The 96,712-nt window shown below is 59.9% G+C and carries 111 protein-coding genes; 41 read left to right on the forward strand and 70 right to left on the reverse strand.

Features of this window, described 5'->3' with window-relative positions:
• Positions 1-444: 444 nt before the first annotated feature.
• The 4 genes from ABIQ96_RS03055 to ABIQ96_RS03070 all read left to right on the forward strand — a co-directional run bounded on the left by ABIQ96_RS03055 (position 445) and on the right by ABIQ96_RS03070 (position 3,818).
• A complete protein-coding gene (locus ABIQ96_RS03055; RefSeq protein WP_348213072.1) occupies positions 445-1,029 on the forward strand; it encodes a fasciclin domain-containing protein in 585 nt (194 codons plus the stop codon).
• Positions 1,030-1,179: 150 nt separating this feature from the next.
• Positions 1,180-2,184, forward strand: a complete 1,005-nt coding sequence (locus tag ABIQ96_RS03060; protein WP_348213073.1) for a bifunctional oligoribonuclease/PAP phosphatase NrnA — start codon at positions 1,180-1,182, stop codon at positions 2,182-2,184.
• A 16-nt stretch (positions 2,185-2,200) separates the two neighbouring features.
• Complete coding sequence (gene truB, locus ABIQ96_RS03065) at positions 2,201-2,935, forward strand: tRNA pseudouridine(55) synthase TruB (RefSeq protein ID WP_348213074.1); 735 nt, start codon at positions 2,201-2,203, stop codon at positions 2,933-2,935.
• Between the two features lie 46 nt (positions 2,936-2,981).
• Positions 2,982-3,818 (forward strand): hypothetical protein, encoded by an 837-nt coding sequence (locus tag ABIQ96_RS03070; RefSeq protein WP_348213075.1) that lies wholly within the window; start codon positions 2,982-2,984, stop codon positions 3,816-3,818.
• A gap of 35 nt (positions 3,819-3,853) precedes the next feature.
• Here ABIQ96_RS03070 and ABIQ96_RS03075 read toward each other — a convergent pair whose 3' ends face one another.
• The 3 genes from ABIQ96_RS03075 to rpsN all read right to left on the reverse strand — a co-directional run bounded on the left by ABIQ96_RS03075 (position 3,854) and on the right by rpsN (position 5,841).
• The gene (locus ABIQ96_RS03075; protein WP_348213076.1) at positions 3,854-5,245 is read right to left on the reverse strand and encodes a hemolysin family protein; all 1,392 of its coding nucleotides are present in this window, start codon (positions 5,243-5,245) and stop codon (positions 3,854-3,856) included.
• A 3-nt stretch (positions 5,246-5,248) separates the two neighbouring features.
• Positions 5,249-5,509 (reverse strand): zinc ribbon domain-containing protein, encoded by a 261-nt coding sequence (locus ABIQ96_RS03080; RefSeq protein WP_348213077.1) that lies wholly within the window; start codon positions 5,507-5,509, stop codon positions 5,249-5,251.
• A 62-nt stretch (positions 5,510-5,571) separates the two neighbouring features.
• On the reverse strand, positions 5,572-5,841 hold the full coding sequence (rpsN, locus tag ABIQ96_RS03085) for a 30S ribosomal protein S14 (protein ID WP_348213078.1): 270 nt from the start codon (positions 5,839-5,841) through the stop codon (positions 5,572-5,574).
• 408 nt (positions 5,842-6,249) lie between these two features.
• Here rpsN and ABIQ96_RS03090 point away from each other — a divergent pair, with 408 nt between their 5' ends.
• The 3 genes from ABIQ96_RS03090 to ABIQ96_RS03100 all read left to right on the forward strand — a co-directional run bounded on the left by ABIQ96_RS03090 (position 6,250) and on the right by ABIQ96_RS03100 (position 9,510).
• The gene (locus ABIQ96_RS03090) at positions 6,250-7,599 is read left to right on the forward strand and encodes a Gfo/Idh/MocA family oxidoreductase (RefSeq protein WP_348213079.1); all 1,350 of its coding nucleotides are present in this window, start codon (positions 6,250-6,252) and stop codon (positions 7,597-7,599) included.
• A 12-nt stretch (positions 7,600-7,611) separates the two neighbouring features.
• A complete protein-coding gene (locus tag ABIQ96_RS03095; protein WP_348213080.1) occupies positions 7,612-8,505 on the forward strand; it encodes a sugar phosphate isomerase/epimerase family protein in 894 nt (297 codons plus the stop codon).
• A 99-nt stretch (positions 8,506-8,604) separates the two neighbouring features.
• Positions 8,605-9,510, forward strand: coding sequence for a helix-turn-helix transcriptional regulator (locus tag ABIQ96_RS03100; RefSeq protein ID WP_348213081.1), 906 nt, complete (start codon positions 8,605-8,607; stop codon positions 9,508-9,510).
• Between the two features lie 66 nt (positions 9,511-9,576).
• Here ABIQ96_RS03100 and ABIQ96_RS03105 read toward each other — a convergent pair whose 3' ends face one another.
• The 55 genes from ABIQ96_RS03105 to ABIQ96_RS03375 form a co-directional block, all read right to left on the reverse strand.
• Positions 9,577-11,649 (reverse strand): hypothetical protein, encoded by a 2,073-nt coding sequence (locus ABIQ96_RS03105; protein WP_348213082.1) that lies wholly within the window; start codon positions 11,647-11,649, stop codon positions 9,577-9,579.
• Positions 11,646-12,773, reverse strand: a complete 1,128-nt coding sequence (locus ABIQ96_RS03110; RefSeq protein ID WP_348213083.1) for a hypothetical protein — start codon at positions 12,771-12,773, stop codon at positions 11,646-11,648. Before ABIQ96_RS03110 ends, ABIQ96_RS03105 begins: the two co-directional genes overlap by 4 nt.
• Before the next feature lie 4 nt (positions 12,774-12,777).
• Positions 12,778-14,397 (reverse strand): hypothetical protein, encoded by a 1,620-nt coding sequence (locus ABIQ96_RS03115; RefSeq protein ID WP_348213084.1) that lies wholly within the window; start codon positions 14,395-14,397, stop codon positions 12,778-12,780.
• Positions 14,369-15,883, reverse strand: coding sequence for a hypothetical protein (locus ABIQ96_RS03120; RefSeq protein ID WP_348213085.1), 1,515 nt, complete (start codon positions 15,881-15,883; stop codon positions 14,369-14,371). Before ABIQ96_RS03120 ends, ABIQ96_RS03115 begins: the two co-directional genes overlap by 29 nt.
• Positions 15,880-16,548, reverse strand: coding sequence for a hypothetical protein (locus tag ABIQ96_RS03125; RefSeq protein WP_348213086.1), 669 nt, complete (start codon positions 16,546-16,548; stop codon positions 15,880-15,882). Before ABIQ96_RS03125 ends, ABIQ96_RS03120 begins: the two co-directional genes overlap by 4 nt.
• Positions 16,545-17,228 carry a hypothetical protein gene (locus tag ABIQ96_RS03130; RefSeq protein WP_348213087.1) on the reverse strand — a complete coding sequence of 228 codons (684 nt, stop codon included), beginning with the start codon at positions 17,226-17,228 and terminating at the stop codon, positions 16,545-16,547. The genes ABIQ96_RS03125 and ABIQ96_RS03130 overlap by 4 nt, the downstream gene beginning before the upstream one ends.
• A gap of 2 nt (positions 17,229-17,230) precedes the next feature.
• Complete coding sequence (locus ABIQ96_RS03135) at positions 17,231-18,337, reverse strand: hypothetical protein (protein ID WP_348213088.1); 1,107 nt, start codon at positions 18,335-18,337, stop codon at positions 17,231-17,233.
• 167 nt (positions 18,338-18,504) lie between these two features.
• Positions 18,505-18,921 (reverse strand): hypothetical protein, encoded by a 417-nt coding sequence (locus tag ABIQ96_RS03140; protein WP_348213089.1) that lies wholly within the window; start codon positions 18,919-18,921, stop codon positions 18,505-18,507.
• A 44-nt stretch (positions 18,922-18,965) separates the two neighbouring features.
• Positions 18,966-19,304, reverse strand: a complete 339-nt coding sequence (locus ABIQ96_RS03145; RefSeq protein WP_348213090.1) for a hypothetical protein — start codon at positions 19,302-19,304, stop codon at positions 18,966-18,968.
• A gap of 51 nt (positions 19,305-19,355) precedes the next feature.
• Complete coding sequence (locus ABIQ96_RS03150) at positions 19,356-19,820, reverse strand: hypothetical protein (protein ID WP_348213091.1); 465 nt, start codon at positions 19,818-19,820, stop codon at positions 19,356-19,358.
• Positions 19,821-19,890: 70 nt separating this feature from the next.
• The gene (locus tag ABIQ96_RS03155) at positions 19,891-20,271 is read right to left on the reverse strand and encodes a hypothetical protein (RefSeq protein ID WP_348213092.1); all 381 of its coding nucleotides are present in this window, start codon (positions 20,269-20,271) and stop codon (positions 19,891-19,893) included.
• A gap of 48 nt (positions 20,272-20,319) precedes the next feature.
• Positions 20,320-20,571 (reverse strand): hypothetical protein, encoded by a 252-nt coding sequence (locus ABIQ96_RS03160; protein WP_348213093.1) that lies wholly within the window; start codon positions 20,569-20,571, stop codon positions 20,320-20,322.
• 201 nt (positions 20,572-20,772) lie between these two features.
• Positions 20,773-21,186 (reverse strand): Bbp16 family capsid cement protein, encoded by a 414-nt coding sequence (locus ABIQ96_RS03165; RefSeq protein ID WP_348213094.1) that lies wholly within the window; start codon positions 21,184-21,186, stop codon positions 20,773-20,775.
• A 95-nt stretch (positions 21,187-21,281) separates the two neighbouring features.
• Positions 21,282-22,229: a major capsid protein gene (locus ABIQ96_RS03170; protein ID WP_348213095.1), complete on the reverse strand. Its 948-nt coding sequence runs from the start codon at positions 22,227-22,229 to the stop codon at positions 21,282-21,284.
• Positions 22,230-22,278: 49 nt separating this feature from the next.
• Positions 22,279-23,223: a hypothetical protein gene (locus ABIQ96_RS03175; RefSeq protein ID WP_348213096.1), complete on the reverse strand. Its 945-nt coding sequence runs from the start codon at positions 23,221-23,223 to the stop codon at positions 22,279-22,281.
• A gap of 75 nt (positions 23,224-23,298) precedes the next feature.
• A complete protein-coding gene (locus tag ABIQ96_RS03180) occupies positions 23,299-23,859 on the reverse strand; it encodes a hypothetical protein (protein ID WP_348213097.1) in 561 nt (186 codons plus the stop codon).
• Positions 23,860-23,994: 135 nt separating this feature from the next.
• A complete protein-coding gene (locus ABIQ96_RS03185; protein ID WP_348213098.1) occupies positions 23,995-24,291 on the reverse strand; it encodes a hypothetical protein in 297 nt (98 codons plus the stop codon).
• A 14-nt stretch (positions 24,292-24,305) separates the two neighbouring features.
• Positions 24,306-25,961 carry a DUF935 family protein gene (locus ABIQ96_RS03190; RefSeq protein ID WP_348213099.1) on the reverse strand — a complete coding sequence of 552 codons (1,656 nt, stop codon included), beginning with the start codon at positions 25,959-25,961 and terminating at the stop codon, positions 24,306-24,308.
• Positions 25,958-27,511 (reverse strand): hypothetical protein, encoded by a 1,554-nt coding sequence (locus ABIQ96_RS03195; protein WP_348213100.1) that lies wholly within the window; start codon positions 27,509-27,511, stop codon positions 25,958-25,960. The genes ABIQ96_RS03190 and ABIQ96_RS03195 overlap by 4 nt, the downstream gene beginning before the upstream one ends.
• Before the next feature lie 3 nt (positions 27,512-27,514).
• On the reverse strand, positions 27,515-28,111 hold the full coding sequence (locus ABIQ96_RS03200) for a hypothetical protein (protein WP_348213101.1): 597 nt from the start codon (positions 28,109-28,111) through the stop codon (positions 27,515-27,517).
• On the reverse strand, positions 28,108-28,347 hold the full coding sequence (locus ABIQ96_RS03205) for a hypothetical protein (protein WP_348213102.1): 240 nt from the start codon (positions 28,345-28,347) through the stop codon (positions 28,108-28,110). Before ABIQ96_RS03205 ends, ABIQ96_RS03200 begins: the two co-directional genes overlap by 4 nt.
• 160 nt (positions 28,348-28,507) lie before the next feature.
• Positions 28,508-28,870: a hypothetical protein gene (locus ABIQ96_RS03210; RefSeq protein ID WP_348213103.1), complete on the reverse strand. Its 363-nt coding sequence runs from the start codon at positions 28,868-28,870 to the stop codon at positions 28,508-28,510.
• Between the two features lie 11 nt (positions 28,871-28,881).
• Positions 28,882-29,529 (reverse strand): M15 family metallopeptidase, encoded by a 648-nt coding sequence (locus tag ABIQ96_RS03215; RefSeq protein WP_348213104.1) that lies wholly within the window; start codon positions 29,527-29,529, stop codon positions 28,882-28,884.
• Between the two features lie 128 nt (positions 29,530-29,657).
• The gene (locus ABIQ96_RS03220) at positions 29,658-29,993 is read right to left on the reverse strand and encodes a hypothetical protein (protein WP_348213105.1); all 336 of its coding nucleotides are present in this window, start codon (positions 29,991-29,993) and stop codon (positions 29,658-29,660) included.
• 99 nt (positions 29,994-30,092) lie between these two features.
• Positions 30,093-30,272 carry a hypothetical protein gene (locus ABIQ96_RS03225; protein ID WP_348213106.1) on the reverse strand — a complete coding sequence of 60 codons (180 nt, stop codon included), beginning with the start codon at positions 30,270-30,272 and terminating at the stop codon, positions 30,093-30,095.
• 407 nt (positions 30,273-30,679) lie between these two features.
• Positions 30,680-31,150: a hypothetical protein gene (locus ABIQ96_RS03230; protein WP_348213107.1), complete on the reverse strand. Its 471-nt coding sequence runs from the start codon at positions 31,148-31,150 to the stop codon at positions 30,680-30,682.
• A gap of 136 nt (positions 31,151-31,286) precedes the next feature.
• Entirely contained in the window at positions 31,287-31,514 is a 228-nt protein-coding gene (locus ABIQ96_RS03235; RefSeq protein ID WP_348213108.1) for a hypothetical protein, read from the reverse strand.
• Positions 31,511-31,708: a DUF3820 family protein gene (locus ABIQ96_RS03240; RefSeq protein WP_348213109.1), complete on the reverse strand. Its 198-nt coding sequence runs from the start codon at positions 31,706-31,708 to the stop codon at positions 31,511-31,513. Before ABIQ96_RS03240 ends, ABIQ96_RS03235 begins: the two co-directional genes overlap by 4 nt.
• A gap of 4 nt (positions 31,709-31,712) precedes the next feature.
• A complete protein-coding gene (locus tag ABIQ96_RS03245; RefSeq protein ID WP_348213110.1) occupies positions 31,713-31,946 on the reverse strand; it encodes a hypothetical protein in 234 nt (77 codons plus the stop codon).
• A 32-nt stretch (positions 31,947-31,978) separates the two neighbouring features.
• Entirely contained in the window at positions 31,979-32,284 is a 306-nt protein-coding gene (locus ABIQ96_RS03250; protein WP_348213111.1) for a hypothetical protein, read from the reverse strand.
• A gap of 42 nt (positions 32,285-32,326) precedes the next feature.
• Entirely contained in the window at positions 32,327-32,644 is a 318-nt protein-coding gene (locus tag ABIQ96_RS03255; protein ID WP_348213112.1) for a hypothetical protein, read from the reverse strand.
• Positions 32,641-32,826, reverse strand: a complete 186-nt coding sequence (locus ABIQ96_RS03260; RefSeq protein WP_348213113.1) for a hypothetical protein — start codon at positions 32,824-32,826, stop codon at positions 32,641-32,643. The genes ABIQ96_RS03255 and ABIQ96_RS03260 overlap by 4 nt, the downstream gene beginning before the upstream one ends.
• A gap of 5 nt (positions 32,827-32,831) precedes the next feature.
• Positions 32,832-33,851, reverse strand: coding sequence for a hypothetical protein (locus ABIQ96_RS03265; protein WP_348213114.1), 1,020 nt, complete (start codon positions 33,849-33,851; stop codon positions 32,832-32,834).
• Entirely contained in the window at positions 33,814-34,824 is a 1,011-nt protein-coding gene (locus tag ABIQ96_RS03270) for an HNH endonuclease signature motif containing protein (RefSeq protein WP_348213115.1), read from the reverse strand. The genes ABIQ96_RS03265 and ABIQ96_RS03270 overlap by 38 nt, the downstream gene beginning before the upstream one ends.
• On the reverse strand, positions 34,821-34,946 hold the full coding sequence (locus ABIQ96_RS03275) for a hypothetical protein (RefSeq protein WP_348213116.1): 126 nt from the start codon (positions 34,944-34,946) through the stop codon (positions 34,821-34,823). The genes ABIQ96_RS03270 and ABIQ96_RS03275 overlap by 4 nt, the downstream gene beginning before the upstream one ends.
• A 49-nt stretch (positions 34,947-34,995) precedes the next feature.
• Entirely contained in the window at positions 34,996-35,376 is a 381-nt protein-coding gene (locus ABIQ96_RS03280; protein ID WP_348213117.1) for a hypothetical protein, read from the reverse strand.
• Positions 35,373-35,555, reverse strand: coding sequence for a hypothetical protein (locus ABIQ96_RS03285; protein ID WP_348213118.1), 183 nt, complete (start codon positions 35,553-35,555; stop codon positions 35,373-35,375). Before ABIQ96_RS03285 ends, ABIQ96_RS03280 begins: the two co-directional genes overlap by 4 nt.
• Positions 35,552-37,141, reverse strand: a complete 1,590-nt coding sequence (locus ABIQ96_RS03290) for a hypothetical protein (RefSeq protein WP_348213119.1) — start codon at positions 37,139-37,141, stop codon at positions 35,552-35,554. Before ABIQ96_RS03290 ends, ABIQ96_RS03285 begins: the two co-directional genes overlap by 4 nt.
• Before the next feature lie 19 nt (positions 37,142-37,160).
• Complete coding sequence (locus ABIQ96_RS03295) at positions 37,161-37,466, reverse strand: hypothetical protein (protein WP_348213120.1); 306 nt, start codon at positions 37,464-37,466, stop codon at positions 37,161-37,163.
• Positions 37,467-37,490: 24 nt separating this feature from the next.
• The gene (locus ABIQ96_RS03300; RefSeq protein ID WP_348213121.1) at positions 37,491-37,724 is read right to left on the reverse strand and encodes a hypothetical protein; all 234 of its coding nucleotides are present in this window, start codon (positions 37,722-37,724) and stop codon (positions 37,491-37,493) included.
• 5 nt (positions 37,725-37,729) lie between these two features.
• Positions 37,730-37,987: a hypothetical protein gene (locus tag ABIQ96_RS03305; protein WP_348213122.1), complete on the reverse strand. Its 258-nt coding sequence runs from the start codon at positions 37,985-37,987 to the stop codon at positions 37,730-37,732.
• A 5-nt stretch (positions 37,988-37,992) separates the two neighbouring features.
• Entirely contained in the window at positions 37,993-38,184 is a 192-nt protein-coding gene (locus ABIQ96_RS03310; RefSeq protein WP_348213123.1) for a hypothetical protein, read from the reverse strand.
• 5 nt (positions 38,185-38,189) lie between these two features.
• Entirely contained in the window at positions 38,190-38,495 is a 306-nt protein-coding gene (locus ABIQ96_RS03315) for a hypothetical protein (protein WP_348213124.1), read from the reverse strand.
• Positions 38,492-38,686, reverse strand: a complete 195-nt coding sequence (locus ABIQ96_RS03320; RefSeq protein ID WP_348213125.1) for a hypothetical protein — start codon at positions 38,684-38,686, stop codon at positions 38,492-38,494. The genes ABIQ96_RS03315 and ABIQ96_RS03320 overlap by 4 nt, the downstream gene beginning before the upstream one ends.
• On the reverse strand, positions 38,683-39,189 hold the full coding sequence (locus tag ABIQ96_RS03325; protein ID WP_348213126.1) for a hypothetical protein: 507 nt from the start codon (positions 39,187-39,189) through the stop codon (positions 38,683-38,685). Before ABIQ96_RS03325 ends, ABIQ96_RS03320 begins: the two co-directional genes overlap by 4 nt.
• Before the next feature lie 20 nt (positions 39,190-39,209).
• Entirely contained in the window at positions 39,210-39,506 is a 297-nt protein-coding gene (locus ABIQ96_RS03330; RefSeq protein WP_348213127.1) for a hypothetical protein, read from the reverse strand.
• A 5-nt stretch (positions 39,507-39,511) separates the two neighbouring features.
• Positions 39,512-39,715 (reverse strand): hypothetical protein, encoded by a 204-nt coding sequence (locus ABIQ96_RS03335; RefSeq protein ID WP_348213128.1) that lies wholly within the window; start codon positions 39,713-39,715, stop codon positions 39,512-39,514.
• Positions 39,712-40,083, reverse strand: coding sequence for a hypothetical protein (locus ABIQ96_RS03340; RefSeq protein ID WP_348213129.1), 372 nt, complete (start codon positions 40,081-40,083; stop codon positions 39,712-39,714). Before ABIQ96_RS03340 ends, ABIQ96_RS03335 begins: the two co-directional genes overlap by 4 nt.
• 27 nt (positions 40,084-40,110) lie before the next feature.
• A complete protein-coding gene (locus ABIQ96_RS03345; protein ID WP_348213130.1) occupies positions 40,111-40,662 on the reverse strand; it encodes a host-nuclease inhibitor Gam family protein in 552 nt (183 codons plus the stop codon).
• The gene (locus ABIQ96_RS03350; RefSeq protein WP_348213131.1) at positions 40,659-40,889 is read right to left on the reverse strand and encodes a hypothetical protein; all 231 of its coding nucleotides are present in this window, start codon (positions 40,887-40,889) and stop codon (positions 40,659-40,661) included. The genes ABIQ96_RS03345 and ABIQ96_RS03350 overlap by 4 nt, the downstream gene beginning before the upstream one ends.
• A gap of 7 nt (positions 40,890-40,896) precedes the next feature.
• A complete protein-coding gene (locus tag ABIQ96_RS03355) occupies positions 40,897-41,850 on the reverse strand; it encodes an AAA family ATPase (RefSeq protein ID WP_348213132.1) in 954 nt (317 codons plus the stop codon).
• Positions 41,851-41,881: 31 nt separating this feature from the next.
• On the reverse strand, positions 41,882-43,549 hold the full coding sequence (locus tag ABIQ96_RS03360) for a hypothetical protein (protein WP_348213133.1): 1,668 nt from the start codon (positions 43,547-43,549) through the stop codon (positions 41,882-41,884).
• Between the two features lie 8 nt (positions 43,550-43,557).
• The gene (locus tag ABIQ96_RS03365; RefSeq protein ID WP_348213134.1) at positions 43,558-43,749 is read right to left on the reverse strand and encodes a hypothetical protein; all 192 of its coding nucleotides are present in this window, start codon (positions 43,747-43,749) and stop codon (positions 43,558-43,560) included.
• A gap of 47 nt (positions 43,750-43,796) precedes the next feature.
• Positions 43,797-44,594, reverse strand: a complete 798-nt coding sequence (locus ABIQ96_RS03370; RefSeq protein ID WP_348213135.1) for a hypothetical protein — start codon at positions 44,592-44,594, stop codon at positions 43,797-43,799.
• 11 nt (positions 44,595-44,605) lie between these two features.
• Positions 44,606-44,797: a hypothetical protein gene (locus tag ABIQ96_RS03375; protein WP_348213136.1), complete on the reverse strand. Its 192-nt coding sequence runs from the start codon at positions 44,795-44,797 to the stop codon at positions 44,606-44,608.
• Positions 44,798-45,128: 331 nt separating this feature from the next.
• Here ABIQ96_RS03375 and ABIQ96_RS03380 point away from each other — a divergent pair, with 331 nt between their 5' ends.
• The 6 genes from ABIQ96_RS03380 to ABIQ96_RS03405 all read left to right on the forward strand — a co-directional run bounded on the left by ABIQ96_RS03380 (position 45,129) and on the right by ABIQ96_RS03405 (position 48,762).
• Positions 45,129-45,536 carry a hypothetical protein gene (locus tag ABIQ96_RS03380; RefSeq protein WP_348213137.1) on the forward strand — a complete coding sequence of 136 codons (408 nt, stop codon included), beginning with the start codon at positions 45,129-45,131 and terminating at the stop codon, positions 45,534-45,536.
• The gene (locus ABIQ96_RS03385) at positions 45,533-45,757 is read left to right on the forward strand and encodes a hypothetical protein (RefSeq protein ID WP_348213138.1); all 225 of its coding nucleotides are present in this window, start codon (positions 45,533-45,535) and stop codon (positions 45,755-45,757) included. The genes ABIQ96_RS03380 and ABIQ96_RS03385 overlap by 4 nt, the downstream gene beginning before the upstream one ends.
• Positions 45,758-46,136: 379 nt before the next feature.
• On the forward strand, positions 46,137-47,132 hold the full coding sequence (locus tag ABIQ96_RS03390) for an aldo/keto reductase (protein ID WP_348213139.1): 996 nt from the start codon (positions 46,137-46,139) through the stop codon (positions 47,130-47,132).
• Positions 47,133-47,177: 45 nt separating this feature from the next.
• A complete protein-coding gene (locus ABIQ96_RS03395; RefSeq protein ID WP_348213140.1) occupies positions 47,178-47,405 on the forward strand; it encodes a tautomerase family protein in 228 nt (75 codons plus the stop codon).
• 22 nt (positions 47,406-47,427) lie between these two features.
• Positions 47,428-47,829, forward strand: a complete 402-nt coding sequence (locus tag ABIQ96_RS03400; protein ID WP_348213141.1) for a cupin domain-containing protein — start codon at positions 47,428-47,430, stop codon at positions 47,827-47,829.
• Positions 47,830-48,051: 222 nt separating this feature from the next.
• Positions 48,052-48,762 carry a hypothetical protein gene (locus tag ABIQ96_RS03405; RefSeq protein WP_348213142.1) on the forward strand — a complete coding sequence of 237 codons (711 nt, stop codon included), beginning with the start codon at positions 48,052-48,054 and terminating at the stop codon, positions 48,760-48,762.
• A gap of 60 nt (positions 48,763-48,822) precedes the next feature.
• Here ABIQ96_RS03405 and ABIQ96_RS03410 read toward each other — a convergent pair whose 3' ends face one another.
• Together ABIQ96_RS03410 and ABIQ96_RS03415 are read right to left on the reverse strand one after the other, a co-directional pair.
• Positions 48,823-49,608 carry a hypothetical protein gene (locus tag ABIQ96_RS03410; protein WP_348213143.1) on the reverse strand — a complete coding sequence of 262 codons (786 nt, stop codon included), beginning with the start codon at positions 49,606-49,608 and terminating at the stop codon, positions 48,823-48,825.
• A gap of 151 nt (positions 49,609-49,759) precedes the next feature.
• Positions 49,760-50,287, reverse strand: a complete 528-nt coding sequence (locus ABIQ96_RS03415) for a phosphopantothenoylcysteine decarboxylase (RefSeq protein WP_348213144.1) — start codon at positions 50,285-50,287, stop codon at positions 49,760-49,762.
• Positions 50,288-50,459: 172 nt separating this feature from the next.
• Between ABIQ96_RS03415 and ABIQ96_RS03420 the strand changes: the two genes are divergently transcribed.
• A complete protein-coding gene (locus tag ABIQ96_RS03420; protein ID WP_348213145.1) occupies positions 50,460-52,622 on the forward strand; it encodes a WD40 repeat domain-containing protein in 2,163 nt (720 codons plus the stop codon).
• A gap of 14 nt (positions 52,623-52,636) precedes the next feature.
• Here ABIQ96_RS03420 and ABIQ96_RS03425 read toward each other — a convergent pair whose 3' ends face one another.
• The gene (locus ABIQ96_RS03425; protein WP_348213146.1) at positions 52,637-53,854 is read right to left on the reverse strand and encodes a cysteine desulfurase; all 1,218 of its coding nucleotides are present in this window, start codon (positions 53,852-53,854) and stop codon (positions 52,637-52,639) included.
• Positions 53,855-53,991: 137 nt separating this feature from the next.
• Here ABIQ96_RS03425 and tatC point away from each other — a divergent pair, with 137 nt between their 5' ends.
• Genes tatC through ABIQ96_RS03445 form a run of 4 tightly spaced genes read left to right on the forward strand, consistent with a single transcriptional unit; the run spans position 53,992 to position 58,303 of the window.
• Positions 53,992-55,341, forward strand: a complete 1,350-nt coding sequence (gene tatC, locus ABIQ96_RS03430; protein ID WP_348213147.1) for a twin-arginine translocase subunit TatC — start codon at positions 53,992-53,994, stop codon at positions 55,339-55,341.
• A 21-nt stretch (positions 55,342-55,362) separates the two neighbouring features.
• Complete coding sequence (locus tag ABIQ96_RS03435) at positions 55,363-56,217, forward strand: hypothetical protein (protein WP_348213148.1); 855 nt, start codon at positions 55,363-55,365, stop codon at positions 56,215-56,217.
• Positions 56,218-56,264: 47 nt separating this feature from the next.
• Positions 56,265-57,515, forward strand: coding sequence for an ATP-dependent Clp protease proteolytic subunit (locus tag ABIQ96_RS03440; protein ID WP_348213149.1), 1,251 nt, complete (start codon positions 56,265-56,267; stop codon positions 57,513-57,515).
• A 5-nt stretch (positions 57,516-57,520) separates the two neighbouring features.
• Positions 57,521-58,303 carry an MBL fold metallo-hydrolase gene (locus ABIQ96_RS03445; protein ID WP_348213150.1) on the forward strand — a complete coding sequence of 261 codons (783 nt, stop codon included), beginning with the start codon at positions 57,521-57,523 and terminating at the stop codon, positions 58,301-58,303.
• A gap of 105 nt (positions 58,304-58,408) precedes the next feature.
• Here ABIQ96_RS03445 and ABIQ96_RS03450 read toward each other — a convergent pair whose 3' ends face one another.
• Positions 58,409-58,921 carry a gamma carbonic anhydrase family protein gene (locus tag ABIQ96_RS03450; protein WP_348213151.1) on the reverse strand — a complete coding sequence of 171 codons (513 nt, stop codon included), beginning with the start codon at positions 58,919-58,921 and terminating at the stop codon, positions 58,409-58,411.
• Between the two features lie 94 nt (positions 58,922-59,015).
• Between ABIQ96_RS03450 and ABIQ96_RS03455 the strand changes: the two genes are divergently transcribed.
• Complete coding sequence (locus ABIQ96_RS03455; RefSeq protein ID WP_348213152.1) at positions 59,016-59,309, forward strand: DUF6172 family protein; 294 nt, start codon at positions 59,016-59,018, stop codon at positions 59,307-59,309.
• Between the two features lie 32 nt (positions 59,310-59,341).
• Here the strand turns inward: ABIQ96_RS03455 and ABIQ96_RS03460 are convergent, their stop codons facing one another.
• Entirely contained in the window at positions 59,342-61,834 is a 2,493-nt protein-coding gene (locus ABIQ96_RS03460) for a hypothetical protein (RefSeq protein WP_348213153.1), read from the reverse strand.
• Positions 61,835-62,043: 209 nt separating this feature from the next.
• Here ABIQ96_RS03460 and ABIQ96_RS03465 point away from each other — a divergent pair, with 209 nt between their 5' ends.
• The 5 genes from ABIQ96_RS03465 (at position 62,044) to miaA (ending at position 71,249) form a co-directional block, all read left to right on the forward strand.
• Entirely contained in the window at positions 62,044-65,490 is a 3,447-nt protein-coding gene (locus ABIQ96_RS03465; protein ID WP_348213154.1) for a pyruvate carboxylase, read from the forward strand.
• 83 nt (positions 65,491-65,573) lie between these two features.
• Positions 65,574-67,493 (forward strand): MlaA family lipoprotein, encoded by a 1,920-nt coding sequence (locus ABIQ96_RS03470; RefSeq protein ID WP_348213155.1) that lies wholly within the window; start codon positions 65,574-65,576, stop codon positions 67,491-67,493.
• Positions 67,494-67,702: 209 nt separating this feature from the next.
• A complete protein-coding gene (locus ABIQ96_RS03475) occupies positions 67,703-68,908 on the forward strand; it encodes a polysaccharide deacetylase family protein (protein ID WP_348213156.1) in 1,206 nt (401 codons plus the stop codon).
• A gap of 25 nt (positions 68,909-68,933) precedes the next feature.
• Positions 68,934-70,310 carry a signal recognition particle protein gene (gene ffh, locus ABIQ96_RS03480; RefSeq protein ID WP_348213157.1) on the forward strand — a complete coding sequence of 459 codons (1,377 nt, stop codon included), beginning with the start codon at positions 68,934-68,936 and terminating at the stop codon, positions 70,308-70,310.
• Positions 70,311-70,385: 75 nt separating this feature from the next.
• Positions 70,386-71,249, forward strand: coding sequence for a tRNA (adenosine(37)-N6)-dimethylallyltransferase MiaA (gene miaA / locus ABIQ96_RS03485; protein WP_348213158.1), 864 nt, complete (start codon positions 70,386-70,388; stop codon positions 71,247-71,249).
• Positions 71,250-71,544: 295 nt separating this feature from the next.
• On the opposite strand, the gene ABIQ96_RS03490 is transcribed toward miaA, so the two are convergent.
• Positions 71,545-72,366: a YdcF family protein gene (locus ABIQ96_RS03490; RefSeq protein ID WP_348213159.1), complete on the reverse strand. Its 822-nt coding sequence runs from the start codon at positions 72,364-72,366 to the stop codon at positions 71,545-71,547.
• Between the two features lie 116 nt (positions 72,367-72,482).
• Between ABIQ96_RS03490 and ABIQ96_RS03495 the strand changes: the two genes are divergently transcribed.
• From ABIQ96_RS03495 to ABIQ96_RS03570, 16 genes are all read left to right on the forward strand, one after another.
• Positions 72,483-74,108, forward strand: a complete 1,626-nt coding sequence (locus tag ABIQ96_RS03495) for a putative Na+/H+ antiporter (RefSeq protein ID WP_348213160.1) — start codon at positions 72,483-72,485, stop codon at positions 74,106-74,108.
• 6 nt (positions 74,109-74,114) lie between these two features.
• Complete coding sequence (locus ABIQ96_RS03500) at positions 74,115-74,729, forward strand: riboflavin synthase (protein WP_348213161.1); 615 nt, start codon at positions 74,115-74,117, stop codon at positions 74,727-74,729.
• A gap of 46 nt (positions 74,730-74,775) precedes the next feature.
• Positions 74,776-75,006 carry a hypothetical protein gene (locus ABIQ96_RS03505; protein ID WP_348213162.1) on the forward strand — a complete coding sequence of 77 codons (231 nt, stop codon included), beginning with the start codon at positions 74,776-74,778 and terminating at the stop codon, positions 75,004-75,006.
• Complete coding sequence (locus ABIQ96_RS03510) at positions 75,003-75,410, forward strand: type II toxin-antitoxin system death-on-curing family toxin (protein WP_348213163.1); 408 nt, start codon at positions 75,003-75,005, stop codon at positions 75,408-75,410. The genes ABIQ96_RS03505 and ABIQ96_RS03510 overlap by 4 nt, the downstream gene beginning before the upstream one ends.
• 34 nt (positions 75,411-75,444) lie before the next feature.
• Complete coding sequence (locus ABIQ96_RS03515) at positions 75,445-75,924, forward strand: hypothetical protein (protein ID WP_348213164.1); 480 nt, start codon at positions 75,445-75,447, stop codon at positions 75,922-75,924.
• A gap of 89 nt (positions 75,925-76,013) precedes the next feature.
• Entirely contained in the window at positions 76,014-76,784 is a 771-nt protein-coding gene (gene hisA, locus ABIQ96_RS03520; protein ID WP_348213165.1) for a phosphoribosylformimino-5-aminoimidazole carboxamide ribotide isomerase, read from the forward strand.
• Between the two features lie 90 nt (positions 76,785-76,874).
• Positions 76,875-77,660 carry a hypothetical protein gene (locus tag ABIQ96_RS03525; RefSeq protein ID WP_348213166.1) on the forward strand — a complete coding sequence of 262 codons (786 nt, stop codon included), beginning with the start codon at positions 76,875-76,877 and terminating at the stop codon, positions 77,658-77,660.
• A gap of 13 nt (positions 77,661-77,673) precedes the next feature.
• Complete coding sequence (locus ABIQ96_RS03530; protein ID WP_348213167.1) at positions 77,674-78,456, forward strand: hypothetical protein; 783 nt, start codon at positions 77,674-77,676, stop codon at positions 78,454-78,456.
• A gap of 210 nt (positions 78,457-78,666) precedes the next feature.
• Positions 78,667-79,689: a thiamine pyrophosphate-dependent dehydrogenase E1 component subunit alpha gene (locus tag ABIQ96_RS03535; protein WP_348213168.1), complete on the forward strand. Its 1,023-nt coding sequence runs from the start codon at positions 78,667-78,669 to the stop codon at positions 79,687-79,689.
• Positions 79,686-80,651 (forward strand): transketolase C-terminal domain-containing protein, encoded by a 966-nt coding sequence (locus ABIQ96_RS03540; RefSeq protein ID WP_348213169.1) that lies wholly within the window; start codon positions 79,686-79,688, stop codon positions 80,649-80,651. Before ABIQ96_RS03535 ends, ABIQ96_RS03540 begins: the two co-directional genes overlap by 4 nt.
• Before the next feature lie 32 nt (positions 80,652-80,683).
• The gene (locus ABIQ96_RS03545) at positions 80,684-81,919 is read left to right on the forward strand and encodes a 2-oxo acid dehydrogenase subunit E2 (RefSeq protein ID WP_348213170.1); all 1,236 of its coding nucleotides are present in this window, start codon (positions 80,684-80,686) and stop codon (positions 81,917-81,919) included.
• Between the two features lie 19 nt (positions 81,920-81,938).
• Complete coding sequence (locus tag ABIQ96_RS03550) at positions 81,939-82,577, forward strand: redox-sensing transcriptional repressor Rex (protein WP_348213171.1); 639 nt, start codon at positions 81,939-81,941, stop codon at positions 82,575-82,577.
• 82 nt (positions 82,578-82,659) lie between these two features.
• Positions 82,660-83,181 carry a sigma-70 family RNA polymerase sigma factor gene (locus ABIQ96_RS03555; protein ID WP_348213172.1) on the forward strand — a complete coding sequence of 174 codons (522 nt, stop codon included), beginning with the start codon at positions 82,660-82,662 and terminating at the stop codon, positions 83,179-83,181.
• A 25-nt stretch (positions 83,182-83,206) separates the two neighbouring features.
• The gene (locus ABIQ96_RS03560) at positions 83,207-84,445 is read left to right on the forward strand and encodes a hypothetical protein (RefSeq protein WP_348213173.1); all 1,239 of its coding nucleotides are present in this window, start codon (positions 83,207-83,209) and stop codon (positions 84,443-84,445) included.
• 64 nt (positions 84,446-84,509) lie between these two features.
• A complete protein-coding gene (locus tag ABIQ96_RS03565; protein WP_348213174.1) occupies positions 84,510-85,415 on the forward strand; it encodes a YihY/virulence factor BrkB family protein in 906 nt (301 codons plus the stop codon).
• 10 nt (positions 85,416-85,425) lie between these two features.
• The gene (locus ABIQ96_RS03570; protein WP_348213175.1) at positions 85,426-86,454 is read left to right on the forward strand and encodes a 3-deoxy-7-phosphoheptulonate synthase; all 1,029 of its coding nucleotides are present in this window, start codon (positions 85,426-85,428) and stop codon (positions 86,452-86,454) included.
• Between the two features lie 114 nt (positions 86,455-86,568).
• Here the strand turns inward: ABIQ96_RS03570 and ABIQ96_RS03575 are convergent, their stop codons facing one another.
• Both ABIQ96_RS03575 and mtnP read right to left on the reverse strand, forming a co-directional pair.
• Positions 86,569-87,687: an aldo/keto reductase gene (locus ABIQ96_RS03575; RefSeq protein ID WP_348213176.1), complete on the reverse strand. Its 1,119-nt coding sequence runs from the start codon at positions 87,685-87,687 to the stop codon at positions 86,569-86,571.
• Positions 87,688-87,793: 106 nt separating this feature from the next.
• The gene (mtnP, locus tag ABIQ96_RS03580; protein ID WP_348213177.1) at positions 87,794-88,672 is read right to left on the reverse strand and encodes an S-methyl-5'-thioadenosine phosphorylase; all 879 of its coding nucleotides are present in this window, start codon (positions 88,670-88,672) and stop codon (positions 87,794-87,796) included.
• Between the two features lie 135 nt (positions 88,673-88,807).
• On the opposite strand from mtnP, the gene ABIQ96_RS03585 reads away from it, so the two are divergent.
• Positions 88,808-91,576: a family 78 glycoside hydrolase catalytic domain gene (locus tag ABIQ96_RS03585; RefSeq protein WP_348213178.1), complete on the forward strand. Its 2,769-nt coding sequence runs from the start codon at positions 88,808-88,810 to the stop codon at positions 91,574-91,576.
• Positions 91,577-91,616: 40 nt separating this feature from the next.
• On the opposite strand, the gene ABIQ96_RS03590 is transcribed toward ABIQ96_RS03585, so the two are convergent.
• The 4 genes from ABIQ96_RS03590 to ABIQ96_RS03605 form a co-directional block, all read right to left on the reverse strand.
• Positions 91,617-92,177 carry an rRNA adenine N-6-methyltransferase family protein gene (locus tag ABIQ96_RS03590; RefSeq protein WP_348213179.1) on the reverse strand — a complete coding sequence of 187 codons (561 nt, stop codon included), beginning with the start codon at positions 92,175-92,177 and terminating at the stop codon, positions 91,617-91,619.
• A 59-nt stretch (positions 92,178-92,236) separates the two neighbouring features.
• Complete coding sequence (locus tag ABIQ96_RS03595) at positions 92,237-93,022, reverse strand: DUF1080 domain-containing protein (RefSeq protein WP_348213180.1); 786 nt, start codon at positions 93,020-93,022, stop codon at positions 92,237-92,239.
• A 98-nt stretch (positions 93,023-93,120) separates the two neighbouring features.
• Positions 93,121-93,597, reverse strand: a complete 477-nt coding sequence (locus ABIQ96_RS03600; RefSeq protein ID WP_348213181.1) for a hypothetical protein — start codon at positions 93,595-93,597, stop codon at positions 93,121-93,123.
• A 502-nt stretch (positions 93,598-94,099) separates the two neighbouring features.
• Positions 94,100-96,712: alpha-L-fucosidase (locus ABIQ96_RS03605; RefSeq protein ID WP_348213182.1), on the reverse strand; the 2,613-nt coding region annotated here is incomplete at its 5' end.

Raw genomic sequence — 96,712 nt, forward strand, 5'->3', positions numbered from 1 at the left:
CGCCGATGGGCCGCAAGGTCACAGGCAAGGGTGAAATGGTGGAGTAAGAGCCCACCGCGAATCCGGGTAACCGGACGGCACGGCAAACCCCGCGTGGTGCAAGACAGAACAGGGAAAGGGCTGCCCGCCCGTTCATTCCCGGGTATTAGTCGCACTCTGCGCAAGCAGGGCGCTCCGCTCCGGCGGGGTGAGAGAAATGGCCGTCCAGCCTCGCAAGGGGTGGACAGAATCCGGCTTACAGGGGAGCGGCACTTCCCTCCCCGGCCCGTGCAGGTTGCATGTGGACGGGATGATTTTGCACGGGATCCGGCGGCGATCATTTTCATAAGCGGCTGATTACTAGCGCTAAAAACTCAGGCACGGGGTCTGCGATGGGGATCAGTGAGATTCGACACCGCTTCCAACAGGCGTGGTCGCGATTTCAACCAACCCACCATTACACTTATGAAACTCAAGAATTCAAAGCTCGCCCTGCTGATTTCCCTGATCGCCGCACCCATCGCGTTTGCGGCGGAAGTCGCTGTTGAAAAGACGAAAGTGGAGACCAAGACCACGACGACCGAGACGATCACACCGCCCGTCGCAGAGCCGGGCACACTCACCGCCACCATTAGCGACAGTGTGACATTCACCACCCTTAAGAAGGCGCTCGCCGCTTCCGGGTTGGATGTGGTTCTCGCCGACAAAAAGGGCGTTTACACAATTTTCGCCCCGACCGACGAGGCCTTCGACAAGCTCCCGGCAGGCACTCTGGGCAAGTTGATGCTGCCGCAGAACAAGGAGAAGCTCCGCTCGTTGCTGCTCTACCACGTCATCGCCGGGAAAATGACTGCGGCGGAACTGAAGGATGGGCAAGTGACCACCATGAACGGTGAAAAGGTGAAAATCGAAGTCGATGGCGAGAAAATCAACATCGGCGATACCAAGGTTTTCAGCGCCGACGTCATGGCCACTAATGGTGTGATGCACTCGGTGGGTGATGTCATGGTTCCGAAATCCCTCGATGGTTTCGCCAAGCTCGAAGATTGATCAGCAAGTCATTTCCGAAAGCACCTGTGGCAACCGCCGCAGGTGTTTTTTCGTGACCGGATCCCGCGATGCCGGGACCATTTTCAGGTTTATCCTTGCGCGGAAGAAGTTGCCGGGAAGAATCCGCCCCCCGCGCCGCGGTTCCAGCCCATGAGCGAATCACCCACACCCGAAAATGCCAGCTTCGACCAAATCGGCGAGGTGCTGCGCAACCACCAGTCGTTCGTCCTGATCAGCCACGTCCGCCCGGATGGCGATGCGATCGGCTCGCAGATCGCACTCGGCTTCGCCCTGATGGCCGCCGGAAAATCGGTGCGCCTCATCAACGAGGACGGTCTGCCCGACAACTTGGAATTCATGGCTGGCTCGGACAAAATCGAACTGCCGCCCGCCGAACCGCTCGATGTGGAAGTCGCCATCGCGCTGGATACCGCCGCGAAACCCCGGATGGGCGAGAAGGCATTGCACGCCGCTTCCAAAGCGAAGATCTGGCTCAACATCGATCACCACAAATCCAATCCGTCGTATGGCGATCTGAATCTGATCGATTCCAGCAGCCCCGCGACCGGACAAATTCTCTATCAGCTCATCACCGCGCTCGGCTTGCCGATGCCCGCCGAGAGCCGCGATGCGATTTATGTTGCCGTTTCCACCGATACCGGTTCGTTCCAATATCCTTCCACCACGGCGGCAACCTATCGGATGGCAGCCGAATTGATCGACCACGGTCTGGATGTTGGTAAAATCAATTCCGACACCTACGACAACCACCCGTATCGCCGCGTCGAGCTGATGCGCGCCCTGCTCAACACGCTGGAACTCTCCGCCGACGGACTGGTGGCGAATTGGGAACTGCGCGACAAAACCCGCATTGACCTGGCGCTGCTTCCCGAAGACAGCGAAGGACTCATCGACATCATCCGCGCCATCCGCGGCGTGCAGCTCGCGGTGTTTTTCGAGGAACTCGTGGACGGCAAGATCCGCGTCTCGATGCGCTCGAAGGACAAGCGCGTCGACGTCTGCAAGATCGCCCTGGAATTCGGCGGCGGTGGTCATTCGCTGGCGGCCGGTATCCGCATGACGGGGCCGTTGGAAGATGCCAAGGCCTTGGTGTTAGCCGCCATCCGCCGTCACATCGAAGCCGCCGGTTTATAATTTTTGATCTTCTGACATGCGAAATTCACCCAACGACTACGAAGGCCCTAGCGGCGTGCTGCTCATCGACAAAGCCGAAGACATGACATCACACGATGTCGTCGCCATCGCCCGCCGCGCCTTGAACACCAAAAAAATCGGTCACTGCGGCACGCTTGATCCGATGGCCACCGGGCTACTGATGTTAGTGATCGGCCGCGCCACCAAGATCCAGGATTTGCTGATGAGCGAGGACAAGCAATACGTCGGCACGCTCACTCTGGGTTTCACGACGAGCACTCAGGACCGCCAGGGCGAGACATTGGAGACGAAACCTGTTGGAGATTACTCGAAAGAACAAATCCACGGGGCCTTCGATGGCTTCATGGGGGATTTCGAACAAATCCCGCCAATGGTTTCGGCTATCAAGAAGGACGGCGTGCCGCTTTACAAACTTGCGAGAAAAGGCATCGAGATCGTTAGAGAGCCGCGCAAGGTTCACATCACGGGTTACGAGATCACACGCGTCGAACTACCTGAAGTGGATTTCATCGTGAACTGCTCGAAGGGATTTTACGTGAGAACCTACGCGCATGACATCGGCGAGAAACTCGGCTGCGGCGCGCACTTGAGCGCCCTGCGCCGCACGCGTTCCGGAAAATTCACGCTGGACCGCGCCGTCACCATCGCGGACCTGAAAACCGCACCGCGCGAGGATCTCTACAAGGCGCTGATTTCCCTAGCGGAAATCTCGCTGATGCGCGGGGCTTGAGGAGGCTGCTTGCAATCAGCAAACCATCGTGCGAGCATGATGCGCGATGGTTTTTGAAGCAATAGGCCGCAAGCGAGGATCCTGGGAGTTTGCCGTCTTTGGCATTATTCTTTCCTATGTTGCGTCCATCCTCGGTCCGCTGACCTTGCTGATCGTTCCGTTATTAGTCACATGCCTTTTCATCACTCTGCGACGTCGGGCGTGGTTATGCTCGTTGATCCTGTTGCTCGCAAATCCGCTGAGTTTGTTCTTCATAGGCGGCGTGGTGGATTACGCGAAGGGAGCTCCCGCACTGCATTCCATGGGACTGCCTAGCAGGGAGTTTTACAATGTGGATCCGACAACCCGGTGTTTCCGGCAAACTGGAGGCTGCGTTGTGTATGGCGGAGAATGGATCCACCAAGTTCCACACAACATTGCGTTGATTTTTCTCAGTGGAGTATTTGGCCCGCCGTCGCGCTCTTATGACGGCCCGTATCCAAGCAAGGAGGAAGCATTGCGGGTTGTCTCCTCCGCCCCCAAGCTCAACCCATCTGATTTCATCGGAGGTCGCGTCCACGTTGGCTCCGCGACTCTGGAGATAAAACCGGATGATCTTGTGGAATTACTCGAAGACCAAGGCATTTTCAGAAGCACACAAGAAACTTATTCGTTGGATGATCTCTCCGGAACCGATGTATATGCGGCGATTTTCGAGAATCGTTGTCTGATCCTTAGATTTAAATCAGCTAACTCAATGTTCACCTCCGAAGAGTCTCCCGTGCAGCAAAACATGGTTCTTTTCGACAGTAAAAACATGCGTCCCTTTGCCTATTTTCCGGTTCAAGGAGAGCGTTTGAGACGAAATCCGAAGTTAAGATATCTGGCGGAGCAATCCCGGTGATCGGCGGGAATGAACGCCCCTAAAGCATTTCCATATCAAGCATCCTCAGCCATTTCCGCCACTTCCTCGGCTGGGATCAGCTTGCGGAAGTGGACCTGCCCGACACGTCTTCCGTCGGTGCTGGTCACGCGGGCTTCGTAGCCTAACACTTCGACGGTTTCGCCGACTTCGGGGAAGCGCTGGAGCTGTTGCGTTAGATACCCGCCGATTGTGGTGACCTCGCCGCTTTCAAGGAAGAGTTCGGGGATATGGCCGGCGAGATCGTTCAGCGTCATTGCGCCTTCGATGACGAACTCGTCATCGTTGACCTTGGTGAACGACGAGCGCTCGTTGTCGAACTCGTCCTGGATGTCGCCGACGAGTTCCTCCATCACGTTGTCGAGGAAGACGATGCCGACGTGCGAACCGAACTCGTCCACGACCATCGCAAGGTGGGCATGTTCGCGGAGGAAGAACTGAAGCAGCGTGTCGAGCGGCATGGTGTCCGGCACGTTTTTCAACTCCCGCTTGATCCGCATCAGATCCGGATCCGGATCCTTGATGAGCTTGAACAGATCCTTGATGTGGATGAGACCGACGGCGTTGTCGAGGTGGCCCTTGACCAGCGGGAAACGTGTGTGCTTGCTGCGCATCGCGATTTCCAGGACCTTTTCAAAAGGCTGGTCGGCATCAAGGATGATCACCTTGTTGCGTGGTGTCATCACATCGCGGACCCAGAGTTCGTTGAGGCCGAGGGCGTTGATGAGGATTTCCCGTTCGGTCTCGGTGACTTCCTGGGATTTTCCGCTCTGGGTGACGAGCAGGGCGAGTTCCTCCGCAGAGTGAGCTTCATCGTGACCGGAGGCAGGTTCAATGCGGAAAACCGAACGTATCAGCCAAGTGGAGGCCCCATTGAGCATGCTGATGGGGATTTTACAGACCTTGTAGAACAGGCGCATCGGCTGCGCGAGAAAAATGGTGGCTTCCAGCGACTTGCGAATGGCGATGGTCTTGGGCACTTGCTCTCCCACCACGACGTGCAAGATCGTGAAGGAGCCAATGGCCATCACCCATGACACCGTGGGAACCAAGCCCGGAGGAAACCAGGAAATCTCCTGCAAGATTGGTCCAACGAGTTTCTCGATGAAGGGTTCGCCCAGGGCTCCGAGTGCCAGCGATGCAACCGTGATCCCCAGTTGGGCTGCGGAAAGATAGGGATTGATGTCCTCAAGGATTTTTTGCGCGGCTTTCGATCCGCTGGACTTGCCATTGCCGTCCATTTCCAACTGGCTGGGCCGCACCTTGATGAATGCGAATTCCGCCGCCACGAAAAGCGCGTTAAGAATCAGGAACAGTACAATGCCACCGAGGTAATAAACCGCCTCCCCAGGTGTTGGCCACTGATAGACCACACCTTGTGTGGCGATAAACGTGAAATTCGCGATCATCGGTCAGAGTTTTTCATAAACTCCCTGATCGCGCCGCTGGAGGATGGTGAATCCAGCCTTTTTCGCATCGCTCACGGAGAGCGGCTTGGTGATCGTCGGGGTGTTGATCCGCGAAATCACCTTCTTGACCGGGCTCTTGCACAGGGGGCACACCACAAGCGGTGCCCTGTCAATCGGACGTCTGAGCTCGAACCCTTTGGCACAGACGCGGCACGAATGCTCGGGGTCATCCGGGGCTTCAGCAACGTATTCGTAAATTGGCATAAAAAGGACGTGGGAACGGGAGATATCCGACCCACGTCAAAAGTAGCGTAAAGCGTACCAGTTTACCAGCTCGACTTGGTCACGCCCGGAAGCATTCCGGCGGAAGCAAGCTCGCGGAAGGTAATCCGTGAGAGGCGGAAGCGGCGCAGGAAAGCGCGGCGGCGGCCGGTGATCTCACAGCGGTTGACCAAGCGGGTAGGGCTCGCATCACGCGGGAGCATGGAGAGACCCACATAGTCCTTCTCTTTCTTGAGCTTGAGACGGAGGTCTGCGTATTTCTCGACGGTTTCTTTTTTACGCGCGTTGCGTGCGATCCAACTTTTCTTAGCCATAATTCGGGGCGCAGGTGTTACGGGATGAGCACGGGGTTGCAAGCCCAAAGTCGCGATTTTCCGGATTTTTACAGGAAAATGCCGGAAAAGCGCCAGTGGATTCCCGTAAAAGCCTTGCGGCGCTTGAATGTCGTTTGACACAGCCGGCAAAAGGCCACCCCCTCGATTTCGAGCTGGTGGCCACCTTCGCGAACACCGGACCCGAGATCATCGGACGCCTGTTCATTTCGTCCGATCACGGCCGGATTCACTAACAACTGAAAATCCCCGCCAACAGATGACGTTTTCCACAGTGGCCTCCGGACTTTAGCGCTCGACAGAATCCGGGCCGTTCTCTCAGATGCCAAAGAAGGTGCCGGAAGGCATTTCCCGATTTTCAACTCATCCAAAAGCCACACCAAAACCCTCATGAATCGACGTGAAATCCTCCGCACCGGCTCGCTAAGCACCCTAGGCCTGCTCGCCACCCAGACTTTCCAAACCGCCCGCGCCCAAGCCCGCACCGCCGGGGCGAACGACCGCATCCGCATCGGCATCGTCGGCTTTTCCGACCGGCTCAATAGTACGCTGCTGCCCGCCTACAAAGCCGTGGCCAACCAGTTCAACTGCGAAATCGTCGGCGTTTCCGACCTCTGGAGCCGCCGCCGTGACGATGCCAAGGCGTATTTCAAAAAGAACTTCAACCAGGACATCGAAACCTATCGCAACAACGAGGAGCTTTACGAAAAAGCCAAACCAGACGCCGTCATTATTTCCACGCCGGATTTCGCCCACGCCACCCATGCCATTGAGGCGATCAAGGCCGGCTGCGATGTCTATTGTGAAAAGCCGTTCGCCGAAACGATGGAAGACGCCCGCGCCGCGCTCAAGGCGGTGAGGTCCTCCGACCGGATTCTGCAAATCGGTTCGCAGCGCCGCTCGGGTGAGAATTACACCGCGGCGCATGATTTCCTGAAGAGCGGAAAATTCGGCCCCATCGTCGCCGCCGAAATGACATGGAACGTCAACCAGCCCGGACGCTGGCGCCGGCCGGACCTCGTCGCCGCGATCAAGGAGCAGGACACCGATTGGAAACGCTTCCTCTGCAACCGCCCCGACGACCAATGGGACCCGCGGAAATATTTGGAATACCGCCTGTTCTGGCCCTACTCGTCCGGCATCCCCGGCCAATGGATGTGCCATCAGATCGACACCGTCCACTGGTTCACCGGACTCCCCCACCCCCGCTCCGTTTCCGCTAACGGCGGCATCTATCAGTGGAAGGACGGCCGGAAAAACTTCGACACGCTCACCGCGGTCTTCGATTATGGCCCGCTCGATGATCCGTCCACCGGATTCCAGGTGAATTTCAGCTCGCGCTTCAGCAACTCCGCCGGCGGCACCAAGGAAATCTACTACTCCAACGGCGGCGAGCTCAACCTCGACACCAACAAAGTCACCTCTAACGGCGGCATGACCAGGGAAGAAGCCTCAGCGATGAAATTACAGGCCAACCTGCTGGCCGAGTTCAAACTCGAAGGCTCGGGAGGAGCCGCCTCCGCCGCCAACATGGGGGCCGATCCGCTCACCACCGCCCACATGAAAAACTGGTTGGAGTGCCTGCGCTCGCGCAAGGAACCGCACGCTCCGGTCGAGGCCGGCTATCAGCATTCCATCGCCACCATCATGGCCAACGCCGCTGCCAGAACCGGCGAGCGCGTGACCTTCGACGAGAAAACCCAGGAAGTCATGGCCGGCGGCAAGGTGTTCCACTTCTAACTCCCACGGCACATGCACCGCTTTTCCACATCCCGCAGGACCTTCCTCCATGCGGGCGGCATGGCCCTGCTGGGCTCCGCCTTCCTTCCCCGGGGATTCGCCGCGCCCGTCGCTGAGGAGAAAAAACTCTTCTCCGCCATGGGAATCGCAGCCCCGCTCGACAAGGCGGCACAACTCAAGGCCCAGGGCGCGGAATTCCTAACGGTCAGCGTCGGCGACTTCCTCGTCCCGGATCAACAGGACGATGTCTTCGAGAAGAACCTCGCGAGACTCAAGGACTCCCCGCTTCCCATCCTCGCCTGCAACGGCTTCATCCGCCCCGCTAACCTCCACTGTGTCGGCCCCGAAGCAAACCACGCGCTGATCCTGAAATGGGCGGACATGGCATTCCGCCGCATGAAGCAAGCCAAAGGCAAATTCATCGTCTTCGGCAGCGGTAGTTCCCGCCAGGTGCCTGACGGCTGGTCTAGAGAGAAAGCGAACGAGCAATTCGTCGCCCTGCTCAAGCTGCTAGGTCCGCTCGCCGAGGCTCAGGGCATCACCGTCACTGTTGAACAACTCCGCGCCGAGGAGTGCAACTTCATCAACCACATCGACGAAGGTGCCGCACTCATCCGCGCCGCGAATCATCCCAACGTCCGCATGCTCGCCGATCTCTATCACATCGCCTGCGGCGGCGACACTCCCGCCGATCTCAAAGCGGCGATGGATGTCGTCGTCCACGTCGAGATCGCGGAAAAAGCAACCCGCACCGTCCCCGGCATCTCCGGCGACGACTTCCGCCCGTATTTCAAAGTCCTCCACGAAACCGGCTACAAAGGCGCGATCAGCATCGAAGGCAAATGGGAGCTCAACCAGATTGCTCCGTCGTTCAAAGAGATCACCAAGCAGGCGGCTGAAGCCTGAACCGCACTCTTCCCGATCAGAAGCCCTGTAGGATTTGCCCTTTCCTGACACCGTCAGGCGACTACTCTCACTCACCGAGGATAGCCGTCGGTCCTTCCTGTGAATAACCCCGATCGAACGACCGCATCCGCGTTTGGCCGCTACTTGGCGGGTGAGGTGATCGCAGATAGCGCCTCACTCCGCTGGCCGGGGTTGTTTGCACGGCGCTACCGGTTTCCAAGGGTGGTCGATCGCTTTCTGGTTCCAGCGACTCCTGAGCCACTGATCACTTGTCAGCTCACCGGCATCGCAGAGTTTCAGGAGCGCGAAATCGGAGATGCATGGGTGACGCGGCAGCTGACACCGGGAGACATTTTCGTGACCCATGCACAGGCACCTTACGAGACGCGCTTCCAATCGCAAAAGGGACTAGAGCCCGACGTTCTGATCGTTCATATCGCGGTGGATCAGTTCTTGGCTGCCCAAGAGGGAATTCTTCCGGGCCAGTCGGAGATGGTAGGCGTGATGGATTATTTCGGCCGCGACGAGGCTCTGGCCCATCTGTGTTTCGCGTGTGCGGAAATGCTAACAGAGCGTGTTCCTGGTGATTCGGCCAGAGTCGCTGCCCTCACGCAGATGTTAGCCGCCACCCTGATCGAAAAATACGTGGATTCCGGCGCTGGGAAGCAGGAATCCCGAGGAGGCCTGCCCATCCGGCAGCTCCGCAAGGTGGAGGACTACGTGGGCGAACAACTGGCCGAGGAAATCTCTGTCGATGATCTGGCAAAATTGGTGGACCTCAGTCCGTTCCATTTCTCGCGGGTCTTCAAGCAAGCGACAGGGATGTCTCCGCTGCAGTTCGTGACGAGGGAGCGGATCACCCGCGCCCAGCAACTGAATCGGGAAACCTCGCGCAGCCTGATCGATATCGGACTGGAAGTCGGCTATGCGAGCCCGAGCCATTTCGCGCAGGTATTCCGGCGGGTGGTTGGGGTGACGCCCACACAGTTCCGCGGCGACCTGTAGTGTAAACGCGTAAAAAACCGAAAAGGGTCGTAATCAAATTTGAAAAAGGGTCTAGCGTGCCCTCCCTCAGTTCGCACGTGAGAACGCTGCCATGAGCGTATCGACCCGGGCTTTCCAGTTGCTCCAGTCGGTCGAGTCGAAGGCCGTCCCGACCATTGCTATCCCCAAGTTCGCATCTGAATATCCGTAGGCGGATCCATTGTAATTCCCGCACAGAATGAAAAATGGTTGGGTGGCACGACCGGTTGGTGTGATCGTCGCGGTTTGGGTGGTGGCGTTGTGACGGAGAATCTGATGCGTCGAATCCGAGGATGTCGTCATGATGTGGCCTTTGAAATCTGGACTCAGCGCGATAAATTGAGCTTCGCCAGAACCGCTGTAATTGACCGCCGCGGAGAGGTAGTTGGTCCCCGTATATTTCGATGCCAGGAGAGAGTAACCCACGCTCCCGGTGGATGAGTTGATGAAGTTGCTATCGTTGATCACGGACCCCGTGCGGTTGTAGATATAGATGCTCTGGTCGCTGTTCGACCCATAGGAGGCGGGTGTCAGGCTTCCGGTGTCGGCGTACGCGTCAGTGCCATTGCCAGTTACTCCGTATTGGTTCGAGTAGGTGGGTGTTCCGTGCCAAGTCAGGTCACAAACCCGCTTGAGGCCACGGCCTTGTTGAGTGCCGGTCGTGCCTTTGAAAATCCAAGCCTCACGAACTTTCGTCCAAGTGCCGTCAGCCTTGGTCCCCACGACGAAATTGCTGATGGCCGCTTGCTCGCCAGCAGTCAGCGCGCCGTGGGCGGTGATGAAGGTCTGCGCGTCCGCGTCAAGGGCTCCGGTGAAGGACGAGGCCACGGACCAATACATGTAGGTGCCATCGAAGAACCAATTCAACACGTCCACCGAGGCCGCCGACGACGAGAGTGTGATGAGGCCGTTTCCGGTGCCGGCGACCTTGGAGTTTCCGGGAAGTGCCAGCGTGCGGCTGCCGGTGCCATCCTGAGTCACCGTCATCGTGCCACGCATCCCGGTTAGCAGGCCGGAGAAGGCAAGGGTCCGATTCCCTCCCAGGGTGACTGACGCGTGCTGCTCGTTGTAGTGCTTGTCAACTGTCCAAGTGATGGTCGCTCCGTCTGTGAGGCCGGAGAAGGCCGGGTTGGTGCCGAGGTGCCAAAGGCCGGTGGTGGTGAACTCGGCTCCCGTGGTTCCGGATGCGACGCCACCGGTCGGTGATCCGAAACCCTCGTCCATGGTGCCATTCAAGACGATGCGCAGCGCGGCGTTGGTCCCGGATGTGTCGAGCGGGACCGCCTGCATGAAAAGCCCGTTGCCGGTGTCCACTCCACCGGTCCAGGTCCCGGTCAGAAAGCCGATCGCCTTCGATTGACGGAGCGTGTCGGTTACTGTCGCGGCACCGGCCACCATTCCGAGCCACTGCCCATTCCGGACGCTCGCATTATTGCCGAATTGGATTTCGCCTTTGCCGATGATGGCCATGCGGTTCACGAGATTGAGGATGAGCTCGCCGCCGTTTCCGTCATGGGTCTGCCAATCGTAAAGCTCGACCCCGGTGGTGCCGTCGTTGCGCAACCAGCCGATTTTCCGCATGTTGGGAATCCAAATATTGCCGCCGGGATTCCCGGCAACTCCGTCATTCGCGAAAGCTCCAAGGGTCAGGTCCCCATTCGCGTCGAACTGCAAAACCTTGTTCGCCCCACCCACCTGCGAAGCATCCTTGATCGCCGCCGTGCCGAGACCGAGGTTGGTCCGAGCGGTGGAAACGCTTGGAATGTCGGAAAGGTTGGATGACTTGGCCAACTTGAGATCGAGCGCGGTACTGGTCGCCGTTGAAACCGGCTTGTTCGCATCGCTGGTGTTGCTGACGTTTTCCAAGCTGAGCGCCGCCTTGAAATTCGCCGCGTTGAGAAGGGTGGCCGTGTTGTCGGCATTCAGCCGTGGGAAGGTGATCGCGCCGGGGTTCGCGATCTGAAACAGCGCCTTGCCCGCCGTGGTGCCGCCGAGCGCGGTGATAAAGGCGGACTGACTGATGTTGCTGCCGTCCTTCGAGGCAGGGGTGAAGGCGGGCGTCTGCTGCGCGGCGAGTGGCAGCGCGAGCAGGGCGGCGAAAATCGATAGGAAATGTTTCATGATGGATAGGCGAGTTCGGTGGATGGGATGCCGGCGTCGGAAACGATCGCCCGATAGAGTGTGCCGTCCGGCGAGCGGGTGATCTGGCCCGGCGGCTGCCAGGTCATCGGCAGCAGATTCGAGCAGGTCCACACGTCCTCAAAGTCACCGGAATCATTGGTGGTGCTGACGATGGCCAGTTGTCCCTTTTGTGTGGCGACCTCGCCGGTGATGGGAGCGACGCCGGCAGGCGCGGTGATGCTGGTGGGCGAGGCGATGAGGCCTGTGCAGGTTCCATTCGCGATCGCGGTGTTGTAAGCCGCGACATTGGCGCCAGCCACTTTCCGGGTGCTCACCAGGGCGAATCCGTCGCGAGACCAGATCCAGTCGAAAGCCAGATCTGACGTAACGGCATTCAGGAAATCCACGGCCTTGTCCACCCACTCAGTGGCGGCGTCTCCGGCGATGACCGGGACGCTGTAGATCACGCTGCCGCTCGCGTCGTCATGGACGGTGACGCTTACATCGCCCGTCCCGGTGATGGAACCGGCCGCGGTGGCAGACTCGACTTGGGCCACTCCGACCACGCCGTTGACCGGCGGCGCATCCAGCTCCAGCGGCGCGGGACGGCGTTCTTCCAGCCATTCCTCCGGAGTGGGCAGGGCGCTCGGCGCGTCCTGGTCATCATAAACCTGCGGCCGCGCGGCCAGGTCGAATTGGAACGACCCGCGCTTGGTGTTGGAGATCGAGTCACGGACTTCGAGCTCGCCGGTGATGAGCTTGGCACCAGTGGGAGTGAGCACGATCACCGCGGCCATTTCCGCCGTGGCGAAATCGAAGCTGCCTTCCCAGACGCCGGTTTCCACCTCGGCGAAATCATTACTCTCGAACAACAGCGCCGTGTTTGCTGGCACGCCGTAGGGACGGCCGGAGAAAATCAGCGAGGTGTCCGGACCGGGATCCGCGGCGATGAGGGTGCCGTTGGGGCCGCGTTCCCAGAAATAGAAACGGATCGTGCCCGCGTCCCCGGCGACGGCGTCCGGCGGCGGCTGCAGCAGCGAGCTGTCGGTGTCGGACGTGAGCAACACGCGGCCGTAGCCGGCGCGGATGTCGATATGGAAGTCACGGCGGAGGAGCCAGGGCATGAGGTCAGTTCTTAACGGGGTTTGGCGGAGGTGTCGCGGGGGCGCGGCGGGTGGGGCGCGGAGGGTCCGCGAAAAGGGTGGATGAACCGAGAAAAGCGACCGCTTTTCGCACGCCGTTGCTATTTCCGACCAGTGACGGGCTGTGGCGATGATCGACCAGGCACGGCAGCGCGTAGGTGCAGAGCTCTCCACGCGAGACCAGCCAGTCACCGATGCGACCATCGTCATCCGGCCGGGATTGAGCCCGATAGAAATCCAGCATCTCCGGAATCCGCGCCGCCGGCAGACAGATCGCGAGCCCCCACCGCAGCGGTGCGGCGAGTTGGCGGGCGTCCAGCGCGGCGAGCGCCTTGTCGCGCGTCGAGCGCTTGTTGCCGTGGTAGAACGAGACCAACCTTGGAGCTTCAAGCGTGGCGAGAAATTCGCGGGCTCTCGTTAGGAAATCATCACACAGGATCGCATCGTCCTGGATGACGACGTGCCAATCCGCATCGCCGGCCATCTGCCAGGCGCGATCGCAGTTTTCGATCAGACCACGGCCGTTATCCTCGGAAACAGGAACGTCGCCAAGTTGATCGAGCAGACCGGCGACCATGTCGCGGCGGGAAGGATGCGACATGATCGAGACGCTGAGGGATGGAAGCGGCGCGACCGCGGGCACGAAACTGGATTCCCACGGGCAGGCGGCGGGAAACATTTTCACGAGTTCCTCCTTGGTCCTGGGGTTCGGCCCGGCGGCCTTGTGATTGAGGAAAATCACCTTGGGGTCCTTGTTGGGGAGCTCGCAGGTTTTATAGCCCTTCGCGCGGCGGCGGGACGCCTTGTGGTAGTTGAAATACATTGATGCCCACCCCCCGGAAAACGGAATGACGAACCTCGCGAGGATCTCCCGTGCCTTTTCGCGCTCGAAATAAAACGGGGTATGGGTGGCGAACCGCATCACCGGAGAAATCCCTAGCAATTCCATTTCCGCAACCATCGCGCCGAGGCCTTGGTTCCACGGATTGTCCGAGGCGCGGAGATCGCGACTCCGACCGGAAAGATTTCCCTCGGTGAGAGCGGCGCGGCGGAAGAAATCCCAGCCACAGGGGCGCAGCAGATAGATATCGTCATTCCAATACAGGATTTCATCCGCGATCTGCACCGCGATTTCACGCGCACGGCGCAGGCCTTGCTCGCGGGAAATCGAATACTCCGGAATCCGGATGAATTGCACCCGGCCTCCCGGCACCAACCACGCCGGCGCGGCGTCGCCGATGATGTAAATCGGGCACTCCTTGTCCTCGAAGAATCGCTCGACGGAGCGGATCGAATAGCGAAGTTCCTCCCACACTGCCGCGGTCGAGAGCCATGGCCAGATGATCGCCCGCGGGCCGCGCGACTCATGCTCGCGATATGGCTCCGGCTCGCGATGCACAAAGGGTTTCACCGGCGGCGGCGAGCAGCCGGCGCAGGGCAGGAAAACGTGTTGGCCTTGATAGACGTGGCCCTCGCCCTCGCCACCTTTCAGCTTCCAGCGGACTTTCGCCGCGGCGTCGTTGAACGTCACGACGGGTTCGTCGTGTGCGAACAGCACCCCACCGTAGTTCACGGGGTCAAACGGATCCGGATTCGGAGTGCTCATAAGTTCCAAAGACGCCGGGCATCGACTGCACCGGGGCGGCGTAACATTTCTGTTTGTAATTGCGGTTCGCGATCGTGCCTTCCTCGTCATTCGGCACCTGGATGACGGGTGACCACGGCGACCACATCGGCTCGTAGTCGTAGGGATCGCTATCAGATCCGGACAGCGAGTCGGAGCCATGGCAGCGCGGCGGGGTGCCTGCCCACACCCAAACCTTGGGAGTCTTCACCGGGATCGCTTCCGGCTCCGGCGGGATTTCATCGCTGCCGACCGTGGCCTCCTTGATGGCCAGCCATTCCAGCCATTCCTTCGGATAGAAAATCTGCACCCACTCCGAGCGGATGGATTTCCACGCGCAGCATTTATTCAGCTTGATCCGGTAGCGGAAAAAATCCGTCCGTAGGATGGCGGTGATCGCTTCGTCGTAGCCGACCATTTCACGGGTCGCCTGGCAGAGAACGCCCGCCTCGCAGCCATCGGATCCGGAGTCGGAGGCGTGATTGAAATTCGCACGGGCTTCGAGCCATGCATTTGCGAGCTCGAAAAATTCCGCGTAGGTCACCGCTGACGCATAGCTGTAGGTGGTGTCCGAGCTGCCCAATCCATCGCCGGGGATGTTTACGTAAGTCCGCGGATTCGGCAGGCCGTGCTCACCATTATCCACCAGCACCACCTCACCATCGACCCGCTCCCAAGTGGTGACCGTATGGGTGGTCTTGAGAGTGCAGGGCGGATAGAACTCGGGCGGCTCGGCGGGGCGGGCCGGCGGCTCGACATCCGTGAACGGCGGCGGCTCAACCGGGGCTGTGCCCACCGAGCCGCCCGCTACCCATGCGGCGTGGAGAACCAACCACGCGGCGTAGGCGGCATCGTGCAGAGCCTTGGCGGTGGCCCACGCCGCGTGCGCGGCGACGAAGTCCGGGTGAGCGGCATCCCACGCGGCCGCGGCGATCACCCACGCGGCGTGTGCCGGATCCGGATCGCCCTCGATGTCCTCGAACGTCACCACCTCCCGCGAGGACCGGAAATTGTGCCATGAGCCGCTGGAAAAATAGGGCGCGAAATTTTCCTCAACCCAGCCGCCGGTGTAGGTGCAATGATAGGAAAACTCGGCATCCGTGGTCTCGCAGGTGCCGGTGAAATAGGCACCGGCGATCGATGCCTTGAACGCTTGTGAATACTCCTGGACGAAACGTTTTTCCCAATCCATCGCACGCGTCCGGGAGGTGTAGGTTCCGCCTCCTGTCGGATAGGTCGAGAGGGTGTCCGCAGGGCTGATTCCCGTGTCCGTCCGGATTTTTTCCAGATAGCGGGTTTTGCTCGCTTCGTCCGAGTCCGAGCCGTCCGATTCTTCATTGAACCACCCCACCGCCTGCGCGCGGCCGTAGCCGCTCTGACACTGGATGAGCGGCGGGCAGCAGCCGGGAGTTTCACAACACCCGCACTCCCGGCGCGAGCCGTTCAGCGTGTCGAGGTCGAGTTTCATGGGGCGAGTCCGGCACCGGAATCCGAACCGACGACGACCGGACCGCGGTAATGATCCAAGGTGCCAGGGCAGTGCGTGGCGATGATGTGACCGCAGGCAATGGCTGCCAGAGTCGCCTTCCCGTCCTTCACGGTGAGCATGCCGATTGGCACGATCAGCACGCCATGGCCGGGGGCCGTCGTCGGAAATTGATCCGGGATCGTCGAGTCGCCGTAGTCGGCATCACTATCAGCGCCGTGTTCCCACGTCGGCCGCTCGCTGGTCTTGAGACCGGAGAGGGTGGCGATGTTGTCGGCATCGGTGTTGGCGGTGACGATGATCTCGATCCAGACCGGGAAAACTCCGTCCGCCTCAAGGTTGATTTCCCGGTTAGTAAGACGCCAGTTTTTCTTGCCTGCCTTGATCCATCCGCCTCTGATCCCGGTTTTTGTGGTCGCGTCGCTATCACTCCCAACGGAATAAGTGGTGATTTCTCCGAAAGGACAGGTTGAGGTGGTAACCGTGCCGCCGGGCTTTTGCTTGAGTGAAATGATGGTGCCGGACGACGAGCGGCTGACTTCGATGCCCGGTCCCGCCTTGGGCATGTTCGCCCGCATGTAGTCCCACGCCTGCAGCGCCCAAGTGAGCAGCGCGTTGCCCTTGGACGGGCGTTCCGGCTCCCTCATGGATCACCTCCCCCGGCGACCGGATAGAGATCCTCGTCCCACTTCTCGGCCCCGGTCCACTCCTCGGTCTGGGTGTAGGATTTCCCGTCGCGGCGGGTTTCGTTGACGGTTTTGAGAAACTCCCAATCACCCTCGACATCCACGGGCGGCGTGTCGCGGTACCATGCCTTTCCCTTGGTTTCCTTGCCGGTGCGTTTGGTGGTCGTGCGGCGGACGACGGGGACGCCGGTGCTCCACTCGGTATTGCCACGCGCGAGCTTGCTCCACAGCTTGGCGGCGACGGGATCGTCCTCCGGGCTGTAGGCCTCGCCGGCCGCGACGGATTTTTTCACGCTCTGGATCTGCGCGTCGGTGAGGTCTTTGAAAAATAGATTGGTCTCGACCGCCTTGCGCAGCTCCGGCCAAAGCACTTCGATGATCTCCTGGTTAGGCACCGTGGAGTCACCGGTCGTGCTGAGATCCACCTCGCGGGTGATGGTGAGGATGCCGTGATCCGCTTCCGTCGGCACCAGGTTGGTGCCTTTCACTCCGAGCACCACCGAGAGCTGTTTGGTTTTGAGTTCGGAGTAGGGACCATTCCACGTCTCCACTTCCGTCAAGGTGGTGCCATCGTTGGAAGTGATCGAGCTCCGGAGCTTGCACAGGCCGGTGCCTTTGACGCTTTTGTGGTTCACGGCCATGGTTAGAAAACGGTTTCCTGAAACGAGCCGGTCCCGCGCAGCGAGTAGGCAAGGAGTTTTTCAATCCCCTTGGAAGTCGCCTCGGTGGCCTTGGCGGTGCGCTCCGCAATGCGGTTGGTGAGCGCGCTGGCCGCCCCGCCGACGTAGCCGCCGATCTGCGCGAGGCGGTCGGTATTGGGGCGCACGGTTTCCGGCGTGTCCGGTCGTTCGGTTTTCTTCTTGCGGCCGGCCAGCTTGGCGGCGCGGTCGGCTTCGAGCTGCAGGCGCGCGGCTTTCTCCGCGGCGAGACTTTCGATGCGGCCGTCGGTTTCCTCACGCAGGCCGCGCAGGCGTTCCTTTTGGATTGCCTTCACCGTTTCGAGTTCGCCATTCGCGGCGTCGGCGGCTTTCTGTTGGATGGCGACGGCCGCGGCGGCCTTGTCCGCATCGCCACGGCCGGAAGTCTTGTCGGATAGAACGGCCTGCTGGTTTTCCTTGGCGCGGGTCAGATTCGCGTTCGCGGTCTTGGCTTTTTCCGCGGCGTCGTTCGCGCGGCGTTGTTCGTTTTCGCGGGCGGTGTCCGCATCCGCCTTGGCACGGCGCGCGGCGACATCTTCCGGCGCGGCGCCGCCACGGACCTCGGCGGCGTCCTTGCGATCGCGCGCGGCGGCATCCGCCTGGCCGGACGCGTCGAGCACGCGGTTCGCCTGTTGCATTTTTTTGGCCATCTCCTGCAGCGCGGCGGCGCTGTCGATGCCGCGGTCAAGCATCCGCTGGATGCCGTCGGCGTGAGCTTTCGCGTTCAAAGTCATTTGCTCGTTGGCATCGGCGAAGGCTTCTTTCACCCCCACGCCGTTCTTGAGCTTGAGCAGCGCGTCGATCGGGTTTTGCAGCGCCTCCGCCCAAGTGCGCGCGCTATCGATCTGCTTGGCCAGCGTGGCGTCGAGTTGGGTGAGCTGCACCTGGTCGAGCGTGGCGAATCCGGCGGCCACATCGCCGAGCACCTTGCCGGCCGTGCTCGCCGCGAAGCCGATGGCCTTGCCCATCACCTGCGCGGATAAAATGGAGCTGCGGATCCCCTTGCTGAACTCTTCGTTCTTGAGACCGAGGGTGTATTCGATGCCGGGCATGGGTGATGGAGAAAGTTAGAAACCGTTTTTCATGAGGTCCCGTTCCGCGAAGGTCGGCGCGGACTTATCGAGGCCATGGCGTTGCAGGATGGCCGCCTGATAGCAAAGCACCTCAGCCAGCGGCAGCCGGCGGAGGTAGGGACCGGGCCAGTGATACTCGCTCGCGATCAGGTCGATGAGGGAGAGCCACCAACCGGTGCCGCAGAGCTTTTTTTTTCCGCCTCGCCGGGTGGCAGCGGATCGAAGGCGGCGTCGATGGCGGCCTCGATCTTCGGCCGGAGATCCATCACCGCCTGCGGCCGGAGCGTGCGGCCGGCGGCGCGGAGCAGATCCTCGACGGCGTCCGGCCCCTTGCGCTTGGCAGCGAACAGCGTGTCCGTGTCCGTCATCGCCAGCAGCAGCACCATGGTGTCGCGCATCTGGAGTTTGCCGCCGGAAACATACGGACTTTCCAGCGCCTCCAGGAGCATCCAGGCATCCATCGTTAGGATGTAGTCCACCTCCGGCGCGAACGCTCGCAGCGCCACGGATGGATTCTTGCTGGCGGCTTCGAGGATGCTGTTGGGTTTTGATTTGGCGGACATGATGGTTACGGGGCGGGAATCGGGTTGGACGCATTAGAAGGCCGTCATGCCACCCATTTTTTGAAATTGATGGTAAATTTCTTGGTCTCGCCGGCTTTCCAGTTCTCGTCCGCGTCGATGACCAAGGCGGAAGTCACCCCGCCGATATTGATGGCAGCCCCGCGCGCCGGCGCGGCGCCGGTGGTGGAAGCGAGAACCTCCGCGGAGATCTCGATCTGGTCATCGAAGAAAATCACGGAATACGTCTCGCCGTTTTCATCCTTCTGCTCGAACAGTCCGCCAGTCGTTTTCTTGGACAGGCTGAGGATCTTGCCTTGCGTGAGGGTGCCGGCGGAGTTGGTGCCCCAGACGACTTCCTGACCGAGTTTGATGGCGACTGACATTTTCTAAGAAGTTGGGAGTGGGTAGTTGAGAGTTGATAGAAAGAGGAGGAATCAGCCCTCGTAGTCGTGGCGCATTTCCAGGGTGATCTTCCAGGCCTCGCGGCCCTTGGTGTTCCGGGCGTCCTCGAAGGTGATGATCATCGGCTCGCACTGCAGCGGCATGCAGACGAGGTTCGGCACGCCGAGGGTGGACCAGAGCACGCGGTCGAGCACCTGGTCCTTGAAGGTCAGGGAATCCACCGCGCCGTCCTCGCGCATGTCGAGCTCGCGGGCGGAGACCAGCAGCTCGAAGCCGTTGCGGCACTCGGTCCGGATCGGAGTGTTGGTGCCCGGCTCGTAGGTGTGCTCGAACTTGTCCTCGCCGGGAACAACGACGGCGATGGAGGACGGGTAATCCCGCAGGTGTTCCAGCGCGGCGCCGAGGTCCGCGTCCTTGTGCGCCATCACCTTCTCAAAAATTCCGGACCCATTGAGGTCGGCGAGCAGCGCATCACGGATGGTTCGGGTGGGGATCACGGGTGCGGCGGTGGTTAGGAAAGAGGAGAATCGTGAAAGGGTGATGAAGGACGCGTGAAGTTTCCGTGCGTTAGAGGACTTTCGGGCGGCTGCCGGAAATCACCTTGCCGGCGGTGGCACCGGCGACCTTGGCGATGTTCGGGAACTTGCCGTCTCTCAGGTCCTCCAGTTCGGTGTTGGTTCGCTCGAAGGTCCGCACCTGGTCGGGAGTCGGCGTGCCGAGACGCTTGGCGACATTGTGCGCGGCCAGCTCGCGAGCCCAGCCGGTGGTGAGCCCTTCCGGCACGACGTAGCCGGCGCAGTAGGTATCCACCTTGGCACAGGCCGCGGTGATTTCCTCGGCGACAACGTCGATGGTTTCCCCCTCGCCAATGCCGGTGGTACGCGCCTTGACGATCTGATCGTTGGTGAGAGCGGACTTGAGTTGCGGAACGGTGAGGGTGGCGGACATCGAAGAGGTTGAGAGTTGAAAGTTGAGAGTTGATAGGGAAGAGGCCTATCAAGCAAAGGCGCGGCGGAGAACGGCGGCACGGCAGCGGGCGAAATTGCGGCGGATCTGGCGCTGGTTGAGTTTGCGCAGCGGTTTGAGATCGGCCTGGCCTCCCATCATGCCGGCGAACATTCCTTCGTTGGCCTGTTGTTGGGATTTGCGCAGCGCGAAACTCTGCCCGACGGTGTTGGTCGGAGCGTTGTCCGGCGCGCGCATCGCGTTAGGACCCTCGCCGCGGTTGGCGGAAATCCGTTGGGACATGACGACGGGGGGGAGAAATCATTCCCATTCCCACGGCACAGGCGGCAACGATGCCGCTTACAAATCTGGAGGCTTTCATATTCGTTCGATGTTCGATGTTCGATGTCGGGCGTTCGATGTTCGATGTTCCCGAAGGAGGCAGACTATTTCCCGGTCTGCCAGCGGTCACAGGAACGAACAGCAACAGTATCAGCGGGAGAGTTAGAACAGGGCGGAGAAAGTGGTGGAGACGGCGGTGTTGTCACCACCGGCGGCGAGCACGGTTTGCGAGATCCGGACGTAGCGGCGGGTCTGCGAGGGCAGGCGGAAGCGCACCGTCTTGGCGGCGGCACCGACACCGCCGGCGCCGAGCGTGCCGGTGGTGATGGCGGGATCCACCGCGGCGAAGGTGATGTTGTCCGCGCTGTCCTGGACGGCGAAGAGGATGGTCTTGGCATCGACCAGCGCGGGCGTCGCCGGGATAGCGAGCTCGAACTCGACTTGCTCAAGCGACTGGACCTTGGCCTGGCCGAGGTCGAGCGCGTCGGTGTAGTTGGTGGCGGCGGCGGCGGGCAGCGCCTTGGTGATGGTGAAAACGAGGTCGCGGAGATTGCGGGCGTAGTTGGGAGCGGACATGGGAAGAGGAGTTTGGTTGGAAAAGGTGGCAGACTATTTCCTGCGGTCTGCCAGCGCGGTTTCGGATTTGCGGTTTAGTTAGGGAGTGGGTTGGATCAGCGGATGGCCTCAAGGCTGGTGATGGAATCCGTGCAGACGATGGGGATGCCGCAGAGGAAATCCGGCAGCGGAGCGATGGTGCCCTCGGCACCGCCGACATCGCCCTTCTTACCGTTGCCCATGAGGGTGACGGTGCGGGAGCGTTGGAGCTGGCCGCGGGCGGCGCGGTTCATCAGGACATGGGTGGGCTTCACGTCCGTTGGGAATTTTTCCAACAGTTGATAGCCGAGCGAATCGGTAAGGCCCTTGCCGGCTTGTGCGGTGAGGTTCTTGATGACACCGACGGCGAACGGGCTGGCGTTGGAAAGGCCGGGCGCGCAGTTCAGATAACCGATGTGCGCGGGGAACTTCTTGCCGGCGGCATCCTCACCCTCGCCATCGACGAACGGCTGCAGCTCGAAGGACGAGTCATTGCCGTAAACGTAGGAGACCCCGAAGTCCTCGTCACCGAAGACGAAGTAAACCGAGCTGCCGGCATTGGCGGTGGAGCCGGTGGCGTCCACGGTCATCGCGTCGAGCACCATTTCCTGAAGGCCTGGGAAACCGGATCCGTCCAGGGCGGTGCCGTAGATGGTCTGGTTGCCCATGCTGAGGATGGACGACTTGCCGGTGATCATGGAATAAAGCGCCATGAGGGCGTCCGGTCCCTTGTCGTGCTTGCGGGCGACGGCCTTGTCCACTTCGATGCGGGCATCGAGAATGAAGCACTCCGCCTTGCGGGTCTCGAACTCGCCGCGCGAGGCACTCATGCCCTGGTTGGCTTTGCGGAAAGAGACGGTCGGATAGGACTTCACCAGGGTGACGTCATAGGACGTGCCGGTGATGGTCTTGGATGGAAGCGCGAGCACTTCCGGGGCAGCCAGGCCGACAGCTTGCACCAGATGGAGCGCGCCGTCCGAACCGGACTTGAGTTTCATGAGATCGAGCAGGGTGACGGATGGCATGGGATCGGTGTGTTAGGAGAGGTAAAGGTGAGAGTGGCGGCGGAAGGGCTCAGCCGTGATGGGCGGTGGCAGCGGCTTCGCGTTTCGCCTTGATGGCGGCGGCGAGACCGTCGATGCCGGACTTGGCTTCGACGACTTCCTCTTCGCCCTCTTGTTCCGGCGCGGCCTTGGCCTTGATGATTTGCTTGAGCGCGGGATTCACAGCCATCGCGAGGATAAGGTCCTTGGCGGCGGGATCGGCGATGATCGCAGCGACCCACTTGGCTTGGATTTCCACGGCGGGCGGGATGCGACCTTCCTTGGCGTGGATGGCGACAAAGTTTTTCGCGTCGGTTTCGGCGGCGGCCTTGGCGGCGACTTCCATTTCACCGACACGGGTTTCGAGGCCGGTGACGACGGTGGTGAGGCGGGTGTTCTCCTGTTGGAGAGCGGTGATTTCTTCGGGCGTGAGCATGGTTGGGGCGGTTTCGGATTCGGGAGAGGTTTCGGTTTCGCCGGATTTGGCGAACAAGGCGGCGACCTTGGTGAAGGCGGCGCGGTTCACGAGTCCGCCCATGTTGGTCGGAGCTCCGGTGATGCGGCCGTCCTTCTCGTAGAAGGCGGGGGAAAAGCGGCGGAACGTCTTGCCGGAAATGGCCTGCTCGCCGGCGGCGGAGCGCTCGCCCTCGGCACGGACACCGCCGAGCTTAGGATCATCGCCACCCCAGAAAATGCGCTTTGGCCAGAAGCTGGCCTCCTCGTCGTTGTGATTGAAATCGAAATACGGGGCGTCGCCCTCGCCGGCATCCGCCTTTGCCTGATAGGCGGCGCGGGCGGACTCGACGACATCGGCGGTCGCCGCGTCGATGATGAGCTCCAGGACCTGCGATTTCTTTTTCGGATCCGCGTTGGAGGGAACGATCGCATGCTTCCCTGGCGGAAACATTTGGATGCTGCCATCCTCCGCCACATCGAGGGCGGAAGCGCGGGCGAGATAGAGAACGGGGTCGGACACGGCTCGCAATCTGCCGTGCAATTTCCGCGGCGTAACCCTTCCGAGGCACGCGGGGCGCGAGGGTCCACCCTTTTCTCACTTCCGGTTGCGCAGATAGATCTCGCCCGCTTTCGTCAGCGACTCCGCCATCGTTTCCGGTTTCGGCAGCGCGTTCGGATCCGCGTCCTGTTTCACGGATTTCACCAGGACATACAGCCAATCCATCCCGCCGCGGCCATTCTTAAGGCCGAGCAGTTTCGCGCCGGACTTCATCACCGCGAACTCCAACAGCGGAAACACCCGCGGGCTCTTGCCATGCGCGCGCGGGTCGATCGGGATGGCGATGTTCTTGGCTTTCTTCGGCGTGATGGTTCCGCCGAAAACCTTCTGCGCGATCGCCGGGTGCGAAACCGGCACGATGATCCGGCCCGGCTCCTGGCGCGGCGCCTGCACCGACTCCGCGATCCGGCTCCAGAAATTCGTCCGCGCCCCGCCGAGCTTGTTAGGCACCGTGTTGCGCTGGCGGAAATGCTTTTTCAACGTGTTCGCCGCGGCCCGGCCGAGCACGCTGCCGAGCGGGCTGTCGCTCTCCGCCTCCTTGAGCAGCTTGCGCAGGTCCGGCGTGATCTCGTCTTTCGTGAGGGTCAGCGTGATCATGGATGAAGAGGGAACCGCGGAGGCGCGGAGGTCGCAAAGGGACGCGGAGAAGAGATTTTTAAAATGATGAATTGTTTTGATTCCAGAGCACCGGCTCCGCGTTCCTCCGCGACCTTTGCGCCTCCGCGGTTCAAATTATTTCCCAGTCCGCTGCTCAATCCCATTCGCCATCGCCGCGCCCATGCCTTCCTCCATCAGTTCCGCCAGGGCGTCGTGATCCATGGTGTCGAGAAGCTTGGGAAGGTCCTCGGAAAATCGTTCGACCAGTTTCACGAACTCTTCATCCGATAGATCCGGATCCAGCGCGGCCATGGTGAGCTTTTCCAGCGGCGTGCGCGCGGCGGCCAGCCATTGCACGGCCACGCGCGGCAGCTCCGCCCGCGTGGCGGCCTGTTGGATTTCGAGTTGTTGGAAACGGTTCATAGGTCCCATGGGTCGGATAGGACCTATTCACCGAGATCCGCCGGCAGGATCCGGGCCATCAGATATTCCCTGGCATCCAACGGCAGCTTGGCGAGCACCCGGCGGAGCAGCGGCGCGGCCTCCGCCGGCACGTCGCCAGCCGGATCCGCGGCGGGATCCACCGCGGGCGGGTCACCGGGTTTCATTGGCGGCGGTGGCAGTTCCTTACCCGGCAGCTTGCCGAAGATTTCATCCTCCGGACCGGGCTTGGACATGTCCAACGCATCATAGACCTCGTCCTGCACCAGCGGGATCCCGGAATCCAGGATGATCTTGAAGGTTTCCGCCAGGACCTTGGTGTCCTTTTGCGATTTGCGCGCCGGTTGGAACCACGGCAGCGAGCCGTCCTCGTCGATCTCGCCCATGTTCAGCGAGATCACCGCCGGGATGAGCTGCTCGTTCACCACCTCCGCCAGCCAGGCGGCCGCGCTGTCGATGATGTCGGCGCGCACGCTTTGATGCACCTCGCCGAGCGCGAGCGATCCGGACGAGCCTTGGGTGGAAGTGAGCGTCTGGCCGAGGACTAACAAATCGCATGCGGTATCCGCCAGCGTGAGGATGTAGGCCTGCGGATTGTCCGCACCGCTCTTGCTCGACTCGTGCCACTCGACCTTGGTGCCGTCCGGTCCCACACCATAGGCGGCGGAGCCCATCGCCTCCATCATCGCGGCGAGATCATCCTTCACGCCTTCCTGGCTCGGATCATACGTCGCCCAACGGAACGGCTGCCCGAAGATCTGCGCGAAATTCAACAACCATTCCTGCGAGAAATTCGCCGAGCACCACCACCAGGCGAGGCACCGCAGCAGCGCCGTGCCGGACGGGTGGCCCTTGCCCGCCTTGCGGATGGCGATGAGGAATTTGTTCGGCGGGAAGTCGATGCCGTTGTTCGCCGTCGCGTCCGGATAGAGCACCAGCCGGCCGTCCTGCTCTGTTGGTGATTGGAGTTTGGAACTTGAAGATTGGCCACCGGGCCCGGTCCGCCAGCCGAAGTGCCAAGGCGGAAGATCGCGCGTGAGCTTGGGCAGCCACGCCTGCGGAAACTTTTTCCCGCCGCGGTATTCCCACTCGATCTCAGATATGGAAATCCCGCGGAACCAGCCGTCGAGCAGCGCGCCGAGCGTCGCCCGCCAGCCGTGACCGTCGGTGATGGGGTCGCCCTTCATCCCGTTCTTGGTCCGCTTGATCAGATCCTCGGCGCCGTCGATCCGCTCGTCCTCGTCGGCATCCATCAAATTCCAATCCAGCGAGAGCACCGCCTCGGTCACCTCCATCTTGTTTTTCAACAGGCGCGGCCAGGTGGACTCCATCAGCGAGTAAAGTTCCTGCTCGCGCCGCGGCGATTTTCCGGTGAGCGCTTCTTTTAAAATGCTCTCGATCGCGGCGGGCGTCATGCCACCGGCGGCCGGCAGCATCCAGCGCGTGCGGGCGTGCGGCAGAAGGATCGTTTGCAGCGAAGTGGCGGTCGGTTTCGATTCCACGGCAGCGGCCACAGGATCAGCGGCAGGAGCCTTGCCCCGCCACAGAGAGCCAAGGTAGGCCCCGAAGCCCGCCAGACCCTCCGCCGTGCTCCGCCGTGGCGGTGTGGATGGAGGCGGAGATCCTGAAATCATGACATTTTGCGAAGGTGAAGTTTTCATCGAATGCGGCGGGGTGTGAAGCGGGCGATCGGTTTGACCTGTTGGATGACGGTTTGTGATAGAGCCTCGCGGGTGAACGATCCTTCCCCGGCGTTCTCATCCGCCTTGGTGGCGAGCGCGCCGGCCCAGGCGATGTCGCAGTGGGAAACCGGGTTGAGATTGTTGCGTCCCTCGGAGAAAATCCACCGGCCGCCGGCGAAGTTTTTCCGCAGCGAGAAAAAGTCCTGCGCGATGTCGTCCTCGCCGGACGGGAAAACTTTCTCCGCGACGGATAGTTGATTCATCAGCGCGTGCCCCATGTTGTGCTTGTCGCGCGAGAAGTTGACCGGGACGAAGTTAGGGAAGCGCTTGGCCGTGCGCCAACAGACCTGCTTGCCGAGGCCGGTCTCATCGCCCGCGGCCTTGACCGAACCCAGGCCGCCCATGAAAGCCCACAGCACGGTCTCAATGAAATCCCAATCGTCCGTGCGGCAGGTGAACAGCGCTTCGAGCTTCTGTTTCTTGTCTTCCTTCTCGTCGATGTAGATCACGCACAAGTCGCCCTGGCCACTGGCCGCGACGTCGAAGCCGATGCGGCGATGCTTGGGCTTGCCGAACAGTTTGGGAAATGCCGCCTTGATGAAGTTGGTGATCTGCAACTTCCGGCCGAGCGGCGCCGCGTCATTATACGGACCGAAGGTTTTGAGCATCTGCTCATTCTCGAAATGCAGCCGCTCGATCGTGTAGTCGCGCCGGCACTGGCAGATGGTCGCCCACGTGACCATGGAGCTCGCGGAGCCGGTCGGGTTGCAATTATACGATTGCTCGTAAACTTCCGGCAGCCGGGCGCGATTGCGGCAGTCCTCTAAAAATTCAGCTTTCGTCTGATGCTTGCCGGTTTTCTCGTTGATCTTTTCCAAGAGGCCGTGGTCGATCGCGTCCTCCATGGTCACCTTGTAATGACTCCACCCGCCCTTGCCTGCGGCGGCCTCGCGGGAGAATTGATAGAACAAGGTATCGGTGCCGTTGTGCGCGGACCAGACGGCCATGTCGAATCCCCAGACCACGCGGCCCTGCATGGTCTCCCACAACAGCGGCGCATTCTGCGGCTTGGCGAACTCGTCGCCGCCGACGTCGCCTTCGTAAACCGCCATCGCCATCGGGCTGGCGGAGAACGCGATGATTCGCGAGCCGCTCTTGAACTTGATGGAGTTGAACTTCACCACCTCGACCACGCCGGACGACGGGTCCTTGATGGTCATTTCCTCGGTGTGGGGACCGCGCAGGACGTTGCCCGCGAGGTTGTAAAGCTCGATGAACTTCATGCACAGCGCGAGGTATTCCAACGCGGATGCCTGGTCCTTGGTGCAGAAAAGATAGTCGCGGTTCTTGTGGGCGATCCGCTTTCTAACATTGCGGAAGGCATCGCAGTAGGTCCAGCCGATCCGCACGGACTTTTCCGCCAGCATCATCCGCGACTCGTCGAAGATCCACGCGCATTGGTAGTCGAGGAAGTGATTTGAAACGATCCTTTCAGAGTCGATCCGCAGATTGGGGAGGATGATCGACATGGTTCATTTGCCTTTTGTGAACAACGCGGCGTCCACCAGCTCGACCACCTTGGCGGCCTGCTCTTCCTCAGTCATCTGCGGTCCGGCGGGCGCGGCCTCCGGCGTCGCGGCGGTGCCGGCGCCCTTGCGGTTGAGCAGCTCGGCCACACGGGCGAGCTCGCGGGTGACAGCGAACAGCGCCTTCGGATCCGCGGATACGAGCTCCTTCATGGCTTCCGGACCCATGCCGGCCAGCGCCTTGCTCATGATCTCGGAGGCTGCTAACAATCCCGCCTCCGCAGGACTGCCGCCGTTGCGGACATAGTGATCGATCACGGCGGCCGTGCTTTCCGAGTCGCGGCGGATGACTTCCATCCGCTCCTCTTTCCGCAACCAGTCCTGGTGCGCGCCTTTCTTGTAGTTCGTCACGTTCTGCGGCCGCACGCCGGGAAAGCCGGCGGACTTGCAGATGGAGGCGACCATCTTCCAGTCCGCGCCATCTTCCAGCGCGTGCGAAACCTTGTCCCTCACGGCGCGCGGCATCCGCGAGATCGCATTGCCGGCATTGCGGTCCGGATTCGGCGTGGAAATGCCCTTGGCGGGTTTGATGGATTTCTTCACAAGCTGTCGAGGACCTCGCGGCCTTTCAGGGTGATGGTGTAGCGCTTGATTTTGAGACCGTCCTTGGTCACCTCGACGAGTTCCTCGTCCGCCATGGCTTCCAGCAGCGTGGCGACGTCACACTTGCGGCCGGCCAGCTTGACCTCGGTCTCGATCCAGTCGCGGGTGCGCGGCACCTGGCGCGTGACATTGAGCAGGTCGAGGATGAGGGAAATGGCTTTCTGGTCTTCGGTCATGGGCGGCGAGTGGATGTGGTTAGGAAGAGGGAACCGCAGAGGCGCGGAGGTCGCAAAGGGACGCGGAGAAGAGATTTTTGAATGATGATTTTTTTTGATTTCAGAGCACCCGCTCCGCGTTCCTTTGCGACCTTTGTGCCTCTGCGGTTCAAATTATTCTTCAGGTTTCCAGCCGGCCGACGGAGCGGTTGAGTTGTTGCAGCGTGTCGGTGACCACCTCGAACTTGTCGTCCATCCGGTCGCGGAGATCGGTGATGTCTTCGCTGAGGGATTCCCGCCATTTCTCGGCCGAGCCCTGGTTGTGCTCGATGCGGTTTTCCAGATTGGTCACGCGGGCGGAGACCTGGCCGAGATCATCCATCGTCGCCGGGCGGGACACGGCTTGGGTGTTGAGCGGGTTGTTGGTGATTTCCCGTTGCTCGCCCTTGCCCGCCATCGCGCGGATGGAGGACTGGATCTTCAGGTAACAGGCGGCAACGGCGGCGAGCTGCGCGAGGAATTTTCCGGTTTCGAGATAGTCCATGGGGGTAGCAGTTAGGACAGGACGCTGCCGGTTCGCTCGAAGCGGTCGCGCTTCTGTGCCAGGGTGAGACCGGTGGCCACTTCATAGTGCGGCGTGTCCTTGAAGGTTTTCCAACTGCCACCCCATTCGAGGCCGCACGGCATCGCCTGCAGCGAGCACGCGGCATGCACCTTGGCGGCGAGCTGCGGATCCGTGGCGTCGAGATAGGCCTTGCCGCGGAACACGCCGAAGTCGCCGGCGATCTTGAAATTGTGATTGCTCTGGCCGCCCTTCGCATTGGTGACTTTCTCGTCCGCCTCGTCGATCCGGCCGTCGCCGTCGTTGTCGCGGCCGTCGTGTGGCTGAGCGTAAAGCGCGTCCTGCTCGTCCCAAGTGCGGTCGCCACCGATCAGGATGTAATCGCAACCGAAGGTCGCGGCCGTCGCTTTCGCCTGGCGGAGGAACTGGCTGAAAAGCGGTTGCGCCTTGGTGTCCAGCGTCGCGAGATTTCCCGCGCTCCGCTCGTCGATGCCGAACACCGTGGCCGGATCCATCACCGGCTCGGCATCATGATTCAACGCACGCCACACGGCCGCGGCGGTGATGGGACCGAAGATGCCATCCGCCTTTTCACCGACGGCGCGCTGGATGTTCTTGATGAGGGTCGGGAGGTCGGACATGGAAGGCGGAAGTTAGGAATCGGAAAAATCGTCGTCTTGCGGCAGGTCGCGCGGGTCGTGGTGCAGCCACGCGTCCATGGAGGCGCGCAGGCTCTCCAACAGCAGCAGGCCGAGCAGCCACAGGGCTTTCACTTGTCCGCCCTGATGAAGATCGGCCGCGGGGCGAAGGTGACGCTGCCGTCCGGCGCGGCGTTCACCGTGCCATACTTGCTGGTCAGGCCGAGCGAGAGCCCCTGGCACGAAACCAGCGTGCCGGCGCACAAGCCGATGACCGCCAGGCCGAGCAGCTTCTGGATCGAAAGCGGCGCATATTTCACGATCAGCCAGGTGACGGAACCGATGGCGAACAACGCGACGCCGTCGGCAAAGGCGTCCGCGCCGTCCAGCGGCAGCTTGTATTTCGCCAGGAAAAGCAGGATGCCGGCGACGATGAGATGACGGAGATAGGAGGTGACGGGATTCATGGCGGCCCGAAACTGGCATGCGCGGCGCGGGACGTAACCCGCCGCAGGCGCGGGGGGCGCGTAGGGGCGACCCTTTTCTAAAAACCGGGAGCGCGGAATTTATTCCGCCTGCTTCATCTCCTCTGGATTCTTGTCTCCGGACTCTGGCGTCTTTTCCGGCAGCAGCGGCAGGCCGAACATCAGCCGGAAGCGGTTGCCGGGGTGCATCTGGTGAATTGCTTTCCAGTTCGCACGCCGCTCGGCATCGGTCGGAGGTTGGGCGAGTTGGTCGGGATCCATGGCGTCAGGAAGTTTGTTTCGCGACCTGGCGGCGGAATTTCCTGCCCAATAAAACCGGGCGGATCTTTTCCAAAATCCACGCCAGGCCGTGAGGCTTGGATTTCCGGCCGTCCGGCGTCCGCAGCCGATAGTTGTTGGATCGCGGCCCGCGTTCGAGCACCCACCGGGTGACCGCTCCGGTCCGATGATTGAAAACCGTCAGCGTCTGAAGGGGTCTCCCTCTTGCAAAGGAGGATTTGCCGCCAGATCCATCAGAAATTCCGGCGTGATGTCGGCCATCCGCCTTTCCGCTTGGACCCGTTGGGAGGCTTTACCCATCGCGCTCATTTTGAGGCGGTACCGTTCGCGGCGTTGCTGGCGAAAACTTCTCATGGGTGGACTAATAACTTGTTCATTTCCTAAAAGATTTATCCGGCCAATATATCCATCGCCTCTTGCAGCGACGTGCAAATGTGGTCGCACATCTTCGCCATAAGCTCCGGTTCCTCGCCGTCTCGGGTGAGCACCAGCGTTTGCTTGCCTTGCCCACATGCCCACCCGAGTTCCAAGTGTGCGGAGCGTCCGCACGGCAGCACGAGCAGGAATGTGTCCGCCCACTTCATGGCGTTCATGTCGGACGCGAATCCGCCCTTGGCGATGGGATGGTCCAGCGCTGCAACGTATTCGGCGGCGGTCCATTGCAACCAATTCGGGTCGATCTCCGACCACGAGAAACCGACATTTCCAGGGCGAGGATTCTTGAAATCATAGACCATGTGACCCGCTGCTTGGAGCGCGGCGACCACCGCGGCCTGATGGGGATTCCGCCACGAGCTGGCGACGTAGATTTTCCGCCATCTGATGGCGGGCTTGGTTGGTGATTCGAGTTCTAGGTTCATCGTTTTTTGGTGAGTTCGAGCTTCGGAAATGAACAAGACGCCGCATCCGACGCCGATAAGCCGTTAGTTTGTTTCAGAGTCCACCCCGGCGCGGATGGGCTCGACGTTCTCTGTAAATAATTCAGAATCCATGGCGTCAGCTCGTTTGCTTCGCGACCTCGTGGCGGATTTCCTTTTTCAAGCGCTTCACGCCGCGGTGGAATGTCTTGGCCGGCATCAGGCCGTGGAGGAACGTGGTCACCATCGCACTGACCAGCTTGTCGAACTTGATCAGCGAATCGAGAGCCAGCACGATATGCAGGTCCTTGAGTTGGGTGGAAACCGGGATGGACAGAACGGAGATATCGAGCGGGATCTTTTTCATTTTGGTTTTCTAACGAGGGTGTCGGGGGATTCGAGGGTGAGCGCGGCCATGGATTCCTCAATGTAGGCCGCCACATCCGGATTGCTGCACCCTTCGCTGTGCAGCCACAGCAGGTAATTCGCGGGCACGTCCTCCATCCGCTTGCCCTTGTGTTTCCCGAACGGCATCGGGTCGTTGTCGGTGAGCCTGGCCATGATGTTAGGAAGGGTTTGCGGCTGAATCGTTGCGGCCGCGCTCGTGGAGCGGCATCCAGAATCCGTCTTTCTCCTGGACGCTGAACTCGCGGATGCCCGCATCGGTGCGCACGCGGGCGAGGACGAAGCAGCCGGCGCGCTGCTTCCAACGCAGGCGGCCGGGCGGAAACCCCTTGGCAGGCTTCGGCTGCATGATCTTGCCGGCGCAGATGCCGATTACTCCGATGGTGATTGCCATGACTTTATTCCGTTAGGGTTGAATCTCCGGGCTCAGAGCAAGGGCTCCCCCCCCCCGAGATTTTTCCGCTTCGACAGGGTGCCGGCCACTTCATCCGCCACGCACTCGATCTTGGCGCGGGGTTTCATCTGGCGCTTGTTCATGAACCGCGCCATGTCGCGCAGCGTTTCCAGACCGCCCTGGCCCGGCTTTTTCAGATGGCACTTGCCCTGGTAAAGCAGCTCGTGGTGTTTCACCACCTTCGGCTTTTTCTGCGAGATCTCCATTTTGCTTTGCTTCACGTGGAGGGTGATCACGGTCCAGTCCGGTGCGGTTTCGGTGATGAGTTCGTCGGTCATGGCGTGTTGGATGGCGGTTTGTTAGTTACGGGTTTTCAGTGTTCAGTGAAGAGAGCCGGCGTGATCGAGTGCTTTCATCAAAGCGGCGCGCTCGTCGGGATCCTGCTCGGATTGGATGCGGTTTCCACGGGGACCGAGGCCGATGTAGCAGATGCCGCGCGGTCCCTCTTTCTTGAAAAACTTCCAACCTTTGAATGACAGCCGTTCCGCCGTGCCACGCAGCAGCTCGAACCGGTGCTCCGCCCAGCCGGGATCTCCGGGCCGCTTGATTTCCGGAATCTCATCGGGAAACATGCCGGAGATCCATGCTTTCTGATAGTCCTGCAGGAGGCTGTCGAGGATGGTGCGGTCAAGTGTCATGAGGGATCAGGTTCGGGAAAGCGCCGGCGGATCTCGGCGACGGTGTTTTGCGCATCCACGGCGAGCTGCAGATGCCAGCGCGACAACCGGCCGCCACGCGCCCGCAGCGCGTTGGATACCCGCAGATCCACCATCGCCGCGCGGCGGATGCGGAACAGGATGGCGGCGACGGAGGGCTTCATGGCGGTTAGGACAGCTTGAAGATTTGCGCGACCCGCTCGACGCGGTCGGGTTGCAGGGCGCGGAAGCAATGCAGGCCGTTCGGCGAGAGTTCCAATTTCTCCGGACGCTCGCCGGCGAGTTGCAGTTGCAGCGCGAGGAGCGTGAGCTCGGCCAGCGCGCGGTCCGCGCTGCGGTTGAGCAGCTTGGCATCGTCGGAGACCAGGAAATCCCGCAGCAAGGCCAGCGGGCTGCCGGCATCCAGGTCGATGCCGTCGAGGATGGGCCCGCACACGGCTTTCAACTTCACGTCCGCCGTCACCGCGAAGGCGAGGGCGGCGAGCACGCCCTTGGCCTTCAAGCCGTGCTCCTTCGGCTGGCATTGGAAAATCCAGTGGATGCCGTGCTCGAACTCCCGATAGATCTCCAGGGTCTGGCCAACCGTCAGCCGGCGCGTGCGCACGTTGTTACAAATGGATCCCAGCGAGGCGCAGAGCATGGCGATGAACGCGCCGTTTTTGAATCCGTGCTGGATCTTGAGTTGGTCGGCCACGGAGCGCGTGCGGCCGCGGTCCACCGCGTCCATGGTGGTCATTTCCGAGCCTGCGATTTTCGACGGCAGGCCGAAGGTGACCATCATCCGGACCGTGATGCCGGTCTTGATGATGGCGTACAGCCGGTGCTGGCCGTCGATGAGGTGGTCCAGATCATTGAAGGCCACGCCCTGGTGCGTCTGCACCCACACGCCGCGCACCATGTCGCGGGCATACGCGTCGATGACTTCCTGGACGATCGGACGGTTCACGAAATTGTTTTGCAGCCAGTGCGCCGCCGTGCCGGGATCGACCTCCATCCACTGGCTGCTCACGCCGTTGCTGGCGGGCGCGGTGATCGCCTCCTCGCCGTTTTTGGCGATGGCGGCGGGATTCCGGCGGGTCACGGCGCCGTGGACGAGGCCGTTCTTTTTCGCGCGGGCGACGAGGGCGCGGATGCCCTCGGGGTCGAAGTTTTCAACGGCAAGCAAGCCGGCGGAGAAGGTCGTTTTCATTCGGTTTCTGTGTGCGGTTCAGGAGAAGGTTCACGCTCTCGCGGGATTTGCGGTTGATCGAGGTGGCCTGGTTGGTCCGGAGCATTTCCTCGCGGGTACGCAGGATCAGGTTGGCGGGATCGAAATTGTTAGGATTACCATCCGCCATGGAGACGACGAAGGCCGCGGGGATGGCGCCGCGCGTCTGCTGCCAGATCCAGCGGTGCAGCGACGGGCGGCCATTCTCCGGCGTCCATGGCTGGCCCCGGAAATAACCACGGCCCCGGAAATTCCAGAACCACAGCTCCCCCTGATAGATCACGCCCTGGGAGCGGATGTCCATCTTCGCCGCGGCGTAGCGCGAGGTCTTGCCGTCATTCTTGGCGCGGACGAGTTTCCACGCCTCCGCGCTGCCGTAGTCGAACGGGACGACATTGGTGGAAAATGGCTTGTCCGGGCGGTCGAGCGGGCTGGCGAGCTTCACGCGCAGCCGGGCGATGAAGTCGGCGCGGCGCGCCATGTCCCACTTCCGCCACTCGATGTTGAGGGCGTCCGGGATCGTGATCTTGGTGGCGGCTTGCACCAGCGCTTCGATTTCCTCCGGGGTCTTCGGGATGAGCGGGGCGAAGCTGCCATCCGCCAACCGGAACTTGCTATAGCGCTTGCTGCTGTCGCGGATCGGCAGGCCGCGATGCAGGAAAATGGTGCGGATCGATTTGGCCGGCCGCCCGTGCTTCCGCTCCACTTGGGCGAAGGTCATCCCGGTTTCATAGTCCGCGTGCATTGCCGCCACGATCTCCGGTGCGATCCGCGGCGGCATCTTGCGCTCGGCGCGCTCGCGCAATGCCCATCCGCGCCAGGTGAACATGAACAGCAGCTCGGCCGATGTCCTCCCGCGGATCTTCGCCAGCGAGCTGGCATGCTCGCCCGCGAGGTAGCGGGCATGCACGGCGCTAAGCTCGGATTCCGTCCAGATTCTACCGGGGGCTCTCATGGCAGTTCGTCGGTGTTAGGTTCGGTTTCAGGCTTGGCCCGGAGCGGGCGGTCGAAGATTTCGCAGGAGCAGTTGCGGCAGTGGAAATGGGCGGTGGATTCGTTGGAGGTCACCAGCATCATCGCACCGTGGCCTAACGGACAAAGCGGCGGCGGCAGCAGTGGTGCGGTGTCAGATATCGGCGGGGGTGGTGATTCCAGGCAGTTCGCCGGCGGGAGCGTCCGGCTTTTTCGCGCGCAGGCGGCGGCCTTCGATGTAGGCGGCGCGGCGCACTTCATTCCAGAAGGCGGGATCCGCCTCGGTCTTGGCGATGAGCTCCTCGACCTCGCCGGGGTAGTAGAAAATCAGCCAGGGCGTGGGCTTGGATTCGCGGATGATCCCGGCCTCCGCCATGCGGCGCAGGGTCTTGGTGGAAATGCCGGTCCACTTGGAGACCTGTGCGGCGGTGCCACGCTGCACCGGCTTGCCCGGCTTGAGCAGGGTTTCGTTTCCGGCGAGGCGCAGCACGATCGTCGGCGTGTACCATGGGGCGTCGATGGTGGGCTCGCTCATGGTTGTTCCTCCTTGTTAGGGCGGGACATGTAGCCATCCCACGCGGCCTGCCAATCCCACGCGCCGCGGGAATCCTTGGTCGGGGTGATGCCTTCTTTTTCACACCAGGCGAGCATCTGCTCGTCGGTGCCGAAGTGGGGATCCGCGATTTCGACGGGTGGTGGTTCGTTGTCGTTCATGGCCAGGGATAGAGGATTTTCGCACAGGTGAGGAATGCCTCGCGCCACAGGAACGAGCCGTCCGGAGCGGCGTGATTCCAGTTCTTCGCAAGCTCCGCGGCGGCGGCGAGTTTTTCAAGATGGCGGGTGACGACTTCCAGCCCTTCCGGAGTGGATTCCCACGGATAGATGCGGGCGGCGTATTCGCTGCCGTCCGCGTCGAGCCAGTGGTCGCGCATGCCCATGATGCGGGAGTCGTTCCACGGCCGCAGCCGCACGCTGGTCTCGCCGGCGGTGCGCGCGGCGTAATAAGCGGCGATCTCGTCGCGGAACTCCTGCGGACCGTGGTCGTGCGTCCAGTGCATCAGCTCGTGGAAAATGGTCTGCCGGGCGACGGCCGGATCCTGCAAGCCGAGGTGCGCCAGCTTGAGGACCTGCGTGCCCTTGTTATAGGAACCGGCGGCCGTGCCGGAGGTCCGCACGACCTGGATGGTGATTTGCGGAAGCTGCTTGACCAGCGCGGGCGGCAGGAACTCGACCAGGTCGTTCATCGTCTGATTGATGAACTTGCGGGTGACGGTTCCCTTGCGCTGCGCGCCGGTGACCTTGAGAATCTTCGCGGTGCCTTTGGCCGGGCTCGCCTGCTTGAGCCCGTCGACGAGCTGTTGCGCATCCGCCGCGGTGGCGACGCGCGCCGGATCATCCAGGCCAATCCTCGCGAGCAAAGCAGTGAGACCGCCCGGCGTGGCGACAGGCAGCGCGGCCGGTGCCGGTGCCGCCGGAATGACGGCCGGCGGCGGTGTCAGCCGACCCCCGGCGAGGGTGCCGCCGGTGACCCGCCGCAGCGCCGCGGCGATGTCGCTGTCGAAATCCCGGATGCCGGCGGATAGACCGTCGTTAAAATCCTTGGCGATCGGTTTCACCACGTCGCCTTCCTTCATGACGCCGGCGGCGATCGCTTCATCCAGATCCCCGTCCTCCACACCGACGCCGGAGCCGTAGCCCCATGGGCCCCACGGCACGCCGAAGTCATGGTTCAGCGAGATCCAATAGGTTAGATCGTCCTTGCGGCGGAGAATGCCGAGCGCGGCCTCATGATAGGCGCGCGGTGCCATCACCGGCCGCACGCGAATCATCCGCTGCACCGGAAACACCGCGAGGATCGCCGGGTCCTGGCCTTGCAGCCAATAGCCATGCTCCTGCGCGCTTTCCGTCTGCGTGTCGAAAATAAGTTGCAGCCGGCGGATGGAACGGATGTCCGTGAGGTCGTTCTCGCCGATCTCCGGATTGATCCGGCCAGTCACCGGATCCACCTTGCCGAGACCCTCGCGGATCGCCAGCTCGCGCATGTCCGCCACGAACTCGGCGCGGCCTTGAGCGACCAGGCCGCCATTCTCCATCCGGTTCTGCGACAGAAAATCCGTGAGATAATCCCGCATCCCCTGCAACACCCGCGCGGACTCGACCCGTGAGGAAAAGAACGCCCGCTCCCGCAGCGCCACCGGCACGCGGCCCCACTGCGCGCTATCGGCCGCGGACGGCACGATGTTGCGCGCGGCGAACTTGGCAAGCGCCTCGGCGAACGGGATGGGGGTGGTGAAGAGCATGGGAAAAAACTGCTAGTGTTCAGAGTTTTTCAATCTCAATCTCGTCTTCGTCCGGAGTCCAGATCTCGAAACCCGTGATCGTGATGCCGTGCTCGGCGGTCAAAGGACACCAACCCTCATCATCGCTTGGTAGGCGGCGATTGAGGAGAATGAAGCTGCCCAGTTGTTTCAGCCACGCGAGGTTGTAGTCACCATCACTGGCGGCGAGCCGGTCCTCAGCGCCGGACCAGAAATCGACCATGTCCTTGATCGGTGCAATGTCGCTGTCGATTTCCACAATCGCGAGCGACGTGAAATCATATTCGAGTTGATATTTTTTAGCCATGTTCGTTTTGTTGTTAGGAGATTTTCAGATGCGCCCGTAGCCGTAGGTCCTTTTCCAAGCGCCTGCCTTGACCGGTTTGATTTCTCCTATCTCACGGAAATTCAGCATCATCCTCGCCTTGCGGCGGCAGGCAGTCTCGCTGCCGAGCCAGTGCTTGACCACGGATGGCTTGCGGCTGTTGAAGGCAAAGTGGACTTCAACCTCATGGCCGACGATTTTTTCGTCGTCTGAGAAATCGGTTGTGCGGGAGCGGTTCATGGCGGTTAGCGGACGACGTGGAGTTGAAACTGCCGCGGCTTGGACTTGCGACGGAAGGTGCGGTCGAGCCATTGGCCGATCTCGCGGGAGAATTGAATCTGGAGGCTGGCGAAGGTCTCATTGTCCGACCCCGTCCAGCCGTAGGGTTCAAGGAGAAACCCTTCATCTTCGATGATGTCTTCGCAGATCTCGATTTCACGGCGGGTCAGCACCTTGCGGGAGGTGCCGAGAATGGCGCGGGCGATTTTCTGCTCTTCGGTCATGGTCGTTAGATCGTTTCCCCCGCTTCCCAGGCGGCGCGGGCTTCTTGTTCGGTGGTTTTGGAGCGGGTGACCGGCCAGACGGGACAGTTGATTTCATTGGAGCAACCGACGAAAAACTGTCCCGGCTTGGAGCGATCCGGGCAAAGGCGCGCATCGGCACCGCAGGAGGGACAGGGGGTAAGAGTTGGGGTTTCCATGGCGGTCAGAGTTGGAGAAAAGTTTGCCGCGGTGCGGCGGTGCGGTGGTGATTCGCCGCGACTTCGGTCACCGGCACGGCTTGATAGATTCCCTCGCGCTTCATGCGGCCGGTGCATTTCACGAAGCCGAGGACGGCGAGCTCGGAAACGCGCGGGCGGACGGTTAGCAGGCCGATGCCGGTACCGTCGGCGATGGCGGTGGTGGTGGACGGCCCGCTCTTGAACAACCAGTTCCAGATCTCCTCGCGCGCGCCCTGCAGGCCGCTGCGGATTTCTTCCCAGGTCATGTCGCGCGGGTCGGTGGTGTTCATGGTTTGAACGGGACGATTTTACGGCAGGCCTCGGCATCGCCGGTCTTGGTGAGGAGATCGGCGATCTTGAACTTCACGGAAGCGAGCTCCGCGGTGACGGTGTCGCGGCCACGGCAGCGAGGTTGGCGCATGCGAGTGTTGAGGGACTCGCGGACGCGGACGAGGCTGATGATTTGCTGTGCGATGGTCATTTGGCTTTCCTCCCGTTGATGGTGTAGAACAGGCACCAGAGCTGCTTGGCGCTGGCTTCTTCCAGGTTCACCTTGAACTGCGCGCGGCAGATGGAGGCGGCGTAGGAGGGATTGAGATTCTTTTTCGTTAGGGCCTCGGTGAGCTTGTGCATCGCCACGCGGCGTTTGTTGTCGCCGCTGCGGAGTTGCGTGGAGAACGCCTTTTCCGGCTGGCCGGCGAGGTCCTCGAAGGCGCTCTTGATGTCCGCCCAATCGTCATGCACGGCCTCGGAGATCCGGCGGCCGCAGGCTTTCACGGAGATCTGCTGGCGCCAGGCGTCGAGATCGAGCTTCTTGAGGGACACTCCCTGCACCACCGCGGCCTTGCGGGCGAGGATGGAGAGCGCGGCTTTCTCGCCCTTCGTCAGCGGCTTCCAGCCGCCATCCGGGCACTTCGCGTCCTCCGCGTGACGCGCGGTGGCGATCGGCTTGAGGCGAGGCTTGGTGAGGATGTAGGTGCGCATGGTGGGAGAGTTGCTAGAGTTCAGTTTTCAGTTTTCAGGGAAGAGGCGGCGGGCGTATTTTCACAGGCACTGCAAAGGTCATCACCGACCCAATGACAGGGCTGGCCGGTCCTTTCGATGCAGTCGGTGCAGTCCTCATCCGTGCAGCCGCACACCCGGCAGCTCCGCACGATCTCAGCAGCGAACACCATCACCCCGTCGGCGAGTGGCTCTATGGGCGCGACGACCTGACAGACTCCCCCCTCCGGCATGGAGACGTAGATCTTGAAGTCGTCGGGCAGAGCGGCGGTTGCCGCGCGAAAGGTGGCAAGATCCATGGCGGTTAGAGCTTCGGGGTTTTCTTGCTGTGGTCGCGGTTGCAGGAGGCGTAGCCTTCCCAAAACCACTCATGCCGCGCGGTCTTGGCGGAACGGGCGAGATAGATGGCGGTGGCGAACACGCCGACGGCGAGGCCGACGAGCGCGGCGAACAGGATCCAGGCACCCGGATCACTGGTGGCGGCGGCGAGCAGGAGGAGCGCTTTCATGATCCGGCGTTGATGAAGGGTTTCACCACCGGCAGGCCGGCGAGCTGGCGGGCGACGCCGGCATTGATTTGCAACCGGCGTTGAATGGCGGTGATGGCGGTGCCGAACTCACGGTGGAGTTTCTCAGCCGCACCATCGCCACGGGCGAAGGCGGACATCTCCATGGAGCGGTGATATTCGAGCACCGGCACCGCGCCGGCGATGAGTGCTTCGAGCTGCTCGATATAGCAGCCGGCGAATGGCTTTTCCGGGGCGGTCACCGCGACGGGAAACTCAGCGAAGGCCGAGACTTTCCCGCCCTGGTCGCGGAACCGCTGGATGTCCGGCGCGGGCAGCGGCGGGGCGGCGTAGTGGTCTGGATGAGGCATGTTCGTGTGGTGTTAGAGGTGGGAATTTCAGGCGGTGGCATGCACGGCATCGGCGGACTCGACGGCCTTTTTCACGGCCTTGCCGAGATCGACCTTGGCGGGCGTCACGGTGCATTTGTCCGAGGTCACCCGGGTGATCTTGAACTCGGCGAGCTCGCCGTCGGTCAGGGTTTCCAGCGCTTCCAGGTTCAGGAACTTGCGCGGCCGCAGATAGACGGCGTGGCTCTCGCCCTTGAGCTCGATGAGAGCAATGGTGAACTCCTCGTTCGGCACGTCCAACTTGGTCGCGGAGCGGTAGCCGATGGAGCCGTAAGGCGTCTTGAGCGTCTTAACCTCCGTGAACCACTCCGGATGCGCGTTGGTGACGGCCTTGATGGCGGCCTCGGTCTCGGAGATCTCGGTCTGCAGGATGGCATACTCGTCGCGGTGGCGGTCCATGATTTCGGTCCACTCCATCTGGGTGGAGATTTCCAGCGCGGCGAGCTGGCTGCTGGCGTCGGTGAGGCGCGCGAGGTCATCGACGAGAGTCCGATAGGTCTCCGCGTCGGGAATGGTGATTGATTTCAGTTTGGCACTCATGCGGTGTGTGTGGTGGTGGGATTGGATGGAGGAGTCGGAGTTTTCGGGCGGCCGGCCATGAGCCGGGAACGGATGTCGAGCGCGTGGTCGAGCCGGTCCGCCCATGCGGACTTCTTGTCCGGTGCGGCATCGGCCTGTGCGGCGCGGGAAAGGCGGAGGATTTCATCGCACTCGGCAATGAGCTGCTCGCGCGGGCTGAGATTGGTAGTGGCGGGATCGACAGGCATGGCGGTGTTAGGCTTGCATGATGGTTTTGATGTCCTTCTCGACGCGCTCGACGGCGCGCGGGAGGTCGTCGGCATCTTCGGGGTTCGCCTCGTCGAAGATGCGGATCACGGTATCCATGCGGTAGTGGCGGTTCGCACAGGAGGCGATGGCGGGCGCGGCCTGGCCGAGGTGGAGCTCCGGATAGAGACCGGAATGGATGGCCATGACATCGGCACTGGAGACCTGGCCAATGTGAATGATGGCGACGGCGCGGCGCAGGAACTGCCGCGTCTGCTCGCTGTGGATCGCGGCCATGCGGGCGAGGTGACCTGGCAGCGTGTAGCAGTTCAGCGCGCAGGCGGTTTCGTTGAGAACGGCTTTCCAGAAGTCGATGAGCTTGCGGGAAAAGTGGTTCGCCTCGTCGAGAATCAGCAGGCACGGGCTGGCCTTGAGCGTGGCCAGGAGAACACTCTCCGCCTCGCCCTCGGAGCGGAACTCCTGCGCCAGACCGATGGCGGCGGCGATGTCCACCAGGCTGCGGAAATAGGATTTCTCCCAGCTCGGCTTGGCGTGGAAATAGTGACCGCCGAACTCGGCGTGAATGATCTCGGCGAGGGTGGACTTCCCGGAGCCCCAACAGCCGGACACGACGACGAGCTTGTGCTCATCCTTCGCGGCCGCGGCGATGGTCACCGCATCGCGGGCGGCCTGGATGTGGTCGAAGATGACCTTGCCGTCCTGGACGACGACCTCGCCGCCGGTGCGATAGTTCGCCAGGGCGCGCTTCACGGCGGACAGCGCCTTCGTCGGCGAGCCGGAGAAGGTGCCGGATTTGATTTTTCCCCAGGACGAGCCGGAGTAGTCGAGCTTCACGGACTTCGCGAAATCATTGTCGGCGAGGCCGAGGGATTTCTGAATCTCGTGGAGCTCGACGACGGCGGGTGCCATGGTGAGCGGGTTTTTTTCAAGGGTAGCTGTCATGTTCGTTCGTGTGTGTATCGGGCTGAGAATTTTACCAGTTAGGCACTTGGTTGCGGGCGGCGGCGGCCTTGCGGCTGAGGCTGCGCAGACCCTCGGCGGAGGTCCGGCCGCCGGACGCTGGCGGGACAGGCACCCCCCCGGATGCCCGATCGACCGCCAGCCGTCCCGCGGCCGAGAAAATTTCAGCGCCACTGTTGGATGTCCGTGGTTCGTGGTCCGGCGCGGGAGCAACCCCGCGTTCACCACTGCCCGCGGCTTGATCAATGCCGCTCCGCTGAGAATTGATTTCGATCCGCATGGATCCGCCGACGCCACGGCCTTCGACGATGCGTTTCTTGGTGCCGACGATGCACCGCAGCTCGCTCATCATGGTCTTGCGGATGGCCGTGGCCATTTCCACGTCCGCGTCCCGACTCTGGCCGAACGTCGCCTGGCAACGGACGGTGCCGAGCATCTTGCGCGTTTTCGGACAGGCGACGGTAGCGTCGATCGGCCATTCGCCGAGGGGATCGAAGTAAAGATCCACCTGGCGGCCGAGATGCTCCCACAGCCAAGGCGCGGAGAAATGGAGAGGCATTGAAACACCCAACGGACCGACGGCTTGGCAGGCGACGGATCCTCCGCGCGAGACGGTGAGACGGCGGCGCTCCGGGCTCATCACCCACGAGTCGGCGGGATTTCGATAGGACAGCGGCCGGTTGGCGATGTCCGCTTCCCAGCGCTCCTGCGGAACCCAATTTCCATAGATCCGGGAACGGACCTCGCGGGTGTTCATCCACTCGAAGGTTTCCATCAGCGCGTCCTGGCCGGTCTCCATGCACAGGAAATGGTCGCGCGGATCCTTGGTGCCGGCGCGGCAGGCGAGGTAAAGCGCGTTTTCCTCCAACTTCTCGCCACGGCGGCGGCCGACATCGCCGAGATGCACGGAATCCCGGGTCTGCATGGCCCCGAACCAGCGCTCGATGAGCTTCTGATTTGGCCGGCCTTTCGCGGAAACATAGCGGCCGGCGAGGGTGGCGAGCATCTGCTCGGACTGCCAGACGCCGCCCTCGACCACCCACCGGCTCGACATGTCGCCGAAACCGGCCATGCCAACCTCGCGCTCGGTTTGGAAAACGAGGCTCGCGGCATCCGTGGCCCGGTAGGACTGCTCGAAACGGAAAACCGACTTCACGGCGACGAGCGTGCCGCTGGCATCGTCATGCACGGCGAGTGTCTGCCAGCGGCCGAGCTTCACGGCGAACTTGTCGGAGCATTTGCAGCCGCCCCATGGCCAGTGAATCCACGTCGGAACATTCCGCGTGAGGTCATCGACGGAAAATTGCTCGCCCGCATAGAGCCGGCGGTTCTCGCTCCAGTGGATCCGCATGCTGCCGGCGACGTACGGCCCCTCGGACCGGAGACGCTTGGATCCGCCGCGTTTCGCGCCGACGAGCGGCCGGGCGCGGCGCATCGTTTCCAGCGCGTCCACGCACAAGCGGGTGGCGACCCGCCGATTCACCACCGTCCAAGCATGCTCCGCGCCGATTTCCTTCTCGGTGAAAAGCACCCACGCCATTTCCATGCTGCCCTCGCACTCGGTCCGGTTGGTGGACAGATAGATCTTCGCCAGGGCGACGCGTTGGTCGTTGGTGAGAACGACAGCACGCGGGCGGCCACGAGAGATGCTAGAGCGGAGATCGAAAGCGGCGCGTTTCATAGATGGATTCAGTTGGTTAGTTCCACCAAACAGGCGGCGACGACTTGGGAGAGAAGCTTGCGATAGAGCCTGCGGGCATGCGGGCACTCCGGAGATTTGGAAGATTCCAGCGCCTTGAGCAGATCTCTGGCGCGATCTACGGATAGGCCTTCAAGAGCCAGGGACTCAGAAAGTCCGACTTGGCTGAAATCGCGTCTCATGCGGCGGCGAGAGGCATGGAAATCAATGGCTGTTTTTCTCATGATCGTTATTTTTTGGAGACAGGCAGGAACTCGGCAGGCATCCCGCGTTGGATTTCCTTCCAGTCTGCTAGAAGCAGGTCCTTCGCGTCCTGGTCATAACCATCCCAGCCGGACAGCCCGTTTTTAAGAGTGGTGAAAGCCTTGGGAAGCAAGCCGATCGGGCGACGGGTCAACTCATCGAAATCGAGATAGACCGGATCTTTCCGATCCTTGTCCTTGGTCGATGCGGCACCGGCTAGAGCGCGGATCGCCTGGACCCAAGTAAGTTGGCCCGCGGCGACGCGTTCGAGAATTTGCTCTGCGAGTTCCTCGCCGCTCTCCGCGCGGCCGATAATTTCATCTTGCCGGTGATCCTCGCCACCCAACGTGCCAGAACCGATTACCAGCCGACGAAGGCTGGTGCCCTTGGCGATTTCCCCTAGCCCGTCCTGAAGCTGCTTCCATTCGCTATGCTGGTCGGGCGTCGGGAAGGTCTCGGTCTCGTAGCCAAACAGCTTTTTTGAAGCCACCAGAGTGGCATTCATCCAGCGGTACGCCGTGGTTTTAGATAGCCCGATTTCGACAAGGGCCGCCTCGAATCCAATCAACGTGCCATGTGGGACGTTGATCGACTTTCGGTCTCCGCCTTGGCCGGCAGACGTGTTTGCATGCAACCAGATCAGTCGCATGCCGGCATGGAGCGCATGCATGCACCCTTTCCGGAGTGCGGCCTCGGCATCGCGAACGTGCGCAGAGGCCTCTTTGATCATTTGAGCTTCGATCGTATTGCTGACGATTGAGCCGGTGGGGATTGGGGATTTCATGTGGGGTAAATTCAGGCTGGGCCTTCGGAGAAGGCGGGCGGTGCGGGGGTTTCCGCTTTCACGATGTTGATGGCGCGTGTCAGGCCGGCAGCGGTGCCACGGTGCGTCGCGGCGGACTCGGTGTTGTGGCGCGCCTTGTGCCAAGCCGCCCATTCCAGCTGGTGGTCGCGTTCGGCTTCGAGCTTCGTGATCAGGTCGCTCATTTCGTCACCTCCTCAAGGTTGACGAGTTCACGGTAGCGAGCCGTGAGGCGGCGGCTTTGGCGGTGCCCATGGAGGACACGTGACAAATGCTCGCGCGTGACTCCTAATTTCTTCGCGGCCGCTTGAACTGTGATCCGCGTTGACGAAATAGGCTCTGTCGTGTCTTTTTCTGGTCCGTGACTGGTCACGCAAGACAAATCGTAGTTTTCGGAGTCTGATGCAAGGAAAATCGGAGCCGCAATCGGAGTTTTCGGAAAGAACAGAGGGTCTTTCCAAGAAATTGGGGGTCCGTGTCTCCGATTTGCCCGCAAAGATAGGGATTTCGGAGTCGATGTTTTTCGCATATCGGAGCGGCAAGCAGCCGATTTCCGCGAAAGCGTGGCGTAAATTAGAGGCCGTCGAGCGGGCTGCCGGCACCGGATCGGCCCCACTTCATCCCCAGGGCGAAAATGGCCCGGTTTCCAATCCTGCCAGCTCGGAAAGTGTATTAAATGACGCACAAGTTGAATATCGGGCGGCACCCTACGCGATAAATACGCAACCCCAGGCCTTGGCAAATTTCCGCCAGGAGATGGAGGCAATGCGGGCCAAGCTCGACGCACTGGAAATTCCTTTCCGAATGTCCGCCCTCAAGGATCTCATGGAGCCTTTCAATGCCTGGCCGCCGGCGGGCGATGATCTGGAAATGACCCACGCCGCACTTTTCGAGAAATACCTCCGAAAGGAATCCGACCAATGAAATCCAAACTCAAAGCCTGCACCGCCTGCGGCGGCCAGATCGCGAAATCAGCGACCACCTGTCCCCACTGCGGGAAAAGCTCCACCTCGGTCGCGCGCATCGGCCTGGTGATCATCCTGACGCTTTTGGTCGTCTGGGTCGCGAGCCGGTATTTCACCAGCTACCAATCCGACAACGCCGAACTCGACCGCATGGAGCAGCAGATCCGGAACGGCCATTGACCGAGCACCTCCGCCGACACCTGGCGGACCGTCCGCCGGCACCCCGCCGCGTTCATTCCGAGCGCGGCGTTTTTTTTATTTCAGACCCTTCCTGTGAGCCTGTGGGGAACCCTTTTCCTATCAACACACCTCACACGTCGGCCTGTCGTCGTCTCCCGTGCCCCAATCCTTGCATTTCCTAGGCCTGCACGCTCCCTCCCTATCTCATTCCACCTGGTTCCACCCTATTCCAGATATATTGTTGTTCGTGGTAGATCGGGCCAACGTTTTCCCGCAGGATCGCGACAGGCTGAGCACGATCCCTAAAGCAGCGTGGTGCGAGGTGTGCCATCTTCCACCCGTCCTGAGTCGTTCAGGCGCACAAACAAGAATTGGAAAAATGAAAAAGCGCAAACTTGGAAACAGCGGTCTGGAAGTCTCAGCCATGGGACTGGGCTGCATGGGCATGAGCTGGTCCTACGGTCCGGCCAAAGACAAACAGGAGATGGTCTCGCTTCTCCGCGCCGCCGTGGAACGGGGCGTCACCTTCTTCGACACCGCGGAAGTTTATGGACCGCTCGTGAACGAGGAACTTTTGGGTGAAGCCCTCGCGCCGTTCAACGGTCGGCTGGTGATCGCCACCAAGTTCGGTTGGGAACCCAAGCCCGGCGATACGGATCGATGGAGTGCCTTGAACAGCCGGCCGGAGCACATCAAACAGGCTGTCGAAGGATCGCTCAAGCGACTCAAGGTGGACGCGATCGATTTGCTCTATCAGCATCGCGTGGACCCGGATGTGCCCATCGAAGAGGTGGCGGGCGCGGTGAAGGAATTGATTCAAGCGGGTAAAGTGAAACACTTCGGTCTATCGGAAGCAGGAGCGCAGACGATCCGCCGCGCACACGCCGTCCAGCCGGTCACCGCGCTGCAAAGCGAATACTCGCTGTGGTTCCGTGAACCCGAGGTCGATATTTTGCCGACTCTGGAGGAGTTGGGCATCGGCTTCGTTCCTTTCAGCCCGCTCGGTAAGGGCTTTCTAACTGGAAAGATCAACGAGACCACCCAGTTCGACGTCACCGATTTCCGCAACTCCGTGCCCCGTCTCACACCCGAAGCCAGGAAGGCGAACCAAGTCGTGATCGACCTGCTCGCTTCCACCGCCACCCGCTTGCACGCGACGCCCGCCCAGGTCGCCCTCGCCTGGCTCCTCGCGCAAAAGCCGTGGATCGTGCCGATCCCGGGAACAACCCAGTTGAACCGCCTCGACGAAAACATCGGCAGCGTGTCCCTCGAACTCTCGCCGGACGACTTGCGCGACATCAATGAAGCCATCGCGAAAATCACGGTCCAAGGCGCGCGCTACTCGGAACAACACCAAAAGCTCGTCGGCCGCTGAGCGGTGGATCATGTCAGTAACAACAAGCTCCAACTTCAGAAAACCATGCCTCACGTCATCGTGAAACTCTGGCCGGGAAAAACCGATGATCAGAAAAACCGGCTCGCTGCGGCCATCACTAGGAATGTGACTCACGTTCTGAACTATGGTGACGAAGCGGTCTCCGTTGCGTTTGAGGAAATCAGCCCACAGGATTGGGCGGATAAGGTTTACCGGGCGGACATTCTCCGCCGCCCGGAACAGCTCTACAAACAACCGGGCTACACCCTGTAAAAACAGCTAACCGAAATAACATATGAACATCACACGAATAGGCTCACAGCATTCAAACAAAGGCCCGGCTGACTGGTTCAGCGGAACCGTCCGAATCGACCCGTTATTTCAAGCGCCCGCACCGGCACGTGTGGCCGGTGCCAGCGTCACCTTCGAGCCCGGTGCCCGGACGGCATGGCACACCCATCCGCTCGGACAGACATTGATCGTCACCGCGGGCTCTGGCCGGGCCCAGCGCGAGGGAGGTCCGATTGAGGAAATCCATCCCGGTGACGTGGTCTGGTTTCCACCCGGTGAAAAACACTGGCACGGCGCTTCGCCCAGTACGGCCATGACACACATCGCCGTTCAAGAAGCACTCGACGGCGAGGTCGTGGACTGGCTGGAACACGTCAGCGACGAACAATACGAAGCAAGCCAGTGACCTCGAATAATATCATAGAACCACGGATGAACGCGGATGAACACTGATGGAAGATGCGGCGAATCCGGCGAATAAGAATTTCTTATCTGTGTCCATCCGTGTCCATCCGCGATTCGGATTGTTTCCCCAGCCGTCTTGCTCAAATCGCGCCATGCGCAGACACAATCCAGGAAACTTTGTTTCGCCGCGAGGCGGGATGATGTGATTTGTTCCCGCTCGAGAATGACACATTCAGCCAAACCCTTCGACCATCCGCGCATCAAAGTGGTGGGTAGTTTCCACGAACTGCTCACCACACCTTTCGCTAACGGAGTGAACGCCCTCTGCTGGCCACGGGTGCTCACCGGAAATTTCGCGGAAGTGGTAGAACTCTTGGGAACCGGCGAAGGGATCGTTTCCCTAGATGAGAAATTGCTCCGGAACCTGCCGTTGAGCGAGGCCGGACGGCTGGCGGTCGAGGTGATGTTGGAAGACCAACGCTTGCTGCGAGAGCAGGACCTCGATCCGGAGATCAACTGCATCCACGGCTACCCCCGCGAAGAAACTCCGGGTCCCGTGGCCACCGATGTCATGTCCTTCCACGTCGACAGCGCCACCGCCGAGGCCGATACTTGGCTCTGCACCTATCACGGTGCACCGAGCGAGGGATTGCCCAACGAGGAGGCGTGCATGAGGACCGAAATTCCCGAAACCCGCGCCGAACTGCAGCGACTTTACGGCGGCCGGGATGACGAAGACTTCCGCGACTACCTGGCGGAAAACTGTTATGACCTGCATTACGCTCCCCTGCCCCACGCAAAACCCTATTCCTTCGGTGTGGGAAATCTCTGGCGCATCGCCACCGATTGGCCCGGCAGCCCGGTGCCGCCGTGTATCCATCGTGCTCCGGAAACGCGGTCCGGCGATGCGGTGAGACTGCTGCTGATCAGTTGAGCAAAGACAGACAATTTACTTTCCAGCGCGTGAGTCACCTGACATAGTAGCATCCTTCCTCTATTCTTTCCGCTTACTGAAACTGCGAAGGTCTTGAGCCAGCGGAGCAGCAGCTTGCACTTTGGTTGCTACGAAAGTTTTGTCCTTTTTATGATACTCGATTCCAATCCCTACTAAGTAGGGCCGACCGACGAGCCTCTCTCTCATATCAATTTCGACTCTCCAGACTCCTCCTCCACTCATCCCATAAGGCGGTGGAACATAAAAATCCCCTCCTCCGGGAGCAGGAACCTTCTCGTATGGAAATTCAATTGAAAAATGATGGTTTGGCGTTTTGTCCACCCCGTTGACAGAATCAACGATGCCGATCTCACCTGTTATTAATGCTGTCGCTCTAGACGGCAGGCCTAAAGCTGGAGGGCGCCGGCGATTTCTCGAAGCCGGATATCCAGCAATTAGATAGTGTATGCCGGGTGTGCGCGGCATAGTCGTCCTAACATCTTCAGGACTACAAAACAAATGCCTTTTCTGAAGATCTTCAGCGCAATTTTCATCCAGGGCAATGACCGCTATATCAAGATCTGGTGACTTTCCGGGCGAGTATTCCCATGCGATCCTACATTCGGTCAGCGCATGCGGCTTGTTCTCACCATAGACAAACAGCGGAAGCGGCTTCCCATTTTGAAAGCAGCAATGGGTCGCGGTAATCAGGAAAAAAAAGCCATTATCCTGAAACGGCACAGCCGAAGACGCCAAAAAGGGGCGACCTCGCTGATCAAACGAATACAGCGGAATAACTCGCCGATATACAGTTTCTATAAAAAGTTTAATTGGAATCCACAGCATTATTTAATTCCTTATCAAGATTCAAAAAAATAAGCACTATCGCTCAAACACAAGGCACGCATGATCCCAGCAATCAGTTATTTGCAATCTCTATTAGCTTGAGGAACTCTAGGAGGTATTGACAGGATTCAAATTTATACCGCGCGTCCACCTAATCCAAAATTTGCCCTAGAATCTCCTCTACCGCAGCCAATCTCCCAGTCCCTTCATATCCACACGCCAGATCCCCCTCCGCCGGCCCGACAAAGCGGCAGCCGTCTTCCTTCAGCCGCTCGACATTCCGCTGGTTCGCGGGGTGGAGCCACATTTTCCCGTTCATCGCCGGGGCGATGAGGACGGGGGTGGTCCGTGGGAGAGCCATGTAGATCGAGGACAGCGGGTCAGGTGAAAGGCCATTGGCGAATTGGCCGATGATGTTGGCGCTGGCGGGGGCGACGATGAACAAGTCCGCTTGGTCGGCGAGTTCGATGTGGCCGGGTTTCCACGATTGTTTCTCGTCCTCCAGCGAAACGAGCACCGGTTGTCTCGTTAGCGTCTGGAGTGTGAGCGGGGTGATGAATTCCGTGGCGGCGCGGGTCATGACGACGTGGACTTCGTGGCCTTGTTTGACCAATTGCGACGCGAGGTCGGCTGCCTTGTAGGCGGCGATGGAGCCGGAGATGCCGAGGACGATGTTCATGAAAATTTCCGCACCGGAAGAGGCGCTGGGTTTGGACTTACTACGAGATCACCGGTTTGTCACGGGTTGGGGTGTTTCTCCAGCGGATTTGCGGTTGTCTGGCGGTTTGCGGGAGTATTGATTGGAATCAATCCGGGAGGTTTTAACGCCCTCCCCGGCCTTTTCCCTCACCATGAACCTCTCCTCCACCTTCCGTGCGACTTTTGCGATTCTCGTAGCTTCCGGATTGCAGGCCGGGGCGGCGCTGGAAAACCGGGTGGAGTCGCTCGGGCCATTGAAGCGCTATGATCCCTACGCGGACTCCCCTCAGTTTCTCGTGAAAACCCATGGCAATCCCAGACTCGGATTATTGTCGGCAGCCGGGGATCGGCTCCAGCGGGTATCCGATAGAAACTGGTATCTGGAGTTGAACGGTTGTATGGCCCGGATGGAACCGGACTACAAAACCGGCGAGGTGGTGCTCAAGGAGGTCATCGACATCTCCCGGCAATGGTGCGTCTCTTCGGACGGCAAACTGATCTTCGGCAGCCGGTCGTCGGAGAAACATGGACAGATCAACGAGTGCTTTGATCTCGCAACCGGTGAGTCGAAATGGACCTTCGAGAAAACCCTGAATGCCATGGCGACCTGCTTCACTCCCGATGGAAGCCAGGTCGCGATCCTTCACAAGTCGCCCAATCCCCAGCCGAAGATCCCACCGGGCACTCGCCCTGAATCGCTGAATTTTGACAGTATCCGGAAAATGACTCCGCCGGTATCCGCAGAGGTGTCATGGTATGATGCGAAATCCGGCGAACTGGCGCGGCGCGTCGTCATTCCGGGAAGTTCGGGCGGTTCCAGCGGCGCGTTTCTGGCATTTTCAGGCGATCGGCTCTATGTGGCACGGCCCGGTGATGATACCGGCGGAGAATGTTTCGTCATCAAAGTCGGAGCCACCGAACCTGAAAAAATCGAGGTCGAAGCACTCGGCGGCGAAGAGGAGACCCGCGTGGCGGTTGGCGGCCTCCACGGCGAGTTCGTGACGTTCTACAGCGACAACAACGTGGTGCTCTTCCGTCAGGAAGCGGACGGCGCTCTAACTAAATTGGACGAACTGGAGCTTGAAGGAACTTCTGAGGGAAATTCCTACGATTGGTCCGCGCGGTTCACACCGGACGGAACCCAGCTGGTGATCTCCAGTTGTTGGAAGGCGATTTTCATTCCCACCGGCGGATCGGCGGGAGCGGAGCACAAGGAGTTTCTCCAGAGCTCGCATCTATCGGATTTCTCGGAGGACGGAAAATTTTTCGTCTCGTTCAACGACGGCGGCGGAAAGGTGCGCAATGCCACGTCCTGGGAAGTGGTGGAGAGTTTCGATTCCAAAATCCATCCGCCGCACTGCTGCCCGATCACCGAGGCCGGATTCTCGATGAGCGGGAACTACATCGTGTCCTGCGACGAGGTGCGGCTGTTGTTGTGGTCGAAGGACGGCGTGGAATTGGCCGAGCTCTATTCCGCCAGGACCGATGCCAACCAAGCCGTCCGGATGCAGTCACCGGTCATTCTGGAGGACCAGGGAAAAATTTACGCTGCCGACGGATACGACTTCCTCGTGTGGGATCTGGAAGCGCTTCACAAAAGACTTTCGCGCAAGCCCGATAACATTCCCCGGGTGAAGGGCGAGGTTGTGTTCAGGGATCGCAAGCAGGAAAACAAATCTCCGGAGCTAATGAACATCCGCATCGATGCGAAGGGTGAAAACATCATCACCGCCACGCGGAGCGTCGTGCGCTACCGGCCGCTGGAGGCATCCGCTCCCATCGTGGTGCCCGTGCCGAAGGATGATATTTTCATGAACCCGCGCTCCTTTATGGCGGGAACCAGTGACTCTTCGGTCATTGTCTGTGTCGGGTATGACAGCTTCCGCCTGGATCTGGCAGGCAAGGAGCAGCCGGTGACGCTCGGCCGAAGCATCATCGCGTCCGGCTTCACAGACAGCCTGGTGTTCAGTGTCAACGCCGGCGCGAGAGGCGGCGTGTTCCAATCCTATCCGCCCGGAAATCCCAAGGAAACCACCGATATCGTTTCGCTGTCGGACAATTGGTATCTCCGTCCCGAGAATGCCATGCTGAGTCCTGACCGCCGGTGGATCGTCCTCATCCCCGGCATCCTGAACAACAAGGGCTCGACTCTCGCCGTCATCGATGTTGCGAAGCGGCAGATGATTCACTCCCAGCCACTGAGCTGGAGGGCCACCTCGCTTTCCCTTTCGGAAGATGGCAAACGTCTGCTGGTGGGATCGGCGAACCGCGCCGTTTACGAATTCGACTTTCAGAAGATGACTGAAAGCAAATAACGGTCCGGGCGCATCTAACGAAGCATGCCGACAGCCTTCCGCGTGGCGGTGGCGAGGGCTTCGACATCGCTTTGGGAATTATAAAGGGCGAACGATGCCCTAACGGTGCCGGTGATGCCGAAGCGGGCCATCAGCGGCTGGCAGCAGTGGTGTCCGGTTCTGACAGCCACACCCATTTGATCAAGCAGCGTGCCGAGGTCGTAGTGGTGGACACCTTCGACATTGAAGGAAAGCGCGCCCGCCCGATCATCGGGGCCGTAGAAACGAATGCCGGGAATGTCGAACAGCGCCTCGGCAGCGGAGCGGATGATTTCGCGCTCGTGCTTCTGGATGGCAGCCAGTCCGATGCCGTTCACGAAGTCGAGCGCGGCGGCCAGGGCGATCGCACCTTCGATGTTAGGAGTGCCGGCCTCGTATTTGAAGGGCAGCTCGTTGTAGGTGGTTTTTTCAAAAGTCACCTCCTTGATCATCTCGCCACCGCCGCGCCAGGGCGGGAGGGAATTCAAAACATCGGCGCGGCCCCACAGGACGCCGATGCCGGTCGGGGCGTACACCTTGTGGCCTGATAGGGCGAGGAAATCGATGCCGAGCGCCTGCACGTCGATCCGCATGTGGGCGGTGGCCTGGGCGGCGTCGATCATGACGAGCGCTCCGACGCTTTTCGCGGCTTTCGTCATTTCCGCGATGGGATTGACGGTGCCGAACGAGTTGGAGATCCACGTCACCGAGAGGATTTTCGTCCGCTCGTTGAGCAGGGAAAGGAAGGCTGTCTGGTCGAGCGTGCCGGTTTCATCGCACGGGATGATTTTCAGGATCGCGCCGGTGCGCTCGCAGAGCATTTGCCACGGGACGATGTTCGAGTGGTGCTCCAGCGTGGAAATGAGGATTTCGTCGCCGGGTTGGATCCGGCCGGAAAGCGAAAGGATGTTGGCGACGAGGTTGATGCCGTCCGTAGTGCCGGCGGTGAAAATCACCTCGTCGGACGTTGCCGCATTGAGGTGGTCGGCGACGGTTTGGCGGGCTTTTTCAAATTTCTCCGTCGCGAGCCGCGCCAGATGGTGGGTGCCGCGGTGGATGTTGGAATTGATGGCCTCGTAGTAATGCCGGGACGCGAGCAGGACCGCCATCGGCTTCTGCGTTGTGGCGGCATTGTCCAGATAAACAAGCGGGCGGCCTTGGATCATCTGATCCAGGATCGGAAATTCGGCAATCAGCGCTTCGTGGGAAAACATAGAGAAAAATGACCGGAACCGGAGCCCCGCGCGAAGGTGGGACATGTCCGGCATTGCCGCAACGTCAGAATTCCCCGGTAAAAACATCTGCCCTTGCGGTCAGGGGGTTGCGAGGCTTGAATCCCGCCCCCACAAGCATGTACCTGCTGAAAAAAGCCATCCAGCTCCGCGAGAATTCCCATCCGGACCACGAAAAACCGTTTCTCGAACACCTGGAGGACTTGCGGACGATGATCACCCGGATCGTGATCACACTGGTGATCGCGATGCTGGCCTGCTTCGTCTTCAACAAGAAGATCATGGATTTCTTCCGGCTACCGGTGGACCAGGTCCTCATCACCCAAATCCAGGCGACGCTGCCCAAGGATGCGCCACGCCCCCTGACGGTGGATCTCTGGGGCGAGGCCCGCAAGGTGGAACATGCGGCGATGAACCTGGTGCCGGAGCAGCGCGAGGTTTTCTATCAAACCATCGGCAACAACACGCTCGTTTTCCACGCGAAGTCCATCGGCGTGTTGAGGGCGGCGACGGTATTACCGGAAGCGAAGCGTGAAAAGTTCGTTGATTCCCTGGCGGAAACCCCGGAGTTCAAACAACAGGTTAAGGCGCTGCTCAAATCGAAACCTAACACGGACAGCGACGCCCAAGGCAATCTCAAGATGATGTCCGCCCTCAAGCCGACCGAGGGATTCATGCTGTCGATGAAGCTGTCGTTCGTCGCCGGCATCGTCGTGTCGTTTCCGCTGCTGCTGTTGTTCGTCCTGCAATTCGTCCTGCCGGGCATGCACAGCCATGAGAAGCGCGTCCTGTGGCCGGCCATGTCGATCGGTTTCGGACTCTTTCTCGCTGGCAGCGCGTTCGCCTACTATCTGGTGCTGCCGAAAACGCTGCTGTTTTTCTATCAGTGGAGCGGCGACATGGGCATCTCCAACGACTGGCGGATCGGCGAATACATTTCCTTCGCCACTCAATTCACGCTGTTGTTCGGCGCTTCGTTCGAACTTCCGGTGGTCGTGATGGTGTTCGTGAAATTGGGGCTGCTCAGCTACGAAACGATGTCCAAGACGCGTTCCTATGCAATTGTCGCCATCTTCATCGCCGCCGCCGTGCTCACGCCGACACCGGACATCCCGACGATGCTGCTGATGGCCGCGCCGATGATCGTCCTCTACGAAATCTGCATCTGGCTCGCCTTTTTCGACCGCAAGAAAGCCAGGATCCGCGAAGAACAGGAAGCCCGTGAAAGCGCCGAGCGAATGCTGCTCAACGAGGAAAGACGTCGTGCGGCCGCCGAAATAAACGATCCCCATGACGCGGGATGGCATGACGATGACCATCATCACATCGAAGAATCCGGTGACGACGGGTGGCATGATGATGAATATCCTCCGAAGGATCCTCCTGTTAGCGACGAACTGCCGAAACTCGAGGACGAGAAACCCCACGACATCCCGGAGGACGAGGAGCGCCGCCGCATGGACCCGTGACCCCATTTTCCTGATTGCCCGATGACCCAATCCCAGCCTGACAAAGACCTCAGCGCCCGCTCGCCATTCGCCGGTTGCGCCATCCTCATCGCCGCGATGGTGGTAATGACTTTCCTCATCGGCTTCTCTGTCCTAACGCTTTTCAGGCAGTTCAATGAGATCGCGAAATTCACCGGAGAAAAACCGGTGACGATCGAGGTCACGCCGCTGGAAAACAAGGAGCCGGAACTCAACAATCTCGCCGAACGGGTCGAGACATTCCGCCAGGGACTTGCCGGGGATTACATCTCCACGTTGTCCCTATCAGCCGATGACGTGAACCTCGCGATCGCCAGCTACGACGCATTCAAGGAACTCCGTGGAACCTTCCGCGTCACCGGTATCGAGGGAGACCAGTTGCGCATCGCGATTTCATTTCCTCTCAACGGCCGTCCCCGGCTCACCAAGGAAGGCGAGAAGGGCTGGATCGCATCCGACTCGCGCTATCTGAACGCCACCATGATCGCCAGTCCGCGGTTTTACAAAGACGAGGTGCTGCTCGCCATCGACAGGATCGAGGTTCCCGGCGTGACGGTGCCTCAGGAATTCATCGACCAGATGTCGCCCTATCGAATCACCGAACGCTACCTAACCGACAAGGAGATCGGTCCGGCGATGAAGAAGTTCACCCGCCTTGAGATTTCCGACGGCAAGATCGTCATTACCCGAAATCCCAAGGAAACCCCTGTCGATTCGATCACCGACAAGGAGGTGGACGCTGGGGCGACCCGGCTTTTCACCACCATTGGCATCGCCGCCTGTGCGTTTCTCGGTTTCGCCGGGATCATTGTTCTCCTCGGAGTCCGTGCGAAGGCCCGCAAGGCCCGGAATTCCTAGATTTTTCGAAACAAAGGGCTATTCTCACGCCGTTCTACACAGGTCCTATGAAAATCTCCCACACCCGCACCGCCATCATTGGCTTGGCCTTGGCAACATGGCTTCCGGCGCAAACAGCCACGTCCGCCGAAGCCGTCGCTCCTCCAGCGGCACCCGCCACCCCAGCCAAGGATCCCGTTCTGGAAGCAAAATCCAAGGAACAGGAAGCCCTTGCCACCGACAACAAGCTCGAAGCCGAGCGCCTCGTCCAGGCCACCAACGCCATGCGGTCCGAGGTCACCCGCCTGAAACTGGAGCGTGAACTTCTGACCGAAAAACTCGCGCTGGAGTCGGCCAAGCGCCAGTCCGCCCTACAGGACGAACTCGCCAAGCTGGAAGCCGAGAAGGAAAGACTCACCGAGGAAAGCGAACTTTCCAAAATCAAGGCGGAGAAACTTACCAACGATCTCAAGACCGCCCAGACCGAGGCAGCCCTTGAAATTACCCGGCTCCAAGGCGACATCGCCCGCATCGAGACCACCGACAAGCGCTCGAAATTCGCGGATGCCAAACCGGTTTTCTTGAAAAACCCGCTCAAGGAAAACGGCATGCTGGTCATTTCCGACCGCCGGATTCCGCTCAACGGACTCATCACCGCGAACACCGCGGACTTCATTTCCAACCGCATCCAATACTGGAATAACAAGGACCGCGAGCTGCCCATCTTCATCGTCATCGACGCCAGCCCCGGCGGCTCCGTCATGGCGGGCTATCGCATCCTCAAGGCCATGGAATCCAGCGACGCTCCGGTTCATGTCGTGGTGAAATCCTTCGCCGCTTCGATGGCCGCCGCCATCACCACGCTCGCCAAGGAATCCTACGCCTATCCGAATGCGGTGATCCTCCATCACCAGATCAGCTCCGTCGTCATGGGCCAGCTCAACCTCACAGAACAACGCGAGTTCCACGAGGAAAGCGAACGCTGGTGGCAGCGGTTAGGCACGCCGGTCGCCACGAAAATGGGAATCACTCCCGACGAGTTCATCAAGAAAATGTATGCCCATTCGTCCAACGGCGACTGGAGTGAATTCGGAGAGCAGGCGAAGGAGTTGAAATGGGTCGATCATGTCGTCACCGGCATCGACGAAACCTCGTTCACCAGGGATCCGGACGCCGTGGATCCCTCAGCCGCCGCGAAACAAGCCGCTCAAACCGAAGAGATCGATTCGTCCGGCAAGCCATTCGTCTGGTTGCCGCATTTGAATTCAAAGGACGTCTATTTCATCAACAACCCGGACGGCTACTACCGGACGCGCTGATCGGAATGTTAGAAGACGATTTCACCTACGTGATTCGCAAAGCCTTCAAAGGCCTCGCCCTGGCACCGGGCGAGGCCGCTTTGCGTGCGGGACTTCCCGAAAGCGAGGTGATGTCGTTCTCGCGCGGGAATTTCTCGCAGGAAACCGCCCGTCGTCTTGCGCCGGTGTTGGGACTTAATCCCGAGGCGCTCGCGAAGCACGACCATTACCTTCCCAAGCCCATCAACATGCCGGAAATCCACCGGCTCGACTTGCCGTTCCGTGAGGAGCGGGTGAACGCCTGGCTCGTCCGGACCAATGACCAGACGATTCTGTTCGATACCGGCTACGAACCCGAATCCTGCGTGTGGGCCCTCGACTCAATCAGCGCTCCCGTTCTCGATCAGATTTTCATCACCCACGGGCACCGGGATCATATCGGCGGAATTCAATCATTCATCAAACGGGGAAATATTCCTTACGGATCAAAGATCGATGGTTCCTGGCCCATGAGTCCTGGCGAGTCGATCCGCTGCGGATCGCTCGTCATCCGCGCGTGCGATCTATCCGGCCATTTCACGCCGACGCTCGGTTTTCATATCGTTGGACTGGCATCTCCCGTCCTCGTCACCGGCGACGCCCTCTTCGCCGGCTCCATGGGTGGGTGTGAAACGCCCGCTCTCTATCAGCATGCGTTGCACCGGCTGCACGAAGTCCTCTCTCCCCTGCCGGATGAAACGGTTCTACTACCCGGCCACGGCCCCGCCACGACTCTTGGTGAGGAACGGAAAAGTAACCCGTTCCTATAAGGGGCGTGGACGTCTCGTCCGCGAAGCCAATGGGAGGCGAAAGGAAAAGCGCGAAGCTCCAGACTTGCTCCTCTCATTGGCAGGTGGACGAGGCGTCCACCCTCCCTATTTCCGGTCCAGATATTTCCGAGAACCCAGCACATACTTATCCGCCCAGCTTCGGATCTTCAACTGCTCGTCCAGCGGAAGCGTCCGCACCACTTTTCCCGGCGAACCCAGAACCAGCGAGCCCGGTGGAATGATTGTCCCACCCGTCACCAACGCGCCGGCTCCGATGATCGAGCGTTCGCCGATCACCGCACCGTCGAGAATGATCGCTCCCATGCCAACGAGCACCTCGTCCTTCACCGTGCACGCATGAAGAATCGCCGAGTGCCCCACGGTCACTAATTCGCCGACATAACAGCCGTAGTCGTCCGCCAAATGGATCACCACGTTATCCTGCACGTTCGACCGCGCACCGATCACGATTTCATTGATGTCTCCGCGCAGCGTCGCTTGATACCAGACGCTCGTCTCCTCGTGCAGAGTCACTCGCCCGATCACATCCGCACTCGCGGCGATGAACGCGCTTTCATGAATCGTCGGAGAAATGCCGGCAAAGGTCTCAATAGCCATGCCGGAGATTAATTCACTTCACCCTGATCATTCACTCCAAAAAATCCGGACTTATCCTAGACAAAGGACCGCCCGCTGGACACAAGCGGGTGCCATGAAAAAGACATTTCCCCTCACCTCGCCGAGCCACCAGCCGGCGCGCGTCGTCGAGCAGATCAAAAGCGACGTCCGGAAATACGTGAAGCGCGAACGGAAAAAAGCCCTGCCCGAAGGCGTCGATTTCTGGGATTTCAACTGCAAGGTCGGCCAAGGCGAAGCAACTCCGGAAACGAAGCATCTCGAGGAAATCGTCCCTGCGATCGATCAAGCGGCCGCAAGCCAGTGCTCCTCGGTTTACATCGAGATCCTGGCGACACCCGGACACCGGACGAGCAAGGGCGGAGCCTGAGTTTCCGGCATCCCGAGCCACAGGCTTGGAAATCAGGGCTGCCCGACCAGACCGACGCTCACCAGGAATGGGGTCGTTGCCTGAGTCTTGAGTTTTTCGGACAGGTCCTCGGTGAAATCCTCCAAAAACGTTCCATCAAGAACCGAGCCGGCGGAGGATGAGCCGCCGCTATTACCCAGAGGATGAGTGCCGATCAAGCCTCCACTGTGCCAGCCCCAGGAGCTGTCTTTCGCAGGATATTCTCCCGACACGATATGGACGACGAGGATGACTCCTGTGAGATCAGCCTCACGAACCGCCTCGACATGAAGTCCCCGCACGCCCGGGCATTCGTGGGTCGCAAACCATCTCAGCAGCCCGGGAATCGTATCCGCCGCGAATGCTGATCCTTCCAACCCGTGGATTCGATCCGTTAATTTGCCGCCGACCGGCTTTCCCGCAGGTCCGACCTCGATGCCGGTGATTTTGAGGGCGTCCGTTTCATCCAACTTCGGGCCCGGTCCGGGTGGAAACGGCAGGGTTTTCGTCCCGTGAGCGCCGCTCCATTGATTGGCTGCGGTGAAGCGCTCCATGTCGCGCTGGCGGCGGCCCGCCTTGGCGGAGAAGGCATATACGGAAGGTGCGATGCAGTTCAACGACCACAACGCGAAGTCACAGATCCGCGGATTTTCGTAACTGAAATCACCAATGGATCCGCTCGACCCGTATCGGGCGGCGGGATCCTCCAGCGCATGAGCCAGCAACCTGATGGCAATCTCGTCGGCTTCCGCAGAAGGAGCCCTCGTTTTGATCACGGGGTTCCACGACGGCACCGGCTTCAGCCCCATGCCTTCGCCGAGTTCCCGGACGATTTCAAACCGATCCGAATCGGAGCGCTGGTCCCAATTCTCCACCAATCCCCGCATCGCGACGTCGTCCCTGCTGGCGATCAGCAATTTCACCATGATTTCAAAATCGCCGGAGTCGCCATCGCGTCGGGTCAGGGGGAATCGTTGCCACTCCCGGATCACGAACGGCAGCGCGGCCGGGTGATTCTGATTGAACAACTGGACTGCGGCGGAGAGGCGTGTGCCCAGCGACAGGTTTCCGTTGAGCCATTTGAGAAGCTGCCCGCTGGCCGCCGGTGAACCGAGGGCTCCCAAGGGCTCGATGAACTCATCAATCAGGTTCTCCTTCGTCGCATTGGCAGCCCCGCGAAGGACCGTACTTTCCACCGCATCCGGGGCCACTGTCCTCAGTTTCGCCAACAAGGACCTCGGTGATTTTTCTCCGGATGAGATCGCGTCCACCAGTGATCCGATCCCGCCCTTCTGTTGGAATTTCGCCCACCATTGTCTGGGGAGTTTTTGCTTCGCCGCCACTTCCTCCTCGCGGGGCATGTGATCGGAAGTCCGTGTCCATTGCTGGAATGATTCCCCGGTGATCCTTTCCAGAATCCGCATCGCACACTCCCCGATGGTCAACACATCATGAGAAAACCGGAAATCACGCGCATATCCGACTGAGCGAGAAAAACGTTCATCGCCGATGGCTTCGATCAATTGGGGCACGGCGTTGTATCCGATCTTGAGCAGTTGATGGGCGGGAGAAACACCATCACGGCCCCTAAAGCCGTCGAAAATATCACACCCTCCAGGCTGCATGTCTTGATGACCGTTCTGATCACGCAGCCGATAGATCCATTCCGCGATCCGCTGTTCCTCGGGCAGTTTCGACAACGCCTCGTCCGAGATCAACGGATGTTCCTGATCTTCGACGACCATTCTTTCCAACAGAGCCACCGTTTGAATCGCCCGATCATGATAGGGACTGGCCGGATAGTTTTTCACGATCCTGTGGAAGGATTCCAGAAGTTCGGCGCGAGGAACCAGCGGGGCTCCCGGTCCGTCTTCGAAGTTGTCTCCAAACTGGATCATCGCGGTCCAGATCGCCGCCTCGCCTAACTGAATTTCGAGAACCTGCCGCATGCCGGGAACCGACCCCGTATTTCCACCGGTCGAACGGGCGTCAAACGGCAGGCGACTCGCGGCATCAAACAATTCCCCGGCAATTTCATTCTCGCCCTTCCGCCAACACACATAGCCGGTGAAGAACACCGCGGCGGCGGGACCGAGTCTCAATCCAAAATGTCCATATCCGCGCTTCGGCGGATTCTTCAATTCCTCGAGGTCCTGGCGCGCCTTGTCGATGAACGACCGTTCCTCGAAACCCACCCATTTCAAATCGCTCCGCTTCATTTCGTTTCTCTTGAAAAATTGGCGGGTCAGGTCCGGCCTCAGCACCCGGAAATGGTCATCCGCATCTTCAATCACGAAACCATCCGTCGTGGCCACATGGAGGGGCTCGGAAGCATCGTCCCCGGCTCTGCCCAGCGACACCTGCACCCATTTTGCCTCCTTCACATCCGGATACCCAAGACTAGAAAACCACTCGAAACACGTCCGGGCCTCGTCGCTGACCTGCCCTGCGGCAGGCAACCGGACCACAGTCAGGAAAAACACCAAAACGATCCAAGGGACATTCACGAAACATCCCTACCTCGGACGGGAGCAGCGGCCAACATGATAAAACAGCCACCGTTCGGGCGGAAAATGGAAATCTTGGCGACGCCCGAAGATGTGATCCACTACACAAACGGGGGATGACGTAACCCGGATTTCCTCTTCACGAACCGCCCGGGGGCCGCTAGAAAGCATGCACGATGCTTGAAAACCCACGCCCACCCGGAAAATTGATGGCCGCCAACCGCGGTGAAATCGCCATCCGCATTTTCCGCGCCGCCAACGAACTCGGTCTCACGACCGTCTCGATTTTCGCCGAAGAAGACCGGTTTTCCATCCACCGCTTCAAGGCGGACGAGGCATATCAGCTCGATTCGTCGAAGGGACCGGTCGGGGCCTATCTCGATGTCGAGGGCATCGTAACTCTGGCGAAGCAGAAGGGCGTGACGATGATCCACCCCGGCTACGGATTTCTATCGGAAAACGCCGCGTTCGCGCGGGCCTGCGCGCGTGAGGGCATCGTCTTCATCGGCCCGTCGACGGATCTGTTGGAAAACATGGGTGACAAAACGGCGGCGCGGGCCCTGGCCCACAGCTTCAAGGTCCCCACCCTGCCAGGCACCGAAGAACCGATCACCGATCCGGATCAAGCGCTGACCGCCGCGCATGAAATCGGATTTCCACTCATCATCAAAGCCGCCTTCGGTGGAGGCGGCCGCGGGATGCGGGTGGTGGAAAAACCTTCGCAACTTGCCGGTCTGTTAGCCGAGGCGCAGAATGAGGCGCTCAACGCGTTCGGCAATGCCGCGGTTTTCCTGGAGCGCTACATTTCCCGCGCCAAGCACATCGAGGTGCAAATTCTCGGCGACCAGCATGGCAATGTCGTCCATCTCCACGAACGCGATTGTTCGGTGCAGCGGCGCTATCAGAAAGTTGTTGAGGTCGCCCCGGCGGTAAACTTGGATCCGAAGGTGAGAAAAGAGCTTTGCGATGCCGCCGTCGCACTAGCGAAAGGCATCGGCTACGACAACGCGGGCACCGTCGAGTTCCTCTACGACATGGACAAGAACGACTGGTTCTTCATCGAGATGAACCCGCGGATCCAGGTGGAGCACACGGTGACCGAGTGCGTTACCGGCATTGATTTAGTTAGGTCGCAGATCCTCGTTTCCGCAGGCCACACGCTTTTCGGCAAGGAAATCGCGCTGCCTCCGCAGGACCAGATCCCGTGCAACGGTTTCGCGATCCAGTGCCGCGTCACCACCGAGGATCCGGAGAAAAATTTCTCACCCGACTACGGCCGGATCCTCAACTACCGCTCCGCCGCCGGCTTCGGCATCCGTTTGGACGCCGCTTCCGCCGACGCGGGATCGGTCATCACGCCGTATTACGATTCGATGCTCGTCAAGGTCACCGCGATGGGCCGCGACTTCCCGATGGCCTGCCAACGCATGGACCGCGCGCTCCGCGAGTTCCGCATCCGCGGAGTGAAAACGAACATCCCGTTTCTCGAAAACGTCATCGCCGACGAGACCTTCCGCAGCGGCCAGGCCCACACCAAGCTGATCGACACCAAGACCGAGCTGTTCCAGTTCAAACGCCGCCGCGACCGGGCGACGCGCACGCTCTCCTATCTATCCGATGTCACGTTGAACGGAAATCCCACCGCCAAGGGCTGGAAACCGGAAGGCGTGATGCACAAGGCCGTGGTGCCGAGTTCCCTCCTCATCGAGAATCAGGCGAAGGTGCCTAAAGGCAGCCGCGATGTATTGCTGGAACTCGGACCCGAGAAATTCGCGCAATGGATTCTCGCCGAGGAACGCCTGCTCATCACCGACACCACCTTCCGCGACGCCCACCAGTCGTTGATCGCCACGCGGATGCGCAGCTTCGACATGTTGCGCGTCGCCGAGGCCGTTTCCCACCGCCTGCCGCAGCTTTTCTCGCTGGAAATGTGGGGCGGTGCGACCTTCGACACGGCGATGCGTTTCCTCTGCGAATGCCCGTGGGAACGCCTGCGCCGCTTGCGCGAAAAAGTCCCCAACATCTGTTTCCAGATGCTCTTCCGCGGGTCCAATGCCGTCGGCTATTCGAACTATCCGGACAATGTCGTCGCCGGTTTCGTAAAACACGCGGCGGATTCCGGCATGGATATTTTCCGGATTTTCGATTCGCTCAACTACCTGCCTAACATGACCGTCGCGATGGAAGCCGTCCGCGACCACGGCAAGGCGATCTGCGAAGCGGCGATCTGTTATACCGGCGACATCACCGACAGCCGGCGCGACAAGTATTCGCTGAAATACTACGTCGAGAAGGCGAAGGAGGTCGAACGGATGGGAGCCCACATGCTTTGCATCAAGGACATGGCCGGACTTTGCAAACCGCATGCTGCTTACAAGCTGGTCACCGCGCTGAAGGAGGAAATCGGCATTCCCGTGCATTTCCACACCCACGACACTTCGGGCATCAACGCGGCTTCCGTGCTCGCCGCTTCCAAGGCCGGAGTGGACATCGTCGATCTCGCGATCTCCTCGATGTCCGGCTCCACATCGCAGCCGAATCTCAACTCGGTCTCCGCCGCGCTCGCCAGCACCGGTCGCGATCCGGGACTGGATTTCAATTCCCTCAACGAGTTTTCCGATTACTGGGAGCAGGTGCTCGCGTTCTATCAGCCGTTCGATTCCGCCCCACGGTCCGGCACGGCTGAGGTTTACGAACACGAGATGCCCGGTGGGCAATACACCAATCTCCGCGAGCAGGCGAACGCGATGGGTCTCGGCCACCGCTGGCGCGAAATCGCCCGCACCTACGCCGATGTGAACCAGCTCTTCGGCGACATCGTGAAGGTCACGCCATCGTCCAAAGTCGTCGGCGACATGTGCATGTTCCTCGTCACCCGCAACATCAAGGCAGCGGACGTGACGAAGATCAAACCCGGCACCGTCGACTTCCCGGAAAGCGTGATCGACATGCTCGCCGGCGGCCTCGGTCAACCCGACGGCGGCTGGCCGGTCGAAGTCCAGAAGGTGGTGTTAGGAAACCGCAAGCCGACGACCAAGCGCCCCGGCGAACTCGCGGAACCGATCGATCTGGAAGCCACCCGCGCCGAGCTTGCCACCAAACTCGGCCGACCTATCAGCGACGACGACCTCTACTCGCACTTGATGTATCCGCAGGTCTTCGCCGACTTCATGGCGTTCCGCGCGAAATACGACGACCTCAGCAGCCTGCCGACTCCCGCGTTTTTCTACGGACTCCACATCGGTGAGGAGATCGAGATCGAGATCGACACCGGCAAGATTCTCATCATCAAACTCATCTCCATCGGCGAGGCCGACTCCGCGGGACGGCGGGCGCTGTTCTACGAACTCAACGGCATGCCGCGTGAATCAATCGTCGCGGACAATTCCCTCAAGTCCGTCTCCATCGCCTCGCGGGTGAAAGGCGAACCTAACAACCCAGCCCACGCCTGCGCCCCGATGCCCGGCATGGTCACCGAAGTCGCCGTTTCCCCCGGACAGGAGGTCAAGGCGGGCGACAAGCTCGTCACCCTCGAAGCTATGAAAATGCTCACCACCGTCAGCGCCGGAGCCGACGGGGTCATTTCCGAGGTCCTCGTGAAAAAAGGCGACCAGGTGGACAGCGACGACCTGCTGGTGAAGCTGACGCCTGCCTGATTGGAACCAGTCAAGGGAGGGAAATATCGGGCTTTTCATTTCATCGGTTGCGGATATTGCATCCCGTGTCCAAGACTGTTCGCATGAAATTCCGCCCGATTTCCCCAGCCCGCTTTTCCCGCAGTTCCGCCATCCGCGCGTGGGCAGCCTTGTGTCCGGTCGCGGTCGGACTGATTTCAGGCTGCTCGTCGGTGAACCCAACGACTACGGTTCCAGTTTCATCGAAGCATCCGGTCAAGCACGGCGATTCCACATTTCCCCAGTTCATCGCCGATCCACTGGAGCCGGTGAACCGCGGGCTGTGGGGCGTGAACCACGGGATTCTCGTCGGATTCATGCAGCCGACCGGCAAAGTTTACCGGGCGATCGTCCCGACACCGGCGCGGAGGTCGATCAACAATTTCACCCGCAACATCACCTACCCGACCCGGCTGGTGAACAACGCGCTGCAGGGCCGCTGGTCCGGTGCCGGAGATGAATCACTGCGTTTCCTGTGCAACACGACCGCCGGCATCGGCGGCTTGTTCGATGTCGCGACGAAATGGAATATCCCGAAATCCGATGCCGATTTCGGCCAGACCTTCGTCCGCTGGGGTTGGAAACCGGGCACCTATCTGATGCTGCCGGTCCTCGGCCCGAGCGATGAAACGCATGCTCTCGGACTCGCCGCCGATGAGGCGTCCGAGCCTTGGAACTACGCCGAGCCTTACATTTACGCCTCCTACGGCACCTCCTACAACAAGCTGACCGACCAAACCGAGGACGCCGTTCAGTTCGTGCACACCGAAGCCGATCCTTATGTCGGTGTGAAAAACATCTGGACCTATGTTTCCAAAGACGGCCAGCCAAATTGGGACGCGCCGGGACCGAAAGATCCGGGAACGCTGCAAACTCTCGGCGTGGCGCTGATCAAGCCCACCGATCCGAATTTCCTGCAGAACAGCCGGGTCATGAGCGTGCGCATGTCCTCCACCGGACGGAAAATGAAGTTCAACTACTGGCTTCAGAAAACCCACGCCCCGCTCGTTTACATTTCTCCCGGTCAAGGTCTGCACCGCGAATCGAGCACAACCCTCGCCCTGGCGGAAATGATCTATCAGAGTGGCTACTCGGTGGTCACCACCACCGGCGTGTTCCATCCCGAGTTCATGGAGAACGCCTCCACCAGGGATCTTCCCGCCTATCCGCCGACCGATTGCCATGACCTGCTCACGGAGTTCACCGACTTCGATCGCGTGCTGGAGAAAAAGCATCCCGGATTGTTCGGCAAGCGCGCGCTTGTCGGATTCTCGATGGGAGGATTCCAAGCGCTCTATCTCGCCGCCCACGACAAAGAGGCGGCGCCCGACATGGTGCATTTCGACCGCTACGTCGCCATCGACACGCCGGTGGATCTGCGGGTCGGATACAAGTCCATCGACGCCTGTTATGACGCCACCGAAGCATGGCCCGCCGCCGAACGGCAGGAGAAGGTCAACAACGCGATTCACAAGGTGGCGAGTCTCGTCACCCTGCCGGCAGCCCCGACCGCCACGCCTCCGTTCAATGCGATCGAGTCAAAATTCCTGATCGGCATGTCATTCAAGCTGACCCTCCGCGACACCATCTTCAGCAGCCAGATGCGGCATGATATGGGCGTGCTCCAAACACCGCTTTCCAAATGGCGGCGGGATGCCAGCTATGACGAAATCCTGCGGTATTCGTTCGACGACTATTTCGTCCGCTTCGTCCTCCCCTACTACAAGGACAAAGGCGTCGGTGCCGAGGATTTCGCCCGCGAAGTGGATCTGCGCTCCTATCAGAACCGCCTTGGTGCGGATTCGAGAATCCGTGTCCTCGTCAACAAGAACGATTTCATTCTCCATCCCAACGACATTTCCTGGCTGAAATCCACGTTCCCGCAGTCGCGCCTGTCCATTTTTCCGAATGGTGGACACCTGGGAAACCTAACGACCGAGCCGGTCAAACAGAAGATCCTCGGTTCGTTGGACGGGTTGAAGTAAAAATCACCCGCACCTTGTGACGGACACGGGTGAGATCCGGGAAAATCTTCACCGACTGGATCAGCGACAAGTTTCTCGGCAATAAACAGCCTTGGAGTTTCTGAAATCCTTTTGAAATCAAAGGATTTCAGGCCTTTTGGCAGAGATTCTCCCGCTGATCCTCTTGAGACTTCCAAAAATCCCGCACCGCGCCTACTTTCCGCCCACCGATGACGAAATTGACGCTGTTTTTTGGTTTTCTGACCAGCATTTGCCTTTGGGCACAGGATGCTCCCGCGCCCGTGGCTCCGGTTGCGCCGGTCTCCACGGTCCCGCAAGTCGCACCGCCCGCAGCGGAACCGGAAATCCCCGATGACGGAATCCGGGTCGCGATCCTCGGCTACCACGATTTCGCGGAAGAACTTCCGGAGACGGCGATGCGGATCCACACGTCGAAATTCCGCAAGCAAATGGAAGCCATCCGCCAACTCGGGCTCAAGGTGATCACGCTCGATGAATTCACCGCGTGGAAGGAACAGGGAAAGGAAATCCCGCAGAAATGCATCTTGCTCACCTTCGACGATGGTTGGAAATCCGTTTACACCGACGCCTATCCGATTTTGAAGGAGTTCGGTTACCCCTTCACGCTTTATCTCTACAAGAACTACGTCGATGGCGGCGGCAAGGCACTGACGACTCCGATGATCGAGGAAATGGTCGCCCACGGCGCCACCATCGGCAGCCACTCGGTCAGCCATCCCTATCCGATCACGGTAAAGAGTTTCAGGAAAAAAGGTGAAAATGCCTACGACGCCTACCTTCGCAAGGAAATGGGCGAATCGAAACTTTTCCTGGAATCCAAGTTTCCGGCCAAGGTGACCAGCTACTCCTACCCCGGCGGATTTTACACCGAGGAAATGCTCAAGCTCAGCGACGAATTCGGCTACACCTATCTGTTCACGGTGGTCCCCGGCAAGATCAAGCGCTCCCTGCCTAATAAAACACTGCCGCGCTACATGATTCTTGGGAACTACGACAAGATCTTCGAGCTTGCCACCACCTTCCGCGAAAGCCAGGGACCGGGTGACACCGGCGGACAGCTCCCCGGACCGGCCGAGAAAACCGCCTACCCTGTGTCACCGGAAGCGGGGGCCATCATCAACTCACGCCTCCCCGAGATTTCCGCCGATCTCTCGACCCTCGAAAATTTCGATCCCGCCACCCTGTCGATGAAGGTTTCCGGATTCGGCGAGGTCCCCGCCATTTTTACGGTCGAAACGAAGAAATTTTCATGGCAGGTTAACCGCCGCCTGCGCCAACCGAGTTGCCAGGTCATGATCACATGGAAAGATAGCGCCGGCAAAGTGGTTGAAACGCCTCTCCGCTGGTCCTTCCAACTCGACCGCGAATCCGCCTACCTTCCCGACGGGGAATAATCCCTTCATTCCAGCAACTACTCCTATGTTCTCCTCACTCTCAGACAGTCTCGACAAAACGTTCCGCAACCTCCGCGGCGTCGGCCGCATTTCGGAAAAGAACATCGCCGACGCGCTCCGTGAAATCCGCATCGCGCTGCTTGAGGCCGATGTTGAATTCGGCGTCGCCAAGGACTTCATCGCCAAAGTGAAGGAAAAAGCCCTCGGCGAGGACGTGCTCAAGTCGATCAAGCCCGGTGAACAAATCGTCAAGATTTTCCACGACGAACTCGAAGCCTTGTTAGGCGGCGATCAGACACCGCTCGATCTCAACCCACCCGCCCGCATCCTCATCTGCGGACTTAACGGCGCGGGTAAAACCACCACTTCCGCCAAGCTCGCGAACCGTTTGAAAAAGGAAGGGCGTCGTCCGCTACTCATCGCCTGCGATCTCTATCGACCCGCCGCCATCGACCAGCTCGCCGTTCTCGCGAAGCAAATCGATGTCCCCTGCTACACGCCGGAAGCTTCCGAAACGGACGTGGTTAAAGTCGCCAAGGACGCACTCGTCTGGGCTGAGAAGCAACAAGGTACCGTCCTCATTTTCGACACAGCCGGCCGTCAGGAAATCGACGAAAAGCTCATCGCCGAACTCAAGCGCCTGCACGCTTTCGTCAACCCGAAGGAAACGTTGTTAGTCGCCGATTCCGCCACCGGACAACAGGCTGTCTCCGTCGCCCAACACTTCGACGAAGCGGTCGGCATCACCGGTATCATTCTCACCAAGCTCGACGGCGACGCGCGCGGCGGTGCCGCGCTTTCGATGCGCGCCATCACCGGCAAGCCGATCAAATACGCCGGTGAGGGCGAGAAGCTCGACCAGCTTTTCGAATTCCACCCGAGCCGCATGGCCGACCGCATTCTCGGCATGGGCGACATCGTCGGCATGGTCGAACAGGTCGCCGACAAGGTGAACGAGGCCGATGCCATGCGTTCGATGAAGCGCATGCAGGAAGGCAAATTCGATTTCACCGATTTTCTCGATCAGATGAAAATGATCCAGAACCTGGGCCCGCTCGAAGGTTTGTTAGGACTCATGCCCGGTTTTAGCAAGATCAAGAAACAGCTCCCCGCCGGAGCCTTCGACACTAAGAAAATCAAACGCACCGAAGCCATCGTCCTGTCCATGACGATGCTTGAACGCACCCGCCCCGAGATCATCAAAGGCTCCCGCCGCCAGCGCATCGCCGCCGGTTCCGGGACCAGCCTGTTGGAAGTCAATCAGCTCATCAAACAATTCGGCGAGATGCGCAAGATGATGAAATCCCCCACCAAAATGGGCAACATGATGAAACAGATGGGCGGCATGAGCGGGATGAAGGACATGATGAAAGGCCTCGGCGGCGGCAAATTCCCGTTCTAAGGAGTGGGGACCTTATTGTCCCCTCTTCCTGTTCGGCAAATTTCTGAAGAGACGACAATAAGGTCGTCACTCCCTATGGACCCTTATTACATCTGCGGCCCGACTGCCTCGGGAAAATCCGCGCTTGCTCTGGAAATGGCGCGGAAACTCAACGGCGAGATCGTCAACGCCGACGCATTCCAACTCTACCGCGGGCTGGAAATCGTCAGCGCCGCGCCTTCCGAAGAAGAACGCTCCGTAGTCCCCCATCATCTTTACGGTGTACTCGAACCCACCGAATCCGCCGACGCGCAGCTCTACGTAAAACTCGCGAAACCCGTCATCGAGGAAATTCAATCGCGCGGTAAAACTCCGATCATCACCGGCGGCTCAGGACTCTATCTGAAATTCCTCACCCATGGAGCCGCTCCTCTTCCCACCGGCGACGCGGCGCTGCGGGCCGAGATGGACGCGCGACCTCTCGAAGAACTCGTCGCCGAACTCGAATCGTTAGATCCGGTGGAGGCGTCGCGCACCGCCCTTCAAAACCGCCGCTTTGTTTCCCGCGCTTTGGAAATCTGCATTCTCAGCGGCCAAAAGGCATCCGATCTCCGCGATCAGTGGGAATCAAAAACCGCTGAAATCTCGTCACAACTCCAAGGCTTCGTCATCCAGCGCACCCGCGAGGATCTCCATGCCCGCATCGCCCTGCGCACCCGCGCAATGCTTGATGGCGGAGCGCTGGAAGAAGTCGCCGCGCTATCGAAGATTTCCAACAACTTCGAAAAGGCCATCGGCTTCCGCGAGATCCGTTCGCTGTTAGCCGGCGAAACCGACCGCGGCACCTGCGAGGAACTCATCAACGCCGCCACCCGCCAGTATGCGAAGCGCCAGGAAACCTGGTTCCGCCGGGAAAAGTGGCTGGAGCCCAAAGTAGTTCAGGACTTCAGTCCGCTCTGAATCTTCCAAAGAACGGACTGAAGTCCAATGCCTTTAAGGATTGGTGCGTTTCCAAGGTGTAAAACTGAGTTCAAGTGTCGAAAAAACAAGGAGGGGCGGACTCCGATCCGCCCAAGCCCATGAAATGACAATGTGAAGAGCGGATGCCACGAATCATTGCCTTTCCATGGGCACGGCGATTCGGAGATCTCCGCTCCTTGAAAAAGAGCATTTCACGGCGTTTCCCGTAAGACATCTCTTGTGAAGTTTCGAATCCTTAAAGGCATTGGACTTCAGTCCTCCACTACTTTTTGAATCAACCGCCGGTGGCGCTGCCGAGGAATTCCCACAACGCCTTCTGCACATTCTGAAATCCACGCGCCTGGGGCACGGCATACATCGGCGTCCATGGCAGCGGTGCTGATAGAAAATCCGCGGGAACGGGAATCATTTCGACACCCTCGCTCCGGCAGAGTTTCTCCACCCGCCGCAGGTGCCAGGCGGAGGAACAAACGCCGACACGTTTCCAAGAATTCGCGGCGATGAGTTCCTTGTAGGCTCGAATTTCCTCACCAGTGGTGCGCGGCTTTGATAGACGGGTGATCGCGGTTTCCGGAATTCCCAATTCACGCCACACCGTCGCCGTATCATCCGCCAGTGAACGGCTGCCGCTGATGTCGGTGACGCTGAGACCGCTGGCGACGAGATGCTTCGTTTTTCCGGAGATGAAAAGGCGGGCGGGAACGATGAGGCGATCTCCGGCAGGACCGAGTTGGGCATCGCCGTCGGGCGTGGCCGAGGATCCGCCGCCGAGCACGCAGATGGCATCGAAAGGCTCCGTCGGATGAGTCATCGCGGCGTAGGGCGACTCCAGTTTTCGAAGCAACCAGCCGCCAGTCCACGAATTCCCGGCAACGGTGTAAACGATCAACACCATTGCCGCAAACAAACGGCCCCAACGATTCAAGCCGGACCAGCCGACCAACGCCATCAAACCCAGCCATACCAAGCCGGAAGGAAGAACCAGCAAGCCGATTACTTTCTTCGCAATCAGCAGTGAAGGAATCGACCACAGCAACAGCGCAGCACAAATCACGGCAGGCAGTAACAAGCTGGCGATCCGGGCAGGCGGTTTCATGTCCGTGGGGATAGCACCCTTCCAGCGGTGAAGTCCAGCAGCTTGGCGAACGGGCCGTCCAAGTTACTCTTGCCGCTGCGGTGGCGCATCTTTAAGAGAGAAACGTCGTTTCCGCCATGAAGTCATTCCTTTGCCTGCTCACCGCCCTGATGTTCCTGCTGCCGCCTGCATCATTCGCGGCCGCCGACACCCATGACAAACCGGCCTATCCGAAGCTGGCGGATGGCAGCACGCAGTATGCGAATTTTCCGAAGCCTCTCGAAACCTATCCGCAGACGGAAGGCGGGATCATCGAAACCTTGAAAGCCCGCGCGAAGGCCGATCCCTTCAATGTTGCGGCATCCGTGATCTTCCTGCTGGCCATTCTCCATACCTTCGCCGCCAGCACGTTCACCAAGCTGTCCCACCAGATGGAGCATGATCACGAGGAGGAGATGAAACGGCGTGGGGTTCGCGACGAATTGCATCCGGATGGCGTGGCAGAGGTTTCGTTTCCGGCCACGGTGCTGCACTATCTGGGAGAAGTGGAAGCCGTGTTCGGGATGTGGGTGATCGCCTTGGCAGGAGCGGCGGTTTACTATCACTCGTGGCATGATTTCATTCTTTACCTCGCGAAGGACAGGGTTTTCACCGAGCCGCTGTTCGTGTTCGTGATCATGGCCATCGCGGCAAGCCGGCCGGTGCTGAGGTTTTCTGAAATCCTGATGTCGAAGGCGGCGATGTTAGGCAAAGGATCGCCGGCCGCGTGGTGGTTGAGCGTGCTGATCATCGCTCCGGTGCTGGGATCGTTCATCACTGAGCCTGCGGCGATGACCATCGGCGCGTTGCTGCTGGCGAAGCGTTTTTACCGATACAATCCTCCGGCCAAGCTCGCCTACGCCACACTCGGGCTTTTGTTCGTGAACATTTCCGTCGGCGGCACGCTCACCCACTTCGCCGCTCCGCCGGTGCTGATGGTGGCGGGGAAATGGGGCTGGGACACGCTGTTCATGCTGGAGCATTTCGGTTGGAAAGCGATCATCGGGGTTCTGTTATCGAGCGGCCTTTATTTCATCTGGTTTCGCAAGGAGCTTTTCAAAATCTCCGATCAGGCGGATGGCAACGAGGATGGAGTGGTCAACGAACCGGTGTGGAACGAACGCGAAACCCGCATCCCGGCGTGGGTGACCTTCGTGCATCTGTGCTTTCTCGGCTGGACGGTTTACGCAGCGCACTATCCGGTCCTGTTCATCGGCGGATTTCTGTTTTTCATGGCCTTCACCACCGCGACCCGCCACCACCAGAACCGGATCTCGCTGAAAAGTCCCCTGCTTGTGGGATTTTTCCTCGCCGGCCTTGTCGTCCACGGCGGTTGCCAGGCATGGTGGATCGCTCCGGTCATCATGGCGCTGCCGAACGCGGCGCTGATGTTGGGATCGACAGTTCTAACTGCATTCAATGACAACGCGGCCATCACCTATCTCGCCTCGCAGGTGGAAGGACTCTCGCTCGCCGCGAAACACGCCGTCGTCGCCGGCGCGGTGACCGGGGGCGGGCTCACGGTGATCGCCAACGCCCCTAACCCGGCGGGTCAAAGCATCCTGTCAAAACACTTCAAAGACGGCATTTCGCCACTGGGATTGCTGCTCGGCGCGCTGATTCCGACGATCATCGTTTATCTTTGTTTCATCATCCTCCCCAACGGCACTGCGAAGGAACATCCGCCTGAAATTCCCGCTGTCGAACAAACTTCCCATCCCTAACTTATCATGTTCACCGGACTCGTCGAAGCCCTCGGAACCGTTCTGTCCCTCGTATCCAAAGGCGAACAGGCAAGGTTGTTGTTGGAAATCCCTTTTGCTTCCGAACTCGCGCTCGGCGACTCGGTCGCGATCAACGGCTGCTGCCTCACCGTCGCCGAATTTTCTCCCGAAGGCACCGCGTTCGATTTGTTAGCCCAAACACTGCGGGTCACCTCGCTCGGAGGACTGGTGGCGGGATCGACGGTGAACTTAGAGCGGGCGATGATGGTGGGCGCGAGGTTCGGCGGGCATTTCGTGCAAGGCCATGTCGATGGCGTTGGAGAAATCACCCGGTTGGAGAAAAGTGGCCAGGATCACATCGTCGGCGTCGCACTGCCGCCGGAAATCCATCGGCTCTGCATCGACAAGGGCTCGCTCACACTCGACGGCATTTCACTCACCATCGCCGAACTCACGGCCGACGGCGCGGTTTTCTGGATCACGCCGCACACTTGGGAGCACACTCACCTTCACTCGGCGACAGTCGGCCAAGCAATGAATTTGGAAACCGACATGCTGGCGAAGTATGTGGATAAGCTGCTATCCGCAAGACTCCGGCACCCGACCATGGAGTTGACCTAAAATCCCGGGAATTGACAAATCCGGCGCGTAATACATAGTTTTACGCATGATCAAAACCATCACGAAGATCGGGAATTCCCAAGGCATCATCTTCGATTCCGCCCTGCTCCAACTCGCACGGCTGAAAGTGGGCGATGAGGTAAATGTGGAGGTGCATGCGGGTGGGACCATCACCATCGCACCGATGGAGCCGGCGGTGATCGATGCGGAAAAGGCAGCCGAAACAGCAAAGCGACTCATTCAGAAGAATAGTGAACTCTTCCGCCGTTTGTCATGAGCACCGTCCTGAAGCATCCGACCGTCGAGGCCGTGCTTGCGATCCACGAAGAGGTGCTCAACGCCCATGGCGGCGGCTCAGGCCTGCGTTCCCGCGAACTGTTGGAATCCGCCGTGGCAGCTCCACAGGCGACGATGATGGGAGTTCCAATGATCTCGGAACCCGTCGAAATCGCAGCGGCCTATTTTTACTACCTGTGCAGCAATCATGCGTTCGTGGACGGCAACAAACGGGTCGCGCTGGCGACCTGTTTGGTATTCCTGAGCGAAAACGGCTTATTGCTTGGTGAAGAACTCGATGTCGATGCTTGGGAAAGCCTGACTCTAGCAGTTGCGGCTGGAACCTTGAGCCGGGACGAGGTTACCGCCGCATTACGCGGGCTCTTGCAACAAGAGCGGGACTGAGCGATCACAACCAAACAACTTTAAGAATTTCACAATGTTTTTTGCCAGCTTACTGAAAAAAAGAAAAAGTGATGAGTGGCTCTTATGTCATGGAGTGAGGCTTCAATATCCCAATTCCTCGATGGATGGGGAACCCATATATCATGGAGGTGGTGGTGTCGAAATCATCAGAAAGATCCATGAATGCAGGCTGCTGTTTGACGAAATTCCCCCAGTCGATACCTCAGCCACATCCTATGATAGATCGAAAATTTTCGGCTACCGAAGCGAAGCGGCGATCGCAAGCCACGCGATCGAAATGCGCATTTCTTACCTCACTTACCCCGAATCCGTCACTACCTACACGGGATCGATTCAATTGGGCGGAAGAAACGGACGTGTGGCCTTGACGTTTCATTTTTTGAGCATGGCTTCGATCATCGATGATCCCCAAATGAGACAAATTATTGCAAAAGACGAATGGAAGGAATTGGAGCGGACGTTCGAATGCGCACATGGTTATCGCAGCATTTGATCTCCAAATGATGAATGGTAAGGAGAGCTACGTTCCTAATGATGCTTGCACCAGCCAGCTCTACATTCGAGAACTTATTCCCGTCCAATATGACCCATTTCCGCCCCTGCATCGACCTCCACCAAGGCAAGGTGAAACAAATCGTCGGCGGCAGCCTGCGCGACGACGGCGCGGGGCCGACGGAAAATTTCGTTTCGGACAGGCCTGCGGGTTGGTTCGCGGGATGTTTTCGTGACGATGCGTTGACCGGCGGCCACGTGATCAAACTCGGCCCGGGAAATGACGAGGCGGCCCGCGAGGCACTCTCTGCGTGGCCGGGTGGCTTACAGATCGGCGGCGGGATCAACGAGAGCAATGCGGCGGAGTGGCTGGATGCCGGGGCGAGCCATGTGATCGTGACTTCGGCCCTGTTTGATGCGGACGGAAAATTTCTGCAGAATGCGTTGCGCTCACTGGTGGAGAAAATCGGCAGGGACAAGCTGGTCATCGACCTCTCCTGCCGCACGATGCCTAGCGGATGGACGGTGGCGATGAACCGTTGGCAAACGCCAACGGAACTGGCCGTGGATCACGCGACGCTCGATCGCCTCGCGCCCTTTTGTGATGAGTTCCTGATCCATGCGGCGGATGTCGAAGGACTGTGCCGTGGAATCGATGCGAAACTCGTCGCCCATCTCGGAAGTTGGGGTAAAATCCCGATCACCTATGCGGGTGGAGCGGCGACCATGGCGGATCTGTTACTGGTCGAGCAGGCCGGGCATGGCGCGGTCGATGTGACGGTAGGTAGCGCGCTGGACCTTTTCGGCGGGAAAGGTTTGTGTTACAAGGATCTGGTGGCTTGGAACGGCCGTGCGGAATGAGCGCGGAATCATGAGAGGGAGGCGAGGAACGAGAAGTATATCCGATTGCCGATGCTCTGGCGATGGAGTTTGCTAGAGAGGCCTTTTCCCATGAAAAAGATATCCGCGTGGGCTGTCCTGTTATTTTCCGGGATTGGTGCGCTTACGTTGTTCGGGCAGCCTGGCGTCGATCTGGCGCTCGAAGAGTTCGCCTCAAACGACCAAGGGGTTTCTGGTCCAAAAACAACGAGGGCGAGCCGGAAAGAAGATGTGAGCTATTTCCTTCTCGAAAACGGCGCGAATACGGAAATTTTCGTCAGCAGGCCCGACCTGATTTCGGATGGCATTTGGATTTTATATCAGATGTCCGCCGACGGTGGTGGATCGATTCAAAAGGTGGGCATTGCGGAGCTGAATTCTTCGACCTTGCGGTTGGCCGATCGGGACGGCGTACACGGCTATTATGAGTATCATCACGGAGGAGCAGGCAAAGGAACCCTGACGTTCAACTCATTCGACGGCAAGAGGCAGCTCGTAGCGTCCTGGGAAGGCGAAATCAGTCCGGGAGGTGCTGACAAAGCGCTTTACGACAGCATCTACGCAGGCGAATCCAACAAGCCGCAGATCAGCTCCAGGTCCGTCAGCTCCATTCTCCTGAATCTATCAAATCGCGAGGCGCTGAAGAGTCCGGAAAGGCCCGGCAAACGGAGCGATCAGGACTCCCCTGCCCCTTCGGGTATGGATGCCCGTTCGGAAAAGGACAAAACTGGGCATTCACATAACGCGGGGGGATCGTCGGACCTTGCCCGGGCAGGACCGTGGATCGTCGCGCTTTTTCTAGCCGCAATCGTGGTTATCATCTGGCAACGGCGGGAATCGGGGAATAAAGACAGATGATCTCAAATTGAAAATGACGATGTTTAAATGCCTTCCGGTTTCAGTCGCAGCGGTCTTTCTTCCAGCAGGACAGATTCCCGCAGCCTCGCAGGCGCAACCTGACGCCAGGGCTGCGGAAAATGAGGATGCCTCCGCCGGCTGGGAGGCGGAGCGGTACTACATTCCGGATGAGGGCGTCCGCGAAGGAGAAATGATCATTTCGATGTCTGCGGACATTGATGGTGATGGAACCGTGGAAAAACTTGTCACCACGAACTATCAGAGAAACGGCAAATATGGCAACATGTGGACGGTTTACGACGCTGCGGGCGGGCGTTTCAAGGAACTTGGCGACCTCCAGTTTGACTGGGACATTTGCGGCATTTTTGTAGAACAGGGTTTCGACACCTCCCCCCGGCTTTATTCCTTACAACGGCAGGGAAATTCCTTGGATCTCATCGCCTTTTCAATATCCGAAGGAAAGGTCATCACCGAGACAGCGAAATCGGGCGTCGATTTTTCACAATATTTCGAGATGATGAAGGCGAATCCGGCCGTGACGAGAACACGGGCCGCCGACGAGGTTTACAATCTGTATACGAGAGACCACGTCAACCAATTGGTGATGACCGCAGAAGAGGGCCGGACGGCGAAAACAAAAGTCACGAACCATCCGGCCAACACCCCTCCCCGACAGATCGCCGGTGGCGATTCTTCCGTTACTGGCAGGGTTCCGGACAGGATTCGGTTTTCGGTTGCCGCCGGTATCCTATCACTCCTGGCGATCTTCCATTATCTGCGCGGGAAACCGAGGTGACGTCTCGGGTCCGGAGGGACTGCTGGAGCCCGAACCAGCATGTCCGCCCTCCCCGAGTGAGGAGCCATTGGAAAAACGTCCTGGCGGGTGCCCGGATACACCAGATGGAGGCCGGTTTTGGCCATAAACTTAAAGGTTCATGAGTTTTCGGGAAAGCGGTTGCAGGTTTCCCGCGCACTGTCTTAGGCTCTCGCCGTGCCGCACTTGGATATGCAACCTTACGCCGACGGAGTGGTGATGAACCGCGATTTCCTGAGGTCGGTGTTTCACTCAATGCTGCGGGCGAGGATCTTGGAAAACAAGCTTTCGAGCCTCTACAAAGCGGGGAAAATCGTCGGCGGCGTCTATCTCGGACGCGGTCAGGAAGCGGTCAGCGCGACGCTCGGCACCTCCCTGATCCAAGGCACGGATTTTTTCGCCCCGCTGATCCGCGACCAGGCCGGACGCACGGCATTTGGTGAGCCGTTGATCGATTGCACGCGAACTTACCTCGGCTCGGTCGAGGGCCCGATGCGGGGCCGCGACGGCAACATCCACCGCGGCCGCCCGAGTGTCGGCATGCCGGCGATGATTTCCCACCTTGGGGCCCAAGTACCGCTGATCGCGGGCATGCTTTTCGCGAAGCGGCTGCAAGGCACTCTCACCGGACGCGTCGGCGCGACCTGCATCGGGGACGGTGCTACTTCGACCGGGGCATTTCACGAAGGTCTGAACCTCGCGGCGGTCGAACGGTTGCCGATGGTGATCGTGGTAGGAAACAATCAATTCGCCTATTCGACGCCCAACAACCGGCAATTCGCCTGCGCGGATCTGGTGGAGAAAGCCCGCGGTTATGGCGTCGGCGGATTTTCAGTGGACGGAACGGATTTGATGGCCTGCGCGTCGGTAATCGGCGAGGCGGTCAGACGCGCCCGGGATGGCGGCGGACCGCAGATGGTCGTCGCGAGACTGCTGCGCCTATCAGGTCACGGCGAGCATGACGACGGCTCCTACGTCCCGGCCGAAATCCGCGGCGGCCACTACGGCCGCGACTGCATCGAGGTCGCGATGCGCCAACTCGTGGAAAACAACCTCGCCACGGTGGAAGAAATTCTCGCCTGGCAGGATCAATTCGCCGAGGAAGTCCAGCGCGCCGTGGCCCAAGCCCAGCAGGAGGACGTGCCGGATCCCTATCAGGAAATTTGGACCGCGCTTTCCACCCGGTTTCCCCTTTCCCAGCCAAATTTCCAGTGAGTGTGACCTACATCGACGCCATTCGCGAGGCTCAGGAAAAGCTCCTGCGCGAGGACAACCGCGTGTTTCTCTACGGCCAGGACATCGCCACCTTCGGCGGCGCGTTCAAGGCAACCAAGGGTCTTGCCGAACAATTTCCAGACCGCGTTTTCGACGCGCCGATTTCCGAAGATGCGATGATCGGCATGGCGGTCGGTGCGGCCATCGAAGGCATGAGGCCGATCGTGGAAATGCAGTTCGCGGATTTCTCGTCGCTGGCGTTCAACCAGATCATCAATCAGGCGGCGACGCACTTCTATCGGACCGGAGTTCCGATCCCGCTCACGGTGCGCCTGCCCTCCGGTGGCACTCCCGGCTCTGGCCCTTTCCACAGCCAGAGCATGGAGGGAATCTATGCCCAGTATCCCGGCCTGGTGGTCCTAACACCAGCAACGGTATCGGACGCCTATCACATGCTGTTGGACGGCGTGGCGCTGGATGACCCGGTCATTTACTGCGAGCACAAGTTTCTCTATCGCTGGCTCAAGGCAAAGTCGATCAATGGCGACCACCTGCCCATCGGCCAAGCGCGGATCACCCGCCCCGGCAAGCATGCGACGGTCGTCGCGTATAGCGCGATGGTCCACGAAGCGGTTCGCGCGGCGGATCGTCTCGCTCAGGACGGTTGGGAAATCGAAGTGGTTGATCTGCGTTCCGTGAAGCCGCTTGATCTCGACACGATCCTCGCCTCGGTCGCCCGTACGGGACGTTTGTTAGCCGTCGGCGAGGCCTTCCCATGGGGTGGCGTCACGGCTGAAGTCGTTTCCCGGGTGACGGAAGAAGGATTTCACCTGCTCGATGCTCCGCCGCAGCGGCTGAACGCCCGCGACACGCCAGTCCCCTATCATCCGAAACTCTGGGCCGCCCACCGCCCGACGCCCGAGTCCATCTGCGAGGCGCTCCGCAAACTGCTTTCTTTCTAACTTATTTCCCGGAACACCGACCGCTTACCGCCATGCCCACCGTTCCCATCCTCATGCCCCAGCTCGGCGAATCCATCGCCGAAGCCACCATCATCCGCCTCGGCGTCGCGGTAGGCGATACCGTCCGCACAGATCAGGAAATCATCGAGGTGGAAACGAACAAGGCGGTGATGGGCGTCACCACGCTCTGCGACGGCGTCGTGTCCGAGCTGCGTGCACAGGAAGGAATTTCCTACTCGGTCGGAACGCTGTTAGGTTTGCTCGACGTGACGGAGGAGGAAATCGCCCGCACCGGCGTGGAGTCGCTGGAGGCCATCGAGGCGAAACGTGTGGCCAGCAACTCCGCCAATCCTTCCCAAGCGGAGGCGAATCTCCATTTCGCCCTCGATGACGACGCCTACGAAGAAGCTCCTGCCGTGGTTCCCAGCGTGAAAGGACTTCCCGTTCCAACAGGAGTCCTCGGAGCCCACTACATTTCCCCGCGGATGCGCGCACGGATGGACGACCTCGGCATCCGCGAGGCGGACATTTCAGCCATCGTCGGGACCGGCGCCGGTGGCCGCGTGACGGTGGAAGACCTCGAACGGTTCCTCGACTATCTCGACGCCTGGCCGAGCTCGCAGGCCTCGCCGATGCGTCTCGCCGTGGCCGACGCCATGCGCCGGAGCTGGACCCGGCCGCTCGCGACCGTTGGCCTCCCGATCCTGCTAGACCGCCTGCTGGATCACCGCCGCGCCCAGTCACCGAAACCCGGTCTCACCCTCTATCTGCTCCGCGCGCTCGCTCTCGCCTTGACCGAAAATCCAACGACCGCCGGTTATCTGATCGGCGACAAGGTGGTCCACCCCCGCTCATTCGACATTGGAGTCGCGGTGCAGGTCGAGGATGGCGTGGTCGTCCCTGTCGTTAGAAAAGTGGATCAAAAACCGCTGAGTGAACTCGTCGCAGAATATGATGATCTCGTGGACCGCGCACGCCGCCGTCGGCTTACCGAGCAGGATTGCAGCGGAGGCATCGCCACCGTGACCAATTTCGGCACCTTCGGACTCACCATCGGCACTCCCATTCCGCTTCCTAACGAAACTCTGATCCTCGGCATCGGTGCCGGGGTGAAGAAGCCTGTCTGGAGCGATCAGGTCGAAGCATTTTTACCCGCCACCGAAGCCGATCTGCTGCTCACCTTCGACCACCGCGTCGTCGATGGCGGCGGTGCGGGAGTTTTGCTGAACCGGGTTGCATCCCTGCTCCAGAAGCCGGATAGTCTTTGAGAAATTCCCAAAATCCACCGTGGAAAATTCCGACAAAATCGGGAAGATCGATATCCCGAAAAAAGCGATCTACCGGCTCTCCATCTATCACCGGTGTCTGCAGAAATTGCATGACAACGGCGTGGATACCGTGAGTTCGACGACGCTTGCCCGCGCCGCCGGGGTCAAGCCGGCGCAGCTTCGCAAGGATCTCGCCTACTTCGGGCAATTCGGCACGCGCGGCCTCGGTTACCCGGTTGACATCCTGTCCACTACGATCCGGGAAACACTGGGTCGCGAGCACCTCCAACCGGTCATCCTCGTCGGAGCGGGAAATCTCGGTTCCGCGCTTCTTCGCTATCATGGATTCGAAAAAGAGGGCTTCGAGGTGGTCGCCGCCTTTGACGCGAATCCGGAAGCCACTCGTGCGCGTGGGGTCACCATCCCCGTTTTCCCCGACTCCGATCTGGAAGAGTTCATCGCCACGAAGTCCGTGAAGCTGGCGATCCTCTGCGTCCCTGTCGAATTCGCCCAAGCCGTGGTCAACCGCTTGGTCGCCGCCGGCATCCAAGGCGTCCTGAATTTCTCACCCATCGTTCTCGAGGTCACTCCCGACGTCACGGTGAACAATGTCGATCTCGCCTTGGAGCTCGAACACCTCAGCTATTTCATCCGCTGACATGCCGGAAAGTTCCGAAAATAATTCTAAAATCTCATCGGTCCCGCCCGTTGATACCGGGAGTCCGGTCGCTCCTGAAGAAATGAAGCTCACCCCGGCTGCCCGGGAGAAATTCATCGAGCAGGCGATCACGGACCACGAATCGTCCCTCATCGGCTATGCATCCACCATCCTCCACGATACCGACCTCGCCCGCGACGTGGTGCAGGACACGTTCGTGCGGTTGTGCCAGCAGGACATTTCAAAAGTCAGGGAGAACCTCAAATCGTGGCTGTTCACCGTTTGCCGGAACCGCGCGCTCGATCTTCTCCGCAAGGACAAGCGCACCCAGCCGCTCGAGGATATCCGCTGGAAAAAAGTCGCCGGGCCGGGTCTCCAGCCGGACGAGCAATCCGTCCATGACGAAAAGATTTCCCGGGTCATGGGCTACATGGACCGCCTCACCGAAAAGCAGCGCGAGGTCATCATTCTCAAATTCCAACAAGGACTCAGCTATCAGGACATTCACAAAATCACCGGACTCACCACCGGCAACATCGGCTTTCTGATCCACACCGGCCTCAAGCGCCTGCGTGAAATCATCCCCGACGACCTGCGGAGCTGATCCGCAGGTCCCCAAACTAACCGCCATGAAACTCCATCCCGAAGATCCTCGCCTGACCGCCTTTGTGCTCGGCGAGCTTGGACCCGACGAGGCCGCCGCTGTGGAGCAGGCCATCGCCGCGGACCCGGCTCTACAGGCCGAAGTCAGCGGTATCCGGAGCGTCCAGGAATTCCTAACCGAGCGCCTCGCGGTCACTGGCGACAAGCTGACTCCGGCCCAGCGCGAAAACGTCCGCCGCAATGCGCGCAGCTCTTCCCGTCCTTCCGGAATCATTTCGTTCGCATCCCTGCAAGCTTGGCTAATCCCTGCCGCCGCGGCCGCCGTGCTCGCCATCACCACTTACATTTTCTTCACCATGTCCGGTGAATTCGGGAAAACCACGGCAGCGAACAAGCCAGCACCGGTTTCCGATTCTCCAGTTCCCGCACCCGGCCCGGCCCCCATCATCACGCCTCCTCCAGCGGAGGCGAAGACCGTCGTTCCATCCGCAGTCGCCAGGCAGGGCGCGGTTACCCCGGCGGATTTTCCGACCCTCGAATTGCCTGTTAGCTACGGAAAATCCAGTCTGGAGGTGGTTTCCAATTCGATCCGGACCGATGCGAAACTTCCGCCGCACGAAGCGGTCCGGCTGGAGGAGATCCTCAACAACTTCCCGCTCCGCCTGAACGGTGTCGCCTCCATCGCGAGAAGCTCAGCTAACAACTGGCATCCGGACAACCGTGACAGCGGCATGAGCGCCCACGTCGCCACGCTTTCGTCCGAACTCATCGCGTGCCCATGGAAACCTTCCGCCTCGCTGCTTCTGATCTCGCTGCGGGGAAATTCACAGAAGCAAAGCGACGTCAAAATCACCTTCCACGCGAATCCCCAAACCGTCCTGCGCTATCGGCTTCTGGGTTTCAATCCGGTTGCGGGCGTCACGACCGGCCCACTTCCCGGAAATCTCCCCGCAGGCGCCGTGATCAATCTCGCCGTGGAAATCGAGCCGTCCGCATCCGGCGGGAATCTCGGTTCCTTGGAATGGTCCGCCGACGGTACGGCAGCGCCAACTGTTTCCCTGATTCACAACAAAGACACCGAGCCCTCCGATGACGCCCGCTTCGCGGCCTTGGTCTGCACCTTTTCCCAGTGGCTCGCCGGCGAGCAAACCGGAATCATCGATGCGGAAGTCGTAGCCGCTCTCGCACGCGAAATCGCCTCGTCCAATCTGCCACCGGACCGTGCGGATTTTCTCAGTCTGATCGACAAGTCGCTGCACTTGTAAGTCGCGGCGACGGATCGGGATTTGGATTTGCAGGAATCTCTTCCCCCGTCCAAACTTCCGCCCGATGGAAAAACGACCGCCGAAAATCATCCGGTTCGCCAGCCGGGTGCTGCGCGACTTTTTCCTGCGAAACCACGGGATGCTGCTGACGGCGGCGGTTGCTAACAACATGATGCTCTCGCTGATTCCCCTGTCGGCCGTCTTGGTGGTGCTCTTTTCGCATTTCATCGACCCCGCGCAATTGATGGAATCCATTTCGATCGAAGTTTCGCTCATCGCTCCCGGCTTCGCCCCCACGCTCAACGAGGTGCTAACAGGATTCCTCCAGACCCGGCAGCTCATCGGCTGGCTGGGGCTCGGTTCGCTGGTGATCTTCAGCTCGTTCGCCTTCCGCGTGTTGGAGGACGCCTTCGCCATTATTTTCCACCAGCCGCTCCCCACGCTGAAACGCAAATTCTGGGTGTCCGCGCTGATGCCGTATTTCTTCATCCTCATCGTCGCTGCCGGACTGATCGCAATCACCACAATCAACGCGGTCATCGATGCGCGGAGCTTTAAAAACTCCATGTTTTCCGGTGTCGACGTGTTGCTCCAACGCCACCTCAGCCAGATCATCTACACGACCGGGGTTCTGGGACTGGTGCTGCTGTTCACGCTTTTCTACAAGATCATGCCGGTCGCCAAGATCCCGTTGAAACGCGCGTTGATCGCCGGACTCACCACGACGATTCTCTGGGAAATCGTCCGGCATGTGCTGGTCGCCTACTACACGAAAGTCTCCTCCGTAAACGTGATCTACGGCTCGATGGCCACCATCATCATCGTGCTGCTGATCATGGAAGCCATCGCGTTGATCATTTTGTTAGGTGCTCAGATCATCGCCGATCTCCAGCGCAGCGCGGACGCCGGTCTTGCCTGGCACGAGGATCCCGAAACCCTGCCGGAGCCTGTCACCCAGCGGCCCATCTGATTTCCCCACCATGCAACCTGTCAGCGACATCCACGTCAGTTCCAATCTGGCCCTCCCCACTCCGATCGAGCTTCTCAACCGGATTCCCCGCAGCGAAAGCAACGCGGATTTCGTCGTTAGAAGCCGTCGGGAAATCCGCGACATCATTTTCGGAAACGATCCGCGGCTGCTGGTCATCGCCGGTCCCTGCTCGATCCACGATACAGCCGCCGGTCTCGAATATGCCGAACGCTTCGCCAAACTCGCGGATCAGGTGAAGGACGACATGCTGCTGGTCATGCGCGTCTATTTCGAGAAACCGCGGACCACGGTGGGCTGGAAAGGCCTGATCATGGATCCACGCCTCGACGGCAGCAACCGGATCGAGGAAGGCCTGCAGGTCGCGCGACAATTCCTGCTGGATGTGTTGAATCTCGGTATTCCGACCGCCACCGAACTGCTGGATCCGATCACCCCGCAATACATCGCCGACCTGATCTGCTGGTCGGCCATCGGCGCGCGCACCACCGAATCCCAGACCCACCGCCAGATGGCCAGCGGACTCTCAATGCCGCTCGGATTCAAGAACGGCACGCTCGGAAATCTGGAACCCGCGATCAACGCCATCAAAGCCGCGACACACCCGCAGACTTTTCTTGGCGTCGGCATGGACGGCCGCGCTTCCGCCGTTACCACCACCGGAAATCCCGATTGCCACATCATCCTGCGCGGCGGCGACAGCGGACCTAACCACGACGAGCAAAGCGTGAAAACGACCCGCGAGTTGCTGGTGAAAAGCGGGCTGAAGCCCGCCATCATGATCGATGCGAGTCACGGTAACTGCCGCAAGGATCACCTTCTGATGCCAGCCGTCTTCGAGGAAATCGTCCGCCAGCGGAAGGCCGGTGACACCTCGATCATCGGTGCCATGTTAGAGAGCAATCTCGTGGCCGGAGCACAGAAATTCCCGCAGCCGCTCGATCAGCTCGTTTACGGTCAGAGCATCACGGATGCGTGTATTGATTGGGAAACCACCGTCGCCCTGATTGCGGGAAAGTAAGGAGGCGGGACACTCCTGTCCCGCTGGCCAATGGGGAGCGAAAGGAACCGAGCGAACGATACCGCGCTTTCGCATTTCATTGGCCCGGCGGACAGGAGTGTCCGCCCTCCTTATTTACCACTCGGAACCAAGCCCGTTGCGCCCCGCGAGCTCCAACAGGTCCTCCCGCATCGGCCATTCGTCAGGGCGTTCGCTGGTTTCGTGGCGTTTGCTGGCGCCTTTCAACGTCATGCAGCCGGTATTGTCGCCGATCTGGCGGATGGAATCGACTTCCTCGGCGGTAAACCTAACGTCCGGCAGTTTCGCGAAATCGCGGATCTTGTCTTCGATCAAACGCGCACCTTCGCCAGCTTCCTGGATGAATGTCGGCACCACGCTTTCGACAGCAGGATGGCTGAGGTTCCAAATGCAGGCGAACTGAAGGAGCGTTAGATTGTATTTCTCCGCAAGCGGGCGCATGCGGTCGGCCTTTTCCATGCCGTGTTTCACCCAGCCTTCCGGCCGATAGGTGCGGTGGTCGCCGGGCTTGAAGCTGTGCTCGGGGCCGCCGATGTCGTCATGGAATACACCGCCATAATCGACGACGCGGGTCATCACCTTGACGCCGTGTTTCTCACAGACCGGCAGGGTGAGTCCGACGGGCCAAGGCTCGAGCGGATTGAGAATGAGCATCGACCAGTCGATGAGGTGGCCGAATTTTTCGAGACAGTAAACGAGATCTAACGAAAAACCGTTTGCCGGGCCGGGGGCGATGCCGAGACGGTCGGTGAGGCCTGAGGTTTTAGCGGCTTCGAGCGCCTGCCAGAGCGGCTCGCTGGTGTAGCCGAGTTCGTCCGGATTATGTAGCATCAGCAGGTCGAATTTGTCCGCACCGCAGCGTTCGAGCTCTTTGGCGCAGGCCATGTTGATGAATTCAGCATAACCTTCGGGACCGCGCAGTGCGGGCGAAGTGAAGCGCGGGTAGCCCTGGCTGCCCTGGCGCTGGCCTTCGTAGAAATCGTGGCCGATCATCCCGACGAGGCTGTAGGTGGAACGGTCAATCCCTTTAAGCGCGACGCCTAGCAGCTCGTCGGCCTTGCCGTTTCCATAGACATCGGAAGTCACGAACGTACGAATTCCGGCCTCGTAGGCGGTCTGGATGCATCCGATGAAGCGCTCCTCGGAAAGGGTTTCTCCAAAGTGCATGAAGCGTCCGCCGCTCCAGGTGCCGTATGCTGTTGTTGTGGGTTCCATGATGGGAAATCGGGGTCGCCACTGAGTATGCCGACGACGCCTGAGGGTCAATACCAAGCAATGCGCGTCATTTCCGATTTTCTCGTCATCAACCGTGATCGCCGGTTCAACTGAAGCGGCCGAGGATCGGTGCGAGATTCGTCGCGGTTTGTTCCGGCCATTGGGACCTCGCCGTGAAAATCGCGGTGTCGAGCGCACGGTGCGCCGGACTGTTCGGTGTTTCCGGAATGAGGCCGACGACGCTTCGGATGATCTGTTTCGCCATGGCGCTGTTGGCGTGCAGATTCTCGATGACGGCATCGACTTCCACGGCGATTTCATCCTCTTTCCAGCAATCGTAGTCGGTCACCAAAGCCAATGCCGACGCCGCGATTTCCGCTTCGCGGCAGAGCCGGGCCTCTGGACCATTCGTCATGCCGATGATGTCGGCACCGATCATCCGATGGAAATTCGCCTCGGCACGGGTGGAAAACGCCGGACCGTTCATGCACAGGTAGGCCCCGCCATCGTGGACTTTCGGAGCGAGCGAACGGGCCGCCGCAAGCAAAAGACCGCGCAACTCGCCGCAATACGGATCGGCGAAACCGACGTGAGCGGCGATGCCATTTCCGAAAAACGTATGCTTCGCCGCAGTCCCGGTGCGGTCGATCAATTGGTCCGGCACGACGATGTCGCGCGGTGCCAATTCCTCACGCAAGCTCCCGACCGCCGTCACCGAAATCAGCCAGCGAACTCCAAGGGAACGCAGCGCCCAGATATTCGCACGGTGGTTAATTTCATGCGGCAGAATCCGGTGTCCCACTCCATGCCGCGGTAGAAAGCAAACGCGCCGCCCACCGATGCGACCGGTGACGACCTTGTCCGACGGATCACCGAACGGAGTCCGGATCGCGAGCTCCGAAATGTCCTCGAAGCCCTCCATTTCATAAAGTCCGCTGCCGCCCACCACGCCGATGGCTGGCTCGTTCGCCGGTTCCGATGTCATGCGCGAGCAATAGGCCGCCGGAGCCCCGCAGGCAAGGGCACATCACCGTGAATTCGGGAGTGACCGCTTGCAAAAACATCCCTCAAATCATCGTTTGTGAATGCCTTTCAGCATTCTGAAAATCCAGTGCCGCTCATGAAACCCTTGCTTCTTCTGTTCAGCCTTCTCCTCCCGCTGCTCGCCGACGTTCCGCTCCCTAACCAACTGGGGTGCGAGTATCACTCTTCTCCGTTGGCGATCGCCACTTCCACACCGCGTTTTTCCTGGAAAATCATGTCTTCGGATCGCAAGGCGCGCGATCTCCATCAGACGGCGTATGAGATCCAGGTCGCCCGCGAGGCGGATGGATTCAATGGCAAGCCGCTCTGGTCATCCGGAAAAACATCGTCCGCCGCTACCGGCCAAATCGAATACCGCGGCTCCCCTCTCGTCTCCCGCGACCGGGCTGTGTGGCGCGTCCGCGTGTGGGGAGACGGAGACGAAGCATCGCCATGGAGCGAACCCGCATCGTTCGGCGTCGGATTGTTAGAGCGTGAGGATTGGAGCGCCTTGTGGATCAGCTCGAAGGATGACCACGCGTTCACCACTAAGGAGAACATCCAGAACTTCATCGGTGATCCGCAGCGGGGAAGCCTCGTGATGACTCCGGCGAAATATTTCCGCAAGGAGTTTGAAACTTCTCCGGTCGTGCGTGCCACCATCCACGCTACTGCTCTCGGCGTTTACACCCTCGAAGTGAACGGCCACCGCGTTTCCGATGAATGTCTGGCTCCGGGATGGTCGTCCTATCATCATCGGATCCATTCGCAGACTTACGACGTGACGAGTCTCATCCGCGAGGGGAAAAACGCCATCGGCGCGACACTCGCCGACGGTTGGTATGCGGGCTACGTCGCCTACGGTCTGCTTACGGGCCAAGAGGGATTGGTCCCGGGAATCAACGGGCGATACTACTATGGAATCTCACCGGCAGTTAGAGTTCAGCTTGAAATCGAGTTGGCCGATGGCAGCCGTAAAACCATCATCACGGATCCGACTTGGAAAGCCTCACTCGGCCCGATCACGGAGAGCGACATTCTGATGGGCGAATCCTATGACGCCCGCAAGGAACTCACCGGTTGGTCCACCGCAGGATACGACGACTCGAAATGGGTGGATGCCGTTTGCAAAACCGGCAGCGATTCCAAGATCGAACCCCATCCCGGAGTTCCCGTCCGCCCGATCGAGGAAATGCCTGCGAAAACAGTTCGCGAGCAGAAGCCCGGCGTTTTCATTTTCGATCTCGGACAAAACATTTCCGGAGTTGTCAGGCTCAAGGTGAAGGGTAAAGCCGGTGAAAAGGTCACCATCCGATACGCCGAAGTGCTGCATAACGACGGACACCTCAGCACCGAGAACCTCCGCTGCGCCCGCGCGGTCGATACCTACATTCTGAAAGGTGATCCTGCCGGAGAATCATGGACGCCGGAGTTCACCTATCATGGTTTCCAATACGTCGAGCTCACCGGATTTCCCGGCACGCCCGGCCTCGATGCGATCACCGGTATCGTCATTCATTCCGACACGCCGAGGCACGGGAGCTTCGAATGTTCGGACCCGATGCTCAACAAGCTCTATCAGAACATGATCTGGACCCAGCGTGCGAATTTCTTCGAGATGCCGACCGACTGCCCGCAGCGCGACGAACGCATGGGCTGGACCGGCGACGCGCAGGTCTATGTTCGCGCCGCCACTTTCAATGCCGACATCGCCTCATTCTACACCAAGTGGCTGCGGGATCTCAATGACGATGCATGGGACTACGGTGCCTACCCCGCTTATGCCCCGCGTCCGCTCGCACGGCCTAACGAACACCACGCCGCGGGCTGGATGGACTCGGGAGTGATCTGCCCGTGGACGATTTGGCAGGTCTACGGCGACACCCGCGTGATTTCCGAACACTGGCGGAAAATGAACGATTTCATGGAATGGCGCGCCGCCCGAGATCCGGAACTCAAGGGAGCCATCGATGACTGTGGCTTTGGCGACTGGCTTTCGGTCGGTGAGGTGAAGACGCCGATTCCCTTCATCGATCTCGCCTATCATGCCTACGACGCGCAACTGATGTCGGAAATGGCCACAGCGATCGGCAATGCCGCCGATGCCGAAAAATACAAGGCGTTGGCCGAGAAAGTCCGCGCGGCTTTTCAAAAAGCCTATCTTCAGCCGGACTCGAAACTCTCCATCCACAATCAATCCGCCTACGCCATCGCGCTGTTTTTCGACCTGATCCCGGCCGACAAGCGCGACGCCGCGTCCGCCCATCTCGCCGATCTGGTGAAGGAAAACGGCAACAAGATGACCACCGGATTTCTCGGCACACGTCCTCTGCTCCCCGCTCTATCAGCCAGCGGCCATCACGATCTCGCGGGCATCCTCATGCAGCAGCACGAATACCCGAGCTGGGGCTATGAGGTGAACAACGGCGCGACCACCATCTGGGAACGCTGGAACTCCTACATCAAGGGCAGCGGCGTCCACGAGCCGAGCATGAATTCGTTTTCCCACTACGCGTTCGGCGCCGTTTGTGAATGGATGTTCGCGGATCTGGCGGGAATTGATCGCGCCGCCCCCGGATTTGATCGGGTAAAAATAGCACCGCGTCCTACCGGCACGATCACTCATGCGTCGGCCTCGATGGAAACGCGGCATGGCAAACTCGCCTGTTCGTGGAGAATCGACGGCGAAAAATTCCATGTGGAGATCATCGTCCCGCCAAACACTACGGCCGATGTCACTCTTCCCGTGAAAGGCACGATTACGGAAAACAATGTGGATCTGATCCTTTCGAAGGGAATCCACAGTCATCAGGACAACCGCCTCACTCTCGGCTCCGGCAGCTATCAATTTGAAGCAGCCTACTAGGCAGCGACCGAAAACCGTCGGGAATCACCCGGGAAACCTGCTAGACAAGGACCGCCTTGCGAAGTTCAAGCACCTTGATCGGCGGGACATTCAGGATGCACTGCTCGCTGCGCGACAGATCGAAAAGCTCGTGATCGGAAATCAGCGTGGACACCTGATAGGTGATGAACACGGTCTCAGGCCCCATGCTGACGGCAATATTGGAAAGCAGCCGTTCGCGCAGATTCCGCTCCATGATGGTGAAGGGAATTCCGGAGTAGATGTAGTCCGGGTGGGTAATACCGAGATTTTCCAGTGTCTCCACAAGGTGGAGCGCGTCGGCTTGGACAACGATGACACGCTTGTCGCCGGCGAACTGCTTTTTCAAATGAGCCGCGAAGTGTTCGTCGAGCTCGATGAGGATGAGTTTCGAGTCCGCGTTCATCCGGCGGACGATCTGGCGGGTATGGCAGCCTTCGCCGGGACCGAGCTCGATGACGACCCGTGGCTTCGAGAAATCAATGCGCTTTGCGGTTTTTCGTGTGAGGAACCCGGAACTTGGAACGAGGTAGCCAACACGGATGGGATTCGCGATCAAGCGCTTGAAGAAAAGAAGGCTCATAGGATTTGCTGTGGGAGTAAAGCGGCGGAGGGGGCATCCGTCGAGCACGAGATTCAGGATCAAGGCGCTTCTAGGGATTTAAGTTCAATATTACGAAACCAAACCGGCTGTCCTTCCGCTTGAAGAGCAATGTAGCCGTAATTGAGGATTTTCGGGGCACCGGCTTTCAACAGGTCGGTCGCGGGAGCCATTTCATCCCGTGGATCGAGTTGCGGCCGTTGATAACGCAGCACTTCCACTCCGTTGATGCGGTGGATGACCTCGTCGCTGCCGTGGACTTCGACCTCGACCTTTACCCATTCTTCAGGAGGGAACGTCGGCGCGGTGGATTCGATGATGTGTTGGGTAACGAGTTTGCCTTCGAGTTCGAGGTTGGTGCCGGGGGTGCAGACGTTGGCTGTGCCGCGTTTCCCCTTCCCTTCGTCGGCGAGAAATTGGACTTCCATGCTTGAGGGAAATCCCTGGTTGAGCCCCATACTCTGCGGCGACTGCGCGTGGATCATCACGCCGCTGTTGAAATTCACGTAGTTCGGGGCGTCGGGCATCATTTTCCCGATGAAGCGGTATTCCATCCGGAGAATGTAGTGGGAATAGGCGATGTTGGTGAAGAGATGGCCATACTGGGAATTGAATTTCCCGTAACCGTCGTAGGAAACCTTGATGATTCCGTCATCGACCTTGAAGGTGTCGGCGAAATTCTCGCCCGACGGATGGCCGGAAATTTTCGGCGTCCAGCCGTCGAGGTTTTTGCCGTTGAACAGCGGCACCCACGGCTGCTCCGCCATGACGGTTGGGATCAGGATGAAAACCGAGGCGATGCTAAACAGGGATTTGAAGGAGATCATGGATTGCCAAAGAGCTATCCGTTTTAATCGGGATTGCCAAGAGATCACTGGATCCGTTTCAAAAGACCGTCGGCGAGCCTCGACATTCCGTCGTCTGCTCATTTCTCCTCCGCCTTTTTCGCGAGCGCGGCCTTGATTTGATCGACGAATTCCTGGTCCTGGCGGCTCAGCTTGTCCAAAGCGACTTCCACTGGCTTTTTGTTCACCAGAAGGCGGATCCTGCCGTTACGCACGACCGTGGGATGAGCCGGAGGTGCCGGCATCACCGGTTCGGCAGAACCTTTGGGAGCTTCGGCGACGAGGTCTTCGAAGGCGATGAGCTTGGCCTCGAGCGGCTTGCCATCCACGCTGGTCCAGAATCGGCTGTCGAAAAGCACAATATGGGTGACGTAGCGTACCTTCGGATTGGCCTTTTCCCCGGGATCCACCGTGGCCCCAGGATCGAGTCCGCCACCCACAGCACGTGTCTTGAATGTCTTTGGAGTAACCGTCGGATTACCCGGCAAATCCATCTGCGCCCGGACTGCCGAGGTAGTGAGCAGGGCAACGACGGTCAGCGGGAAGCAAATCCTCATGACAGGAAAATGGTCTCATCTTGGAAATCCACAATCTTCAATTCGGATCCCAATCAAATGTCGGGGCGTCTTTTCGCCGAAACGCAGAATTTCCGTTGGCTCTGCCCCCCCAACCGAATTGTAGTGGATTCCATTACAGAAAAATCAGGATTCCTACTATTGCACGATTGCATCGGACGCAACCTGTCGTATCGTCGCGCATCATGGATTTGTTCCCATTCCCAGAGGCTGACTCAGCCACATTGATCCCCTTAAGCGACCATCGTCTTCTGGTAACGCCTCTTTTGTATTTTCCTCATGTTACGGATGCGGGAAGACTGTCCGGAAATCCGGTAGCTTCCCACACGGCGGATTGTTGCCGCGCCTCGTCCACCATCGTCGCCCGGATAGATTCGGGCGGTGTGATGGACCGGACCATTGGTTTATCCTCGGTAAGTTCGGTCGGGTGAACTTTGGGAAGCTTGCCGTGCCGCCCTCGCCAGGGAAATCGAGCGCCCGTCCTTCATGGCTCCAAGCGGATGCGGTAAAAGATTTTGCCCGTTTCAGGACGGATGGTCGGGCACTCGGCCGTTCCGGAAACACCCGAAATGATCCCTTCATCGGTCCAACTCGAAAGATCGATGGATTTCTGAACCGTAAACAACACCCCGGCTGCGCTGGGCCATTGAAGCAGGCCGGTGGAGCCGAGTGTGGCGCTGAAACGCTTCATCGGATCGTTCGGATCGAGCCCGAGACGCTGCTCGGTGATGTTGTTCGTGCCATCGCCGTCCGGATCTCCATCAGATCCTTGGGAAAGCGAGCCGAAATGTGTGGTTTCCCAGGAATCGAGCAAACCGTCACCATCGCTATCAGACGGACCGATGGACCTCAGGACATAGGCATTGTAGCCGGCTGGAAAATTGGCTTCTCCGGTGGTGTTCCGGGCGAAGAAATCTTGATAGCCCGACGAATCCGCGACAAAGGTGCCTATGACCGAACAGCTCTGGCTGCCAAGAAATGACTGCGACGCGTGGCCGAGGCCGTCGTGAAGCAACTGCCCCCGCGTGGAACTCGTTGATCGATCATCCGAACAGAAAATTTGAATCTGATAGATATATCCCCGCGTCAGCGGAGCACCGGCGGCACCGGTCACGCGCAGGGCCATGTCGGTGGCTCCGGGGGCGGGGCCGGGGTCGGTGTTTTCCCATGCGGAGCCATCGAGGACCGACTCAAAAGCGGCGGATACCGTGGTTCCGGCGGCATTGAACAAGGTAGTGGTGGTTTGTTTGCCACCGGCACCGGAGACCACTTTTGCCTCTTCACCGGAGACGAGACCGGAGAAGGCATTGCTGGCGGCGCGGTTCGCAAAGTTGATGGATGAGGCGCCCACGGTGACGCTGACGTTTCCCGAGCTCCGGAAGTTTCCCGCATGGACAAAGGTGCCATTCAAGCTGATGTCGGAATCCGAAGTGACCGTGACGGGCGATTGCCAGGTGACTCCCGCGCTTGCCGCCACGGCGGCGATGGTGACATTGCTGAAGACCGCTTGGTTGAGCAGGCTGCTGCTCAGGCTGCAGACGGCCATGCCGATGTACACGTCATTCGTCATGGAAATGGTGGTGGATCCTAGCAGGCTCCACTGGGATCCGTCCGCGGACTGATAGGCGGTGATGGCGGAGCCGAGGCGGGTGAGTTTTACCCAGTAGGGAGCGTTGATGCCGGTGATGTTGCCGACGCCTGTGGAGGAGCCCCCGGTGGTGGTGCGCTGCTGGAGCGCGGTGCCATTGGATGGGGAAACGTAGGCGATGGCGTATTTCGAATTCGTGTTGAGCGTTTCGCGGATCATCACACCGGCCTTGGCCCAGCCAGCGGTGTTCCGCATGCTTTGCACGCGGGCGGTGATCGTGCCATTTCCAGAGAGCGGTCTGAATACGTAGCGAAATTGATCGGAGGTATTCCAAATGTCCGCTCCGGAGCCTTTCACCAGATGATAACTCGCGGACGCATCGTGATCCCCCGTCGCGCCGGTGGCTCCGATATCCTGCGTCTGCCAGGTGGAGGCGATGGCTAACAATCCGACGGCGTATTCCGAATCCGCAGATGCGTTGCCATCCTTGTTAGCGATGACGACATAGTAATACGGTGTGTTCCCGGAAACTTGGGCATCGACATAGGTCGGCGCGGCAAGTCCGGTGGCGATTTCCGAGTAGGGACCGGTTGGCGACAAAGCTCGTTTGACGGAAAAGGTAACACCGGTATCCGACGAGGACCAATTAAGCGCGATGGTGCCACCCGAATCCGTGGCGTTGAGGCTTGTCGGCGGATTGGTCTTGATGATGGCGGCGGGGCCGATCTTGAAGCAGACGGACGTCTGGAACGGCATGGAGGCCGGGCAGGTGATGGCGAGGTCGGTCGCAGTCTGATTCCAGGTAAGAGCCCCGGCGTTTCCTAGCAACTCCACGGAGGTGATGGGTGCTCCCAGTGTGCCGTCGCCAGTGCCGAGCGACGGGAGCGTGAGCTGGGCTCCGGCGGCAGGCACGGTCATGCAATAGGCGTAGAGGAAACCGTCCGCTCCCACGGTGTAGCGAAAGTCGGAGGTGGTGAAGGTCTTGTTGGCTTGCGAGTTGCCGAGGGCGCCGGTGGGCAGCACGTTGGTGCCTTCGCCATATTTGAGCCACGCGCGGCTGCCGTAGATGCCGGCGCTGTTGATGTTCATCCAATTTCCGACGGCCTGGAGTTGCGTCACGCTGCCGGGGTCGAGGGAGCCGTCGGGTTTGAGGGCGATGCAGATGGCGGCGGCACCGTCGCGGGAGACGCACTCTAGCAGGTAGCGGATGACCATGCCGGGGCTGTAGTTGAAGCCGGTGTTGTAGAACCAATCGCCGACGGGGACCTCTCCGATCCACGGCTGGTCGGTCTTGATGGCGGAGGGGTAGGTGTTTTCGAAGGTGTTAACAATGCCGCGGTTGTTAGGATTGAACTTGACGATGCCGAAGGTGTCGAGGGTGCCGCGGCGGGCCAGGGTGCGGTTGAAATAATGGGCGAGCACGCGCTGCATGGCGTCGCATTTGTAGCCGGAGCCGCTGGCGTAGCCGGAGAACGGCTGGGTGGAGTTGCCGTCGGTGTAGATGAAGTC

This window comes from Luteolibacter sp. (genome assembly GCF_039920825.1).
Taxonomy (GTDB): Bacteria; Verrucomicrobiota; Verrucomicrobiia; order Verrucomicrobiales; family Akkermansiaceae; genus Luteolibacter.

Coding starts and splice junctions, on each gene's coding strand:
- ABIQ96_RS03600 (WP_348213181.1), bottom strand. CDS start 93,597: ATGAGGATTTGCTTCCCGCTGACCGTCGTTGCCCTGCTCACTACCTCG.
- ABIQ96_RS03565 (WP_348213174.1), top strand. CDS start 84,510: ATGGAAAAACGACCGCCGAAAATCATCCGGTTCGCCAGCCGGGTGCTG.
- ABIQ96_RS03210 (WP_348213103.1), bottom strand. CDS start 28,870: ATGGACTATCTCGAAACCGGAAAATTCCTCGCGCAGCTCGCCGCCGTT.
- ABIQ96_RS03265 (WP_348213114.1), bottom strand. CDS start 33,851: ATGAAAACGACCTTCTCCGCCGGCTTGCTTGCCGTTGAAAACTTCGAC.
- ABIQ96_RS03410 (WP_348213143.1), bottom strand. CDS start 49,608: ATGCTGTGGATTCCAATTAAACTTTTTATAGAAACTGTATATCGGCGA.
- ABIQ96_RS03255 (WP_348213112.1), bottom strand. CDS start 32,644: ATGACACTTGACCGCACCATCCTCGACAGCCTCCTGCAGGACTATCAG.
- ABIQ96_RS03465 (WP_348213154.1), top strand. CDS start 62,044: ATGGCCGCCAACCGCGGTGAAATCGCCATCCGCATTTTCCGCGCCGCC.
- ABIQ96_RS03275 (WP_348213116.1), bottom strand. CDS start 34,946: ATGATGCTGGTGACCTCCAACGAATCCACCGCCCATTTCCACTGCCGC.
- ABIQ96_RS03545 (WP_348213170.1), top strand. CDS start 80,684: ATGCCCACCGTTCCCATCCTCATGCCCCAGCTCGGCGAATCCATCGCC.
- ABIQ96_RS03345 (WP_348213130.1), bottom strand. CDS start 40,662: ATGAGTGCCAAACTGAAATCAATCACCATTCCCGACGCGGAGACCTAT.
- ABIQ96_RS03205 (WP_348213102.1), bottom strand. CDS start 28,347: ATGACCGAAGACCAGAAAGCCATTTCCCTCATCCTCGACCTGCTCAAT.
- ABIQ96_RS03105 (WP_348213082.1), bottom strand. CDS start 11,649: ATGAAACATTTCCTATCGATTTTCGCCGCCCTGCTCGCGCTGCCACTC.
- ABIQ96_RS03300 (WP_348213121.1), bottom strand. CDS start 37,724: ATGAACCGCTCCCGCACAACCGATTTCTCAGACGACGAAAAAATCGTC.
- ABIQ96_RS03075 (WP_348213076.1), bottom strand. CDS start 5,245: ATGATCGCGAATTTCACGTTTATCGCCACACAAGGTGTGGTCTATCAG.
- ABIQ96_RS03370 (WP_348213135.1), bottom strand. CDS start 44,594: ATGAAATCCCCAATCCCCACCGGCTCAATCGTCAGCAATACGATCGAA.
- ABIQ96_RS03245 (WP_348213110.1), bottom strand. CDS start 31,946: ATGGCAATCACCATCGGAGTAATCGGCATCTGCGCCGGCAAGATCATG.
- ABIQ96_RS03180 (WP_348213097.1), bottom strand. CDS start 23,859: ATGATCACGCTGACCCTCACGAAAGACGAGATCACGCCGGACCTGCGC.
- ABIQ96_RS03495 (WP_348213160.1), top strand. CDS start 72,483: ATGAAGTCATTCCTTTGCCTGCTCACCGCCCTGATGTTCCTGCTGCCG.
- ABIQ96_RS03250 (WP_348213111.1), bottom strand. CDS start 32,284: ATGACCGACGAACTCATCACCGAAACCGCACCGGACTGGACCGTGATC.
- ABIQ96_RS03340 (WP_348213129.1), bottom strand. CDS start 40,083: ATGCCTCATCCAGACCACTACGCCGCCCCGCCGCTGCCCGCGCCGGAC.
- ABIQ96_RS03295 (WP_348213120.1), bottom strand. CDS start 37,466: ATGGCTAAAAAATATCAACTCGAATATGATTTCACGTCGCTCGCGATT.
- ABIQ96_RS03115 (WP_348213084.1), bottom strand. CDS start 14,397: ATGAGCACTCCGAATCCGGATCCGTTTGACCCCGTGAACTACGGTGGG.
- ABIQ96_RS03055 (WP_348213072.1), top strand. CDS start 445: ATGAAACTCAAGAATTCAAAGCTCGCCCTGCTGATTTCCCTGATCGCC.
- ABIQ96_RS03170 (WP_348213095.1), bottom strand. CDS start 22,229: ATGCCATCCGTCACCCTGCTCGATCTCATGAAACTCAAGTCCGGTTCG.
- ABIQ96_RS03390 (WP_348213139.1), top strand. CDS start 46,137: ATGAAAAAGCGCAAACTTGGAAACAGCGGTCTGGAAGTCTCAGCCATG.
- ABIQ96_RS03400 (WP_348213141.1), top strand. CDS start 47,428: ATGAACATCACACGAATAGGCTCACAGCATTCAAACAAAGGCCCGGCT.
- ABIQ96_RS03130 (WP_348213087.1), bottom strand. CDS start 17,228: ATGGCCGTGAACCACAAAAGCGTCAAAGGCACCGGCCTGTGCAAGCTC.
- ABIQ96_RS03225 (WP_348213106.1), bottom strand. CDS start 30,272: ATGGATCCCGACCAACTCGCCCAACCTCCGACCGATGCCGAGCGGCGT.
- ABIQ96_RS03090 (WP_348213079.1), top strand. CDS start 6,250: ATGAATCGACGTGAAATCCTCCGCACCGGCTCGCTAAGCACCCTAGGC.
- ABIQ96_RS03310 (WP_348213123.1), bottom strand. CDS start 38,184: ATGGAAACCCCAACTCTTACCCCCTGTCCCTCCTGCGGTGCCGATGCG.
- ABIQ96_RS03230 (WP_348213107.1), bottom strand. CDS start 31,150: ATGAACCTAGAACTCGAATCACCAACCAAGCCCGCCATCAGATGGCGG.
- ABIQ96_RS03095 (WP_348213080.1), top strand. CDS start 7,612: ATGCACCGCTTTTCCACATCCCGCAGGACCTTCCTCCATGCGGGCGGC.
- ABIQ96_RS03285 (WP_348213118.1), bottom strand. CDS start 35,555: ATGAACGACAACGAACCACCACCCGTCGAAATCGCGGATCCCCACTTC.
- ABIQ96_RS03145 (WP_348213090.1), bottom strand. CDS start 19,304: ATGTCAGTCGCCATCAAACTCGGTCAGGAAGTCGTCTGGGGCACCAAC.
- ABIQ96_RS03530 (WP_348213167.1), top strand. CDS start 77,674: ATGACGATGTTTAAATGCCTTCCGGTTTCAGTCGCAGCGGTCTTTCTT.
- ABIQ96_RS03555 (WP_348213172.1), top strand. CDS start 82,660: ATGAAGCTCACCCCGGCTGCCCGGGAGAAATTCATCGAGCAGGCGATC.
- ABIQ96_RS03575 (WP_348213176.1), bottom strand. CDS start 87,687: ATGGAACCCACAACAACAGCATACGGCACCTGGAGCGGCGGACGCTTC.
- ABIQ96_RS03570 (WP_348213175.1), top strand. CDS start 85,426: ATGCAACCTGTCAGCGACATCCACGTCAGTTCCAATCTGGCCCTCCCC.
- ABIQ96_RS03505 (WP_348213162.1), top strand. CDS start 74,776: ATGATCAAAACCATCACGAAGATCGGGAATTCCCAAGGCATCATCTTC.
- ABIQ96_RS03445 (WP_348213150.1), top strand. CDS start 57,521: ATGTTAGAAGACGATTTCACCTACGTGATTCGCAAAGCCTTCAAAGGC.
- rpsN (WP_348213078.1), bottom strand. CDS start 5,841: ATGGCTAAGAAAAGTTGGATCGCACGCAACGCGCGTAAAAAAGAAACC.
- ABIQ96_RS03560 (WP_348213173.1), top strand. CDS start 83,207: ATGAAACTCCATCCCGAAGATCCTCGCCTGACCGCCTTTGTGCTCGGC.
- ABIQ96_RS03510 (WP_348213163.1), top strand. CDS start 75,003: ATGAGCACCGTCCTGAAGCATCCGACCGTCGAGGCCGTGCTTGCGATC.
- ABIQ96_RS03470 (WP_348213155.1), top strand. CDS start 65,574: ATGAAATTCCGCCCGATTTCCCCAGCCCGCTTTTCCCGCAGTTCCGCC.
- ABIQ96_RS03535 (WP_348213168.1), top strand. CDS start 78,667: ATGCAACCTTACGCCGACGGAGTGGTGATGAACCGCGATTTCCTGAGG.
- ABIQ96_RS03135 (WP_348213088.1), bottom strand. CDS start 18,337: ATGCCCGGCATCGAATACACCCTCGGTCTCAAGAACGAAGAGTTCAGC.
- ABIQ96_RS03190 (WP_348213099.1), bottom strand. CDS start 25,961: ATGAAAACTTCACCTTCGCAAAATGTCATGATTTCAGGATCTCCGCCT.
- ABIQ96_RS03405 (WP_348213142.1), top strand. CDS start 48,052: ATGACACATTCAGCCAAACCCTTCGACCATCCGCGCATCAAAGTGGTG.
- ABIQ96_RS03415 (WP_348213144.1), bottom strand. CDS start 50,287: ATGAACATCGTCCTCGGCATCTCCGGCTCCATCGCCGCCTACAAGGCA.
- ABIQ96_RS03440 (WP_348213149.1), top strand. CDS start 56,265: ATGAAAATCTCCCACACCCGCACCGCCATCATTGGCTTGGCCTTGGCA.
- ABIQ96_RS03500 (WP_348213161.1), top strand. CDS start 74,115: ATGTTCACCGGACTCGTCGAAGCCCTCGGAACCGTTCTGTCCCTCGTA.
- ABIQ96_RS03380 (WP_348213137.1), top strand. CDS start 45,129: ATGTTTTTCGCATATCGGAGCGGCAAGCAGCCGATTTCCGCGAAAGCG.
- ABIQ96_RS03350 (WP_348213131.1), bottom strand. CDS start 40,889: ATGCCTGTCGATCCCGCCACTACCAATCTCAGCCCGCGCGAGCAGCTC.
- ABIQ96_RS03195 (WP_348213100.1), bottom strand. CDS start 27,511: ATGTCGATCATCCTCCCCAATCTGCGGATCGACTCTGAAAGGATCGTT.
- ABIQ96_RS03155 (WP_348213092.1), bottom strand. CDS start 20,271: ATGTCCGCCACCCTCACCGTTCCGCAACTCAAGTCCGCTCTCACCAAC.
- ABIQ96_RS03320 (WP_348213125.1), bottom strand. CDS start 38,686: ATGACCATCGCACAGCAAATCATCAGCCTCGTCCGCGTCCGCGAGTCC.
- ABIQ96_RS03585 (WP_348213178.1), top strand. CDS start 88,808: ATGAAACCCTTGCTTCTTCTGTTCAGCCTTCTCCTCCCGCTGCTCGCC.
- ABIQ96_RS03360 (WP_348213133.1), bottom strand. CDS start 43,549: ATGAAACGCGCCGCTTTCGATCTCCGCTCTAGCATCTCTCGTGGCCGC.
- ABIQ96_RS03425 (WP_348213146.1), bottom strand. CDS start 53,854: ATGTTTTCCCACGAAGCGCTGATTGCCGAATTTCCGATCCTGGATCAG.
- ABIQ96_RS03120 (WP_348213085.1), bottom strand. CDS start 15,883: ATGAAACTCGACCTCGACACGCTGAACGGCTCGCGCCGGGAGTGCGGG.
- miaA (WP_348213158.1), top strand. CDS start 70,386: ATGGACCCTTATTACATCTGCGGCCCGACTGCCTCGGGAAAATCCGCG.
- ABIQ96_RS03330 (WP_348213127.1), bottom strand. CDS start 39,506: ATGGATCTTGCCACCTTTCGCGCGGCAACCGCCGCTCTGCCCGACGAC.
- ABIQ96_RS03110 (WP_348213083.1), bottom strand. CDS start 12,773: ATGCCCTGGCTCCTCCGCCGTGACTTCCATATCGACATCCGCGCCGGC.
- truB (WP_348213074.1), top strand. CDS start 2,201: ATGCGAAATTCACCCAACGACTACGAAGGCCCTAGCGGCGTGCTGCTC.
- ABIQ96_RS03080 (WP_348213077.1), bottom strand. CDS start 5,509: ATGCCAATTTACGAATACGTTGCTGAAGCCCCGGATGACCCCGAGCAT.
- ABIQ96_RS03280 (WP_348213117.1), bottom strand. CDS start 35,376: ATGAGCGAGCCCACCATCGACGCCCCATGGTACACGCCGACGATCGTG.
- ABIQ96_RS03420 (WP_348213145.1), top strand. CDS start 50,460: ATGAACCTCTCCTCCACCTTCCGTGCGACTTTTGCGATTCTCGTAGCT.
- ABIQ96_RS03185 (WP_348213098.1), bottom strand. CDS start 24,291: ATGGGACCTATGAACCGTTTCCAACAACTCGAAATCCAACAGGCCGCC.
- ABIQ96_RS03475 (WP_348213156.1), top strand. CDS start 67,703: ATGACGAAATTGACGCTGTTTTTTGGTTTTCTGACCAGCATTTGCCTT.
- ABIQ96_RS03270 (WP_348213115.1), bottom strand. CDS start 34,824: ATGAGAGCCCCCGGTAGAATCTGGACGGAATCCGAGCTTAGCGCCGTG.
- ABIQ96_RS03365 (WP_348213134.1), bottom strand. CDS start 43,749: ATGAGACGCGATTTCAGCCAAGTCGGACTTTCTGAGTCCCTGGCTCTT.
- ABIQ96_RS03125 (WP_348213086.1), bottom strand. CDS start 16,548: ATGAGGGAGCCGGAACGCCCGTCCAAGGGCAACGCGCTGCTCACTTGG.
- ABIQ96_RS03525 (WP_348213166.1), top strand. CDS start 76,875: ATGAAAAAGATATCCGCGTGGGCTGTCCTGTTATTTTCCGGGATTGGT.
- tatC (WP_348213147.1), top strand. CDS start 53,992: ATGTACCTGCTGAAAAAAGCCATCCAGCTCCGCGAGAATTCCCATCCG.
- ABIQ96_RS03160 (WP_348213093.1), bottom strand. CDS start 20,571: ATGTCCCAACGGATTTCCGCCAACCGCGGCGAGGGTCCTAACGCGATG.
- ABIQ96_RS03455 (WP_348213152.1), top strand. CDS start 59,016: ATGAAAAAGACATTTCCCCTCACCTCGCCGAGCCACCAGCCGGCGCGC.
- ABIQ96_RS03060 (WP_348213073.1), top strand. CDS start 1,180: ATGAGCGAATCACCCACACCCGAAAATGCCAGCTTCGACCAAATCGGC.
- ABIQ96_RS03355 (WP_348213132.1), bottom strand. CDS start 41,850: ATGACAGCTACCCTTGAAAAAAACCCGCTCACCATGGCACCCGCCGTC.
- ABIQ96_RS03165 (WP_348213094.1), bottom strand. CDS start 21,186: ATGTCCGCTCCCAACTACGCCCGCAATCTCCGCGACCTCGTTTTCACC.
- ABIQ96_RS03375 (WP_348213136.1), bottom strand. CDS start 44,797: ATGAGCGACCTGATCACGAAGCTCGAAGCCGAACGCGACCACCAGCTG.
- ABIQ96_RS03215 (WP_348213104.1), bottom strand. CDS start 29,529: ATGTCCGACCTCCCGACCCTCATCAAGAACATCCAGCGCGCCGTCGGT.
- ABIQ96_RS03315 (WP_348213124.1), bottom strand. CDS start 38,495: ATGAACACCACCGACCCGCGCGACATGACCTGGGAAGAAATCCGCAGC.
- ABIQ96_RS03595 (WP_348213180.1), bottom strand. CDS start 93,022: ATGATCTCCTTCAAATCCCTGTTTAGCATCGCCTCGGTTTTCATCCTG.
- ABIQ96_RS03220 (WP_348213105.1), bottom strand. CDS start 29,993: ATGAATCCCGTCACCTCCTATCTCCGTCATCTCATCGTCGCCGGCATC.
- ABIQ96_RS03260 (WP_348213113.1), bottom strand. CDS start 32,826: ATGAAGCCCTCCGTCGCCGCCATCCTGTTCCGCATCCGCCGCGCGGCG.
- ABIQ96_RS03070 (WP_348213075.1), top strand. CDS start 2,982: ATGGTTTTTGAAGCAATAGGCCGCAAGCGAGGATCCTGGGAGTTTGCC.
- ABIQ96_RS03515 (WP_348213164.1), top strand. CDS start 75,445: ATGTTTTTTGCCAGCTTACTGAAAAAAAGAAAAAGTGATGAGTGGCTC.
- ABIQ96_RS03490 (WP_348213159.1), bottom strand. CDS start 72,366: ATGAAACCGCCTGCCCGGATCGCCAGCTTGTTACTGCCTGCCGTGATT.
- ABIQ96_RS03435 (WP_348213148.1), top strand. CDS start 55,363: ATGACCCAATCCCAGCCTGACAAAGACCTCAGCGCCCGCTCGCCATTC.
- ABIQ96_RS03235 (WP_348213108.1), bottom strand. CDS start 31,514: ATGAAAAAGATCCCGCTCGATATCTCCGTTCTGTCCATCCCGGTTTCC.
- ABIQ96_RS03325 (WP_348213126.1), bottom strand. CDS start 39,189: ATGCGCACCTACATCCTCACCAAGCCTCGCCTCAAGCCGATCGCCACC.
- ABIQ96_RS03590 (WP_348213179.1), bottom strand. CDS start 92,177: ATGAGCCTTCTTTTCTTCAAGCGCTTGATCGCGAATCCCATCCGTGTT.
- mtnP (WP_348213177.1), bottom strand. CDS start 88,672: ATGACATCGGAACCGGCGAACGAGCCAGCCATCGGCGTGGTGGGCGGC.
- ABIQ96_RS03450 (WP_348213151.1), bottom strand. CDS start 58,921: ATGGCTATTGAGACCTTTGCCGGCATTTCTCCGACGATTCATGAAAGC.
- ABIQ96_RS03385 (WP_348213138.1), top strand. CDS start 45,533: ATGAAATCCAAACTCAAAGCCTGCACCGCCTGCGGCGGCCAGATCGCG.
- ABIQ96_RS03240 (WP_348213109.1), bottom strand. CDS start 31,708: ATGGCCAGGCTCACCGACAACGACCCGATGCCGTTCGGGAAACACAAG.
- hisA (WP_348213165.1), top strand. CDS start 76,014: ATGACCCATTTCCGCCCCTGCATCGACCTCCACCAAGGCAAGGTGAAA.
- ABIQ96_RS03305 (WP_348213122.1), bottom strand. CDS start 37,987: ATGACCGAAGAGCAGAAAATCGCCCGCGCCATTCTCGGCACCTCCCGC.
- ABIQ96_RS03140 (WP_348213089.1), bottom strand. CDS start 18,921: ATGTCCGCCAAATCAAAACCCAACAGCATCCTCGAAGCCGCCAGCAAG.
- ffh (WP_348213157.1), top strand. CDS start 68,934: ATGTTCTCCTCACTCTCAGACAGTCTCGACAAAACGTTCCGCAACCTC.
- ABIQ96_RS03395 (WP_348213140.1), top strand. CDS start 47,178: ATGCCTCACGTCATCGTGAAACTCTGGCCGGGAAAAACCGATGATCAG.
- ABIQ96_RS03335 (WP_348213128.1), bottom strand. CDS start 39,715: ATGAAAGCGCTCCTCCTGCTCGCCGCCGCCACCAGTGATCCGGGTGCC.
- ABIQ96_RS03290 (WP_348213119.1), bottom strand. CDS start 37,141: ATGCTCTTCACCACCCCCATCCCGTTCGCCGAGGCGCTTGCCAAGTTC.